The organism is Variovorax sp. GW821-FHT06D12 (assembly GCF_059419205.1).
In genome coordinates, this window is record NZ_JBWKRI010000006.1 from 110,859 (window position 1) to 220,560 (window position 109,702).

The window sequence follows — 109,702 nt, forward strand, 5'->3', positions numbered from 1 at the left end:
GAGCTGGTCGGTTCACGCATCAAGCATGCATACCACCGCCTCACCACCACGCTGGCCGCGCGCAACGGCGTGACCGAGGCCACCTACATCGCCGAAGCGCTGATCCCGCTGATCGCCATCGGCCTGCCGCTGAGCCCGGTGGCGGCCGGCCCCGCCGCGCCGCTGTTCAATGCACCGCCGGTGTTCACCATCGATTCGGCCACGGGCCAGACGCACAACCTGCACAACCTGCTGAACCACTGGGAGTTCCTGGGCTACGGCATGCTGGCCGTGGTGCTCGCCGCGCTGGTGGCCTATCCGTTCACGATGAACTTCGCGCGCCGCGCGGCGCTGTTCGTCTCGCGCAAGGTGAGCCACGAGGCGATCATCGCGACCTTCGTCGGGCTGATCGTGGTGATCAGCGTGTGGGAAGGCCAGCTGCTCGGCCTGCTGGTGATCCTCACGATGGGCCTGCTCGGCGGCCTCCTGTCGCGCGCCATCGGCTTCAACACGGGCGTGCAGTTCATGGGCTACTACACGGCGGTGCTGACGGTACCGGCAGTGATCAAGGCGTTCTCCTGATGGCTTGATGCGCTGTTCAGGGCGACGCTCCCGCCGACGGGGAGCCTTGCTCCGCGAATGTCCCCCGGGGCTTCGCCCCTCCTCCTTGATTTCGCTGCGCAAGGCACTCCATCGACGTGAGCGTGTTCAGTGCAGTCGTTGATCGGCCGCACACCACTGCCGCTTCCCGTGCCCAGGACACTGGGTGCTTCCCGCAGCGAAATTAAGGAGGAGGCCGCAGGCCGGGGGACATTCGCGGAGGGAAGTACCCGGTGGCCTGGGCACGCGCCCTGAACCAACAGCGGCCAGTCAGCGCTGCGATGCAGGCGGCTTCGGCGCCGTCTTCTTCGCCGGCTCGTCCCCGCCGAACAGCTTCTCCACCTGCTGCCCCACACGCGCCCCGATCGCCGTGCCCACCCCCGGCAGCACCGCACTGCCGACCGCCGCTCCCGCGAGCGCGCCGCCGGTCATCGACACCTCGGGCTCGGCCACGCTGCCGCCGATCTTCAGCGGCACGCCGACCACGCCGTCGACCAGGTCCACCGCCATCTCGCCCGACATCTGGCGGTTGAAGAGGCGCAGGTTGCCGCTGGCGGTGAGCACGCCCGAGCGTGCCTTGAGGTTCGTGTAGCGCATCACGATGCCGTCTTCGGTGCCCTGGGTGTCGAGCGTGCCGGTGAGTTCGTCCAGTGCCGTGGTGCCGCCGCGGCTGATGCCGACGGTGGTCACGGCCTTGGCGAGGTCGAGCCGGGTCAGCGTGGCGGGCTGCACCGAGAAGGTCGTGCGTGTGTGCAGGCCGCGCACCAGCGCGCCCACCTCGCGGGCCTCGGCCACCAGCGAGGTGTGGCCCGAGACCTTGCCCGCCACCGCCGAGCGGCGCCCGAAGGCCTGCACCAGCCCTTCGATGTCGACTTGGCGCGGGTCGAGCTCGGCCGACACGCGCAAGCCCCGCCCTTCAGGCAGCACCTCGAGCCGCGATTCACCGTTCCACGTGCCGCCCCCGGCGTCGATGCGGGTGCGCCAGCGGTCTTCCGTGCCCTCGCGGTCCAGCCGCAGGCGCACGGGCGATGCGGCGCCGGCGCGCTCCAGACGCAGGTTGCGAGGGCGCCAGTTGTCGTCGAACGTCACCTCGCCATCGTAGGCCAGCGCGATGTCGCGGCGGTCGATCCAGACCACGTCGCGCCAGCGCACGCGCTCCACCGGCACGGGCGCCAGGGTCCAGGGTGCGGGCAGCGGCACGATGCGCTCGCTTTCCTGCGGCTCGGGGCCCTTGTCCCGGAAGGCGCGCACCGAGGCGCGCGGCAGCACCAGGCTCTCGAGCGCGATCTCGTCGATGGCCACCTCGCGGCGCAGCAGCAGCGGCCACAGGTGCAGCCGCACGCTCACGCGGCGCAGGGTGATGGGCTGGGGCTGGTCGGTCGCCAGCTCGGACAGCGCCAGCACGGGCACCGGCCACAGCGACCAGTGGGCGCCGCCCACCGTCAGCTCGACGCCGTAGCGCTGCGAGAAGCCGGCGGCGATGCGGGCCGCCACCTCCTCGTCGTCGGGCAGGCGCGCGGCCACCACGAGCGCCAGCGCGCCGATGCCCAGCAGCAGCACCGCCACCGAGCCCAGGAGCCACCGCCGCACCGAAGGGAAGGTCATCGGGCCAAGGTAGCACGCAAAGGCGACTGCGGTTGTCAGCCGTCGTCGCTATAGTGCCCTCGCACCCCCTGTATCGGAGACCCCTGCATGCGTATCTGGAAGAAAGAGATCTCGGTCGAATCGCTGACCGCCAACCACGTGGGCACGGCCGTGGCCGCCCTGGGCATCGAATTCCTGGAGGTGGGCGACGACTTCATCCGCGCCCGCGTGCCGGTGGACGAGCGCACCCGCCAGCCCTACGGCATCCTGCACGGCGGTGTGTCGGTGGTACTGGCCGAGACGCTGGGCTCCTGCGGCGCGCACTACTCGGCCCCCGAGGGCGACCGCGCCGTGGGTCTGGACATCAACGCCAACCACATCCGCTCGGCCACCAGCGGCTGGGTCACCGGCACGGCGCGGCCAGTGCACCGCGGGCGCACCACGCAGGTCTGGCAGATCGACCTGACGAACGAGGCGGGCGAGCTGACCTGCGTCTCGCGCATCACCATGGCGGTGCTGCAGCCGCGCTGAGCGCGGGCGCGCCCCCGGGGCGCTTCTTCTTTTTTCTTCTCCCGCTGGTACGCCTCTTGCGGGTGGCACCCGTGTTCAGCACGGGGTGGATCGACCACAATCTCGCCCCAGGGAGCGCGTCGACCCCCCAAACACACACCAACCGAGGAGAAGAAAACACATGTTCAACTGGACTGAAAAGCCGGTGTCCACACTGGCCAACGGCGCGGTCATCGCGCCCGACGAGCGGCTGCCCTGGCTGCAGACGGGCGCCATGGGCATCCAGCACGTGATCGCCATGTTCGGCGCCACGGTGCTGGCGCCGATCCTGATGGGCTTCAACCCCAACATCGCGATCCTGATGAGCGGCATCGGCACGCTCATCTTCTACCTCGTGACAGGCGGCAAGGTGCCCAGCTACCTGGGCTCGAGCTTCGCCTTCATCGGCGTGGTGATCGCGGCCAGCGGCTACGCCGGCAAGGGGGCCAACGCCAACATCGCGGTGGCGCTGGGCGGCATCGTGGCCTGCGGGGTGGTCTACATCCTGATCGGGGCCATCGTGCAGGCCGTGGGCACGGGCTGGATCGAGCGCTTCATGCCGCCCGTGGTCACGGGCGCCGTGGTGGCAGTCATCGGGCTGAACCTGGCGGGCATTCCCATCAAGAACATGGCGGCCAGCAACTTCGACTCGTGGATGCAGGCCGTGACCTTCCTGTGCGTGGGCCTGGTGGCGGTGTTCACGCGCGGCATGGTGCAGCGCCTCTTGATCCTCATCGGCCTGATCCTGGCCACGCTGGTGTACGCCGCGCTCACCAACGGCATGGGCCTGGGCAAGCCGGTCGACCTGAGCGGCATCGCCAACGCGGCCTGGTTCGGCCTGCCGACCTTCACGGCGCCGGTGTTCACGGCCAACGCGATGCTGCTGATCGCGCCCGTGGCAATCATCCTGGTGGCGGAAAACCTCGGCCACCTGAAGGCCGTGACGGCCATGACCGGGCGCAACCTCGACCCGTACATGGGCCGCGCCTTCATCGGCGACGGCATCGCCACGGTGGTGAGCGGCGCCGCCGGCGGCACGGGCGTGACCACCTACGCCGAGAACATCGGCGTGATGGCGGCCACGCGCATCTACTCGACGGCGGTGTTCGTGGTGGCGGCCTTCATTGCGCTCATCCTGGGCTTCAGCCCCAAGTTCGGCGCGCTGATCCAGGCCATTCCGCTGCCGGTGATGGGCGGCGTGAGCATCGTGGTGTTCGGCCTGATCGCCATTGCCGGCGCCAAGATCTGGGTCGACAACAAGGTGGATTTCTCGCAGAACAAGAACCTGATCGTGGCCGCCATCACGCTGATCATCGGCACCGGCGACTTCACGCTGAAGTTCGGCGACTTCGCGCTCGGCGGCATCGGAACCGCCACTTTCGGGGCGATCATCCTTTACGCCCTGCTGGGCCGTTCGCGCAACGCCTGAGCGCAGACAAAGTGAAACCTCGTGCAATAACTGTTGTGCGGGGTCAGTGAACGCGGCGCCGGTCACCGGGCTTTGGCCGGCGCCCGTTAGACTCCAACGCTTTTCGCACCGACGTTCACACACGTTTTCCAATGGCCGATGTTTCCGCCGCTCGTACCAAGGCGGTTTTCGAATTCAAGAGCGCCACACTGCCGCTGATCGCAGTGATCCTCAAGACAGCCGACCTCGACGTGCTGGCCGAGGCGCTCGACGCCCAGTTGGCGGATTCGCCCGACTTCTTCGAGCAGGAGCCGGTGGTGATCGACCTCTCGCTGCTGCAGGAACAGGCGGCCGAGGGCGGCACCGACGCCCCCAAGATCGACTTTGCCGCCCTGCGCAGCCTGCTGGCGCGCCACCAGACCCAGCCGATCGCCGTGCGTGGCGGCAGCCCCGAGCAGCATGCCGCGGCACGTGAAGCCGGCCTGTCGGTGGCCGCCATGCCCTCGGCCCCCGCGCCCCGCCCGCCGGCCCCGCCCGCCGAGGCGCCCGCACCGTCGGAAGCCCCGCAGATCGTGCGCGAGCTGCCGGTGCCGGCCAACGGCACGCTGCTGATCGACAAGCCGCTGCGCTCGGGCCAGCAGATCTACGCGCGTGGCGGCGACGTGGTGGTGACGGCCATCGTGAGCTTCGGCGCCGAAGTCATCGCCGACGGCAACGTGCATGTGTACGCGCCGCTGCGCGGCAAGGCCATTGCCGGCGCGCGCGGGAACACCGAGGCGCGGATCTTCTCGACCTGCATGGAAGCGCAGCTGGTGGCCATTGCGGGCATCTACCGCACGAACGAAGTGCCGCTGCCCGAGCCCGTGCTGGGCAAGCCCGCCCAGGTGCGCCTGGACGGCAAAAAAATAGCGATCGACGCGATTCCCTGATGAAAAACCAGGAACGCGGCAGCGCTGAGCATCAATCGACAACTGAATCGAAACAAGAAGGAATGGCGATGGCCAAAATTGTGGTGGTGACCTCGGGCAAGGGCGGCGTCGGCAAGACGACCACGAGCGCCAGCTTCGCGTCGGGCCTTGCGCTCGCCGGCAAGAAGACGGCCGTGATCGACTTCGACGTGGGCCTGCGCAATCTCGACCTGATCATGGGCTGCGAACGCCGCGTGGTGTACGACCTCATCAACGTGATCCAGGGCGAGGCCAACCTGAGCCAGGCGCTCATCAAGGACAAGCAGTGCGACAACCTGTTCGTGCTGGCCGCCTCGCAGACGCGCGACAAGGAAGCCCTGTCGCAGGACGGCGTGGAGAAGGTGCTGACCGACCTGGCCGCCATGGACTTCGACTACATCGTCTGCGATTCCCCCGCGGGCATCGAGACCGGCGCCATGATGGCGATGCACTTCGCCGACGAGGCGCTGATCGTCACCAACCCCGAGGTCTCTTCGGTGCGCGACTCGGACCGCATCCTGGGCATGCTCAGCAGCAAGACCAAGCGCGCCAAGGACGGCGGCGAGCCGATCAAGGAGCACCTGCTGATCACCCGCTACAACCCGAACCGCGTGGCCGGCGGCCAGATGCTCTCGCTGGAAGACATCCAGGACATCCTGCGCATCAAGCTGATCGGCGTGATCCCCGAGTCGGAAAGCGTGCTGCACGCCTCCAACCAGGGCGTGCCCGCCATCCACGACAAGGACACCGACGTGGCCCAGGCGTACAGCGACGTGGTCGCGCGCTTCCTTGGCGAAGACAAGCCGATGCGCTTTGTCGAAGCCGAGAAGCCCGGCTTCTTCAAACGGATTTTCGGGAGCAAGTAGGCATGTCGTTTCTTTCGTTCCTGCTTGGTGAGAAGAAGAAGACTGCGAGCGTCGCCAAGGAGCGCCTGCAGATCATCCTCGCTCACGAGCGCTCCAGCCTCAGCGGCAAGAAGCGCCCCGATTACCTGCCCGAGCTCCAGCGCGAGCTGGTGGCGGTGATTTCCAAGTACGTGTCGATCAACGCCGACGACATCAAGGTGCACCTGGAAACCCAGGACAACCTCGAAGTGCTGGACATCAAGATCGAACTGCCCGATCCGGTTCCGGCGCGCTGAGCGCCAGAACCCCGATCAACCGGCTCACTCCGGTTGATCCGGGGCCGCAGCGGGCAGCGCCTCCAGCCGCTGCGTCCACTCACGGGCCTTGTCCTCGTCGAAGAGCGGACTTTCGCGGTCGCCGTAGAACTGCGCCGCCAGAGATTCCACGCAGGCGCGCTGGCTCTCCAGGTTCTCTTCGCAGTCATCGAGCGCGGCACCGGTGAGCAACCAGCGCTCGGCGGCTGCCGCATCTTCCGGCGCGCCCTGGCCCTGGAAACGCATCCAGCCCAGCTCGTAACAGGCCCAGCCCTGCTGGCGCTGCGTACTGTCCTCCGCCACCTTCTGCAGCGCGTAGAGGGCTTCGGCATACAAGGCCTTCACTTGCGCTTCTCCCTGGCCCTGTTCGGCCAGCGCCCCTGCGTGCCGGCACAGCGTGCGGCCGAGCTGCATCGTGGCGCTGACATCGCCGGCTTCGTGGCCGCGGCGGAAGTAGCCGATCGCACGGGCCAGGTCGGGCTCCCCCGGTTCGCCGAGCTTGTACGCCAGGCCGAGGTTGTAGAGCGCCATCGTGTTGTTCTGCTCGGCGGCCCGTTCGTAGTGCTGCATGCCGCCTTCCAGGTCGCGCTCGCCCCCCTCGCCTTCCGTCAGCATGTAGCCGAGATGGGCGTGCGTGGCGGCGTCGTCCTCGCCGCCATGGGCGATGGCGTGCAACAGCCACGCGCGCGCCAGGGCGGGTTCGGCGCCGAGGCCGGCCGTGTCCCAGCGCAGCATCTTCGAGAGCTCGCACATCGCCACGGGCAGGCCCTCGGGTGACGCGGTTGCGGGCGCGTCGCCGGGCGCGCGCACGCCGGCGGCGTGCGCCATCCAGCGCAGGGCTTCGCGCGGGTCGGCCTCGATGCCCTCGCCGTCACGCAGATGGCAGGCCAGCTCGTAGGCGGCCCGCAGGTCGCCGGCGGCATGGCGCGCGGCCATGTGCTCGGCGTGCGCCTGCTCGCGGCCGTCGGCATGCAGCCAGACGTACAGGCCGGTGTCGTTGCGCGCCGCCTGCACCGGCTCGCCCGCGCTCCAGCGCTTGCGCAGGTCCGAGCGGACCACCGTGACCATCCAGCCATCGGTGACCGACACCGCTGCAGAGATCCACGGGTAGGCCTGCGGATGCAGCACGGTGCCATCGGCGCGCAGCACGCCCACGGCGAGTTGCCCCTTCTCGACCTTCGCGGCGCGCGGCACCGGATCGGCGACCAGCCAGCCGAAGTCCTGCGTGCCCCAGGCCAGCGGCTGGAGCGTGCGGTGCCGGCACGGCACCAGCTCGCGGCCGGCGGCCACGTCGTAGATGCCGCGCAGCCACGGCGCGTTCTTCGCCGTGCGCCCGCCCTTGGACGCCACGCGCACCAGGTCGCGCCGGACCATGGCGTGCGCGCGCTCTTCGCCAGTCAGCGGCTCCAGGGTTTCGAAGCGGCCGTAGTCGAAGGGCACGAGCACGCGGCCCTGGCCATCGACGAGGCCGCACAGGCCGTCGGCGCGTTCCACGGCGAAGCGCTTCGGCCGAGCCTGGGTGCCGCGTTCATTCGACGGATCGTTGTCTTCGGTCGTCAGGATCTCGATGGGGTATTCCTCGAGCAGGTCGACCTGTTCGTAGACCGGCTCGATCGCGACGCGGCCTTGCGCATCCAGCAGCCCGCTCTTGCCGTCGCGCTTGGCGTCGAAGCCCTCCCAGTCGTGGCGCCACTGCAGGCTTTCGAAATCCGGCGGCACGGCCCATTCGCCGTCCGCGCCCACCAGCCCCCAACCGCCCTCGTCACTCCGCGCGGGCGCGAGGCCGAAAGGCGTGAAGTCTTCGGCTTCTTCGAACCGGGGCGAAATCGCCCATTGGCCCTGCAGGTCGATGTACCCGATGCGCTCGCCCACGCGGGCGCGCACCCGGCCTTCGACAAAGCTCCAGACCTCATCGACCGAGGGCGCGAGCAGCCAGCTGCCGTCGGTGCGCAGCAGGCCGACGTGGTCGCCGACCAGCGCCGTGGCGATGTCGTCCTCGAAGGCCCAGACCTCGTCGAGCTGCGGTTCGAGCAGCACGCGCGGCGCTTCGGCGTCGGCGAGCAGCAGGCCGGATTGCTCACCTTGCGAGACCCAGAGCAGGCGTGGGTCGCTCCCACCAGCGTAGCGGATGTCGTCCCACGCGGGCTCGACCACGGTGGTGCGATGGCTGGCGCCCTCGTCGTCGTACACCAGGCGCATCACGCCCCAGCGGCCGTCGACCTCGAAGCGCCAGAGGTCGCCGCCCAGGTGGTTGTCGTAGTCCGGACGCTCGTCGTCGTCCTCGTCTTCTTCGGGCTCGAAGTCGGCAAAGCGCTCGTCGCGCGGCTCTTCGTAGCCGTCAAAGTAGGGATGCGATAGGCTGCCGAAGCCGAACTGCCAGGCCCAGGCCTCCCAGTCGGCAAAGCGTTGGATGCCCAGCGCCGCATCCACGCCCGGGTGGTTGCCGCTGTCGATGCAGCGGCGCACCTCGGCCCAGAGTTCATTGCACTCGCGACGGTTGCGTTCGATGAAGCCTTCGCCGTCGGCATCGCCGCCCAGCCAGGACAACTCGTCGAGGTTCGCCGAGAAGCGCGGAGCGCTGCCCTCCGGCGTGTCGCCGATCAGCTCGGCCAGGTGCAGCGCCACGGCCTCGAACTGCAGCGCGATCTGCGGCAGCGTGTGCAGCATCGGGTGCCGCTCGACAAAGGCGTGCAGCTGCCGGATGCGCGCGAGCGCGGCATGCGCGTCGCTGGCGAGGTTGTCGGTGCCCGCATCGCCGAAGACGCGCTGGTGGTCGATGGCGTCGCCGGCCGCGCCATCGGCCAGCAGGAGCTGCCAGAGCACGGGGAAGTTGTTGTTGGCTTCGGCGATTTCGTCGGCCGATGCTTCTTCGGTGTCAGGAAGACTGTGTTCGAGATAGAGCCAGGAACGATTGCCCATGTGTGGTCGGTGCGTGTGTCGTCCATGGCGAAGGCCATGGGTGGTGGCGCCCAGTTTAGGGGCGCCGTTTCACGCGCACGTGACCGCCGCCCCGCTACGCCAGGAACTGCGTGACCTGCGCGAGCACGGCCTGCTCCTTGAGGATGCGGCGATGGCCCCAGCCCTGCGTGGGAAAGAGCCGCGCGCCGGCGATCGCGTCGCGAAAGGCCTCGGCGTCGGCGAAGCGGTTCACGCGGTCGTCGCGGTCATGCACGATGAGCGTGGGCTGCGCGATGCGCGGGCCCACGGCGGCGGGCTCCAGCTGCTGCATCAGGATGCCCTCGCGCGCCTCGATCAGGCGCTGCATGCCCGCGCGCGTGCGCTCGCTGAGGCCGAACACCTGCGCGAAGTAACGCGTGTACTCGCGCGGCGACGCGGGCGGTGCCAGCAGCACCAGCCGCTGCGCCGGCAGCCCGCGCCCCGCCGCATAGGCCAGCGCATTGGCCCCCAGCGAATGCGCGACCGCCGCGCGCAGCACGTGCCCGTCGGCGCCGAGCCGCGCCGCCACGTAGTCGATGGCGCGCGCGAACTGCGGCAGGTTGCTGGCCGTGCCCGCGCTGCGGCCATGGGCCGGCATCTCCAGCAGCACGGGCCGCAGGCCTTGCGCAGCGATGGCCTGCGCCAGCGGCAGCATCTGGCCCGCGTGGCCACCCCAGCCGTGCACCAGCAGCACGACCGGCGCCGACTCGGCGCCCGAGTCCTGCGCGGCGAGGTGGTAGATGCCAAGGTTCGCGTCCTCGAAGGACCAGGCCTCGCGGCGCCAGTCGGCACCGGGCTGCTGGCCGCGGTACAGCCATTTGGGCGGCAGCGGCGTGCCGAACACGCGGTAGGCCGCGCGTACGCCAAGTGCGGGCCACAGGCGCTGCGAGGCGCCCAGGCCGAAGCGCATCGCGCGCATCAGCGGGCTGGCGCTGTAGTAGCCCACGGGGGCGGTGGTGTGGGTGGTGGTGGTCATGGGGAAGGCTTTCTTTCAGGGGCTCAGTACCAGACCCAGTCCTGGTTGCTGCGCGGCAGGCTGCGCAGCGTGTCCTGCACGCCGCGCACACCGAGGAGCACCGCGTAAGCGGCGAGAAAGAGGGCAATGATCAGCATGGTGCTTCTCCTTTTTTATCGCACGGTGGTGCGAAATTGAGACAAACGAAGAGGCGGTGGCCGTCGTCTGCGGGTGCGCCTCAGGCGCGGTAGCTGGAAAGAAGGCGCTGCCAGGTCTGGCCCGCGCGCTCGGCCGCATGCCCGTCGCGCAGGAAGCGCGCATCGTGCAGCTGGTTCATCATGATCCCGTTGATCTCGCTCACGAGCTGGGCCGGATCGGTGTCGGCCTGGAGCTCGCCGGTCTCGACCGCCTGCAGCACCGTGCGGCGCAGCGCGGCACGCCAGCGCGTGATCTCGTCGAACAGCAGGTCGCGCAGCTCGCCTTCGCGGTCGTCGAACTCGAAGGCGCCGGCCACGTAGAGGCAACCGTTCTGTGCTTCGACGTCGCGCGTGCGGGCGATCCAGCGCGCGACGATGTCGTTCAGGCGGGGCAGGCCCTTGGGCTTCTGCATGGCGGGCACGAACACCTCGGCCAGGAAGCCGCGGCCGTATTCCTCGATGACGGCCTTCTGCAGCGCCTCGCGCGACCCCACGCGCGAGAACACACCGCTCTTGGACAGCCCCAGGCGGCTTGCCACGGCCTGCAGCGAAATGGCTTCCAGCCCCTCGGCCAGCGCGAGGTGCATCGCCGCGCCGACGATGGCGGCACGGGTGAGTTCGCTTTTCTGGGTCTTGGCGTCCATGCGGCGAACTTTAGCACAGTCGTGCGAAATATCAATCTCCCCACGCAGAAGGGCTTCATAGATGTTTTGCTCATGTGGAACCAACAAACGCATCGTTCCCTGCATAAGCCCTTCTGCCGAGAATCGCCGGTCGGCCCCGACCCGGGGTCCGGACCTCTTTTCACCTCCTGCGCGCCCGATGAACTTTCAACAACTGCGCTCGGTACGCGAGGCCGTTCGTTGCGGCTTCAACCTGACCGAGGTCGCCCACACCCTTCACACCTCGCAGCCCGGCGTGAGCCGGCAGATCCGCGAACTCGAGGAAGAACTCGGCATCGAGCTCTTCGTGCGCGCCGGCAAGCGGCTCACGGGCCTCACCGAGCCCGGCGGGCACGTGCTGCCGATCATCGAACGCATGCTGATGGAAAGCAGCAACCTCAAGCACGCGGGCCAGGAGTTCGTGGCGCAGCAAAGCGGCCTGCTCTCGGTGGCGGCCACGCACTCGCAGGCGCGCTATGCGATGCCGGTGGCGGTGCAGGAATTTCGCGCGCAGTTCCCGAACGTGAAACTGCACCTGCACCAGGGCTCGCCCAAGCAGATCGCGCAGATGCTGCTCGACGGCGAGGCCGACGTGGGCATCGCCACCGAGGCGCTGGGCGACTACCCGCAGCTGGTCGCCCTGCCCTGCTACCGCTGGACGCACTCGGTGATCGTGCCGCCCGGCCATCCGCTGCTCGACGCGCCGCTCACGCTCGAGGCGCTCACGCAGCACCCGCTGATCACCTACGACACCGGCTTCACCGGCCGCTCGCGCATCGACGAGGCTTTTGAACAGCGCGGCCTGCAGCCCAACATCGTGCTGGCCGCGATGGACGCCGACGTCATCAAGACCTACGTGCAGCTGGGCCTGGGCGTGGGCATCGTCGCCGGCGTGGCCTACGAGGCCGAGCGCGACACGCAGCTGCGCGCGCTCGATGCGGGGCGACTGTTCGGCATCAACCTCACCAAGCTCGCGGTTCGGCGCGGCACCTACCTGCGCAAATATGTCTACGCGTTCATCGAGTCGTTTGCGCCGACATTGACGCGCGCGATTGTCGAGAAGGCCTTGGGCGACGAGGTCAAGGTGTCTCACTACGAGATTTAGCTCAAGCGCAACGAAATCGACACTTCCGGCTCCAGGGTTGAAAAGAATGCGCGCAGCTTCACACAAGCGGCGTACATTCGGGTTAATTCCTTGGCTTCCGGAACGGATCAGCAATGGCATCGACTTCGCAGCAGCAGCAGCAACTACAGGCCACCCGGGCCGCCCAAAAGGCGGCCGATGCAGCGGAGAAGCGCGAACGCCTGAAACGTGCCCTGCCCGCCACGGTCGAGCTGCTGCAAAGCCGCCAGGCCGATCGCATCGACGATCGCGACATCGACGCCTACGTCGATCTCAACTGGCTCGAATGGCATGGCGGCGGTTTGCGCCTCACCATCACCGGGCGCAACGTGTGCGCCCAATCGGCCGCCACCGCGGTGGCCTGACAAGCCCCTCCCCCAGTTCCCCAAAGAAAAACCGCCACAGTCTCCTGTGGCGGTTTTTGCATGTGCGCGGTGCGAGCGCAGTGCGAAGGCTTACTGACCCGCGATGATCTGCGCGATGAGGCCGGTGGCAATGGCCGCGAGCACGTAGTCGCCACCCACGCCCACCCACTGGTAGCCGCGCGGCGGCTGCTGCAGGCGGTAGGCGCGCCAGTCGTTCACCACGTAGTTGCGGCCCCGGTACTCGGTCGGCACGCGGCCACCACGGCGCCACTCGCTGTGCGGCTGCGGGAAGCCCCGGCGGTCGAACTGGCGGCCGTCGCGGAAGTCCTGGTCGCCGCGGTAGCCGGCGTGAGGGCCGCGATGCCCGCGATGGTCGTCGCGCTGGTCATAACGACCGCCGCCAGGACGGTGGTCATCGCGCTGCTCGTAGCGGCCGCCGCCCGGGCGGTGGTCGTCGCCCCGGCGATCTTGCGCCAGCGCGCTGCCTGCCGCCAGGGACATTGCGAGCGCCGCAACGGCGGCAGTGGTCAGGCGCTTGGTACGGAAGATCATCTGGAACTCCTTTTGTGTGTCTGTGATGACGCCTCCATTCTGTGCAGCGCGTGTGTCTGCTTCGGGTGCGTCAGGTCACCGTCAGATGAAATCCGGTAAGCGCAGGTATCTCCACGGCGTGTTGTCCTGCACGCGCGTGACGTACTTCACGCGGGCGCGTAGCGATTCACCACCATGCCGCAGTCGTAGGCCCTCGATCCGAGCAGGCGCAGCGCGTGGCCATGGCGCGTGTCGTGGAACACCGAGCGGCCCGCGCCGACGGCCGTGGGGTTCACGAAGAACTGGAACTCGTCGACCAGCCCTGCCGACGTGAGCGACGACGCAAAGCCGACACCGCCGATGGTCAAGATGTCTTTGCCCGGCTGGCGCTTGAGAGCATTCACTTCGTCGGCCATGGCACCGCGTGCGATGTCGGTGCGCTCCCAGCGCGAGGCCTGCAGCTTGTTCGTGAGCACGACCTTGCGCGCTTCGACGATCCGCTGGGCAAAGGCGTAGTCGGGGTTCGCCGGAAAGCGCGTCGCCGCGCGGCCCCAGTGATCGAGATAGCCCTCCTCGATGATCTTGCGGCTCAGCAGGAGCGTGTCGACACCCGCAAACACGGCGTTGAAGTCACGCCTGAGCGCCGCATCCCAGCGCCACCGGTCGCCCCATCCCCACAGCTGCCAGTCGAGGTCGCCGTTGGCCGGCGACACGAACCCGTCGACCGACATCTGCATTTGCACGATGAGCTTTCGCATCGGAGTCTCCTTCAGGTCGCTTGCGCAAACCGATCTCGAAATGCAAGCAGTTTCAGTATTCTCAAACCGATGCGAAAATGCAAGCAGTTTCTCGAACCGGCGGAATCCCGATGGCCATCCAGCAGAAGTCCCTGTGCCCGATCAACCTCGCGCTCGAAGTCGTCGGCGACCGCTGGAGCCTGCTGATCGTTCGCGACCTGATGTTTGCGGACAAGCGTCACTTCCGCGAGTTCCTGCAGTCCGAGGAAGGCATCTCCTCGAACATCCTCACGGAGCGGCTGAACACGCTGGTCGAACACGGCGTGCTCAGCAAGACCGACGACCCCACGCACAAGCAGAAGGCGCTCTACAGCCTCACGCCCGTGGGCATCGACCTGTTGCCGGTGATCACGCAGCTCGGCATCTGGGGGCGCAAGCACCGGCCGGTGACGGCCGAGAGCGGCGCGCCCGCGGCCGCGCTGGAAAAGGGCGGGCCGGCGCTGCAGAAGAAGATGCGGGCCGCGCTGCGCAAGGCGCACCTGGGCGGCCGCTAGGGCTGCGCCCTACCCGCCCACCGTGCTGTTCGCCGCGTCGGCGCGCACGCGGCCCTGTGCCTCCAGCGCATCCACCGGCGGCAGGTCGAGTTCGATCCACGCGCCGTGCGCGCGTGCGAGGTCGAAGGTGCCGGTCGATTGCGGCCGGTCGGTGTGCAGCACCAGCGCGTAAGGGCCCTCGCCGCGCACCGCGAGGCGCTGTGCGAGCGCGTCGCCGCCCAGCTCCGCCGCCGGGGCACGGTCGCGCGGTGACGACAGCACAAGCACGCTGCTGCCCAGGGCGATCACCGCCACGCGCACCTGGCTGGCAGGCACGGCCACGGGTTCGCCGATGTGCGTGCTCGTGTCGTCGGAGACCGTGCCCAGCAAGGCGCGGTAGCGCGCCAGCGTGGCGTCGAGGTCGCGCACGGCGATGGCCAGGCTGGCCACGCCGAGCACGCCGTTGGGATGCACGCGCGCGGCGCCCTCGGGCACGCGCAGGGCGCGCCGCGTGAGGTCGCCGCACAGGAACGGCAGGTCGGCCGACGGGGCGCGCGCAGTCTGCCAGCGCAGGTGTTCGCCGTCGGGGCGCACGCGCCCGCCGTCGAGCGGGCCTTCGAGCACGAGGCCGCGTGCCTTCGCATCGGCCACGGTGACGGCGGTGTCGCGCGGCAGCAAGGCGAAATCGACGATGCCTTCGCCGTGCCGCTGCAGCAGCTGCCACCAGCGCTCGGCGGGCGCCGGTTCGCGCCATGCAATGAGTTCGAAGTAGCTGCCGTCGCTGAACACGACGAGCGCGTTGTGCGTGCTGCGGCCCGGATGGTCGCCGCCGCGCAGCACATGGAAGCCGAGCGCGGCGTAGTCGGCGATGGCGCGTTCGAGGTCGTGCACGGCGATCACGACGTGGTCGAGGGTCAGGGGCATGGTGAAGGTCTTCCTCGCGGCAAAAAGGGGTCGTCGTGGTCAGGAGGCGGTGCGGGCAGCGCCCTCGCCGCCCAGGTAGGCATCGCGGATGCGCGCGTCGGCCAGCAGTGCGCGGGCCGGGCCCGAGAGCACGATGCGGCCCGTCTGCAGCACGTAACCGTGGTGCGCGATCTGCAGCGCGAGGCTGGCGTTCTGCTCGACCATGAAGACCGAGACGCCCTGCGCGTTGATGCGCGCGATGAGCTCGAGCACCTTGTCGACGTACAGCGGCGACAGGCCCATGGTGGGCTCGTCCATGCACAGCAGCTGCGGCCGGCCCATGAGCGCGCGCGCCATGGCCACCATCTGCTGCTCGCCGCCCGAGAGCGTGCCGGCCAGGAAGCCCAGGCGCTGCGCCACGCGCGGGAACAGTTCGAGCATGCGCTCGAGGTCGTAGGCCACGGCCGCGCGGTCGCGGCGTGCGTAGGCGCCCATGAGCAGGTTCTCGCGCACGGTCATCGCGGGGAACAGGCGCCGTGCCTCGGGCACCGAGCCGATGCCCTTGCGGATGATCTGCGGCGTGCTCAGGCCCAGCGTCGATTCGCCGTTGAAGCGGACCTCGCCCGAGCGCGGCTTGAGCAGCCCGAGCACGATCTTCATCGTGGTCGACTTGCCACTCGCGTTGCCGCCGAGCAGGCTGACGATCTGGCCCTTGCGCACTTCGATGTCGAGATCGAAGTGCGCCTGCACGGGGCCGTAGAAGCTGTTGACTTTCTTGAGCTGGAGCAGGGGCGCAACCGCACTCGCCGGCGCCTGCGTGAGGGCGCGTTCAGGCAGATCGTCGTTTCTCCCCTCTCCCCAGAGGGACGAGGGAGACAGGCCGGTGCGGGCAACGGTGGCGATCATGCGGGCACCGCTTCTTCCTGCGCTGCGCCGACCTGGCGATGGCCGAGGTAGGCCTCGATCACCGCGGGGTCGTTGCGCACTGCGTCCGGCAGGCCTTCGGCGATCTTGCGGCCGTCGTCGAGCACGGCCACGCGGTCGGACAGCTGCATCACGAGGTCGAGCTTGTGCTCGATCAGCAGGATGGTCTGGCCGCGCGCCTTGAGGCCGCGAATGATCTCCAGCATCTCGGCGGTCTCGCTCTCGTTCATGCCGGCCGTGGGCTCGTCGAGCAGCAGCAGGCGCGGCCGCAGCGCGAGCGCGCGCGCGATCTCCACGCGGCGGCGGTTGGCGTACGAGAGGCTGTAGGCCGGATGGTCGGTGCGCGGCGTGAGGCGTTCGCCGAAGAGCGCGATGATCTCGCGCGCCTCGTCGCGCAGCGCTTCTTCCTCGCGTCGCACGGCACTCGGTTGCACCAGCGCAAGCGCCAGCTCGGCCAGCGCCCCGAGGCCCGGCACGCCGCCCACGCGCGGTTTCACGGCGCGCAGCCGCGTGTGCGCGCCGACCAGCACGTTGTCGAGCACCGAGAGGTTCGCGAACACGCGCCCGTGCTGGAAGGTACGTGCCAGGCCGCGCTGTGCGAGCTCTTGCGCGGGCAGGCCGGTGATGTCTTGGCCGTCGAAGCGCACCTGCCCGGCATCGGGCTTGTCGAGGCCGGTGACGAGGTTGAACAGCGTGGTCTTGCCGGCACCGTTCGGGCCGATCACGCTCAGCAGTTCGCCCTCGCCCACCTGCAGGTCGACGGCGTTGACGGCCGTGAGCCCGCCGAAGCGGCGCACGAGGCCGCGGACCTCAAGCAGCGACGGCATCGGCGACCTTCGCCTTCGAGTTCACGAGCTTCACCTCGGCGCGAATGGCCTGCGGGTTGCGCAGCAGATTGAGGATGGGGCAGTTGCGCTCCACCGCCTCGAACAGCGCATCGATCTCCTCGCGGCTGGCGGGCGAATCGATGTGCACGGTGTAGCCGATCTCGTGCGGCCAGATCGGCGTCTGCTCGTGACCCGGCTTGCCGCCGCGCGGATCGATGACGCCGGTCACCTCGACCTCAAGGCTTTCGAGCGGCACCTGGCGCTCGGCCGCCTGGATCAGGAAGATGTGCGTCACGCAGGTGCCGAGAACGCCCAGCTGCAGCTCGGGCGAACTCGGGCCGAGGTTGTAGCCCGCGAAATCGGGCGGGCTGTCGCTGATGACCTGGTGCTCGCGGATGCGCAGGCGGCGCACGCCGCTGCGGCCTTCGGCGCGCACGCTGGCCTTGAGCTGCGAGGGCTGTGCGGTGCCGGCCGCGACGGCGGCGTTGCGGGCCAGCACGGCGGCGCGTTTCTCGGCGAGGTAGTCGTTGAGGTGGCTCATGGTGTGTGGTTCTTTCAGACGGTGCCGAGCAGGCCTTGGGGACGAAAGCGGATCAACAGAAGCAGTGCCACGCCGTAGATCAGCATGCGGTACTCGGCCGTCACGCGGAACAGCTCGGGCAGGCTCACGAGCGCGACCGCGCCCAGCAGTGCGCCGCTGATGTTCCCGAGCCCGCCGAGGATCACCATCGTGAGCGCGAGGATCGAGATCTGCGAGCCGAAGGTCTCGTGGTTGATGTACGAGTACATGTGCGCGGTGAAGGCCCCGCTCACGCCGGCCGCGAAGCCGCCGAAGCCGAAGGCCAGCGCCTTGTAGCGGTCGGGGCTCACGCCGTAGGCGCGCGCGGCCACCTCGTCTTCGCGCACCGCGCGGAAGGTGCGGCCCAGGTGCGAGCGCAAGAGGCGCCACTGCAGCAGGGCCAGCAGCACCAGCGCACCGAACGAGGCCCAGTAGATCGCCTCGTTCGACGACGCATCGCGACCGAACAGCGAGAGCGGCGGAATGCCCGAGACGCCGATGGGCCCGCGCGTGAGGCTTTCCCAGTTGAGGATGGTGAGCGCCACGATCTCGCCGATGCCCAGCGTGGCGATCGACACGTAGTGCCCGCGCAGCCGGAAGGCCGGGAAGATCAACGCGGTGCCGATCAGCGACGTGAGCACGCCCGCGACCACGATGCCCGTGCCCACGGGCAGGTGCAGGTCGAGCACCAGCAGCGACGAGGCGTATGCGCCGATGGCCAGCAGCCCCGCATGGCCCAGCGAGATCTGGCCGATGGTGCCGGCCACCAGCGTGAGGCTCAGCGCGAGCGCACCGTAGAGCCACGCGTTGGTGAGCGTCTGCAGCACGTAGGGCGACGGATCGAACAGCGGCAGCAGCACGGCCGCGGCGAACAGCGCGAGCAACAGGCGCGGTGGCACGCGCCACGGCTTGCTCGGCGCGATGAAGGTGCCGGTGAGTGGTTCGGGCGGCAGCGCGCGCTGGCGGCCGAAGAGGCCGTTGGGCTTCCACACCAGGATGACCAGCAGCAGCGCGAAGGCAAACAGGTTGCGGTACGGCGTGCCGAGGATCGCCACGCCATAGCTTTCGATGAGCCCCAGCAGCAGGCTGCCGACGATGGCGCCCGGCACGTTGCCCACGCCGCCGACCACGGTGGCCACCACGCCCTTGAGCGTGGCCTGGAAGCTCATCGCCGGGCTGATGTTGTTGTAGTACATGCCCACCAGCAGGCCCGAGAGCCCGCCCAGCGCGGCGGCGATGGCGAACACGGTCTGGTTCACGCGGTTGACGTCCACGCCCATCTGCTGCGCGGCGTCGCGGTCTTGCGCGGTGGCATGCACGGCCCAGCCCAGCTTCGTGAAACGCAGGAAGCCGAACAGCACGGCCGCGCTGGTGATTCCGATGCCCGCGATCAAGAGGTCGAGCGCGCCGATGGTGCCGGTGCCGATCTGCAGGCGCCAGTCGGGCAGCTGCGTGGGCAGCGCGCGCGGGTCGGGGCTGAACACCAGCTGCACGAGGATGTCGAGCACGAAGCTGATGCCGATGGTGGCCAGCAGCGGCGCGATGCGCGCGGCGCCCTGCAGCGGCCGCAGCCCCACGCGCTCGATGAGCATGCCGAGTGCGCCCGAGCCGATCACCACCAGCGCGATGGTCACGGGCAGCGGCGTGTGCAGGTAGGTGATGCTCGCCCAGCCGATGTACGCGCCCACGGTGTAGACCGAGCCGTGCGCGAAGTTGATGAGGTGCGAGACGCCGAAGATCAGCGCGAGCCCGACCGCCAGCAACGCATAGATGTTGCCGATGATCAGGCCGTTGACCGTGTGGTCGAAGAAGGAGGTGAAGCTCATCTACTTGGCCGATGCCAGCGCCGCCGCCTTCTCGTCGATCTGCGCCCACTTGCCGTCCTTCACCACCAGGTTGACGCTCTTCACGCCGATCACGCGGCGCGTCTGCGCATCGAAGGTGGCCTTGCCGAAGATGACGCTGGGCACGTCCTTGATCTTGTAGAACGCATCGCGCACGGCCTTGCGGTCGGCCTTGGGGCCCGCTTCGCGCAGCGCGGCGGCGGCGTACACCACGGCGTCGTAGGCATAGGCGTTGAAGGCGTCGGGCTCCTTGCTGTACTTGGCACGGAAGCTCTTCACGAAGGCCTGCACTTCGGTGCGTGGCTCCTCGGGGAAGAAGGCGGTGTTGGTGTGGATGCCGTTCACGGCCGCGCCGCCGAGTTCGATGAACTTGGGCGAGTAGACCGAGCCCACCGCGGCGATGGGCTGCTTCAGGCCCACGCTGCGCACCTGGCCGGCGATGAGCGCGCCGTCGGGGTAGTACGAGATGAGCACCACACCGTCGGGGTTGGCGTCGCGCACGCGCACCAGGGTCGAGCGGAAGTCTTTCTCGTCGGGCTGGTAGCCCTCGGCAATGGCGAGCTGCGCGCCGCGCTCCTGCGCGGCCTTCACGAGCACGTCCTTGCTGGTGCGGCCCCAGTCGGTGTTCAGGAAGAGCACGGCGATGCGCTTGAAGCCCAGCGTCTTCACGGCGAGGTCGGCCAGCAGCGGCTGCGCGTCGGCCTGGCTGATCGAGGGGCTCCAGATGTAGTCGCCGCCCTTGGTGAAGTCGGGGTGCGAGTTGGTGAAGCCCAGCTGCACGAGGCCCGCGCGCTGGTAGATGGGCGAGGCGGCCATCGAGGCGGGGCTGGAGAAGTCGCCCAGTTCGATGAGCACGCGCTTGTCGTTCACGAGCTTCTGCGCAATGGCGACGGACTGGCGCGGGTCGCTCTGGCTGTCCTCGAAGTTGTAGGCCAGCGGCCGGCCGTGGATGCCGCCCTGCGCATTGATGTGCTCCAGCGCGAGGTCGAAGCCGGCCTTCCACTGCGCGCCGTACTGCGCGTTCTGTCCGGTGAGCGGACCGCTCACGCCGAACCACACGGGCTCGCCGCTGGCGGGTGCGGCCCAGGCCGCGAGCGGCGCGGTGAGCAAGGCGGCGGACAGTGCGACCGCATGGCGCAGGAAACGATGGCGGGTGTACAGCGGCGGCAGCATGGCGTCGGACCTCGGTGGCAGTGAAAGGATGTGCAGGGCCGCGATTCTTCGCCGCTGTCCCGGCGCCGGGAAGGAACGAAAACGGAGAGGCTTATGCGCTTTCCGAGCAAGCGAAGGGGCAAGCGCCAACGGCCGCGCGGCCTCGTTTAAGCTGCGCGCCACATGAAGCGACGCCACCTCCTCCAGATGCTCGCCGGCGTGCCGGCCACCGCCCTGCTGCTCTCGGCATGCGGCAAACGAAAGGCCTCAGCCAATGCGCTGAAGCCCGATGCCCGCGTGCTGGCGCTGGGCGACAGCCTGACCTTCGGCTACGGGGCGTCGCCCGAGACGGCGTGGCCCGCGAAGCTGGGCGAGCTCACGGGCTGGCAGGTCGAGAACGCGGGGGTCAACGGCGACACCTCGGCGGGTGCGCTGGAGCGCCTGCCCGCGCTGCTGTCCGCCGGCAGCTACGACGCGATCCTGATCGGCATCGGCGGCAACGACATGCTGCGCGGCGTGTCGCCCGCCAGCACGCGCGAGAACCTTGCAGCGTTGATCGAGCAGGCGCGCGCGCACACCTCGCACGTGGCGGTGCTGGCCACGCCGGCGCCCGATGCGATGCGCGCGGTGGTCGGCTCGCTCAGCGATGCGCCGTTCTACGAAGAGGTCGCGAAGTCGGGGCAGGCGTTGCTGGTCGCCGGTGTGTATTCGAGCGTGCTGTCGGACGCGGCCCTGCGCTCGGACCGCATCCACGCGAACGCGAAGGGCTACGCCCAGGTGGCGCAGCAACTCGCCGCGCAGCTCAAGACTGCGGGCTGGCGCTGAGGCCTGTGGCGCGGTCGTCGGCGCGCATCGGTGTGCGTGCGGTCGCGCCGCGCACCGGCAGGCTCTCGAGCACGCCGAACAGCAGTTCCATCGCGGTGAAGCCGAGGATGATCAGGCTGGCGCCCTGCGTCACGGCGTAGATCTGCCAGGTGGCGAACAGGAAGCGCGCCACGGCGTCGTAGCGGCCATAGCGCAGGCGCGGATCGCGGATGCGCAGCACGGCCCAGACGGTGACCACGGAGCCGAGCAGGTTGGCCATCAGCATGTGCACGGGGTCAAAGGCCGGGAAGCTGCCCGGCAGCTGCAGCGTCTGGATGGTCCACAGCAGCAGGGTGTGCACGGCGGCGAAGGTCCATGGCGTGGCGAAGCCGATGGTCACCACGAGGTCGTACCAGGCGCTGGCGCGGACGATGCGTTGGTAGGTGGGAAGCGCGATCATGAAGAAGAGCCCTGCAGGGAGTGAAGAAGCCCCGGAAGCTAAAGCCTCGGGTACGCTCCAGGGTCAAGCACATTCTTCGGCGAAGGAACCACGACCATGCAGATCGGCCAGCTGGCTTCGGCGACGGGCTTGAGCCGCGACACGCTGCGTTTCTACGAAGAGCGCGGCCTGATCCGCGCGCAACGCGGCAGCAACGGCTACCGGGTCTATGCGAAGGAAACCGTGCAGATGGTGGGCTACATCCGCACCGCGCAGAAGCTCGGCTTCAGCCTCCACGAGATCGGCGACAACCTGCCCGCGGTGTGGGAATCGGCCGCGCCTGACCAAGCCATTGCGGCGCTGCTGGCCGACAAGGTCGCGGTCATCGACCAGAAGATCGCCGAGCTGAACGCACTGCGGCAAGACCTGCTGGCACGCGTGCCCGCCGGCTGCCCGATGGCTCAGGCGGCCTGCGCGCGCAACAGGTCGACGTAGGCGCCCTGCACCAGCTGGCTCTCGGCCACGCCGAGTCGGGCCATGAGCGCATGGGCTTCGGCCACGCCGACGTCGGCGGGCTCACCGTCCTGCAGCACCACTTCGAGTTCGAGGAATTCACCGAGCCCTTCGACGCGGTCGAGGTGCACGCGCGTGCGGCCCACGAGGAACAGGCGGCGCTGCTTGCGCACGCGGCCGGCCTGGCCCCAGGCGAGCGTGAGCGATTCGCGCAACGCGTCGGGCGTGGTAACGGGCGTGATCAGGTAGAACGATTCCTTCGGACCGGTGCTGTCGGCACGGCGGTAGAAGATGAGTTCGGCGCGGTCGGGGGCGAAGGTGCGCAGCTTGAGGCGGTCGGCGCTGTGCTCGCAGCGGAAGAAGGTGTCGTCTTGCGCGATCTCGACGGGGCCCTGGTCGGCGAGCGTTGCGGCGGTTTCTGCGATGCGGTCTACGCTGTCGATGCGGGCCTTGATCTCTATGTTTCTTGCCATGTCTGTGGGCTTTCCTTTCGGTGGGTTCGGGGCGCGTGCACAGGCCACCGGGTACTTCCCTCCGCGAATGTCCCCCGGGCTTCGCCCTCCTCCTTGATTTCGCTGCGGGAAGCACCCAGTGTCCTGCGCACGATGGGCGCGGTCGTCGTGCGGCCGATCAACGACCGCACCGCCCAACGCTCACGCCGATGCGGTGCCTTGCGCAGCGAAATCAAGGAGGAGGCCGCAGGCCGGGGGACATTCGCGGAGCAAGGTACCGCGTCGGCGTGAGCATCGCCCTGAACGAACAGCAGCAACGAATCAAGGCGCGTTGCCCTGCGGCCCCACAGGCGGTGGCGCCGCGCGCCCACTCGAGCCCGGTGCCAGCTTGCGTCCGAAGGACTCGCCCACGTTGCGCACGGGCCGGCTGGCTTTTTCCGACACGTTGCTCACACCGCGCCGCGTGGCCGCATCGGCGCGGTTGACGCCGCGGCCGGCAGCGTTGGTGCCGCGCTGCACGCTGCCCACGACCTTGCCGCTGCGCGAGGGCGACTTGATCGTGTGGGCGCGTTCGGCCTGGGGCGGGTTGTCGGCGCTCTGCGCCTGCGCGGTGACGGGCAGCCAGAGCGCAGCGGCGATGGCGGCGAGCGATGCGGTGGTGATGTGAAGCTTCTTCATGGCGTCGTCCCCTGGGAGTGGTCTTCGGATTCGGCGGCGGCCGCGCGGGCCATGCGTTCGCTCTTCCAGTACACGTCGTCGCCGCCGTTCATGCGGTTGAGCACGCGTGCGAGCACGAAGAGCAGATCGCTGAGCCGGTTGAGGTACTGGCGCGGCGCGTCGTTGAGTTCGGTGGTGGCGCCCAGCGACACCACGGCGCGCTCGGCACGCCGCGCCACGGTGCGGCACACGTGCGCGAGCGAGGCGGCGCGCGTGCCGGCGGGCAGGATGAATTCGGCCAGGCGCGGCAAGGCGGCGTTGTGGTCGGCCAGCGCGTTGTCGATCTGCAGCAGCGCCTCGGGCTTGAGCAGCGTGAAACCGGGCATCGAGAGTTCGCCGCCGAGGTTGAAGAGCTGGTGCTGCACGTCGACCAGCAGCTCGCGCACGGGCTCTGGCAGCGGCTCGCACAGCAGCACGCCGATGTGCGAGTTGAGTTCGTCCACGTCGCCCATCGCGTGCACGCGCAGGTGGTCCTTGGGCACGCGGGTGTTGTCGCCCAGGCCGGTGGTGCCGTCGTCGCCGGTGCGGGTGGCGATCTGGGAAAGTCGGTTGCCCATGGGCGCTCCTCTCGGTTCAGGTCGTGAGGCTGGCGGCGTCGATCTTGCCGGCCAGCCACTGCAGTCCGGCCAGATGCTGATGGTCGTGGCTGCACAGGTAATGGATGAGGCTGCGCATCGTGAGCGGGCCGTAGCCCTCGAACACGGCCGTGCGCGCGAGCTGCGCGTCGCTCAGCTGCGAGATGATTTCCATCGTCTGCACGCGCGCCTGGCGGAACTCGGCGAGCACCGCTGCAGGGTCGGCCGCGCCGTAGTGGCGCTCGATGGCCAGCGGCTCGCTGTCGATCGATGCGAGCGTCGGATGGGTTTCGGCCAGCGTGCGGCGAAAGCGCACGTGGTAGCCCTCGATTTCGATGTCGCGCACATGGCACAGCTGCTCGATGGCGGTGAAGGCCTCGCTGGGCACGCCCTCCCACGAAGGCGGCGCCCAGTGCCGGAAGGCTTTGGGAATGGCCGCGTAGTGGGCTTCGAGCTGCGAGGGAAAGGCCGCGAGGGCTGCAAGGGTCGTGGGGTTCATGTCTTTTACCGAAGCGCATTATGGTGCGCGCTCCGTAAAATGACCGATCCCCCTCAGCCCCTCCAGGAGACGCCCGATGAACGCCCCGACTTCCACCTCGCACCTGATGCCGGCGCTCCATCTGCGCGACGTTCCCGCAGCCCTGATCGACGGGCTGAAGGCGCGCTTCGGCGACAACTGTTCCACCGCGATGGCGGTGCGCACGCAGCACGGGCGCGACGAGTCGTCGTTCGACGCACCGCCGCCCGCGGCCGTGGTGTTCGCCGAAAGCACGCAGGATGTTGCAGATGCCGTGAAGCTCGCCAGCGAACACAGCGTGCCGGTCATTCCCTTCGGCGTGGGCTCTTCGCTCGAAGGCCACCTGCTCGCAGTGCAAGGCGGCATCAGCATCGACGTGTCGCGCATGAACCAGGTGCTGTCGATCAACGCCGACGACCTCACGGTGACGGTGCAGCCGGGCGTCACGCGCAAGCAGCTCAACGAAGAGATCAAGAGCACGGGCCTGTTCTTCCCCATCGACCCGGGCGCCGACGCCTCCATCGGCGGCATGACGGCCACGCGCGCCAGCGGCACGAACGCGGTGCGCTACGGCACGATGCGCGAGAACGTGCTGGCGCTCGAAGTGGTCACGGCCAGCGGCGACATCATCCGCACCGGCACGCGCGCCAAGAAATCGTCCGCCGGCTACGACCTCACGCGCCTCATGGTGGGCAGCGAAGGCACGCTGGGCGTGGTCACCGAGGTCACGTTGCGCATCTACCCGCTGCCCGAGGCGGTGTCGGCGGCGATCTGCTCGTTCCCGAGCATCGAGGCCGCCGTGCGCACCACCATCGAGACGATCCAGCTCGGCGTGCCGATCGCGCGCGTGGAGCTCATCGACGTGAACACGGTGCGCATGGTGAACGCCTACGCCAAGCTCAACCTGCGCGAAGAGCCGATGCTGCTGATGGAATTCCACGGCTCGCCCGCGGGCGTGAAGGAGCAGGCCGAGACGGTGCAGGAACTCGCGAGCGGCCATGGCGGCAATGCCTTCGAATGGGCCAGCACGCCGGAAGAACGCACGCGCCTGTGGACCGCGCGGCACAACAGCTACTTCGCAGCCGTGCAGTCGCGCCCGGGCTGCCGCGTGATCTCGACCGACACCTGCGTGCCGATCTCGCGCCTGGCCGACTGCCTGCTCGACTCGGTGGCCGAAGCCGATGCCAGCGGCATCCCCTACTTCCTCGTCGGCCACGTGGGCGACGGCAACTTCCACTTCGGCTACCTGCTCGACCCGAACATCCCCGAAGAGCGCGTGAAGGCCGAAGAACTGAACCACGCGCTGGTGAGCCGCGCGCTGGCGCTCGAAGGCACCTGCACCGGCGAGCACGGCGTGGGCCTGCACAAGATGGACTTCCTGGTGACCGAAGCCGGTGTGGGCGCGATCGACATGATGCGCACGATCAAGCGCGCGCTCGATCCGAAGAACATCATGAACCCGGGCAAGATCTTCAGCCTCTGATCCCTCGCGATCACGCATCAATGAAAAAGCCCGGCGGCTCGCAAGAGCGCCGGGCTTTTTCGTGGCCCGAAGGCCCGCGTCCTGTTCTTACCTGCGGCGACGTGCCGGTGCCGGCTCCGGCGGCACGTAGGTCTGCGACGGCGCGGCACCGCCGTCCACGCCCAAGCGGCCACCGCCGCCCAGGCCCTGGCCACGCACCGTCTGCGCCTTGTAGTTGCGCAGCGAACGAACCATCTGGTTGAAGGCGTCCATGAAGGCCGCCGCAATCACCTTGCCCTGCGCCGTGTTGGTGTAGCCGCCGAGGCCACCGGCGCCACTGCGGCCGGCCAGGCCGCCGAAGGCGCCGAAGTCGGTCTTGGAGGCGCTGCCCTCGGCTGCCGCGACCTGCACGCCCGAGCGGTTGTCGATGAGCGTCAGCAGCGCGCTGGCTTCCTTGGTCTGCAGGCTGCCGCCGACGGCTGCGATGGCGCGGCCACGACCGCCCCCCACAAGGCCGCCGAGCGCGCCGCCGATGCCGCCGGCATCGCTGTTGCTGAACACGATCTCGGGCGACAGGCCGTAGTCGGACGCCACCATCTGGCCGCGGCCGAAGTTGCTGCCGCCGCGCATCTCGCCCGACTGCTGCAGCGCGCGTTCACGCGTCATCGCGTTCATGCCGGCCGCGCCGCGCTCGACGACGATGAAGCAGTTCGACTGCTGCACCAACAAACGCAACAGATTTGCAGTAGGCGGCAGACGGTACTCGCCCGTGAGGATGGTGTACCAGCCGGCGTTGACGTTCTCGACCAGCGACACGGTGCCCAGTGGCGATTCGCAGCGCTCGAGCTGGCTGCTCTCGCCCGAGGTGGCACCGCCGGCGGCGCTGCCGGTGGCCATGGTCTTGGCCGACTGGCTGCCCATCTGCATGTCGGTGGTGGCGCAGCCCGTGAGCAGCAGTGCGCCGACGGCGACTGCGGCGAGCGGGAACTTGGTGGCGAAGAACGGCATGGTCGACTCCCTCGTTTCGATGGTGGTGGTCTTGCAGGGCTGAAAGAAAAACCGCGATCGAGGATACGCGCAAAGGATTGCAGGAATCAATCAAACGAACGCTGGGGTCCGTCTTCGCAACCCGGGCCGAACTAGGCCGTTCGGCGGATGCGCTCGATGAGCCCGTTGAGCGCTTCGATGGAGCCGAAGTGGATCGCCAGCTCGCCGCTTTCGCCGCGCTTCGTGCGCTTCTTGATGCGCACCTCGACCTCGGCCGTGAGCAGGTCGGCCAGCTCTTCTTCCACGCGCTGCAGGTCGCGCGACTTCTCGCCGGCATTGCCGCGCCGCGAGGGCGTGAGCGTGAACTCGGCTGCGAGCTTCTTCACCAGCGCCTCGGCTTCGCGCACCGACATCTTCTTGGCGGCGATCTGGTTGGCGGCGGTGATCTGCGTGCCGCGGTCGAGCGACAGCAGCGCGCGCGCGTGGCCCATGTCGATGTCGCCGGCCATCAGCATCAGCTGCGCGGGCTCGGCCAGGTTCAGCAGGCGCAGCAGGTTGCTGGCGGCGCTGCGCGACCGACCGACGGCCTGAGCCGCCATTTCGTGAGTGAGCCCAAACTCGGTCACCAGGCGTTGCAGGCCTTGGGCCTCTTCCAGCGGGTTGAGGTCTTCGCGCTGGATGTTCTCGATGAGCGACATGGCCGCCGCGGCCTCGTTGGGCACGTCGCGCACCAGCACCGGTACGGTGTCCAGGCCCGCGAGCCGGGCGGCACGGAAGCGCCGCTCGCCCGCGATGATTTCGTACTCGGCATTCTTGGCCGCAGCCGATTCGGCATCGAGCCGGCGCACCAGGATCGGCTGCATGATGCCCTGCACCTTGATGCTCTCGGCCAGCTCGTACAGCGCGCCCTCGTCCATGCGGGTGCGCGGCTGGTAGACGCCGGCCACCATCTGGTCGAGCTTCAGGGTGTTGGGGTTCTGCGGGGCGCCGCCCTCTTCCGTGGCGCGGTCGCCGCCATTGCCGAGCGGATCGGCGGAGGGTGCGGCCGTCGGGCCGAGCAGCGCTTCGAGGCCGCGGCCCAGGCCCTTGGGTTTCTTGGTCGCCATCAGTGCGTGTCTTTCGAGAGGTCGTTCAGGAGTTTCCGGCCTTCGGGCCAGTCGCCCAGGCCGGATTCGGCGTTCAGGTGGCCGTCGGTGCCGGCATCGATGAAGCGTGCGCCCCAGTCGCGGGCCAGCTGCTTCGAGCGCGAGGCTTCGCAGTACGGGTCGTCGTTGGCGGCGATGAGCACGGCCGGGAACGGCAGCGGCTGGCGCACGATGGGCGCCCAGCCGGGAATCAATTGGCGCAGGTCGTCGCGCTCCAGGTCGCCGGGCGCCACCAGCAGCGCGCCGCGCACCTTGTGCGTGTTGCGCGAATGGGCCGCCCAGGCGGCGGTGAGGATGCAGCCGAGGCTGTGGGCAGCCAGCACCACTTGGCCCGGCGCGGCCAGCACTTCTTCTTCGAGGCGGATCGACCAGTCGCCGCGCAGCGGGCGCATCCACTCGTGCTGGTCGACGCGGTGGTCGCCGTAGACCGCCTCCCAGCGGGTCTGCCAATGGCCAGGGCCGCTGTTCTGCCATCCGGGCAGCAGCAGGATGCGGGGTTCACTCATGGCTGGTTGCTACGAACTTGATAGCGCCTGCCGCCCTTCGGGCGGGCGTCAGACGGGGTTTTGATCGGTATCGGCGACGGAAGCGGAAGGCGCGGCGGCCAGCACATCGTCGGGAATCGGCAGGTCGGGCACCACGCGCGGCGGGGGCGTGACCGGCGGTGCCACCGCACCCGAGGCGAAGGCGCTCGCGGGCGGCATCTTGGCGACCAGCTCTTCGGCGAAGGCGATGAAGGCCTGGCTGCCGCGGGCGGACGGATCGAACACCACGCCCGGCAGGCCGTAGCTCGGTGCTTCGGCCAGGCGCACATTGCGCGGGATCACGGTGTCGAACACCTTGTCGCCGAAGTGGGACTTGAGCTGCTCGCTCACCTGCTGCTGCAGCGTGATGCGCGGATCGAACATCACGCGCAGCAGGCCGATGATCTGCAGGTTCTTGTTGAGGTTGGCGTGCACCTGCTTGATGGTGTTGACCAGGTCCGTGAGCCCTTCGAGCGCGAAGTACTCGCACTGCATCGGCACGATCACGCCGTGGGCCGCGCACAGGCCGTTGAGCGTGAGCAGGCTCAGGCTCGGCGGGCAGTCGATCAGCACGAAGTCGTACTCGGCGCCCACGGCGGCCAGCGCGGTGCGCAGGCGTTTTTCGCGGCGGTCGAGCGCCACCATTTCGACTTCGGCGCCGGCCAGCTCACGATTGGCGCCCAGCACGTCGTAGCTGGCTTCGGCCTCCACGAGCTTGTCGGACTTCACCCGCGCCTCGGCCACCGAGGCCGATTCGAGCAGCACGTCGTACACCGTGAGCTCCAGCTGGCGCTTGTCGATGCCCGAACCCATGGTCGCGTTGCCCTGGGGGTCGAGGTCGATCATCAGCACGCGCTGGCCCACCTTGGCCAGGCCGGCGGCGAGATTGACGGTGGTGGTGGTCTTGCCGACGCCGCCCTTCTGGTTGGCGATGCAGAAAATCTTGGCCATGTGTCGTCAGTGCGGGTCGTCGGGGTCGGTCAGCGCGAAATCGCGAGCTTGATGCCGAAGGCAATCAGGAAGGTGCCGGCCAGCTTTTCGAGCGTGGCCGAGATGCGGGGATTGGCGCGGATGCGCTCGGCCAGGAAGTGCGTGAGCAACGTCGAGGTCAGGCCGTACAGGAAGGTCAGCGCGGCGATGGTCACGGCCATGGCGCCGAAGGTGATGACACCCTGGTGACGCGCCGGATCGACGAACAACGGGAAGAAGGCCATGTAGAACACGATCGCCTTGGGGTTCAGCAAGGTGATCGTCAGCGCCTGGCGCAGGAAATGGCTCGGGCGGATGTTCAGGATCGGTGCCGCGCCGGGCTTGGCCAGGAGCATCTTGAGGCCGAGCCACGCCAGGTAGGCGGCGCCCAGCCACTGCACGGCCTTGAAGGCGGCCGGGTAAGCAGCCAGCACGGCCGACACGCCCGCCACCGCTGCCCACATCAGGACCTGATCTCCCAGGATCACGCCGAAGGTCGCTGCCAGGCCGCCGCGAATGCCACCTTTGCTGGTCGAGGTGATCAGCGCCAGATTGCCCGGGCCGGGAATCAGAAGGAACAAGACGATGGCGGCGACGAATGCGCCGTAGTCAGCGATGCCGAACATGGGATTTGCCTCGAAAAAGAGAGCCAGGGGGAGGCTTCGAGTCTAAGGCAGGCCAGCGCCGGGAAGATTGCTCCGGCTCCGGCTTTTGCCGGCGCCGTCGCATCTTTTACGAAATCAGGCGGCCTCTTTGCGCGCCCAGACGATGCAGCGCTCGGCGCCCAGGCCCGGCACCGTCAGTTGTTCCACGTGAAACACTGCAACGCCGGCCGGCAAAGCGGCCAGTTCGTCGGTCGGTACCTTGCCCTTCATGGCCAGCCAGACGCCGCCCGGTGCCAGCAGGTGCACCGAGCCGTTGAAGAAATCGGGCAGCGATGCGAAGGCGCGCGAGCTGATCACCTCGTAGCTGCCGGCCAGCGATTCGACCCGCGCATGCAGGCCGCGCAGGTTCGGCAGCTCCAGTTCGGCCGCCACCTGTTGGACGAAGGCCGCCTTCTTGGCGACGGCATCGAGGCAGCTGACCTCGATGTCGGGGCGCATGATGGCGATCACCACGCCCGGCAGACCGCCGCCGGAGCCGACGTCGAGCAGCCTGCCCTTCCCTGCCCACTCGCGCTGCAGCGGTGCGACGGCCGCGAGGCTGTCGAGCAGGTGGTGCGTCATGACGCCGGCCGGGTCGCGCACGGCCGTCAGGTTGTAGACCTTGTTCCACTTGAGCATCAGCGTGCCGTAGGCCAGCAGCTGTTCGCCCTGCGTGTCGGACAGGGCCACGCCCAGGGCGGCTGCGCCTGCACGCAGCGTGTCGAGGGGCGTCGCGCTCATGGTGCGGTGTGCGGCTCGGTGGCAGCAGCAGCTTCGGTGGTGGTGGCCGTATCAGCGGCGTCGCGGGCGAAGGCCTTGTGCCCGCCCTTGCGCAAGTGAATCATCAGCAGCGAGATCGCCGCGGGCGTCACGCCCGAGATGCGCGATGCCAGCCCCAGCGTTTCGGGCCGGTGCTTGTCCAGCTTCTGGCGCACCTCGAAGCTCAAGGCCTTGACCTGGCCGTAGTCGAAGTCGGCCGGCAGCTTCAGGTTCTCGAAGTGGGCGGCGCGCTCCACTTCGTCGTGCTGACGCTCGATGTAGCCGGAGTACTTGGCCGAGATCTCGATTTGCTCGATCTCGGAAGCGCTCAGCGCCGACGACGGACCGTACTTGCCACCGTCCAGCGACATCAGGGTTTCGTAGTTCACGTCGGGCCGGCGCAGCAGGTCGGCCAGGTTGTATTCGTGCTCGATGGCCTTGCCCAGCACCCGGGCCGACTCGGTCGCCGGCAGGTTGCGCGGGTTCACCCAGATCGACTTGAGCCGCTCTGTTTCACGTGAAACAGCGTCGCGCTTGCGGCTGAAAGCGTCCCAGCGCGCGTCGTCCACGAGGCCCAGCTTGCGCCCCGCTTCGGTCAGGCGCATGTCGGCGTTGTCCTCGCGCAGCTGCAGCCGGAACTCGGCGCGGCTGGTGAACATGCGGTACGGCTCGGTCACACCCTTGGTGATCAGGTCGTCGACCAGCACGCCGAGGTAGGCCTCGTCGCGGCGCGGCAGCCAGGCGTCTTCGCCCCGGCACTGCAACGCGGCGTTGATGCCGGCGAACAGGCCTTGGGCCGCCGCCTCTTCGTAGCCGGTGGTGCCGTTGATCTGGCCGGCAAAGAACAGGCCGCGAATCGCACGGGTCTCGAAGCTGCTCTTGAGCTCGCGCGGATCGAAGTAGTCGTACTCGATGGCGTAGCCCGGACGCAGGATGTGGGCGTTTTCCAGGCCCGGCATCGAGCGCACCAGCTGGTACTGGATGTCGAACGGCAGGCTGGTCGAGATCCCGTTCGGGTAGTACTCGTTGGTCGTCAGGCCTTCGGGCTCGAGAAAGATCTGGTGGCTGTCCTTGTCGGCGAAGCGGTTGATCTTGTCTTCGACGCTCGGGCAATAGCGCGGACCGACGCCGTCGATCTTGCCGGTGAACATCGGGCTGCGGTCGAAGCCCGAGCGGATGATGTCGTGCGTGCGCTGGTTGGTGTGCGTCACCCAGCACGGCATCTGCTGCGGGTGCATCTCGACCTTGCCCATGAAGCTGAACACCGGCATCGGCCCTGCCCCACCGGGCATGCCGTCGCCGGGTTGTTCGGTGCACTTCGAGAAGTCGATGCTGCGGCCGTCCAGGCGCGGCGGCGTGCCGGTCTTCAGGCGACCCTGCGGCAGCTTGAGTTCCTTCAGGCGCGCCGACAGGCTGATCGCCGGCGGGTCGCCCGCGCGGCCGGCCTGGTAGTTGTCGAGGCCGACGTGGATGCGGCCGTCGAGGAACGTGCCCGCGGTCAGCACCACGGTGCGCGCGCGGAAGGCAATGCCCACCTGGGTGACAGCGCCGACCACGCGATCGCCTTCGATCATCAGGTCGTCGACGGCTTGCTGGAACAGGCTCAGGTTCGGCTGGTTTTCCAGGCGGTGGCGGATCGCAGCCTTGTACAGCACGCGGTCGGCCTGCGCCCGCGTGGCGCGCACGGCCGGGCCCTTGCTCGAATTGAGGATGCGGAACTGGATGCCCGCCTCGTCCGTGGCAATGGCCATCGCGCCGCCGAGCGCGTCGACCTCCTTCACGAGGTGGCCCTTGCCGATGCCGCCGATCGACGGGTTGCAGCTCATCTGCCCCAGCGTCTCGATGTTGTGGGAGAGCAGCAGCGTCTTGGCGCCCATGCGTGCGGAAGCGAGCGCGGCTTCGGTGCCGGCATGGCCACCGCCGACGACGATCACATCGAATTCTTCGGGGTACAGCATTGGAAAAAGGGGGCGCACCACAGACGCGTGCGCGGCGCAAAAAAGGGCACTAATTTTAAGCGGCGATGCCCTGCCGCAACCCCTGTGTGGACAAGCTAGGGAGCCGCGCCAAAATCGGCCCGAAGCCTTGTCGGTATTGCGCAGTTTGCTATATATTTAATAGCAAACAATCCGCGTCGGGCGGTCACCTGGGAGGGTCAGAGCACCGGTTCGGGCTTCTCGATGCCCCGCAGCTCACCACTGGGCGCCGGCGTGCGCGGCGCAATGGCCCGCTCGTCCTGCAATTCGCGCACGGCGAGCTTCTTGTCGGTCATGCGCACCGCGCCGAAGATCGTGGAGAAGGCCACGTCCTTTGCGTCGCGCCCCGTGCCCACGCGCACCAGCCGATCGACGGGCGCCATGCGTGTCGGATCGAACAGCACCCACTGCCCGCCGAGCCAGGCTTCGAACACGGCATGGAAGTCCTGCGGTGGCTCATCGAACCACACGTAGCCCACCACCAGCCGCGCCGGAATGTTGAGCGCGCGGCAGAAGGTGATGCCCAGGTGCGCGAAGTCGCGGCACACGCCGGCGCGCTGCACGAACACTTCGCGCGCCGTGGTGGTCGAGTCGCTGCTGCCCGGCACGTAGACGATGCTGTCGTGGATCCAGTCGGCAATCGCCTGCACGCGGCCGATGCCCGGCGGCAGGTCGCCGAAGAGCTGCTGCGCGCAGCGCGCCAGCAGGTCCGACTCGCAATAGCGCGTGGGCAGCAGGTCGCCCAGCACCGCGTCGGGCAGCTGGCTCACCGGCACCTCGGGCAAGGTGGCCGGCACATGCACCACCGGGCGCCGCACCGTCGCGCGGTAGGCGATGGTCAGCGGCCCGGGCGCCGCGTCGAAACGCACGAAGCGGTTGCCGCTGTCGGCCTCGCAGCCCATCCGCAGCCGCGCGGGCGGTGCGATGGTCAGCGTCTCGGCCAGCACCGCCTGCGCACCCGTGCGCGCGGCCTCGATGTTCAGCCGCAGGTGCGCCGGGGCGTCCACCTCGTAGTCCAGGCGCAGGTCGACATGCGACAGGTGCATGGCATGGGGCAAGGCGGTCAATCGAGCGCCTTCTTCACCGCGCCCACGCCAAGTGCGGCCAGCACCACGAACAGCACCGCCAGCACGAGGAACAGGCCGAACAGCAACTTGGCGATGCCCGCCGCGCCGGCCGCCACGCCGCCAAAGCCCAGCAGACCCGCCACGAGCGAGATGACCGCAAAAATGATCGCGTACTTGAGCATGGTGAACCACTCCTTGGTTGCTTTGCGGCGGGCATGCGCCGCCGTGTCCGGACTGTAGGAAGCCCGGCTACGCCGCCCGATAGTCGGCACGCGCGAGCCGCCGTAGGACAAAAACGCGATGCGGCCAAACCCGCTAGCATCCCCTGCGGTCGCACAGATCTTTTCCTTCTATCCATTGGAGTTTTTTCGAATGAAGCTGTACTACTCGCCCGGCGCCTGCTCGCTCTCCCCCCACATCGCGCTGCACGAAGCGGGCATCGCCTTCGAGCCGGTGCTGGCCAGCACCAAGAGCCACAAGCTGCAGGACGGCACCGACTACTACGGCATCAACCCGCTGGGCTACGTGCCGATGCTTGAGCTTGACGACGGCACCCGCCTTCGCGAAGGCCCGGCCATCGTGCAATACATTGCCGACCTCGCGCCCACCAAGAACCTCGCACCCGCCAACGGCACCATGCCGCGCTACCGCCTGCAGGAGTGGCTGACCTTCATCGGCACCGAGATGCACAAGGGCTTCAGCCCGCTGTTCAACCCGGCCATGCCCGAGGAAGCCAAGTCCATCTCCAAGGACAAGCTCAAGGCCCGCTTCCAGTGGCTCGACGGCGAACTCGCCGCCAAGCAGTACCTGATGGGCGAGCATTTCAGCGTGGCCGACGGCTACCTGTTCACCGTGACCAACTGGACCAAGCCCACCGGGGTGGACATCTCGGACTTCCCCAATGTGCTGGCCTGGCACGCCCGCGTGGCCGCCCGCCCCGCCGTTCAGGAAGCGATGAAGGCCGAAGGCCTGCTGAAGTAAGCAAAAGCGCGCAGAACGCGACGCCAGCGACGGTCCGGGCCACCCCAGGGAAAACCCGGATCACCGCAGCCACAAGCCGCATGCCGCGGCTTTTTTTTCGGGCGACGCTACGGCATCCGTCACCAGGAAGCCGAGCCGCCCATGTCCGAATCCCCTCCCCCTTCTTCTTCCCCGTCCCCTGTCGAGCTGCGCGAAGAGATGCGCGGGCCCGTCATGTGGCTCACCATCGATCGCCAGGAACGCCGCAACGCCATCAACGCGGCCGTGCTCGAGGGCCTGTCCGATGCGCTGGCCCGCGCCAACCGCGACACTGCCGTGCGCGCCGTGGTCCTCACGGGCGCCGGCACGCGCGCCTTCTGCGCCGGCGCCGACCTGCAAAGCGGCACCTCCTTCAAGTTCGACTACGCCGCGCCCTACCAGGGCATCGCCAACCTCTTTCGCCAGGCGCGGCAATCGACCGTGCCGCTGATCGCGCGCGTCAACGGCGCCTGCATGGCGGGCGGCATGGGCCTCATGGCGATGTGCGACCTGGCCGTGGCCAGCCGCCAGGCCGTGTTCGGCCTGCCCGAGGTGAAGGTCGGCGTGTTTCCCGCGCAGGTGCTCAGCGTGCTCGGCGGCCTGCTGCCGCGCCGCGTGCTGGCCGAGATGTGCATCACCGGCGAACCGATCGACGCCGCGCAGGCGCTCGAGCTGAAGCTCATCAACCGCGTGAGCGACGACGTCGACGAGAGCGTCGACTGGCTGCTGGGCCGCCTGCTCGACAAGTCGCCCGCTGCCATCCGCCGCGGCCTGTACACGATGAAGAAGATCGAGGCCATGGCCTTCGAGGAATCGATGGCCTTCACCGAAAGCCAGATCGGCCTGTTCGCGCTCACCGAAGACGCGGCCGAAGGCCAGCTCGCCTTCCGCGAGAAGCGCAAACCGCAATGGAGTGGCCGATGAACAGCAGCAACCACAACAACAATCGCGTCGTGCGCATCGGCGGCGCCTCGGGCTTCTGGGGCGACAGCAGCGTGGGCGCGCCGCAGCTCGTGGCCAGCGGGCAGATCGACTACCTCGTGTTCGACTACCTCGCCGAGCTCACCATGTCGATCCTCGCGGGCGCACGGCTCAAGAAGCCCGAGCTGGGCTACGCGACCGACTTCGTCTCCGTCGCGATGAAGGCCGTGCTGAAAGACGTCGTGAAACAGGGCATCCGCGTCGTGAGCAACGCGGGCGGCGTCAACCCGCAAGGCTGCGCCGATGCGCTCGCGGCACTGGCCGCCGAGCAAGGCATCACGCTGAAGATCGCCGTGGTCAGCGGCGACGACGTGTCGCCGCTGCTGCCCGAACTGCGCGCTTCGCAACCGCCCTTGCGCGAACTGCAGAGCGGCGCGCCGCTGCCCGAGCGCGTGCTCAGCGCCAACGCCTACCTGGGCGCGCGCCCGGTCCAGGCCGCGCTCGACGCGGGCGCACAGGTCGTCATCACCGGCCGCTGCGTCGACTCGGCCGTCACGCTCGGCGTGCTCATGCACGAATTCCAATGGCAGCCCGGCGACCACGACCTGCTCGCCGCGGGCAGCCTCGCGGGCCACATCATCGAGTGCGGCTGCCAGGCCACCGGCGGCCTGCACACCGACTGGGACACCGTGCCCGACTGGCCGAACATCGGCTACCCCATCGTCGAATGCAGCGCCGACGGCAGCTTCGTCGTCACCAAGCCCGTGGGCACCGGCGGCAAGCTCACGCCCGCCGTGGTTGGCGAGCAGATGCTCTACGAAATCGGCGACCCTGCCGCCTACCTGCTGCCCGACGTGGTGGCCGACTTCACGCAGGTGCGCATCGAACAGGCGGGCGAACACCGCGTGCACGTGCACGGCGCGCGCGGCCGCGCACCCACCGGCAGCTACAAGGTCTGCGCCACCTACGTCGACGGTTTCAAGACCGCGGCGCAGCTCACGATCGTCGGCTTCGACGCGGTGGCCAAGGCGCGGCGCACCGGCGAAGCGATCCTCGCGCGCACCGGCGCCCTCTTCGCGCAGCAGGGCCTCGGGCCCTACAGCGGCACGCAGCTCGAAGTGCTCGGCGCCGAGTCCTGCTACGGCCCGCACGCGCAGACACAGGCGCTGCAGATCCGCGAGGCCGTGCTGCGGCTCGCCGTGACGCATCCGCGCAAGGACGCGCTGGAGCTGTTCGCGCGCGAGGTCGCGCCGGCCGGCACCTCGTGGGCGCCCGGCACCACGGGCGCGGGCGGCGGGCGCGCCTCGGTGTCGCCGTCGATCCGGCAGTACGCGCTCCTGCTCGACAAGGCGCGCGTGAGCCCGCAGGTGCGCGTCGATGGGCAGACCGTCGATGTGCCCGCGACGCACGCCACCAGCGACGACCCGCCCGCCGTGCGCACCAACGATGAACTGCCCTTGGCCACGCCCGGCGACGACGCCATCGAAGTCCCGCTGATCCGCCTCGCGTGGGCCCGCAGCGGCGACAAGGGCGACACCTCGAACATCGGCGTCATCGCGCGCCATCCCGAGCTGCTGCCGCTGCTGCGCGCGCAACTCACCGAGGCCCGCGTGGCCGCATGGCTCGCGCACCTGGTGCAGGGCCGCGTCACGCGCCACGAGGTGCCCGGCATCCACGCCTTCAACTTCGTCTGCGAACAGGCGCTGGGCGGCGGCGGCATGGCCTCGCTGCGCAACGACCCGCTCGGCAAGGGCATGGGACAGATCCTGCTGGCGCTGCCCGTGCGCGTGAGCCCGGCGCTGCTGGCGCGGCTGCTTCCTTAGCACCAATCGGGACAACCGTGCGACAGCAGGGTTGAGACGGGCGGCTTAGCCTTGCGCCTGTTTCAACTCTGCCCCCTCAATCCACGATGTCCACCCTTTTCGACCCCGTCCAGGCCGGCGACCTCCAGCTCGCCAACCGCATCGTGATGGCGCCGCTCACGCGCAACCGCTCGCCCAACGCGATCCCGCCCGACATCGCCGCCACCTATTACGCCCAGCGCGCCAGCGCCGGCCTGCTCATCACCGAAGCCACCGCCATCAGCCACCAGGGCCAGGGCTACGCCGACGTGCCCGGCCTCTACGGCACCGAACAGCTCGACGCCTGGAAGCGCGTGACCGACGCCGTGCACGCCGAGGGCGGCAAGATCGTCGTGCAGCTGTGGCACGTGGGCCGCGTCTCGCACACCGAACTGCAACCCGGTGGCGGCAAGCCCGTCGCGCCCTCGGCCATCACCGCCAAGACCAAGACCGTGCTCATCAAGGACGGCGTGCCCACCTTCGTCGAAACGTCGGAGCCGCGCGCGCTCGACGCGGCCGAGCTGCCCGGCATCGTCCACGCCTATGCCGCGGCCGCACGCAACGCCGTCGAGACCGCGGGCTTCGACGGCGTCGAGCTGCACGGCGCCAACGGCTACCTGCTCGACCAGTTCCTGAAAGACGGCAGCAACAAGCGCACCGACGACTACGGCGGTTCCATCAAGAACCGCGCGCGCCTGCTGCTCGAGTCCACGCGCGCCGTGGTCGATGCCGTCGGCGGCGGCAAGACCGGCATCCGCCTGTCGCCCGTCACGCCCGCCAACGACGCGCACGACAGCGACCCGCAGCCGCTGTTCACCTACGTCGTGCAGCAGCTCGCGCCGCTGAACCTGGCCTACATCCACATCATCGAAGGCGCCACCGGCGGCCCGCGCGAAATCGCCGACCGCCCCTTCGACTACGAAGCCCTCAAGGCCGCCTACCGCGCCGCCGGCGGCAAGGCCGCCTGGATGGTCAACAACGGCTACGACCGCCCCCTGGCCGAAGAAGCCGTGAAGGAAGGCGACGACCTCGTGGCCTTCGGCAAGCCCTTCATCTCGAACCCCGACCTGGTGCGCCGCCTGCGCGAGCACGCGCCGCTGAACGAGCTAGACAAGGCGACGATGTATGGGGGTGGGGTGAAGGGGTATACGGACTATCCGGCGCTGGGCTGAGCCCACGGCAGCCCCTGAGGGCCATGGCAAGATGCGGCGGCCCTCTTCATCAACGTCCGCCTGCAGGAGCGCAACGCCATGGCCCGCATCGAACAACGGCTCGCAGCACTCGGCCTCGTGCTGCCCCCACCGGTCACGCCACCACCCGGCGTGGTCCTCCCCTTCCAGTTCGTCCGCGTCGTCGGCCGGCGCGCCATCGTCTCGGGCCATGGTCCGCTGGATGCCGATGGCCGCATCGCCGCGCCGCTTGGCAAGCTCGGCGCCGAACTGACCGTCGAGCAGGGCTACACCGCGGCGCGCCTCACCGGGCTCGCGATGCTCGGCAGCCTGCAGCGTGCGCTCGGCGACCTGGACCGCATCACCGCATGGACACGTGTGTTCGGCATGGTCGCTTCGGCGCCCGGATTTCAGCAGCAGCCGGCGGTCATCAACGGGTTTTCCGACCTGATCCTCGAGCTCTTCGGTCCCGAGGTCGGCGCTCATGCACGCAGCGCCGTGGGCATGGCCGAGCTGCCTTTCGGCATCCCGGTGGAGATCGAGGGCGAGGTCGAGTTCGACGCGTGAGCGACAAAGCAGCACCCTGGCAACTGCGCCGCGCCACCGCCGACGACGTGGCGACTGTCACAGCATGCGCGGTCGAGGCCTTCCGCACCTACATCCCGCGCCTGGGCCTCACGCCGCGGCCGATGACGCGCGACTACGCGCAGGCCATCGCGCACCTGCAGGTCTGGGTGGCCGAGCGGCCGGAGCAACAGATCGGCGCGGCGCTGCTGCTCGACGTCACCGACGAAGGCTTCCTCATCGACGTGATCGCGGTCCACCCCGACCACCAGGGCAGCGGCGCGGGTCGCGCCTTGCTTGAACTGGCCGAGCGCGAGGCGCTGCGCCAGGGCCACGCATCGATCTACCTGTTCACGAACGAGAAGATGACCGAGAACCTCGCGCTCTACCAGCGCATCGGCTATGTCGAGTTCCGGCGCGAATCCCTCGACGGGCGCACACGCGTCTATCTGCGCAAGCCACTGACACGCGCGTGAACTGTCAGGCGTCATCCCCGAAGGTCACGCTCACGCGCAAGCCGGTGGGCTCCGCGGCATCGAGCCGCAGCTCTGCCCCCAGCAGCTCGGCATAGCGCGCCACGATCGACAGCCCCAGCCCCGCGCCCTGCCCCAGCTTCTGGCCCGCGGGCCCTTGCGCCCAGCGTTGCATGAGGTCGCGCTGCGCTTCGAGCGGAATGCCGGGTCCGTCGTCGATCACGCTCAGCGTGCGACCCGCGAGTTCGACGGTGATGGTGCGACCGCCGTAGCGCAGTGCGTTGTCGATCAGGTTGTCGAGGATGCCCTCCACCAGCGCTTCGTTCGCAAGCACCGTCACGACGCCGTCGTCGAGGCCGCGCGCACCCAGGTCGACGCCGCGCGCGTCGGCGCGCGCGAGGTGGCGCAGCACAGTCTGCTCGGCCAGCATGTCGAGCGACACGGGCGTGCGCTGCAGGTCGGTGCGCGCCTCGTCGGCCAGTGCCAGCGCCAGCAGCTGGTCGATGAGGTGGCTCGCACGCGCCTGCCGTTCGGACACACGCGTGAGCTGCTCGCGCCACACCTCGGTGTCGTGCTGCGCGAGCCCGTACTCGGCCAGCGCGCGAATGCCCGCGAGGGGCGTGCGCAGTTCGTGCGCCACGTTGCCCACGAACTCGCGTTGCGCGCGCACGCTGTGGCGCAGCCGGTCGAACAGCGCGTTGACGGCATCGCCCAGGCGCTGCAACTCTTTCGAGGTCTGCGCCACGGTCACCGGCGAGAGGTCGCGCACGTCGCGCGTGTCGAGTGCACGCTGCAGCTCGCCGAGCGGTCGCAGGTCGCGTCGGATGCCATGCCAGAGCCACACCGCCAGCAGCACCAGCAGCAGCACCTGCGGCGCCATGGCATAGAACAGCAGCCGCTGCACCAGTGCGGCGCGGCTCAGCGTGGTCTGGGCCACGATCACGCGGTAGGGCATGTGCAGGCCGGGTTCGGCGTCGTGATCGAGCACGACGGCGCGCAGCACGTTCCCGTCGTAGTCGATGTCGGAAAAACGGTAGCGCGAACCTTCGTCGGGCAACGGCGCCTTCAGGTCGCCCCTGCCGGAGATGAGCGTGCCGTCGAGCCGCTGCACCGAGAAGTAGACCTTGTCGGTCTGGTCGAACAGCACGGTCGCCACCTCGCGCGGCGTCAGCAGCAGTTCGATGCCGCGCTCGCCGGCCTGCACGTTGGCCGACAGCGCATAGGCGTCGTCGAGCATGCCGCGGTCGAAGGCCTGTTCCGAAAAATAGTTGGCGATGACGAGTGCGATCACCGCGCCGGCCATCCAGGTCAGCGCCAGCGGCACCAGCACGTTGCGCAGCACGCGCCGCGTGAGCGAAGGTGCAGTGCGCGTGACCGGTGGGAGGGCCTCGCTCACGGGCGGCCTCACACCTCGGCTTCGAGCAGGTAGCCGATGCCGCGCAAGGTGCGGATGCCCGCGCCCGAGCCGAGCAGCTTCTTGCGCAGGCGCGAGATGAAGGCCTCGAGCGCGTTGTCGCCCAGCGATTCGTCAAAACCCGAGAGCTTGTCCGACAGCGCCCGCTTGCTCACGGTGCGGCCCGGCGGGCTCATGAGTTCCCACAGCACCTCGAACTCGCGCGCCGGCAAATCGAGCGGCGCGTTCGCGACCGCGAAGCGCCGCGCCTTGCGGTCGAGCTTGAGCTGGCCGAGCACCACGATGTCTTCGGTGCCCTTGGCGCGCCGCACCAATGCACGCAGCCGTGCCTCCACCTCGGCAAGGTCGAAGGGCTTGCCAAGGTAGTCGTCAGCGCCGGCGTCGAGCCCGGCGATGCGCTCTTCGGTGCGCCCGCGCGCCGTGAGCACGAGCACCGGCGTGCGGTCGCCGCGCGCACGCGCCTGCCGCAGGGCCGTGAGGCCGCTCGCCAGGCCGCTGGTGGGGCTGGCGGTGGCGGGCAGGTTGAGGTCGAGCAGCACGGCATCGAAGGGCTGCACGCGCCACAGGTGGTCGGCATCTTCGACGTTGGTCGACACGTCGACCCGGTGGCCCGCGTCGGCGAGGCTGCGCAGCATCACGTCGCGCAGCACGGTGTCATCTTCCACAAGCAGGATTCGCATGGTGAGTGAATGAGTGGTGGGTGATTTGTGGGTCTGCCCTGGCGATGGACGCGTCAGCGGCCGGTCAGTCGCTCACCGCGATAAACGCGACATGAGCATACGACACACCTTCCGATGAGTGCACGCGATACCTCCGATCCCTTGAGCCTGGTGTCCCCCGCCGTGCAGCGCACCGCGGTGGTTCTGCTGCATGGTTTATGCAGCACGCCTGACGAGCTGCTGACCGTGCAATCGACCCTGCAGCGCCACGGGTATGCGGTGCAGCCGCTGTGCATCGTCGGCTACTCGTTCGACGCCGCCGCGCCGCTGCAGCAGGCCGCGCCCTTCGAGCGCTGGCTCGACACCCTCGAGGCGCACGTGAAGGCGCTGCGGCGCACGCACGACCGCGTGATGCTGGTCGGCATCTCGGCCGGCGCCTCGCTGGCCCTGGGCGGCGCCATCCGCTGCGGCCGCGAGGTGGACGCGCTGGTGCTCATGTCGACCACGCTGCGCTTCGACGGCTGGGCCGTGCCGCGCACGCGCTTCCTGCTGCCGCTGGCCTTCTACACGCCGCTGGGCCGCCTCTGGCAGTACCGCGAGCGCCCGCCCTACGGCGTGAAGAACGAGCGCGTGCGCACCTGGATCGAGCGCGAGCTGCGGCATCGCCAGGTCTCGCGCGCCGGCAGCGCGGTGATCGGCGTGGGCCACCTGCGCGAGCACGACCGGCTGATCCGCCACGTGCGGCGACGCTTGAACGACGTGCAGTGCGAGCAGGTGCTGGCGCTGCATGCGCGCGAGGACGAGGTGGCCAGCCTGTCCAACCTCGACCTGCTCGTGCGCGGGCTGCGCTGCGCCTCGCTGCGCACCGTGGTCCTGAACAACAGCTACCACATGATCAGCATCGACAACGACCGCCAGCAGGTGGTGCGCGAGACCCTCGCCTTCGCCGAGACCGTGGCCCACGGCCCGGTGCCCGAACCCGTGTTCCGCGTCCGCGGACTTGCTCTTCACGCCTGAAAGAAAGGTACCCCCTCATGTCTTCCTCTCCCACCTTCAACAGCATCGCCACCATCCTCGAGACCGATTTCCGTGTGGAACGCGCGAAGATCTCGCCCACCACCGCGATGTCGGACCTCGGTCTCGATTCGCTGGCGCTCATGGAGTTCGTCTTCGCGGTGGAAGACGCCTTCCACCTGCGCATTCCCGAAGACCTGCTCGACCCGCGCGAAGCCGGCATCACGCTGCAGCGGCTGTGCGAGGTGATTGACGCCGAAGGCGAAGCCGTCGCCGCACGCGCCGAGCCCATGGCAGCCGCCGCATGAGCAGCGGCGCCGCCCATGCCGTGCTCGCGGCCACCGCCACGGCCCACACCGCCGCCGCACCCGTGCACGTGAGCGGGCTCGGTTTCATCACGCCGCTCGGACGCAGCATCGAGGCCTTCGACGACGCGCTGTTCGCCGGCCGCTCCGCGGTACGCGCGCAGACGCTCGAGATCCCCGGCATGGACCCGATGGCCATCGCCGCCGCCACCTGCGACTTCGACGCCAGCGGCGTGCGCAGCGCCTCGCGCCTGCCGCTGGACCGCGGCACCGCGATGGCCCTGGCCGCTGCGCAGGACGCCGCGGCCGATGCCGGTCTGGACCTCGACGCCCTCGACCGCGACCGCCTCGGCATCTTCTGGGGCAGCGGCCTGGCCGGCGCCGGCACCTTCGACGCCACCACGCGCGCGCTCTACGGCGAACAGCGCCGCATGCGCCCCACCACCGTGCTCACCGTGATGCCCAACGCGGCGGTCGCCGAACTGGCGCTGCACTTCGGCGCGCGCGGCGCGGCATTGGCCTATGCCTGCGCCTGCGCTTCATCGGCAGTGGCCATCGGCGAAGCCATGCGCGCCATCCGCGGCGGCTGGATCGACATCGCCATCGTCGGCGGCCACGACGCCATGCTCACGCCCGGCGTGATGGCCAGCTGGCATGCGATGCGCGTCATGGCGCCGCCACCGGCCGATGCGCCCGCCACCGCCTGCCGTCCGTTCTCGGGCGACCGCGCGGGCTTCGCCATCGGCGAGGGCGCGGCGGCGCTGGTGCTCGAATCGGAAGCCCATGCGCGCGCCCGTGGCGCCGGCGCGCAGCCCTTCGTGCTCAGCGGCTACGCCAGCAACTGCGACGGCACGCACATCACCAACCCCAACCCGGCCGGCCAGGTGCGCGCGATGCGTGCGGCGCTGCGCGACGCCGGGCTCGTGCCCTCGGACATCGGCCACATCAACGCCCACGGCACGGCCACGAGCGCGGGCGATGCCGCCGAGGCCGCGTCGATCGGCGAACTGTTCGGCGACGCGGCACCCGTCAGCGCGACCAAGGCGATCCACGGCCACGTGCTGGGCGGCGGTGGCGCCATCGAACTCGTGGCCGCACTGCGCGCATTGGCCCGCGAGACCCTGCCGCCCATCGCCCACCTGCACACGCCGGACGCCGCGTTCGGCAACGTCGACTTCGTGCGCGGCGCGGCGCGCGAGGCGCGGGGGCTGCGCCATGTGCTGTCGAATTCTTTCGCCTTCGGCGGCACCAACGCGGTGATCGTGGCGAGCCGGCGCGTCTCGGAGGGTTGAACTTCGGGGGAGGAAAAAAGCGGGGCGGTTGTCAGCACCGCTTTGCCATGGCTATGCTCGGCCGCATCCATCCTTGCGGACCTCATAGAAGAAGCGCGACATGCCCCTGCACCGCCTCGCCACCCCCTCCGACTTCGACACCGTCTTCGATCTCTACATGCACGAGCGGGTAGTGCCTTACCTCGGCTACGACCCGATGCCGCGCGACGACTTTCGCCCGATCTTCCAGGGCTTGCTCGACAGCGGTGCGTTCTTCATCTTCGAAGTCGATGGCCAGGTCGCCGGCTTCTACCGCGTCACGCGCTACCCAGGCCGTGCACAGCATGTGGCGAGCCTGGGCACGCTCGCGGTCGATCCCACATTGCATGGCCGTGGCATCGCGCAGACCATGGTGACCGACGTGCTCGCGCGGCTGAAGGCCGAAGGCGTTCGCCGCGTCGAGCTGATGGCCGAAAGCGACAACGCCACGGCCCTGCGTTTCTATGCCCGGCTGGGCTTCGTGCAAGAAGGCACGCTGCGCCAGTTCTACCGCCGGGCCGGTGAAGCGGACTTCATCGACGAGCACCTGATGGCGCTGCTGTTCGACTGATCCACTGTTCGGTCAGTGGTGTTGTGGGTGCTTGGGCTTCCAGCGCCGCAGCAACAGCGCATTGGCCATCACGCTCACGCTCGACAGCGCCATCGCCGCGCCGGCCACCACCGGGCTCAGCAAACCGAAGGCTGCGAGCGGGATGCCGGCCACGTTGTAGGCGAAGGCCCAGAACAGGTTCTGCCGGATCTTCGCCACCGTGCGGCCCGAAAGCTCGAGCGCTTCGGCCACGAGCGCGAGGTCGCCGCGCATCAGCGTGATGCCGGCCGCTTCCATCGCCACGTCGGTGCCGCCGCCCGACGGCGCCATCGCGATGCCCACATCGGCCGCGGCGAGCGCGGGCGCGTCGTTCGCGCCGTCGCCGACCATCGCGACCACATGGCCGTTCTTGCGCAGCGCGCTCACCTGCTCGGCCTTGTCGGCCGGCAGCACGTCGGCGCGCACGTCCTCGGCCGGAATGCCCAGGCGCGCGGCCATCGCCTGCGCCGCGCGCAGGTTGTCGCCCGAGATCATCACCACGCGCAGGCCACGACCGCGCAAGGTGCGGATCGCTTCGGCAGCTTGCGGCTTCGGCTCGTCGGCGAAGGCCAGCAGTGCCTGCACATGCGCGGAACCCGCATCATCGAAACGCAGCAGCGCGGAGACCGTGGCGCCTTGCGACTGCAGGCGCTCGATGTCGGCCTCGGCCGGCATCGCGTCGAGCTCGCGGCACCAGCGCAGGCTGGCGATGGCCCAGGTCGCGCCGTTCACTTCGCCGCGCACGCCGCGCCCCGGCATGGCCTGCATCGCACCGAGCGGCGGCGCCTGCACACCGCGTTCGGCGGCGGCAGACAACACGGCGCGTGCGAGCGGATGTTCGCTGCCGCCTTGCAGGCTGGCGGCCGTGGCGAGCAGGTCGTTCTCCTTCGCCAGCGCACCGGCCGCGGGCAGCAGCGCCGTGAGCACGGGGCGACCCACCGTCAGCGTGCCGGTCTTGTCGAAGGCCACGGTGTCGACACGGTGTGCAATTTCCAAAGCCCGTGCGTCCTTGATGAGGATGCCGTGCTTCGCGGCCACGCCCGTGCCCGCCATCACCGCCACCGGCGTCGCCAGGCCCAGCGCACAGGGACAGGCAATGACCAGCACCGCCACCGCATGGATCAGCGCGGTCTCGACGCCAGCGCCCGCGACCATCCAGCCGGCGAAGGTGACGAGCGCAATCACCAGCACCACCGGCACGAAGACCGCCGCCACCTGGTCGACCATGCGCTGGATCGGCGCCTTGGCGGCCTGCGCGTCCTCGACCAGCCGGATGATGCGCGCCAGCACGCTCTCGGCGCCGACCGCGCGCACCTCGATGACCATGCGGCCGTCGCCGTTCACCGCGCCGCCGGTCAATGCGTCGCCGGGGTTCTTGGCCACGGGCAGCGGTTCGCCCGTGAGCATCGATTCGTCGACCTCGGACTGCCCTTCGAGCACGCGCGCATCGGCCGGCACGCGTTCGCCGGGGCGCACGGCGAGCCGGTCGCCGACCATCACCTCGGCCAGCGGCACGTCGCTTTCCTTGCCGCGTGCATTGATCAGGTGCGCCACTTCGGGCCGCAGCTGCTGCAGCGCGCGGATCGCCGAGGTGGCCTGGCGCTTGGCACGCGCCTCGAGCCACTTGCCCAGCAACACCAGCGTGATCACCACCGCCGAGGCTTCGAAATACAGGTGCGGCACCATGCCGTGCCCCGCATGCTCGCCGGTGGCGGCGCGCCACCACAGCCACAGCGACAGGCCAAAGGCCGCGCTGGTGCCCAGCGCCACCAGCAGGTCCATGTTGCCGGTGCGGGCCCTGGCTGCATGCCAGCCCGCGCGGTAGAAGCGCGCGCCGAGCCAGAACTGCACCGGCGTGGCGAGCAGCAGCTGCACCCAGGGCGGCAGCATCCAGCTCTGGCCAACCAGGTCGCCGAGCATCGGCGCCATCAGCGGGATCGACAGCGCCAGGCCGATGGCCACGGGCATGAAGCCGTGCCAGGGCGACAGCGCGGCGGCCTCGTCCTGCGCGGTGCTCTCGGCGCGCGGCTCGTAGCCGGCGGCGCGCACGGCGCGGCGCAGCAGCAGGGCCATGTCCTCGCCGCCGGTGGCCACGATGCGGGCCGACTCGGTCGCGAGGTTGACGCTCACGTTCTGCACGCCGGGCACGTTCTTGAGCGCGCGCTCCACGCGCATCACGCACGAGGCGCAGGTCATGCCGCCGACCGAGAGGTCCAGCGTGGCGGCGGCCGCGGAAGGTTGAGGCTGAATGTGTTCCATGGTCCCGAGGCTAAAGCCTGACACCATGGCAAGGTCAAGCGCGGTGGCTTCAAGGCCCTAGGCTGGACGTTGACATCGTGAGAGGGTTGAAACTGGCGTTGTCCCCGATTCGGGTGTTCAATCCTTCCACCCTTCATTCATTCCGACAAGGAGCAACGACGATGAGCCAGAAATTCCAGGTCTCCGGCATGAGCTGCAACCACTGCGTGGAGGCGGTGCAGGACGCGGTACAGACGGTCGACCCGCATGCGCAGGTCACGGTCGATCTCGAAACCGGTCATGTGGACGTGTTGAGCCAGCAGCCGCGCCAGGACATCGTGGTCGCGATCGAGAACGCCGGCTACACCGTTCAATGATGACGGCGACCTCCGCCCACGGCCGCCAGGTCGCCATCGGCGAGGCCGCGCGGCTGTCGGGTGTGTCGGCGCGCATGGTGCGCCACTACGAAGGCCTGGGCCTGCTGCCCGCGGTGGCGCGCACCGAGAGCGGCTACCGCCAGTACAACGACGCCGACATCCACACGCTGCGCTTCATCAAGCGCTCGCGCGATCTCGGGTTCTCGATGGAAGAAATTGCCGAGCTGGTCGGCCTGTGGCACAACCGCCGCCGCGCCAGCTCGAGCGTCAAGCGCATCGCGCAAAAGCACCTGGGTGAACTGGAACAGCGCATCGCCGACATGCAGTCGATGCGCAGCACGCTCGCGCACCTCGTGCATTGCTGCCACGGCGATGCGCGGCCCGACTGCCCCATCCTCGACGACCTGAGCCAAGTCTAGGGACTCCCCCAGGCTTCGCGCACTTCGTGTCGCTGCGCCAACCCCCTCGCCGGGGGCGATACCGGTGGCCCGGCAAAGCCGGTTCCACGGTATCCCTGGAAAAAATCAGGCGTTCTTCACGAGCGACAGCACCTGGCTCGTGTCGAGGGTGCGTGCCCGTTCCTTGATCGCCGGCAGGTACTGCGTCTGCAGGCCCTGCCCTTCCTTCACCACGCTGGAGAACGCGTCCTTCAGCATCTGCGTGGAGAGCGTGCGCCCGCCCGCGTAGTAGCGCTTGGCCACGTGGCCCAGCGCATAGGTCGACGCGAAGCTCATGCCCGAGCTCACGGCCTGCTTGCCGAGGCCGCCCAGCAAACCACCACCGACCTTGCCCAGCAGGCCGCCGAGCAGCTTGCGCCCCGCCTGCTCCAGGTACTGCGAGGTCAGGCCCACGCCCACGGTGGCCAGGAAATCCTTGATGTGGCCGGTGTCCAGCTGGTAGCCGTGCGCCTGCCCGATGCGGTAGACCAGCTTCATCTGCAGCGGAATGATCGCCATGGTCGACAGCGTCTCGGGCAGCAGCTCGAGCGCGCCGTTGAGGATGGCGGCGTTGAGGATCGCGCGGTCGAGCTCGGTGCTGTCGGGGGCCTGCGGCGCCGCGGGGGTCGCCGCGGTTGCAGCCGTTACCGCCACAGCCGCCGGCACCGCGGCGGCGATGTCTTCCGCCCGCTGCGAGAACTGCGCCGCCGAGGCGTCCAGGCCCAGCGAGCTGCGCACGTCCATCAGGAAGAGCCGCTCCGGCTCCGACTGCACGCCGTCGGCGTCGCACATGCACACCGCCATCTCGTACGCCAGCTGCCGCGACTCGGCGCTTTTCAGCTCGCCGGCCACCGAGGCCAGCGACACCCGCTTCATGAGCACGTCCTGGTAGATCGTCGGCAGGTTCACGCCGTCGGCCTGCGACAGGCCCTCGGCGATGCGCTTGATCTCGGCGCGCTCGCGCTCGTGCTTCTCGCCGTCGACGAAGGCCGCCAGCAGGCTCAGGGTGACGATCGCTTTTGTTTCAGAAGGTGTCATGTTCGAGTTTTTTCGTCATGTGAAGGAGTGGATTGGGTCCGCGCAGCGCCCGAAGGTTCCTCCGCGCGTTCTCCCCACAAAACTGGGGCAACTCTGTGGATAACCCCGGCACTGCTCTGTAGGGGCGTTGCAAGTTGTTGATTTTCAAAGGAAATCTACAACATGCTCAATTAACAGGCAATGAATTTCTCGACCCGAAAACCGTCTTTCGCAGAATTCCGGAAGGCTGTCAAAGGACAACTCTGGGGAGAGTTTTTGCACAAGCCATCGGTTATCCACAGGGCCTGCGGGTTACCCCATGTTGTCCAAGTTGCGGGTACACCACGGAAGCGCGGGTGCGCACAGTGACGCGGGCATGACAAGTCGTTGTCACGTCAAGGAAAAAGCGACCTTTCCACAGACCGGTGCGACCCTTATCTACTACTACTAATTTGAATAAGAAGAATAAGAAGACAGGAAGAGGAAAAGCCGCGCCCGAAAAAAAAAGCCGCGAAAGGCCGCGCCGGTCGCCGGCGCCTCGGGCGGAAAACCGGGCACGGGTCGTCCGTGGCCCTCGCTAACATCGCCGGATGAGCTTCAAACCCCGGATCCTGATTGCCGAAGACGAATCGGGCATCGCCGACACGCTCCAGTACGTTTTGAGCAGCGACGGTTTCCAGCCGATCTGGTGCGCCACGGCCGAAGAAGCCATCGCGCAGTTCGCGCAGGAACGCCCCGCGCTCGCCATCCTGGACATCGGATTGCCCGACCTGAACGGCTTCGAGCTCTTCAAACGCCTCCAGGCGCTGAACCAGTCGATGGGCGGCCCGGAGGTACCGATGGTGTTTTTGACGGCCCGCAGCGACGAAATAGACCGCGTGGTGGGCCTCGAACTGGGTGCGGACGACTACATTGCCAAGCCGTTTTCACCCCGCGAGCTGGTCGCCCGCGTGCGGACCATCCTGCGGCGCAGCGCCAGAAACGGCCCAGGAAGCCCGCCAGCGGCCGCAGCGCCGATTCATGGGGTACCCCATCAAAACGCGCCGGCGCCGCCTTCAGCGGCGCCACAGACCCCCGCAACCCCCTTTGCGCTCGACAGCGAGCGCATGCAGATCCGTTACTACGGACGGCTGCTCGAACTCTCGCGCTACGAATACGGCCTGCTGAAACTCATGGTCCAGCGCCCGGGGCGCGTGTTCACGCGCGACGAACTGCTCGAACTGGTCTGGGACGACGCCAGCGACAGCTTCGACCGCACGGTCGACGCGCACATCAAGACGCTGCGCGCCAAGCTCAAGACCATCGCGCCGGAGGTGGAGCCGATCCGCACGCTGCGCGGCACCGGCTACGCGCTGCACGAAGATCTGCCCGCCAGCAGGGAATGACGCGCCGGACCCGGATCTTCATCGGCATCCTGCTGATCTACACGGCGGGCATCGCCTTCCTGCTGTACCGCGTCGTTTCCGACATCGACCCGCGCTACCGCGAGTCGGCCGAGGAATCGCTGGTCGAGACCTCGCAGCTCATGGCCAGCCTGGTCGAGCAGGACGTGATCGCCGGCGCCATCAACACCGCGCGGCTGGAGCCGCTTTTTCGCAGCGTCTACACGCGCGAGTTCTCGGCCCAGATCTACAACCTGCACAAGAGCCGGGTCGAGCTGCGCGTGTACGTCACCGACCGCACCGGCCGCGTGATGTTCGATTCGCTCGGCCGCCACCTGGGCAACGACTATTCGCAGTGGAGCGACGTGAAGCGCACGCTCGGCGGCCTGTACGGCGCGCGCACCTCGCGCGACGTCGACGGCGACCCGCGCACCTCGGTGATGTACGTCGGCGCGCCGATCCGCTGGAACGACGAGATCGTCGGCGTCGTCAGCGTCGGCAAGCCGGTGCAGAGCTTCGGCCAGTTCGTCGAGGACGCGCGCGTGCGCACCATCTGGGTCGGCGTGGGTTCAGCGCTGGCGCTGCTGCTGCTCACCGTGATCGTCTCGGTCTGGCTGGTGCGGCCCTTCGGCCTGATCCGCGACTACTGGACCTGGGTGCGCGCGCAGCGCAGCCTGAGCCTGTCGCGCATGGCGCGGCGCGCGGTCGACGCGGTGCGCACCGGCTTCGGCGAAATGCGCGATGCGCTCACCGGGCGCAACTACGTGGCCGACTACGTGCAGACCTTCACGCACGAAGTGAAGAGCCCGCTCTCGGCCATCCGCGGCGCGGCCGAGCTGCTGCAGGAACCGCAGATGCCGCACGACCAGCGCGAACGTTTTCTGAAGAACATCGAACGCGAAACCCAGCGCATCCAGGAAATCGTCGACCGCATGATGGAGCTCACCGCGCTCGAGACGCGGCGCACGCTCGACCGCACCGAACCCGTGGCGCTGGGCCCGCTCATCGAGGACATTGCCGCCAGCGCGCAACCCGCTGCGTCGCGACGCAACATCCGGTTGATCGTGAACATCCGCGAGCCTGCGCGCGTCGAGGGCGATCCGTTTTTGCTGCGCCGCGCGATCAGCAATCTGCTCGACAACGCGCTCGACTTTTCACCGCCCGACAGCGAGGTGCTGCTGACGCTGGAAACCACCTCGCGCCTGGCGCGCATCAACGTGCGCGACCACGGCCCGGGCATTCCGGACTACGCGCAGGAAAAAGTCTTCGAGAAGTTCTATTCGCTCGCCCGGCCGCACAGCCAGAAGAAGAGCACGGGGCTGGGCCTGGCGTTCGTGAAGGAAATCGCGACGCTGCACCGGGGCCGCATCGACCTGGGCAATGCGACGCGCGGCGGCGCCGTGGCGACGCTCACGCTGCCGCTGCTGTCAACCCATCACTGACCCACGAGCGCGCGGTAGGCCTCGCGCGTCTCGGGGCTCACGGCCTCGAGCAGCTGCTCGTACGAAGTCTGGTGCCGCGCCAGCATGCGCGCCGAGGCCACGGCCTTCGATTTGCAGAACCAGTGGCAGGTGTGCTGCATCAGGAACAGCTCGGCCGACATCGTGAAGGCCTTCGATTTCGGCGAACGGCCGGCGGCATTTCTCGCCACGCCCGCGATGCCGCGCGCGTGAATGCGCAGTGCTTCGCGCAGGTCGAAGCTCGCGGAAGGGAACAGCGTGGTGGCGAACGGCAGGGCCACCGGCAGCCGGCTCACGCGCGTGTCGGCTTCGGGTTCGCGTGCCAGCTCGGCGGCGAAGGTTTCGAACTGGCCGGCGAGTTTTTCCTCGGTGGCGTCGAGCAGGTGCCAGATCTGCTGGCGGCGCTCGGCGTCGTCTTCGCCGAGGCAGCGCAGGTAGCCCTGGGTCAGGCTCTCCATCAGCTTCTCGATCTGGTAGCGGCCCAGATGGCGACCGAGCAGCGCGATGCGCTGGCGCTGTTCCTTGGACTTGAGGATGTAGAAGCCGGCGGCGATCAGGGCCACCAGGGTGAGGATTTCCATGGATGCGAGAAAAGGGGAGAAAAGAGAAGAGACAAAAAAGAAGCGGGGGCCGCGGCACCGAGTGTAGGCACCGCGCGTCCCCCGCGTCTTTGGGTGGCTCTCGCCGTTTTCTAGCGGAAGAAGTCCAGGATGCGGTTGCGTTCTTCAGGCGGCGGCGGTGCGCCCACCGGCGCGCCCGTCAGCACCTCCACCGGCTGGATCGGCTGCTCGGCGCTTTCCAGGCCCAGGCTCGCCACGTTGTGGCCCGGCGTGAAGTCGTCGAAGTACCACTCGCCGTCGATGCTCACCACGCCGGGCGGTTCGGCCGGCAGGGTCACGGGCACGCCGCGCAGCGCCGACTGCATGTAGCCGATCCAGATCGGCAGGCTCAGGCTGCCGCCGGTCTCGCCGCGCACGCCGAGCTGGCGCGGCGTGTCGTAGCCGACCCAGGCGATGCCCACGCGCGTGGGCTGGAAGCCTGCGAACCAGGTGTCGAAGGAGTCGTTGGTGGTGCCGGTCTTGCCGTACAGGTCGTCGCGCTTGAGCGCCTGGTAGGCCTTGAAGCCGGAGCCGCCCTTGACCACGCTCTGCAGCAGCGATTCCATGATGAAGGCGTTGCGCGCGGGAATGGCGCGGCGGCTTTCGTCGAGCACCGGGGGCTCGGTTTCCATCAGCACCTTGTCCTTGAGGTCGGTCACGCGCGTCACGAGGTACGGGTTCACGCGGTAGCCGCCGTTGGCGAACACCGAATAGCCCACCGCCATCTGCATCGGCGTGACCGAGCCGGCGCCCAGGCCCATCGGCAGGTTGGCCGGGTGCTTGTCCTTGTCGAAGCCGAACTTGGTGACCCAGTCTTGCGCGTAGGGTGCGCCGATCGATTGCAGCACGCGCAGCGTGACCAGGTTCTTCGACTTCATGAGCGCGTTGCGCAGCGGCATCGGGCCTTCGAAGCCGCCGTCGAAGTTCTTCGGGTCCCAGGGCTGGCCGCCGTTGGCGGCGGCATCGAACACCAGCGGTGCGTCGTTCACCACGGTGGCGGGCGTGAAGCCCTTTTCGAGCGCGGCCGAGTAGATGAAGGGCTTGAAGCTGGAGCCCGGCTGGCGCCAGGCCTGCGAGACGTGGTTGAACTTGTTCTTCCCGAAGTCGAAACCGCCGACCAGCGCCGTGATGGCGCCCGTGCGCGGGTCCATGCCGATGAAGGCGCCCTCCACCTCGGGCAGCTGCGTGATCTCCCAGGTGTTCTTCGGCGTCTTCGCGACGCGGATCACGGCGCCGCGGCGGATCTTGATGTTCGGCGGCGCCTTCGCGGCCAGGCCGGACTGCGCGGGCTTGAGGCCCTCGCCCGAGATCTCGAAGGCTTCGCCGTTGGCGCGCACCGCGGTCACTTCCTTGGCGCTGGCTTCCAGCACCACGGCCGAGATCACGTCGCCGTTGTCGGGGTGCTCGGCCAGGGCCTCGTCCACCGCCTCGTCGATTTCCTTCTGGCCGCTGGCCGGCAGGTCGACGAACTTCTCGGGGCCGCGGTACACCTGACGGCGTTCGTAATCCATGATGCCCTTGCGCAGCGACTTGTACGCCGCCGCCTGGTCGGCCGCCACCAGCGAGGTGTAGACCTTCATGCCGCTGGTGTAGATGCTGTCGCCGTACTGCGCGTACATCATCTGGCGCACCGTCTCGGCCACGTACTCGGCATGCAGCCGGTTCGGGTCGGCGGCGTCGCGCAGGTGCAGCTCTTCCTTCTTGGCTTCGGCCGCCTGTTCGGCGGTGATGAAGCCGGTCTCGTGCATGCGGTCGATCACGTAGAGTTGGCGCGCCCGCGCGCGGCGTGGGTTGGCCACCGGGTTGTTGGCGCCGGGCGCCTTGGGCAGGCCGGCCAGCATGGCGGCCTCGGCGATGGTCACCTGCTGCAGCGGCTTGCCGAAGTAGGCCTCGGAGGCGGCGGCGAAACCGTAGGCGCGGTTGCCCAGGTAGATCTGGTTCAGGTAGATCTCCAGGATCTGGTCCTTGCTGAGCTGTTGCTCGAGCCGGAAGGCCAGCACGATCTCCGAGGCCTTGCGGCTGAGCGTGCGCTCCGAGCTCAGGTAGACGTTGCGCGCCACCTGCATCGTGATGGTCGAGGCGCCCTGCTTGCGCCCGCCCTTGAAGCTGGCCACGGCCGCGCGCGCGAAGCCCTTGTAGTCCACGCCGCCGTGGTCGTAGAAGCGCGCGTCTTCCACGGCCAGCACGGCGTCTTTCATGACCTTCGGAATGTTCGCGAAGGGCGTGAGGTTGCGGCGCTCCTCGCCGAACTCGCCGATCAGCGAACCCTCGGCCGTGTACACCCGCAGCGGCAGCTTGGGCCGGTAGTCGGCCAGCTCGGAAATGTCGGGCAGCTTCGGGTAGATGGCGACCACCCCCACGATGGCGGCGCCCAGCAGCGCAACGGCGCCGGCACCGGCCGCGATGGCGCTCCAGCCGGCGATGCGTTTCCACGGGAGCTGGCGCAGCGCACCGGCGGGTTGGGAAGGGCGAGGTTCTTGGGACATGGGATGGGGGCTAGCGAAGAGGTTGGAGCCGTGGCGCGCGCGGGCGTTCCGTCACCCGGGGATCGAGCGCGCCGCGCCGCACGCCTTCCAGCGCGCAGTGCATGGCATCGAAATACTTGTCGTGGTCGTAGGCGATGAGCAGCAGGTCCACCCCGGCGTCGAGTGCGCCCAGCGTGGCGTTGCAAAGACCTCGGTTGTAGGCCCCGCCCATCGTGAGGTCGTCGGTGACGAGCAGGCCCTGAAAGCCCCATTCGCCTCGAATCACCTGCCGCACGATTTTGCGTGAGAAAGAGACCGGCGCATCCGCGTCGAGTTCCCGAAGGATGACATGGCCGAGCATGATCGCGGCATCCGAATGTTTCGACACGTCTTGAAACGGCTTCCAGTCGTGCGCGGCCAGCCGGGCCACGGGCGTGCGCAGTTCGGCACCCATGTGGTGCGTGTCCTCGGTCACGCCGGCCAGGCCGGGAAAGTGCTTGAGCGTGCCGCGCACGCCAGCCGATTCAAGGCCTTGCTCGTAAGCGAGCGCCACCTGCGCGGTGACGTCGGGGTCGCTGGAAATGGCGCGTTCCTCGATGCGGGTGTGCAGGTCCCAGCGGCCCGGGGCGCGGCCGGGGCGCAGGTCGACCACCGGGCTGAAGTTCAGCGTGATGCCCAGCGCGGCGAGCGCCCCGCCCTGCTGCGCGCCGTAGGCGCGGGCACGTTGCAACAGTTCGTGTGCGGGCACGTCGGCGTCCAGCAGGCTGGCGAGTGCCGGCTGGCGGGGCACCATCGGCGACAGGCGCGAGACGCCGCCGCCCTCCTGGTCGGTCGCCACCACCAGCGGCGGCAGGCCGGCCGCCTGTCGCAGCGCCTGCAGGCTGGCGATTTCCGCGCGCAGGGTGTCGGCGCTGCGGCCCTTCACGTTGCGGCCGGTGACGAAGATGCCGCCGATCAGGCCCCGGCGGGCCAGCTCGCGCAGGTCGTTCGCGTCGTCGTAGCCGACGATGAAGCGCGCGCCCAGTGCCTGCGCCACCGGGCCCGAGGCCGCATTCACTTCCAGCCGGTGCTGGCGCGAGGCCAGTTCGTGGCCCAGCGCCGTCAGCATCGCGCCCACCGTCAGGGCCAGCGCCACGACACGGCGCGCACCGCGCGCGCTGCGCCAGGCGATCGCGGCGGCGGCGCACAGCGCGGCGAGCAGCAGCGGCAGCTCCTCCTCGCGCAGGAAGCGCAAGTGCGGGTCCTTCAGGTGCCAGGCCCAGGCGCACAGCACGGCCAGCAGCAGCCAGCCGAGCACGCCGGGGATGGCGCGCAGCAGTCTCATGCGTCCACCGTGGCCGCCGGCGTGGCCGGGGCGGGTTCGCTGCGGCGCGACAGCGCATACCAGTCGACCTTGCGCGTCACCAGCATCAGCGCGGCCAGCATGCCGAAGATCAGCAGCGCGCCCAGCAGCAGCGCATTGCTTTCCGAGGCCAGCAGGCCGTAAAGCGCGCCGTACAGCAGCGCCACGAAGGCGGCGAACGACAGGCCGCGGCGCCAGCCTTCGAGCACCGCGCTGAAGTACACGGCCAGCAGCGCCACGCTGGCACCGGCCGCGCCCGCGTAGGCCATCCAGAAGGCGAACTTCTCCGACAGCGCGAGCAGCAACAGGAAGAACAGCGCGATCGACAGGCCCACCAGCCCGTACTGCACCGGGTGCAGGCGCAGCTTGCGGAACAGCTCGAACATGAAGGCCGCCATCAGCACCAGGCCGATGAAGAGCGCGCCGTACTTGCCGGCCCGCGTGCTCATCGAATACACGTTGACGGGTTGTGCGAGCGACACGTCGAAGGTCTGCAGCGGGCCCGAGGCATGGCGCGACATAGACGCCGAGGGCGCGGTGCGCACGACGGCCGCCGCGGCGTTCTGCGCGGCATCGCCTTCGCTGCCCCACAGGCCGGCACGCACCTGCTCGCGCGCCGTGGTCACGAGCGAGGACACGCGCCAGTGCGCGTCGAAGCCCTGCGGCGTCACCTCGCGCTGCGTGGCCAGGAAGCGACCGCCGAAGCTGGGGTGCGCCCACGGCGAACGCAGGTGCGCGGTGGTTTCCTCGGCGATCGGCACCATCGAGAGCGTGTCCTGGCCCACCAGCGAGAGCTTCATGTCGAAGGCCAGCGGCTTGCCCGTCTGCCAGGCGGCGAGCGCGGCGCCCGTGAGCGGCGCGTGGATGCCGTCGGCGTACGTGGCGTTGTCGGGCAGGCCGGGCACGCGCTGGCGAAAGCGCAGCGCCTCGCCGTTGACGGTGAGCGCGGGCGAGCCGTCGAGGCCGCGCAGGTCGCTCACGTGGAAGGCGACGAACGGCGGGCGGAACTCGATCGACGAGCCGCTCTCGCTGTGCGGCACGGCCTGCGGGTCGAAGCCCGCGAAGCCGCCGCCGAGCGCGGCCGTGAGCGTGTAGAACGGAATGCGGAAGATGCCGCGGTAGCGCTCCTGCGGCGCCATGTCGCCCTCGATGTGCAGCTTGTCGGGGAACACGGCGTGCACCATCTCCTTGCTCTGCGGGGCCTGGCCGATCACCTTGCCCTGCGCGTCGCGCAGCGGCTCCATCCAGCGCTCCACGTACGGCACCAGCAGCAGCGGGCCGACCATGGCCTGCGGCCCGGCATAAGACTCGGCGAGCTCGCGCGCGGCCTCCTGCTGGCTGTCGCCGCGGGCGCGGTTCAGGTCGTCGATGCGCGCCAGCGGAATGCACAGCACCAGCAGCAGGAAGAACAGGCCGGCCACCTTGACCAGCACCGAGGCCTGCAGGGCCTTCAACAGTTGAAGCATGGGTTTCTCCCCTCTTTTCCGGGTTTTTTCGTGATGAGGCGCCGATGCTCTCCGGCCGATCCGAAGGCCGTATGAAGCCGCCGCGCGGCGCACTTCACACAGACTTCACACAGCGGCGCCTCCGGTTGTGGCGACTTCAACGCGCCTTCCAACTGCCTTCTCGCACGCTCACGACAGTGAGGGCCGTGCAAGTTCGCACGCAGAAGGACACCCGCCATGGACACCCCCACCACCCCACGCCCCGGCCGTTGGCTCTGGCTCGCCACCGTGAGCCTGGCCACCGTGGGTTTCATCGCCATGGGCGCCCGCCCGGTCCACGCGCAGGAAGCGCCCGCCGGTCCGCGCCTGAAGACCGAGAGCCCGTATTTCTTCGTCAAGAGCGACGACCCCTCGGTCGACCGCCTGCCGCTGAAGGGCACGGAGGTCTCGGTCAAGATTTCGGGCGTGATCGCCGACGTCACGGTCACCCAGACCTACCGCAACGAAGGCCAGCGCGCCATCGAGGCGAAGTACGTGTTCCCCGGTTCCACCAAGGCGGCGGTAAGCGGCCTCAACGTGCGCCTGGCCGACCGCCTGATCACCGCGCAGATCCGCGAGAAGCAGCAGGCGAAGATCGAATACGACACCGCGAAGAAGGAAGGCAAGACCGCCGCGCTGCTCGAGCAGCACCTGCCCAACGTGTTCCAGATGAACGTCGCCAACATCCTGCCGGGCGACGACGTGAAGGTCGAGCTGCGCTACACCGAGCTGCTGGTGCCGCAGTCGGGCAACTACCAGTTCGTGTTCCCGACCGTGGTCGGCCCGCGCTACAACTCGCCGCAGTCGCAGAACGCGCAGGCCCAATGGCCGGCGCAGCCCACGCTGCGCGCCGGCGTGGCACCGAGCACCAGCTTCAAGCTCACGGCGAGCATCGACACGCCGATGGGCCTGAAGGAAATCCGCTCCGCCACGCACACCATCGACGTGAAGAAGCGCGACGAAGACCAGCACGCCGACATCACGCTCGGTGCCGACGGCCGCCCCGCCGACAACCGCGATTTCGTGCTCGACTACCGCCTGGCCGGTGAAAAGATCGAATCGGGCCTCATGCTCTACAAGGGCCAGGGCGACAACGCAGAAAACTTCTTCCTCGCCATGGTCGAGCCGCCCAAGGCCGTGGCCGCCAGCGCCATCTCGCCGCGCGACTACATCTTCGTGGTCGACATCTCGGGCTCGATGCACGGCTTTCCGCTGGACACCGCCAAGACCGTGCTCGAACGCCTGATCGGCGGCCTGCGCCCCAGCGACACCTTCAACGTGCTGCTGTTCTCGGGCAGCAACAAGATGCTGTCGCCGCAGTCGGTGCCGGCCACGCGCGCCAACATCGAGCAGGCGCTGGCCACGATCAAGAACTACAGCGGCAGCGGCAGCACCGAGCTGATTCCGGCGCTCAAGCGCGTGTACGCCGAACCCAAGGCCGCGAACGTGTCGCGCACCGTGGTGGTGGTGACCGACGGCTACGTGACGGTCGAGCGCGAAGCCTTCGAGCTGGTGCGCAACAACCTGTCGAAGGCCAACGTGTTCGCCTTCGGCATCGGCTCGTCGGTGAACCGCAGCCTCATGGAAGGCATCGCGCGCGCCGGCATGGGCGAGCCTTTCATCATCACCGACCCGGTGCAGGCGCCCGAGCAGGCCGCGCGCTTTCGCCGCATGGTGGAGTCGCCCGTGCTCACGAACGTGAAGGCCACCTTCGGCGGCCTGGACGTGTACGACGTGGAGCCGCAGGCGCTGCCCGACGTGCTGGGCGAGCGCCCGGTGATCGTGTTCGGCAAGTGGCGTGGCGAGGCCAAGGGCCGCGTGATCATCGAAGGCCAGGCCGCCACCGGCCCGTACCGCGAGGAAGTGCGCATCACGCCGCAGACGCGCCAGGACACCGCCGCGCTGCGCACGCTGTGGGCACGCCACCGCATCCAGAGCCTGAGCGACCAGGAAGCGCTCGAAGGCAGCGCCGCCTTCAAGGACCGCATCACCGAGCTGGGCCTGAAGTACAGCCTGCTCACGCAGTACACCAGCTTCATCGCGGTGGACAAGGTGGTGCGCAACGTCGCGCCGCAGAACAGCGTGGACGTGAACCAGCCGCTGCCGATGCCGCAGGGCGTGAGCGACCTGGCGCTGGGCGCCGAGGTGCCGAGCACGCCGGAGCCGGAAACGCTGGGCGCGATCGCCATCGTGCTGTCGATGCTGGCCATGCTGCGCCGCCGCGCGCGCCGCAACGACCCGCGCCGTTTCACCGCCTGAACAGGACGCACGACCATGTCTCTGGCAACCCTGGCCCACCACCATCCGCGCGTCGTGGACTGGGCCATCCGCATCGACCGCACGCCAGCCTTCGGCTGGCTCGCGCTGCAGTGCGCCGCGCTCGCGCCCACCTGGGCCTGGATGGCGCGCCGCCTGCAGGACGGTTCCGACGATCCGCTGGGGCTCGTGGCGCTGGTCGCCTTGGCCGCGCTCGCCTGGCAGTGCCGGCGCGAGCTGCGCGCCTCGCCGCGCCTGGGGTGGCTGGCGCTGGCCGGCCTGGGCACCGTGCTCGCCACGCTGCTGCGCACGGGCGGGGGCGGCCTGCCCGCGCTGCCGCCGCTGGCCTCGGGGCTGGTGGCGGTGCTCTCGCTCGCGGCCGGGCTGCTGGCCTTTTTGCCGCGCAGCGTGGCGGCGCTGCCGGTGGCCGGGCTGTCGGTGCTGGCGCTGCCGCTGCTGTCGTCGCTGCAGTTCTACGCCGGCTACCCGCTGCGCGTGGTGACGGCCGAGGCCAGCCGCTGGCTGCTCGCGCCGGGCTTCGAGGTGGCGCGCGAAGGCGCGACGCTGATGGTCGACGGCCGCCTGGTGATCGTCGACGCGCCCTGCTCGGGCGTGCAGATGGTGTGGCTGGGCTACTTCACGGCCTGCGCGGTCGCGCTGTGGGCGCGGCGCGGCGACCGCGCCTTCCTGCGCCGCCTGCCGGCGGTCGGCCTGCTGGTGCTGGCCGGCAACATCGTGCGCAACAGCGTGCTGATCGCCTTCGAAGGCGCCGGCCACGCGCTCGCGCCGTGGGCGCACAACGCGCTGGGGCTGGTGCTGCTGGCCGTGGTGTGCGGCGCCATCGCGCGCCTGATGGTGCCGGCGCGCGCCGCACCGCGCATCGAACTCGACCGCCCGCTGCCGGGCCTGATCACTGCCGAAGGAGGCCGCCGTGTCGATACCGTTCGTTGAGCGCTGGTTCGCCAACCATTTCATCAACCGCGTGGGCCACAAGAGCGCCTTCGCGCTGGCGATGCTGCTGTGCGTGCTCTGGTCGGCCGCGGCGGCGCTGCGCGCGCCGGCCGAAGAAGCCGACGCCGTGGGTTCCCACGAATGGCCCAGCCAGTGGGACGGCGTGCCGCTGCGCCCGCTGGCGCTGAGCGAGGTCGAGCAGCGCTTTGCCGATCGCTTCCCGGGCGCCATCGGCCGCATGACCGACGGCCAGCAGACGCTGGTGATGCGCGCCGTGAACCGGCCCACGCGCATGCTGCATCCGGCCGCCGACTGCTACCGCGCGCTGGGCTACCGCATCGAGCAGGCGCGGCTGGAACGCGACGCGCAAGCGCGGATGTGGCGCTGTTTTGTGGCGCAACGGCACGGTACGCCAAATTTCCGCGTCTGCGAGCGCATCGTCGACGCCCAAGGCACGGCTTTCACCGACACTTCGGCCTGGTACTGGGCGGCGGCCAGCGGCCAGTCGCACGGTCCGTGGCAAGCTGTCACCGTGGCAAGACCGATGTGATGAGAACGTGTTTGTGAAGAAGACCCTGCGATTCGTGCTTTTCGGGCTGCTGGCCCTCGTCCTGACCGCCCTGGTGGCCATCTTCCTGATCGCCAAGATCGCCCTTGCGCCGGCGGCGGGCGAATGGAGCACCACGGTGAAGGCCGGCCCGCTCTCGTTCGAGATCGGCGTGCCCACCGCGGTGCGCCTGGCGACCTCGTCCTGGTTCGCGCCGCGGCTGAACGGCCACGCGCTCGACACCCGCTTCGGCACCGTGCATTTCACCTGGGACGAGAAAACCGGCCAGCAGCAGATGCGCTGCGCGCCGTGCAGCGCCGACGTGCCTGCGCTCGGCACGCAGCCCATCAAGGTCGAGCGGCTGGTGGCCACCGTGCGGCGCGACGGCAACACGCTGGCCGGCACCTTCGAGGCCACGCCCCAGGCGGCCGACAGCAACGCCCTGCTGCAGGGCACCTGGACCGGCCGCCTCGCGCCGAAGAACCTGCAGCTCGACGTCCGCGTGCAGGACGCCCCCATCGCCCGCTGGTACGCCGTGCTGGTGCCGGCGCTGCCCGAGCTGCAGCGCGCCCGCATCGGCGGCACGCTGGCGCTGCAGGCGCAGCTGCTGCTGCCCGACGCCACCTTCGCGGTGCAGCCGGCCATCGGCCAGTTCACGGTCGAAGGGCTGGGCACCGAGGCCATGCTGGGCGCACGCACCAGCTGCGGCCCGTCGGCCAAGCTGGCCAACGACAGCTGGCTGGCGCGCGCCGTCATCGCGGCGGAAGACCAGCGCTTCTTCAGCCACGCCGGCTACGACCTGACCGAAATCCTCGCCTCGATCGACCACAACCAGAAGCCCGGCCAGACCCGGCGCGGCGGCAGCACGCTCACGCAGCAGCTGGCCAAGCTGCTGGTCACCGGCAGCGACCGCACGGCCGAGCGCAAGCTGCGCGAGCTGCTCTACGCGGTCGAGATGGAGCAGACGCTGGGCAAGGCCCGCATCCTGCAGCTGTACCTGGACAACGCCCCGTGGGGTGGCAACCTCTGCGGCGGCGAGGCCGCGGCGCGGCGCTATTTCAAGCGCAGCGCACGCACGCTCGAACCGGCGCAGGCCGTCTGGCTTGCGGCCATGCTGCACAAGCCGCAGGCCGTGCTCGAGCAATGGCGGCGCGACGGCCAGATCGATCCCGACCGCACCAAGTGGGTGGCCGAGAGCGTGCGCGGCATCAGCCGCAACCAGCGTGAGGCGCTGCTCAAGAGCGTGGCTGCGGCGAAGTACGCGCCGCCGGAAGCCGTGCAATGAGCATTGCCCCGCACGACATCGAAGCCATCGAGCGCGCCACCGTCGCGGCGGTCGCACCCGAGGCCTGCGAGGAACTCGACGGCTGGCTGCTGCCCTTCGACCGCGGCACCGTCAAGCGCGCCCGCTCGGCCGTGCCGCTGCACCGCGACCCGGTGGAAGCCGCCACGCTCGACCGCATCGAAGACCGCTGCGACAGCCGCCAGGTCGCGCCCGCGCTGCGGCTGGCCGACGCCGCCTGCTTCGACACGCTGCGCGCCGAACTCGCGCGCCGGCACTACATGGCCGACAGCCCGACCTGCGTGCAGACCGGCTCGGCGCGGCGCATGCGCGACCTCGTCGCGGCGGACGCGAGGCTGGCCGACGTCGACGCGACGCCCGATCCGGACTGGGCCGCGCTGTTCCTGGGCGAAGGCTTCGACCCGGTCGACGGCGTGCACCGCGTGCGTTCGCTGTCGCGCGCCACGGGCTCGCTCTTTGCCAGCGTGCGCGAGAACGGCACCACCGTGGCGGCCGGCGCCATGGCCTTCGGCCACGGCTGGGCCAGCGTGCACGGCATGCGCACCGAACAGTCGCAACGCGGGCGCGGCCTGGCCGGGCGCGTGCTGGCGGGCTTGGCGCAGGCGGCGCTGGCGCGCGGCGTCGAGCGGGTGTTCCTGCAGGTCGACGCGCAGAACCAGCCGGCGCTGGCGCTGTACCGCCGCGCGGGCTTCGAGACGCGCTGGCAGTACTGCTACTGGCAGCGCCAGCAGTGGCCGCGCTGAGCTGAACAGCATCCGGCCGGCGGGCACCCCCACCGGTGGCGCGGTCGGGGCTTTGGTGCCACCATGGGCGGCATGACGAACGTTCATGCCCACCACCACCCCACCGATCCCGTCGCCACCCCGCGTGGCATCGACCACATCGTGGCCGGTGTTTCCACCAGTGACGGCGACGGCGTCAAACTCACCCGCGTGCTGCAGCAGCCGCTGCAGAAGCGGCTCGACCCCTACCTGATGCTCGATGCCTTCGGCAGCGACAACCCGGGCGACTACATCGGCGGCTTTCCGAACCACCCGCACCGGGGCTTCGAGACGGTCACCTACATGATCGCCGGGCGCATGCGCCACCGCGACAGCGCGGGCCACGAAGGCCTGCTCGAGAACGGCGGCGTGCAATGGATGACGGCCGGCCGCGGCCTCGTGCACAGCGAGCTGCCCGAGCAGGAGGAAGGCCTGATGGAAGGCTTTCAACTCTGGCTCAACCTGCCCGCCAAGGACAAGATGCGCGAGCCCTGGTACCGCGACATCCGCAGCAGCGAGATCCCCGAGTTCACGACCGCCAGCGGCGCGCACGTGCGCGTGATCGCCGGCACCAGCCACGGCGTCGTGGGCGCGGAGCAGCGCGCGCACACCCACCCGCTGTACCTGGACATCACGCTGCCGCCCGGCGCCGAGTTCGCGCAGCCGCTGCCGCCCGACCACAACGCGCTGGTCTACGTGTTCCGCGAATCGCTGTGGATCGCGGGCAGCGAGGTGCCGACGCGGCGCATGGCCATCCTGGCGAACGACCCCGGCAGCGACGGCACGGTGCTGCGCGCCGGCGCCAGCAACCACAGCCCGGCGCGCGCGCTGCTCATCGCGGGCCGGCCGCTGAACGAGCCCATCGCGCAGTACGGGCCCTTCGTGATGAACACGCCCGAGCAGATCAAGCAGGCGGTGCACGACTTCCAGAACGGCAAGCTGGGCTGAGCCCGAAGCCTCTGTAGTCGCTCGCCTACCGCAAGTCGGCGTCGCGTGCGGTTCGCGCCGGCCGGTGCGCGGCCTAGATTGCGGTCATGCCTCCCACGATACGCAAGGGACAGGCGCCGCCGATGCTGCAGCGCGCCGAGTTCCACGACCGCTTCATGCAGAGCTTCCACGACCCGGCGTTCCGGGCCGAGACCGAGGCGCTGCGGCGCCTGGAAGACATCGCCTGGAAAGCCTACGACGAAGGCCGCAAGGCGCCTGTCACGCGCCGCGCCGGGCCCGGTTATGCCGACCCCGACTACGAGCTCTCAGTCGACTGGCTCGACGCCCGCGCGCGCATCGACGCGGCGCAGGACGCCTGGGGCCGGCCCGAGACGCGCTCGCGCGTGCTGCTCGTCAACGGCTCGCCGCGCAACGACGGCACCTGCCCCGGCGAAATCTCCAAGACCTGGCGCCTCACGCAGTGCGCGCGCGAGGTGCTCGAAGGCGGCGGCATCGAGGTCGACGTGCTCGACCTGAGCCGGCTCACCTCGGACTACGGCCGCCACATCCACCCGTGCAAGGGTTGCGTCTCCACCGCGATGCCGCTGTGCCACTGGCCCTGCAGCTGCTACCCCAACCACGCGCTGCGCCAGACCGGCGACTGGATGAACGAGATCTACGAACGCTGGGTGGCCGCGCACGGCGTGATCGTGCTCACGCCCACGCACTGGTACCAGGCCGCGAGCCCGCTGAAGCTCATGATCGACCGCCTCGTGTGCGCCGACGGCGGCAACCCCGACCCCACCAGCACGCACGGCAAGAAGCCCGACGAGGCCAAGGCGCTGGAGCTCGAGGGCTGGGGCTACCCGAAGCACCTGGAAGGCCGCGTCTACGGCGTGGTGGTGCACGGCGACGTGGCCGGCCCCGAGGGCCTGCGCCGCAACCTCACGGACTGGCTCGACTGGATGGGGCTGGTCGATGCCGGCGCCCAGGCGCGGCTCGATCGCTACATCGGCTACTACGCGCCCTACGCCACCAGCCACGAGGCGCTGGACGCCGATGCCGACGTGCAGGAAGAGGTGCGCAACGTCGCGCGCGCCGTGGTGCTGGCGGTGGCCGCGCTGCGTGCCGGCAAGCTGCAGGTGCCCGACCGCGGGTTGAAGGCGCCCCGGCCCAAATAAGTCACGCTGCGGGCGGCAGCACCGCGCTGCGGTTCATGCTTCTTTACGCATGCTCACGTTCGGCTCACGGACGCGTTACAGAGGCGCTCCACACTTCGTCTCACCCGCTGCCCTTTGGTGGCGGACTTCTTCGAAAGGAAGCGACTCTCATGATCTCTCTTCGCCAACGCATCGTCTGGGCCAGCCTGCTGGGTTCGGCCGCCCTCGCCTCTTCGGGTGCCTTCGCTCAGGCGCCGGCCGCCACCGCGCCGTCGACCGCCGCACCCACGGCCGCCACGGCCCCCGCCGATGCCACCGCCGCACCCAAGGCGCAGCACAAGCGCATGGACCCGGCCCAGCGCATGGAGCGCATGAAGGAGCACCGTGCCAAGCGCCTGGCGGCGCTGAAGGACAAGCTCAAGCTCACCAGCGCCCAGGAAGGCGCGTGGAGCAGCTTCACCGAGGCCAGCCAGCCGCCGGCCGGTGCCGCCCGCCCGCAGCGCATGGACCGCGCCGAGTTCGCCAAGCTGACCACGCCCCAGCGCCTGGAGCACATGCAGGCCCGCCAGGCCGAGCGCAGCGCCCGGTTCGCCAAGCGCGCCGAAGCGACCAAGACCTTCTACGCCGCGCTGACGCCCGAGCAGCAGAAGACCTTCGACGCCGAGACCGCGAAGTTCGCGGGCCACGGCCATCGCTTCCATCGCGCTGGGCATGAAGGCCACCACGGTGCGGCGCCTGCCAAGAGCTGAGGACCGGGCGGCCGGCTGAAGGGAGCCGGCCTCCAGGAAAGGGCAGAAAAAAGCCCGCGATGCGCAAGGCATCGCGGGCTTTTTCGTGGGCGCGCGCAGTGTTACTGCGGCGTGCCCGTCTTCTCGGTCGGGTTGGTCGGCACCGCCGGGCGTTCACCCGGCTGGCCGAAGCGCGGCTTCACGTGCTGCGTCTCGGCGCGCACCTCGGCGCGCGAGCGCTCGCCGGTGGGCGACGGCATCGCGTTGGGCTGGTGGTTCACGGTGGTGCTGGCCTCGCCCTTGGGTACCACGCTGTTGGCGTTGTTGCGGTTCTGCGCGCGGGCCTCGGCCTTCACGGCTTCGCGCGAGACGGGCATCGAGCTGTCGCCCGCCATCGGTTCGACGGGCGCCGGTTTCTGGGCCTGGGCGACGCCCGCGCCCAGCAGGGCGGCGAGCAGCGCGGTGGGGATCGTCAGGCGTTGCAGGGTGGTCATCATGGAAAGCTCCTTTGCAGATGGAAAAAGGCACAAAGCACGAGCGCGTTGGCATCGGCTTTGAAACCACCGTAGGAGCCTCGTTTCGGGCGCTGTGTGGGGGTGCGGCAGGCCTGCCTGTAGGAGCCCGCCGCCCTTGCGTGAAAGGCACGCGAAGAAGGTGGCGCGTTCCTACAGTCGGCGCGGGCGCGGCCACGTACAACGGGAACACCGATGTCCTCCCCCATCACTTCCCCGCTGCCCGAGGCCGCTGTCGCCGCCGCACCGGCCTCGCTCAAGGTCATGACCGTGAACACCCACAAGGGCTTCACGGCGCTGAACCGCCGCTTCATCCTTCCGGAGCTGCGCGACGCGGTGCGCACGGTGGGCGCCGACGTGGTGTTCCTGCAGGAGGTGATGGGTACGCACGCGCGCCATTCGCGCACGGTGAACAACTGGCCGGAGGCGCCGCACTACGAATTCCTGGCCGACACCATGTGGCCGCAGTTCGCCTACGGGCGCAACGCGGTGTATCCGAAGGGGCACCACGGCAACGCCGTGTTGTCGAAGTTTCCGATCGTGCATTTCCGCAACCACGACGTGTCGGTGAGCGGCCCCGAGAAACGCGGCCTGCTGCACTGCGTGCTGCGCCTGCCCGGGCGCACGGTCGACGTGCATGCGATCTGCGCGCACCTGGGTCTGGCCGAGGCGCACCGCCAGCAGCAGCTGGAGCTGCTGTGCCACATCGTGCGCGACGAGGTGCCGGCCGACGCGCCGCTGATCGTGGCGGGCGACTTCAACGACTGGCGCGCCCGCGCGCACGACGTGCTGGCCGAAGGCGCGTCGCTGCGCGAGGTGTTCGTGCATGCCCACGGCCGCGCCGCGCGCACCTTTCCGGCGCGCCTGCCGCTGCTGCCACTGGACCGCATCTACGTGCGCAACGCGGGCGCGCACGCGCCCGTGGTGCTGCCGCGCCGGCCGTGGTCGCATCTGTCGGACCATGCCCCGCTGGTGGCGGACATCGACCTGTGAGCAGCGAGGCCCCCATGCGCGACACCCCCGAGCGCGCCGGCCACTGGACCGGCGGCAACCGCATCGACCTGCTGGAGAACGGCGAGGAATTCTTTCCGCGCGTGTTCGAGGCCATCGGCGCGGCGCGGCGCGAAGTGATCATCGAGACCTTCATCCTGTTCGAGGACAAGGTGGGCCTGGCGCTGCATGCGGCCATGCGCGCGGCGGCGCAGCGCGGCGTGAAGGTCGACCTGATGATCGACGGCTTCGGCTCGCCCGATCTCTCTCACGAGTACCTCGAAAGCCTGGCCACGGCCGGCGTCAAGGTGCGCGTGTTCGACCCGGGCCAGCGCTTCCTGGGCCAGCGGCTCAACGTGTTCCGCCGCATGCACCGCAAGATCGTCGTGATCGACGGCGAGCGCGCCTTCGTGGGCGGCATCAACTACTCCGAGGACCACCTGCTCGACTTCGGCCCCAAGGCCAAGCAGGACTACGCGGTCGAGCTGGCGGGGCCGATCGTGGCCGAGATCCATCAGTTCGTGCTGCGCGCGATTGCAGTCGGCGGCAAGGGCGTGGGCTGGTTCCGGCGAAGGCTGAAGCAGGCCCCGCCCGCGTCGCAGCTGCAGGCCGCGGCGGGCGAGGCCGACGCGATCTTCGTCACGCGCGACAACCGCCGCCACACCAACGACATCGAGCGCCACTACCGCGCCGCGATCCGCGCCGCGCGCGAGCGCATCGTGATCGCCAACGCGTACTTCTTTCCGGGCTACCGGCTCATCAAGGAGCTGCGGCGCGCGGCGCGCCGGGGCGTCGATGTGCGCCTCATCCTGCAGGGCGAGCCCGACATGCCGATCGTGAAGACGGCCGCCGGCATGCTGTACCACCACCTGCTGCACGCGGGCGTGCGCATCTACGAGTACTGCGATCGCCCGCTGCACGGCAAGGTCGCGCTCATGGACGACCGCTGGAGCACGGTGGGCTCGAGCAACCTCGACCCGCTGAGCCTGTCGCTGAACCTCGAGGCCAACGTGGTGGTGCGCGACACCGCGTTCAACAAGGTGCTGTGGGAGCGCATGGACCATCTCATGCAGCACAGCTGCAAGCAGATCGGCACGCACGACCTGGCCAGCGAATGGAGCGGCTGGCGGCTGGTGCGCAGCTTCTTCGTCTTCCACTTCTTGCGCTGGTACCCGTCGTGGCTGAACCGCCTGCCGCGCCATGCGCCGCGCCTGACGCCGGCCGAGGCGACCGATCTCATGGCGCAGCAGAAGAAGCGCGGCGACGAGGGCACGACGCGCACGGAGACGGCATGAGCGCATCCCTCGCCCTCACGCACCGGCCCTGGTGGCCGTGGGCGCGGCGCGTGGCGATCTGGGCCTTCTTCGGCGCCATCGCCTGGCTGCTGCTGAAACAGGCGCGCACCATCGACTGGGCCGAGGTGTTCGCCGCACTGCGCGCATTGCCGGGCACCACGCTGCTCGCGGCCGGCGCGCTGGCCGCCGCCAGCTTCGGGCTCTACAGCACCTACGACCTGCTGGGGCGCCACCTCACGAAGCACCGGCTCGGCGCGGGCACCGTCATCGGCGTGACCTTCATCAGCTACGCCTTCAACCTCAACTTCGGCTCGCTGGTCGGCGGCGTGGCCTTCCGCTACCGGCTGTATTCGCGCCTGGGGCTGGGCAACGAGACCATCACGCGCGTGCTGGGCTTCAGCATGCTGACCAACTGGCTCGGCTACCTCGTGGTGGCCGGCGCCGCCTTCTGCTTCTGGCCGATGGCGCTGCCGCCCGACTGGAAGATCGACGGCGGCGGCCTGCGCATGCTCGGCGCGGTGCTGCTCATGGTGTCGCTGGCCTACCTGGCGCTTTGCGCGTTCTCCGATGGCCACGTCTGGCGCGTGCGCGGCCATGCGCTGCGCACGCCGAGCTTGCCGATGGCCTTGCTGCAGCTGGCGATGTCCTGCGTCAACTGGTCGCTCATCGGCGGCGTGATCTGGGTGCTGCTGCAGGGCGAGGTCGGGTATCCGCAGGTGCTCGCGGTGCTGCTGGTCGCGGCCGTGGCGGGCGTGGTCACGCACGTGCCGGCGGGGCTCGGCGTGCTGGAAGCCGTGTTCGTCGCGCTGCTGGCGCACGAGGTGCCCAGCGCCCGGCTGCTGGGGGCGCTGCTGGCCTACCGCGCGCTGTATTACCTGCTGCCGCTGGCCGGGGCGCTCGTCGCTTACCTCGTCACCGAGGCGCGTGCACGGCGCTTGCGCGCGGATGCCGGCAACAACCACAACAAACGTTAAATATTGCCCGCAGAAAGCAATCGATCGGTGAAATGACGGTCAGGAATTGTTGCACTGCAACAATTTTCACTTTGCAGGCCTATAGTGGCCCTCTGTTCCCCTACGTGCCCTCTTCCCATGTCGTCCTTCAGTACCACCGCCCGCGTGGCCAGCCCGCTGATGCAATGGGTCGACCTGGCCCTCAAGACCCACGAGACCCTGCTGTCGTCCGGCACGGTGATCCGCATGCGCACCGAGCGCATCGCCAAGGCCGGGCTCACGCCCAGCGCCGCCGACCTCGCGGAATTTCATTTGATGGGCCACGAAAAGCTCGCCGCGGCGAGTGAATCGGGCCTGGCGATGGCCCGGCAGTGGCACAGCAGCCAGGCCTCGCTGGCCCAGCGGGCATGGCAGCAATGGCTGCAGGGCGCCACGGCGCTCTTCTCACTGGCCGGTAGTTTCACGCCGGCGCAGGCGGCCACGCATGGCGACGCGCTCGTGCAGGCCACGGCGCGCGGTGCCAGCACGGCGGGTCAGCTCACGGGTGTGGCGGTGCGCATTGCGCGCGAAGGCCTGAAGCCGATCCACGCGGCCGCCACGTCGAACGCGCGGCGACTGCTGGCCGAACTGCAGGCCTGACGCCGCTGCGTTTCAGGGTTGCGCCGGGACCAGCGTCACCAGCGTGATTTCCGACGGCGCGCCGAAACGCTTCGGCGGCCCCCAGTAGCCGGTGCCCCGGCTCACGTAGATCCACATGTCGTGCAGCTTGTGCAGGCCGGCCGTGAACGGCTGCTGCATCGGCACGAACAGGTTCCACGGGAAGAACTGGCCGCCGTGCGTGTGGCCCGACAGCTGCAGCTGGTAGCCGGCCGCGGCCGCCACCGGCGCGCTGCGCGGCTGGTGCGCCAGCAGCACGCGCGTGTGCACCAGCGGTGGTGCGTCGTACAGCGCCAGGTGCGGGTCGCTCGCGTGCGTGGCGTCGAAGTGGCCGGCGGTGAAGTCGGTCACGCCGGCCAGCACCAGCGCACTCTCGAACAGCTCTTCGTCGGTCTGCGCGCCGCGCACGTTGCGCGTCTGCAGCACCACGTGCTCGTTCAGCAGCACCTTCAGGCCGAGGCGGCGCAGCTCGTCGATCCAGGCGTGCGCGCCCGCGTAGTACTCGTGGTTGCCCGTGACCACGAAGGTGCCGTGGCGCGCGCGCAGCCCTGCCAGTGGCGCGATGTGCTCGCGCAGCTCGGGCACGCTGCCGTCGACCAGGTCGCCGGTGATCGCGATGGCGTCGGCGCCGAGCCGGTTCACCGCGTCGACGATGCGCTGGATGTAGCCGTTGCGGATCGTCGGGCCCACGTGGATGTCGCTGAGCTGGGCGATCGTGAAGCCGGCCAGCGCCGCGGGCAGGCCGCGAATCGGCACGTCGACCTGCTTCACGCCGGCCGTGCGGCGCGCGTTGACGAAGCCGACCAGCGACACACCCGTGGCCAGCGCCAGCACCGCCAGCGCGCTCCAGGGCCCGACCTTGTCCCAGGGCACCTGCAGGCCGCCGAGCGCGTTCGCCAGCCAGGCCAGCAGCAGGCCGAGGTCGCGCACCAGCGTGAGCACGAACAGCGAGGAGAACCAGCCCATGCTGATCAGGCCGATCCAGTGCAGCGTCTCGCCGGCCGGCTTCGCCTTGCGGTCGGCGCGGTGGCTGCGCGACACGAAGGGCAGCGGCATCGTGACCGCCGATACCGCCAGCAGCACGAGCGCGAGCGGCCACGCAGGCGTGAGCGACGCCAGCGCAGGCAGCAGGCGCAGCGCGATGTAGACGTGCAGCAGCGCGGTCAGGACGCTCAGGGGACGGATCGGCATGAGGACTGGGGGGACGCGGGCATCGCCCGGGACACGTCATCTGCAAGGCGCATGCCGCGCATTCAAGGCGTCGAAAGCTGCCTGGGTCGCTATTTTTTCTATAGCGCAGGGCAACCGGATAGCGGGCGTTGGGGCGCCGCGGGCGCGCCCGTTCGGCGCCGCCCGCGGCGCGATGCCGCCTCGCTTACCGCACCGTGCGCGTGCCGGCCGACGCCATGTCGGTGCCCGCCGGCCATTCGAAGAGCGCCTTGGCCGGCGCACCGGGCGACACCAGCAGCGTCTGTTTCAGCGTCTGGCCGCCGATGCGAGCCTCCACTTCATAGCGACCGGGCTCGAGCCGCGCCACCATGAACGGACCGCCCGAGACCACGTTGTCGAGCAGCGCGGTGCCGTGGCTGTCGCGCACGGTGACGTGCACGCCGGCCGCGAAATCGGCGCGGCGGCCGTCCTTGATCGCGAATTCGAAGCTCGCGGGCCAGCGCGGCGACACGGTTTCCATCAGCTGCGCCTCGTCCTGGCCGATGCCGCCGCTCATGTACTCGACGCCGTGCGCCATGTGGATCGGCGGGTTCATCGCGGCCTGGGCCGGCTGCGCCGAGAGCGCGCCGCCGAGCAGCACCAGCAAGGCGGCGCCAGCCGCCGCGGCCACGGGCCGGGCGTGCGAGAACAGAAACAGGGGATTGGTGGTGAGAGACATCGAAGCCTTCCTTTCCGGGCGGTGGTGGCGACACGCCACGCAGGAAGGCACTGTGCCGGGCACGACTTAAGGAAGACTTAACTGCGCGCGGGCCGTCGCGGCCCGCGTCCGCGTCGGGTCAGCGCGCGGCGGTTTGTGCCAGCGCCTGGGGCAGCGGTGGCGCGACCGAGGCCATGTCGAAGTTCGACGGCCAGACGAACGAGGCGCGCGCCGGAATGCCGGCGATCACGACCAGTTGCTGCGTGAGCGTGAGCCCGCCCAGCGTCACGTCGACGTCGTAGGCGCCCGGTTCGAGCCGTGCGAGCATGTAAGGCGCCTGGGTCTGCACTTGCATCACCGTCTGGCCTGTGTACTTCTGGCGCACCTGGATCGACGCCTTGGCCGGGAAGCCGGCCTGCTGCGCGCCCTTGCCGTCATTCACGCGCAAGTCGATGGCGGCGGCCCAGCGCGGCGCCACCATTTCCATGAAGGCGGCTTCGCCCTTGGCGGCACCGCCGCACATGTATTCGATGCCCTGCGCGACCTGGATCGGCGGGTTCGAGAACGCATGGGCCGGCGACACGGCCACGAGGAAGGCCGCGGCGACCGATGCGGCGCCCAGAACCAGTGCAGCCACGGGCTGTTGGAAACGCTTGGGGTTCATTGCTCTGTGTGTCCTCGATCTTGCGTGACAGGAAATCCGTCAGGAATTTTGCTTAGCAAGAGTCGGGCTAGATATAGCGTTTACGAGGAAGCTTCTGCGTTGCGCAGGTGAATGCTATTGTTTTCATAGCTGGTGACGCCCGTGTGACGGGCGTCAGTTCCACTTTTCGGGTGTCTTTCATCGGAAACCCTGAGACGGGGCTCGCGGACGCGCCGCGAGCGAGCGCTTTCCGATGCGTCGCCGGCCCCGCGGCCTGTGCTGAATTGGCAACAAAAGACGGAATTGGTGCGCAATTGACTGGGCATTCCCTAGCTATTGGCGGGCGCGCAAAGAAATTAGGCTCGGCGCTTCCTTTCAAAGCGCGCAAACCAAATGCTTCATTCAAATCGCCGATTCGTTTTTTTGCTGATGGCTTTGGGACTGGCCGCCCAGGCAAGCGCAGAGCAGCCGGTGCCGATCCGCATCGGCGTCATCGGCCCTTTCACCGGGCCGTCGGCCGATTTCGGCCTGCCCATGCTCAACGGCGTGAAGATGGCCGTCGACGAAATCAATGCCGTGGGCGGGTATCTGGGCCGCTCGCTCGAACTGGTGATCAAGGACGACCAAGCCAATCCGGACACTGGTCGCTCGCAATCCCAGGCCCTCGTCAATGAAAAAGTGGTCGCCACCATCGGCTTCTGCAATACCGGCGTGGCGATGAATTCATTGGCCGTTTTCAATGACGCGAAATTGCCGCTGATCGTGCCCTGCGCCACCGGCTCGCCATTGACGTCGACCTATCCGCCGGCCACGAGTTATGTGTTTCGCACCTCGCCCAAGGACAGCATCCAGGCCCCCTTCGTGGTCGACAACCTGCTGGCGCGCGGCTGGAAACGGGTCGCCGTGCTGCACGACAGCACCGGCTACGGCGAGGCGGGCGCCAAGGATGTCGAGAAGGCGCTGGCGGCCAAGCACCTCAAGCCCGTGTACGTGGGGAAATTTCCGCTCGGCGTGAAAGACCTGACGAAGGAACTGTCGGAGGCCAAGGCGGCCGGCGCGGACGTGATCTTCAGCTACACCGTGGGCCCCGAGAACGCCGTCATCGCGCGCAGCCGGCAGGCCTTGAACTGGAAGGTGCCGCAGGTCGGGGCCTGGACGCTGTCCTTCCCGTCCTTCATCGAGGGCGCGCGGGAGGCTTCCGAAGGCGCGCTGATGGCGCAGAGCTTCATCGCCGAGCCGAGCAACGAGCGCCGCTCGTCGTTTCTCTCCAACTACGCGCGGAAATTCAACACCAAGCGCATCCCGGTGCCGATGGCCGCCGCCCAGGCCTACGACGCCACCTACCTGCTGGCCCACGCGATGTTCAACGTGCCCAGCGGCAAGCTCGAAGGCCCGTTCATCAAGGCCGCGCTCGAGCAGCCCAAGCGGCCCTACTACGGCGTGGTCACGACCTACGACAAGTCGTTCTCGGAAAACGACAAGGATGCGCTGTCGCCCAACATGCTGGTGATGGGCGTGGTGCGCAACGGGCAGATCAGCTTCGCGTACCCGGAGGACGCCAAGCGCAACCTGTTCGTGCAGCGCAAGCAGTAGGAGGAGGCAAAAAAAAGGGGCGCTTGCAAGCGCCCCCTTGGTGAACAGCGCGACACCGCCGGTGCCGCGCCATCGATCGATCGATCAGACGTCGATGTTCGCCGCGCGCAGCGCGTTCTGCTCGATGAACTCGCGGCGCGGTTCCACCTCGTCGCCCATCAGCATCGTGAACACGCGGTCGGCTTCGATCGCGTCGTCGATCTGCACGCGCAGCAGGCGACGCACGGTCGGGTCCATGGTGGTTTCCCACAGCTGCTCGGGGTTCATCTCGCCCAGGCCCTTGTAGCGCTGGCGCGAGGTGGCGCGTTCGGCTTCGCCGATCAGCCACTTCATGGCCTGGCGGAAGTCGTCGACCTTCTCTTCCTTGGCGCGTTCGCCTTCGCCGCGCTTGACCAGCGCGCCTTCGGCGCTCAGCAGGCCGCGGAAGGTGTTGGCGGCCTGCGCCAGCGCGTCGTAGTCGGCGCCGTGCACGAAGTCCTGCGAGATCACGCTGGACTTGATGTTGCCGTGGTGGCGGCGGCTGATGCGCAGCAGCGGCTTGTCGGTGCGGGCGTCGAACTCGCTGCTCACCTCAGCCGGCACGCCGGTCGTGTTGAGTTCGCGCAGCTTGGCCTGCAGCGCCACGGCCGAGGCTTCGGCGGCGGCCGGCGTGTCGAGGTCGAGCGCCACGCCGTCGGCGATGGCGCGCAGGGCTTCGGCGTCCATGAAGTTGCGCAGGCGCGCAATCACGGCCTCGGCCACCTGGTGCTTGCGCGCCAGCTCGGCCAGGGTGTCGCCCGACAGCGTGGTCGAGGCGGCGCCGCCGGTCTCGATGCTCGCGTCCTTCAGTGCGACCTTGAGCAGGAAGGCGTCGAGCGCGGGGCCGTCCTTCAGGTACTGCTCTTCCTTGCCGACCTTCACCTTGTACAGCGGCGGCTGCGCGATGTAGATGTGGCCGCGCTCGACCAGCTCGGGCATCTGCCGGTAGAAGAAGGTGAGCAACAGCGTGCGGATGTGCGCGCCGTCCACGTCGGCGTCGGTCATGATGATGATGCGGTGGTAACGCAGCTTGGCGACGTTGAAGTCGTCCGCGCCGCCGCCCGCGGTGGTCGCACCGGCGCGGCCGATGCCGGTGCCCAGCGCGGTGATCATCGTCAGGATTTCGTTGCTGGTGAGCAGCTTCTCGTAGCGCGCCTTCTCGACGTTCAGGATCTTGCCGCGCAGCGGCAGGATGGCCTGGAACTTCCGGTCGCGGCCCTGCTTGGCGGAGCCGCCGGCGGAGTCACCCTCCACCAGGTAGACCTCGCACAGGGCGGGGTCCTTTTCCTGGCAGTCGGCCAGCTTGCCGGGCAGGCCCATGCCGTCGAGCACGCCCTTGCGGCGCGTCATTTCGCGGGCCTTGCGGGCGGCTTCGCGGGCGCGGGCGGCTTCGACGATCTTGCCGCAGATGATCTTGGCGTCGTTCGGGCGCTCCTGCAGGTAGTCGGTGAGCAGGCGCCCGACGATGTCTTCCACCGGTGCGCGCACTTCGCTGGACACCAGCTTGTCCTTGGTCTGGCTGGAGAACTTGGGCTCGGGCACCTTCACGCTCAGCACGCAGCACAGGCCTTCGCGCATGTCGTCGCCGGTGACTTCGACCTTCGCCTTTTTCGCGAATTCGTTCTCTTCGATGTACTTGTTGATGACGCGGGTCATCGCGGCGCGCAGGCCCGTGAGGTGGGTGCCGCCGTCACGCTGGGGAATATTGTTGGTGAAACAGAGGACCTGCTCGTTGTAGCCGCTGTTCCACTGCATCGCCACTTCGACGCCGATGTGCGTGCCGGGGATGCCGCCGTAGGTGTCGGCCGGCTTCTCGCCCGCCGCGTAGAACGAGTTCGGGTGCAGGACGGTCTTGCCCTTGTTGATGAACTCCACGAAGCCGCGCACGCCGCCGGCGCCGGAGAAGTCGTCTTCCTTGCCGGTGCGTTCGTCGAGCAGGCGGATGCGCACGCCGTTGTTCAGGAAGCTCAACTCGCGCAGGCGCTTGCTCAGGATTTCGTAGTGGAAATCGTTGTTTTCCTTGAAGATTTCCGTGTCGGGCAGGAAGTGCACTTCGGTGCCGCGCTTGTCGGTGTCGCCGATGACCTTCATGGGCGAGACCTCGAAGCCGTTCACGGTCTCGAGCAGGCGGTTCTGCACGAAGCCGCGGCTGAATTCGAGTTCGTGGATCTTGCCTTCGCGGCGCACGATGAGGCGCAGCTTCACGCTCAGCGCGTTCACGCAACTCACGCCCACGCCGTGCAGGCCGCCCGAGACCTTGTAACTGTTCTGGTTGAACTTGCCGCCGGCGTGCAGTTCGGTGAGCGCGATTTCAGCGGCCGAGCGCTTGGGCTCGTGCTTGTCGTCCATCTTCACGCCGGTCGGGATGCCGCGGCCGTTGTCGGTGACGGAGATCGAGTTGTCGGAGTGGATCGTGACGACGATGTCGTCGCAATGGCCCGCGAGCGCTTCGTCGATGGAGTTGTCCACCACTTCGAACACGAGGTGGTGCAGGCCCGTGCCGTCGGAGGTGTCGCCGATGTACATGCCCGGGCGCTTGCGCACGGCTTCCAGACCTTCGAGGATCGTGATCGCACCTTCGCCGTAGCTGGAGTCGGCGGGGACGCCTTCGGGCGCCACGATCTGGATTTCGGGGGTATAGACCGGCTCGGTGTGCGGCACGTCGGGCTTGTTCTCTTCTGCACTCATTCGGATATTCCTCTGTCTCTCACGGGTTTCCCGTGATTTTTCGGGCTCTCAAAAGCTCAATTCGCCGCCTCTTGAAAGCGCAAACCCGCGGGGGGCCGCGGGTCGTGTGCGCAAGGCGCTGTGTTTTCCAGGGTCTAGATGCGCATCGGCATCACGACGTACTTGAAAGATGCGTTCTCGGGGATGGTTAACAAGGCCGAGCTGTTGGAGTCGGCCAGGTCCAGCTTGACCATGTCCTGGTCCATGTTCGACAGCGCGTCGATCAGGTAGGTGACGTTGAAGCCGATCTCGATGCTGTCGCCGCCGTAGTCGATGTCGAGCTCGTCCTGGGCTTCTTCCTGCTCGGCGTTGTTCGATGCGATGCGCAGCGTGCCCGGCTCGATGTTCAGGCGCACGCCCTTGAACTTCTCGCTGGTCAGGATGGCGGTGCGCTGCAGGCTGGCCAAGAGCGGCGCGCGGCCCAGCGTGACGGTGTTCTTGTGATTCTTGGGAATCACGCGGTTGTAGTCGGGGAACTTGCCCTCGACCAGCTTGGTGACGAACTCCATGCCGCCGAAGCTGAACTTGGCCTGGTTGTTCGCGAACTGCATCTCGATGGCGCCTTCGGCGTCGGACAAGAGGCGCTGCATTTCGAGCACGGTCTTGCGCGGCAGGATCACTTCCTGGCGCGGCACTTCGACGTCGAGCAGGGCCGACGAGAACGCCAGGCGGTGGCCGTCGGTGGCCACGAGGCTCAGCTGCTTGCCTTCGGCCACGAACAGGATGCCGTTCAGGTAGTAGCGGATGTCGTGCACGGCCATGGCGAACGAGACCTGCGAGAGCAGGTCTTTCAGCGTCTTTTGCGGCACGCTGAACACGGGGCCGAAATTGGCGGCTTCCTGCACCAGCGGGAAGTCTTCGGCGGGCAGCGACTGCAGCGTGAAGCGGCTCTTGCCACCCTTGAGCACGAGCTTGCTGGCGCTCGATTCGAGGCTCACGGTCTGGTCGGCCGGCATGGTGCGCAGGATGTCGATCAGCTTGCGCGCACCGATGGTGGTCGTGAAGTTGCCTTCGTCGCCACCGAGCTCGGCGGTGGTGCGGATCTGGATCTCGAGGTCGCTGGTGGTCAGCTGCAGCTGGCCGCCGGTCTTGCGGATCAGCACATTGGCCAGGATCGGCAGGGTATGACGCCGTTCCACGATGCCGGCCACCGACTGCAGCGCGGCAAGAACTTTGTCTTGGGTTGCCTTCAAAACGATCATGTCTTCTTCCTCTTCTCTTATCTCTTTGAATCAGCTTTCAGGACGCCATTCTCCGCTGTCGCGAGGGGCGTTCTTGATGACATTCGGCTTCAGCCTTTGAGGGTCTGTTCGAGGACGTGCAGCTGCTGGTTGAGTTCGGTGAGCTGCTGGCGCTCGCCCGAAATCTTGCGCACTGCGTGGAGCACCGTCGTGTGGTCGCGACCGCCGAACAGCTCGCCGATTTCCGGCAGGCTCTTCTGCGTGAGCTCCTTGGCCAGGTACATCGCGATCTGCCGGGGCCGCGCAATGCTGGCCGGGCGTTTCTTGCTGTACATGTCGGCGACCTTGATCTTGTAGTAGTCGGCCACCGTCTTCTGGATATTTTCGACCGAGATCTGCCGATTCTGGATCGACAGCAGGTCGCGCAGCGCCTCGCGCGCCAGGGCGATCGAGATCTCCTTCTGGTTGAAGCGCGAGTACGCCAGGATCTTGCGCAGGGCGCCTTCGAGCTCGCGCACGTTGGAGCGCACGTTCTTGGCCACGAAAAAGGCGACTTCTTCGGGCATTTCGGTGCCTTCGACGCGGGCCTTGTTGATCAGGATCGCCACGCGCATCTCGAGCTCGGGCGGCTCGATCGCCACCGTGAGGCCCGAATCGAAGCGCGACACCAGCCGCTCGTGGATGTCGGCCAGCCCCTTGGGGTAGGTGTCGCTGGTCATCACGATGTGCGACTTCTTGGCCAGCAGGGCCTCGAAGGCGTTGAAGAACTCTTCCTGCGTGCGGTCCTTGTTGGCGAAGAACTGCACGTCGTCGATCAGCAGCAGATCGAGCGAGTGGTAGCGTTCCTTGAACTCATCGAAAGTCTTGCGCTGATAGGCCTTGACCACATCCGACACGAACTGCTCGGCGTGGATGTAGAGAACTTTGGAATCGGGCCGGTCGGCCAGCAGTCGGTTGCCCACAGCGTGCATCAGGTGGGTCTTGCCCAGGCCGACGCCGCCGTAGATGAAAAGCGGGTTGTACAGGTGGCCCGGCATGCCGGCCACGTGCATGGCCGCGGCGCGCGCCATGCGGTTGGCTGTGCCCTCGACCAGGGTGTCGAACGTGAGCCCCGAATTGAGCCGGTTCTTGAAGCCGGCGGCCGCCGGTTCCTCGCCCGGGCCGGCCACGTCGCGCGGCACATCCGTTTCGGCCATGATGGCCATGGGTGCAACACGGACGGGGGTTTCTCGCGGAGCGAGCGCTAACTCGATGGTGACCGGCTGGCCGTACATCTTCTCGGCCATGGCCGCGATCTTGCCCGCGTACTGGGCACGGATCCAGTCGAGCTTGAAGCGGTTGGCGACGAACACCGTCATGCGCGAAAGGTCGTCGGCGACCTGCGCGGTGAGGGGCTTGATCCAGGTGTTGAACTGCTGCTCGGACAGCTCCTGCGCGAGCTGGTCGACGCAGGCCTGCCACAGGCTTTCGCCGATGCCGTCAGTCGACATGGGCGCTTGAAAAAGTGATGGAACCCTCGGGCATTTCTTGTATAGGTATTGTGGATATTCTCTGCTGGAAGGCGCTGGGCATTCTAACTTGTCAAAACCTTATCCACATGCTGCGCTGCACACGGAAAGGCCCGCAAATCCAGTCGAAGATTGTTCCGGCGGCCAATGTTTGCGATAATTGCGGGTTTCCCTGAAAAGCCTTCACAGCGTCTTTCGGGGGCCATCCGAAACTCGCTCCCCCAGCGCTCGCCGGGTTTTTGCATGCCTTCATGCGGAAACCGGCGCAAACAGGGAATCAGGAAACCATCATGAAACGCACTTACCAAGCATCCAAAGTCCGCCGCGCCCGTACCCACGGCTTTCTGGTCCGCATGAAGACCCGTGGCGGCCGCGCCGTGATCAACGCACGCCGCGCCAAGGGCCGCAAGCGCCTGGCCGTCTGACGGCACCCCACCTGCCGTTGTCAGCCGCCGATACGTCCGCGCAGGCTCCTGCAGCCTCTGCGCCTGGCCCCGCCAGCAGCGACGTCCGCGGCCCGGCTTCCTTGCAGCGGCTCAAGACCCGCGCGCAATTCCAGGCCGTCCTCGCAGGTGCCACCGTGGCGCGCACTGCCCATTTCGCATTGCACCGCTGTGCGCTCGATGTTTCCTCATCGGGCGCCGCTTCGCTGTTTCCGTCCGATGAGGTCTGGCTGGGCGCCATGGTGCCCAAGCGCTGGGCACGCCGCGCGGTGACGCGCAACGCCATCAAGCGCCAGATCTACGCCGTGAGCGCCGCGCCCGGCGTCGTGTTGCCGCGTGCCGCGCACGTGGTGCGTCTGCGCGCCGGTTTCGATCGCAAGGCGTTCGTGAGCGCCTCCTCGGACAAGCTCAAGGCCGCCGTGCGCGCCGAGCTCCAGCAGCTGCTGGCGCGCGCCGGGCGTCCGCCGGCACCGGCTGCCGCCTCCCCCGCACCCGCCTCCGCATGAAACGCCTGCTGATCGGCCTCGTGAAGGGCTACCGCCTGTTGCTGAGCCCCTGGCTCGGGCAGTCGTGCCGCTTCACGCCGACCTGCTCCGTGTATTCGATCGAGGCGCTGGAAGTGCACGGCGCGCTCAAGGGCAGCTACCTGACGCTGCACCGCATCGCGCGCTGCCAGCCCTGGTGCCAGGGCGGCCACGATCCGGTTCCACCGAAATCACAGCGTCGCACTGACAAGTCAGGATCGCTGTTTTCGTCTCTTCTCTCCTCCGACAAGAAGTCTTCGTCATGAACGATATCCGCCGCACGATTCTGTGGGTGATTTTTGGTTTCTCGCTCGTGCTGCTGTGGGACCAATGGCAGGTCTTCAACGGCAACAAGCCGACCTTCCTGCCGTCGACCAAGCCCGCCGCCACGGCGCCGGCCACGGGCAGCGCGGCCAACAACGGCGTGCCGACCGCGGCTGCCGCAGCCGGCGGCACCGCAGGCGCCGTGCCCACGCAGGCGGCCCCGGCCACGCCGCGCGAGCAGGTCGTGGTGACCTCCGACCTGTTCAAGGCGACGATCGACAGCGAAGGCGCCACGGTCAACCACCTCGAACTGCTCAAGTACGACGAAGCCGACCGCACCAAGCGCGTCGTGCTGTTCGAGAACGGCTCGCCCGCCACGCGTTACGTGGCGCAGACCGGCCTGCTGAACCCCGTCGCCGGCGACGCCTTCCCCAACCACCTGACGGCCATGACGCCCAAGGCCGGTCCGCGCGCGATGGCCGACGGCCAGAACACGCTCGAGGTGAGCTTCGAAAGCGCCCCGGTCGGTGGCCTGAAGTACATCAAGACCTACGTGTTCAAGCGTGACGACTACGTCATCGGCGTGCGCCACGAAGTGGTCAACGTGAGCGACCAGCCGCGCGACGCGCAGCTGTACATGCAGCTGCTGCGCCACGGCACCGTGGCCGCCGGCACCATGTTCGGCACCAACACCTTCACCGGCCCGGCCGCGTACACCAACGAGAAGAAGTTCCACAAGCTCGACTTCAAGGACATTGCCAAGGGCAAGGTCGAGCCGCCGCCGCCGGCCAACGACGGCTGGATCGCGATGGTGCAGCACTACTTCGCGTCGGCCTGGCTGCTCAAGGGCGACCCGGCCAGCGAACAGCTGCGCCGCGAATTCCGCGTGAAGGACCTGGGCGACAACCTCTTCACCGTGGCCATGGTCGCCACGCTGCCGAAGATCGCCCCGGGCGCCACGCAGGTCGTGAACAGCGCGCTGTTCGCCGGCCCCGAAGAAGAAAAGAAGCTCGAAGCCATCGCCCCCGGCCTGGACCTGGTGAAGGACTACGGCATCTTCGCGATCATCTCCAAGCCGCTGTACTGGCTGCTCACGCAGCTGCACGGCATCCTGGGCAACTGGGGCTGGGCGATCGTGGCGCTGGTGGTGCTGCTGAAGGCGGCCTTCTACTGGCTCAACGCCAAGGCCTACGCCAGCATGGCCAAGATGAAGGCCATCAATCCCAAGATCATGGAAATGCGCGAACGGCTGAAGGACAAGCCGCAGGAAATGCAGCAGGAAATGATGCGGATCTACAAGACCGAGAAGGTCAATCCGATGGGCGGCTGCTTCCCCATCGTGATCCAGATCCCGGTGTTCATCGCGCTGTACTGGGTGCTGCTGTCGTCGGTTGAAATGCGCCACGCCCCGTGGATCGGCTGGATCACCGACCTGTCGGCACCCGATCCCTGGTACATCCTGCCGATCGTCATGACGGCCACCTCGCTGTTCCAGACCTGGCTCAATCCGACGCCGCCCGATCCGATGCAGGCCAAGCTGATGTGGATCATGCCGCTCGCGTTCAGCGTGATGTTCATCTTCTTCCCGGCCGGCCTGGTGCTGTACTGGATCACGAACAACGTGCTGTCGATCGCGCAGCAGTGGTTCATCAACAAGCGGCTGGGCGTGCTGGGCAAATAAGCCAGCCGGCCTCCGCCACCCGCAAAGGGCCGCATCCGCGGCCCTTTGCTTTTTGCTGAAAGAATCGCGCTGTCATGACCCTCGCCCGCACCACCGATCCCATCGTCGCCATCGCCACCGCCCCGGGGCGCGGGGCGGTCGGTATCGTTCGCGTGTCGGGTGCCCGGCTGGCGCCGCTGGTCCAGGCGCTGTGCGCCCGCGCCCTCAAGCCGCGCGAAGCCACCTACCTGCCCTTTCGCGATGCCCAGGGCGAACCGGTCGACCACGGCCTGGCGATCCATTTCCCCACGCCGCATTCCTACACCGGTGAAGACGTGCTCGAGCTGCAGGCGCACGGCGGCCCGGTCGTGCTGCAGCTGTTGCTGTCGCGCTGCCTCGAGGCCGCGGCCGAAATCGATCCGGCCACTGGCCGCCCGCGCCTGCCCGGCCTGCGCGTGGCCGAGCCGGGCGAGTTCAGCCAGCGTGCCTTTCTCAACGGCAAGATCGACCTGGCGCAGGCTGAGGCCATCGCCGACCTGATCGACGCGAGCACCGAGGCCGCTGCGCGCAGCGCCGGGCGCTCGCTGTCGGGCGCCTTCTCGCGCGAGATCCACACGCTGCGCGACGCGCTGATCCACCTGCGCATGCTGGTCGAGGCCACGCTCGATTTCCCCGAAGAAGAGATCGACTTCCTGCAGAAAGCCGACGCGACCGGCCAGCTGCAGCGGCTGCAGGCGCAGCTGGCCGCCGTGCAACAGCGCGCCAAACAGGGCGCGTTGCTGCGCGAAGGCATCAAGGTGGTGATCGCGGGCCAGCCCAATGCGGGCAAGAGCTCGCTGCTCAACGCACTGGCAGGCGCCGAGCTGGCCATCGTGAGCGCCATCGCGGGCACCACGCGCGACGTGGTCTCGCAGACCATCCAGATCCACGGCGTGCCGCTGCATGTGGCCGACACCGCGGGCCTGCGCGACAGCACCGACGAGGTCGAGCAGATCGGCGTGGCGCGCGCCTGGGGGCAGATCGAAAGCGCCGACGCCGTGCTGTTCCTGCACGACCTGACGCGCGCCGGCCAGCCCGACTACGCCGCCGCCGACGCCGAGATCCTGGCCGGCCTGCGGCGCAAGCTGCCGGCAAGCGTGCCGGTGCTCGATGTGTGGAACAAGCAGGACGCCGCATCGTCGACCGCGCCGCCGTCCGAAGGCATCGCGCTGTCGGCCAAGACCGGCGCGGGCATCGAGGCGCTGCGCGACCAGCTGCTGGCGATGGCCGGCTGGCAGGCCGTGCCCGAGGGCGTCTACCTGGCGCGCGCGCGCCACGTGCAGGCACTGGCCCGCGTCGAGACGCACCTCGCGCTGGCGGCGGCCCACCTGGCGGCGCAGGCGCAACTGCTCGACCTGCTGGCCGAGGAGCTGCGGCTGGCGCAGAACGCACTCAACGAGATCACCGGCGAGTTCGGCGCGGACGACCTGCTGGGGGTCATCTTTTCGCGCTTCTGTATCGGGAAATAGCGACACATGCGTGCGCTTCGCTGGTGAAAGCGTAAACAGTTGTAGCCGAACCTCGGGGCCTTCGCGGATACTTCGGATCACTTGCGGGGGTCGAGAAAAACATGTCCATCCAGAACCTGAGCCGCGCCATCGCGGAGAACCTGAGCGCCGACGCGTTCGCGCTGACCTTGAGCGTCGCGCAGTGGGACACGCTCGCGGGTTATCTGCAGCCCATCGAGACCGGTGTCGGCGACGTGCTGATCTCCCAGGGCACGCACGACCGCTCGGTGTTCTTCGTCGAAAGCGGCGCCATCAGCGTGCATCGCGTCAGCAGCAAGGAGCAGATGCGCCTGGCCGTGCTGTCGCCGGGCTCGGTGGTGGGCGAAGGCTCGTTCTTCTCGCGCGAGCCGCATGCGGCCAACGTGGTGGTCACCGGCGCGGGGCGCGTGTGGCGCCTCACGGCCGTGCGGTTCTCCGAGATGTCGAACCGCCAGCCCAACATGGCGCTGGACATCGCGATGGCGCTCGGCGCCGTGATCGCCAAGCGCATGGCGCACCGCTCCAAGCGGGTGGCCGTCACCTGAGCCTTCCGGCTCGCCGCGCGCTGCCAGCCGCCGCACAACAACAAGAACAAGTCTTCGTTTCCGATCCCGAGAATTGCTGGTGAGCCATGGCCTTGATCTGCCCGGTCTGTGACGCGGACAACCGCGAGGGTGCCAATTTCTGCAGGAACTGCGGTGGCCGGCTGTCGGCCGCCGACCGCGTGCCGCCCCCGGCGCCCAGCCCTGCCGACCGCGAATGGGCCACCACCGCACCGGCCCAGCTGCGCGCGCCGACCATTCCCGCACCGCTGTTCGATCCTGCCGAGTCGAAGCGCGCGTCGTCGCCGGCGTCCAACGGCTGGAGGCCCGAGCCGCCACCACCTCCTCCGCCCGCGGATGAAAAGACCGTGATCGTCGCGTCGGGGCGCGGGGGCGCCGCATCGTCCTTGCCTCCGTCCCCGCGGGCCGACCGGCCAAAGACGCGGATCAAGGTCAAGCGCATCAAGCCGCCCGAACCGGTGCTGCGCCCGCGCGGCATCGGGTTGTGGCTGGGGCTGCTCGCGGTCGCGCTGCTGCTGGTGGTCGCGGGCTGGCTGGGCTACGGGACCGGCAGCAAGGCGCCCGAGCCGGTCGTGGCACCGCCTCCTGTCGCCGCGCCGGCGCCCGCCGCGACGCCGCCGGTGGTCGAAGCACCGCCCGTCGCGACCGAGCCCGCGCCGCCCGTGGCCGAAGCGCCACCCGCGGAAGCGATCGCCGAGCCGGCGGAAGCCGCACCCAAGCCCGCGCCCGTCGCGAAGCCGCGCAAGCCTGTGACACCTCCCCTACCGACGCCGCAGATCCCAGCCGCTGCGGCGCCCGTGGCGGCTGCACCGGCCCCTGCGCCCGCGACACCGGCTCCACCGGCCGACCCGCAGACCCAATGCGGCGACCGTAACTTCATCGCCAAGGCGCAATGCATGGCGGCCCAGTGCGTGAAGCCCGAGTACAGGTCGCACGCACAGTGCGAAGCGGTGCGCCGTCAGCAGCGCATCGAAGAAGAAAAACGCAACCCGTCGCTCTTGAACTGAGCCCGCGCCGGCGCGCTCAGCCCTTCTGCAGCCGCTCGATGGCAATCGCCAGCGCGGCAGGCTTGCCCGACAGCACGAGGGTGTCGCCGTCCGACAGCAGCGTGTCGTCGGCCGGCACGCGCGCCTGGCCGTCCTGGCGGCGCAGGCTGGCCACCCGCACGCCCAGCGTCGGCAGCGCAATCCGTCCGAGCGTCTGGCCGATGGCGCGTGCGCCCGGCGTGAGCGTGAAGCTGTTCAGGCGCTCGTGGTCGATCTCGTCGGCGTTGTCGTCGTCGGCGCCGTGGAAGTAGCCGCGCAGCAGGTTGTAGCGTGCGTCGCGCTGGTCCTGCACCACGCGGATCACGCGCCGCATCGGCACGCCGACCAGCGCCAGCGCATGGCTGGCGAGCATCAGCGAGCCCTCGATGGCCTCGGGCACCACCTCGGTCGCGCCGGCGGCCTGCAGCTTCTCGAGGTCGTGGTCGTCCTGCGTCCGCACGATCACCGGCACGTGCGGCGCGTGGGCGCGGGTGTTGGCCAGCACCTTCATCGCGCCGCCCACGTCGAGGTAGGTGACGACCACCGCGCTGGCGCGCGCCAGGCCCGCGGCCATCAGCGCCTGCAGCCGCGCCGCGTCGCCGAACACCACCGAATCGCCGGCGGCTGCGGCTTGCCGCACGCGGTCGGGGTCCAGGTCGAGCGCCATGTAGGGAATGCCTTCGCGCTCCAGGATGCGCGCCAGGTTCTGGCCGCAGCGCCCGTAGCCGCAGATGATCACGTGCTGCGCGGTGTTGATGGTCTTGCGCGCGATGGTCGTCATCTGCAGCGACTGCTGCAGCCAGTCGCTGGCCACCAGCTTGCGCACGATGGCGTTGCTGTACATGACGATGAAGGGCGTGGCCAGCATCGACAGCACCATCGACGCCAGCACCGGGTTGGCCAGCCACGGCGGCAGCAGGTTGCGGTCCTGCGCGAGCGCCAGCAGCACGAAGCCGAACTCGCCGGCCTGCGCCAGGTACAGGCCAGTGCGCAGCGACACGCCCGAGGTGGCGCCCAGCACCCGCGCCAGCACCGTCACCAGCCCCAGCTTGAACAGCAGCGGCACCAGCAGCAGCACCGCCACCAGCAGCCAGCGCTCGACCACGATGTGCCAGTCGAGCGACATGCCGACGGTGATGAAAAACAGCCCCAGCAGCACGTCGTGGAAGGGGCGGATGTCGGTCTCGACCTGGTGCTTGTATTCGGTCTCCGACACCAGCATGCCGGCGATGAAGGCGCCCAGCGCCAGGCTCAGGCCGGCCAGCTCGGTGAGCCAGGCCAGGCCCAGCGTGATCAGCAGCACGTTCAGGATGAACAGCTCCTCGCTGCGCCGACGCGCCACCAGCGTGAGCCACCAGCGCATGATGCGCGGCCCGCCGTACAGCAGCACGCCGATGAGGAAGGTGGCCTTCACCAGCGCGAAGCCCAGCGCCTTGGCCAGCGCCTCGGGCGGCGCGCCCAGCGCGGGAATCAGCACCAGCAGCGGCACCACGGCCAGGTCTTGAAACAGCAGCACGCCCATCACGCGCTTGCCGTGTTCGCTCTCCAGTTCGAGCCGCTCGGCCATCAGCTTGACCACGATGGCGGTGCTGCTCATGGTGAGCGCGCTCGACAGCGCCAGCGTGGTCTGCCACCCCAGCTGCCAGGCCGGCGGCAGCTGCGTGGCGATCAGCAGCGCGCCGGCAGTGGCCAGCGCCATGGTCAGCAGCACCTGCGCCATGCCCAGCCCGAACACGTGCTTGCGCATGGCGCGCAGCTTGGGCAGGCTGAACTCGAGCCCGATCACGAACATCAGGAACACCACGCCGAATTCGCCCAGGTGGCGGATGCCTTCTGAGTTCTGCGCCAGTGCGAGCGCATGCGGACCGATGAGCACGCCGGCCGTCAGGTAGCCGAGCATCGGCGGCAGCTTGAGCGACCGGCAGGCCACCACGCCGATCACCGCGGCCAACAGATACAACAGCGTGAGATCGAACGAAGACATAGGCGCCGATGCTAGAGCAATGTCCGTGCCCCGGGCTTCCCCGGGCCATGTGATCGCCGACCGCGCCCGCCTCGTAAAATCCGGCGATGAGCTCCCGCCCCGCCCCGACCCACGTGGTCGACCCCGACGCCATCCTGGCCCGGGCACGCGTCACATTCGACATCGAAGCCGAAGCCGTCCTCGGCCTGAAGGCCCGTGTCGGCCCGAGTTTCGTCGAGGCCGTGCGCAAGATCCTCGAAGTGCGCGGCCGCGTGGTCGTGATGGGCATGGGCAAGAGCGGCCATGTCGGCCGCAAGATCGCCGCCACCCTCGCCTCCACCGGCACGCCCGCGATGTTCGTGCACCCGGCCGAGGCCAGCCACGGCGACCTCGGCATGATCAAGGCGGTTGACCTCGTGCTGGCCATCTCCAACAGCGGCGAGGTCGACGAACTCACCGTGCTGCTGCCGGTGGTCAAGCGCCAGGGCGTGCCCCTGATCGCCATGACCGGCCGCCCCGATTCCACGCTGGCGCGCCATGCCGACATCGTGATCGACGCCGGCGTCGCCAAGGAAGCCTGCCCGCTGAACCTCGCGCCCACCGCGAGCACCACCGCGCAGATCGCCATGGGCGACGCGCTGGCCGTGGCCCTGCTCGACGCGCGCGGCTTCGGCTCCGAGGATTTCGCGCGCTCGCACCCCGGGGGGGCGCTGGGCCGCAAGCTGCTCACCCACGTGAGCGATGTCATGCGCTCGGGCGACGAAGTGCCGTGCGTGCCGCCGACCGCCACCGTCAGCGAGCTGATGCGCGCGATGAGCATCAAGGGCTTCGGCGCCGCCGCGGTGGTCGAGCCCGACGGCCGGGCGCTGGGCATCTTCACCGACGGCGACCTGCGCCGCCTGATCGAGGCCGGCGCCGACCTGCGCACGCCCAAGGCGGCCGACATCATGCACCGCGACCCGCGCACCATCCGCGTCGACGCGCTGGCGGTGGAGGCGGCCGAACTCATGGAGCAATGCGGCATCACCCGCCTGTTCGTGATCGACGGCGCGGGGGTGATCGTCGGCGCGGTGAACACCAACGACCTGATGCGCGCGAAGGTCATCTGATGCCGCTTGATTTCCAGGCCGAGACCCTGCTGGACGCGCAAGACGTGCGCATCGTCTTCTTCGACATCGACGGCGTGCTGACCGACGGCGGCGTGTACTTCACCGAGCACGGCGAGACGCTCAAGCGCTTCAGCATCCTCGACGGCTACGGCCTCAAGCTGCTGCGCAAGGCCGGCATCACGCCGGCCGTGATCACCGGGCGCGACTCCAAGCCGCTGCGCGTGCGGCTCGAGGCGCTGGGCATCGAGCACGTGCGCTACGGCACCGAAGACAAGCTGCCCGCCGCCCAAGCCATGCTGAAGCAGCTCGGCTTCACCTGGGCGCAGGCCGCCGCCATCGGCGACGACTGGCCCGACCTGCCCGTGCTGACCCGCGTCGGCTTCGCGGCGGCACCGGCCAACGCGCACGCGGAGGTGCGCGCGGTGGCGCGTTACGTCACCACCGCACGCGGCGGCGAAGGCGCGGCGCGCGAATTCTGCGACCTGCTGTTGACGGCCTGCGGCCAGTACCGCCCGCTGCTCGACGCTGCCCTGGGCCCCCGACCATGAGCCCGCAGCTGCGACGCGCCTGGAACCTGACGCGCGATGTGCTCGACCGCACCACCATCTACCTGCCGATCATCCTGATGGCAGGCGTGGCGCTGGGCACCTACTGGCTGGTGCGCAATGCGCCCAAGCTGCTGGAGCCCACCGTCAAGGCGGCGCCCACGCACGAGCCCGACTACTTCATGCGGGACTTCGTCATCAAGAACTTCCTGCCCAACGGCGACTTGCGCAGCGAGCTGCACGGCACCGAGGGGCGGCATTACCCGGACACCGACACCATCGAGGTCGACCAGGTGCGCATGCGCTCGGTGTCGCCCGAGGGGCTGGTCACGCGCTCGTCGGCGAACCGGGGCCTGTCGAATTCCGACGGCAGCGAGATCCAGCTGTTCGGCAACGCGATCGTGATCCGCGAACCCGCGGTGAGCGCGAGCGGCAAGGCCACGCCGCGCCTCGAGTTCCGCGGCGAGTTCCTGCATGCCTTCCTCGACACCGAGAAGGTGCAGTCGAACAAGCCGGTCACGCTCATCCGCGGCAGCGACCAGTTCACGGGCGACACGCTCGACTACGACAACCTGAGCGGCGTGGCCAACCTCACGGGCCGCGTGCGCGGCGTGCTGGTGCCGTCGGCCGCCGCAGGCAAGCCGCGCTGAGCGGCTGCCACACAAGAACAAGTTCCCGGGAGACGATCCACGCATGACCACCGCCGCACCGCTCGTCTTCATCACTGGCGCCTCCAGCGGCATCGGTCAGGCTTTGGCCGCGTGTTTCTACGACGCAGGCTACCGGCTGGCACTGGTCGCGCGGCGCACGGGCGAGATCGACACCTGGGCGGCGGGCCGCCAACTGGACGCGGGCCGCTACCAGGTCTACGGCGCCGACGTGGCCGACACCGACAGCATCGTGGCCGCCGGCACCGACTGCATCGCGCGCCAGGGCGTGCCCGACGTGGTGATCGCCAACGCCGGCATCAGCATCGGCATCGACACGGCCGAGCGCTCGGACCTCGACGTGCTGGCGCGCACCTTCGCCGTCAACAACGTGGGGCTGGCCGCCACCTTTCATCCCTTCGTGCAGGCCATGGTGCAGCGCGGCAGCGGGCGGCTCGTGGGCATCGGCAGCGTCGCCGCCATCCGCGGGCTGCCGGGGCACGGCGCCTACTGCGCGAGCAAGGCGGGCGTGGTCGCGTACTGCGAGAGCCTGCGCGGGGAACTGCACAACAGCGGGGTGAAGGTCGTCACGCTCTGCCCGGGCTACATCGACACGCCGCTGACGCAAGGCAACCGCTACGGCATGCCCTTTCTCATGCAGCCCGAGGATTTCGCAGCCCAGGCGCTGCGCGCCATCGAGGCCGGCACGAGCTACCGCGTGATTCCGTGGCAGATGGGCGTGGTCGCCAAGGTCATGCGCCTGCTGCCCAATGCCGTGCTCGACCGCGCGGTGCAGGGCCGGGCGCGCAAGAAGCGCAGCGGCGAAGCCTGAGCTTCATCGCCGATTGCATAGCGGGCACAGCGCGCAGGCAAAGAAAAAGGCTCCCGAGGGAGCCTTTTGTGTTTGTGTGCCGTGAGGCATGCGAAGGAGTGAACGGGGTTCAGTACCCACCGTTGCCGCCGCCGCCGTAGCCGCCACCGCCGCTGCGACCACCGCCGCCGCCACGGGGACCTGCGCCGTAGGGGCTGCGGAAACCGCCATCGCCACCACCGCCGCCGCCACCCGAACGACCACCACCGCCGCCGTAGCCGCCGCCACCGCCGGAACGGCCACCGCCGCCACCACCGTAGCCGCCACCACCGCCGCCGCCGTAGCCACCGCCACCACCGCCGCCATAACCACCACCGCCGCCGCCGTAGCCGCCGCCACCGCTGCGGGGGGGACGTGCTTCCATGGGACGTGCTTCGTTGACGACCACGCTGCGGCCGCCCAGGGGTTGGCCGTTCATGCCGTTGATGGCGGCCTGTGCTTCCGCGTCACTGCCCATCTCGACGAAGCCGAAGCCCTTCGAGCGACCCGTGTCGCGCTCCATCATGACCTTGGCGCTGGTCACTGCGCCGAACTGGCCGAAGGCCTGCTCGAGATCACCGTCGCGCACCGAGTAAGGCAGGTTGCCGACGTAGAGTTTGTTGCCCATCAAGGGACTCCTATAAACACATCAAGAAAAGCGATGGAGTCCCGAAAGCATCACTCAAACGAGAGCCGCCGAGCCGCGCGAAACTGACCGATCACCGAATTGCTCCCGCCCAAAATCAAGAGGGATGCTCGTGCATTATGGGTGAAATATCAAAAAAGCAAGCAGGAATTTGCGTCTTGAGGTAGCACCTTTCGAAACTAGTAGAAGTTAGCGCACGCCTACCTGTTTGGGCCGGGGGAATTGACGATGCGGCTACAATTCGCCGGTCATTGGGGAGTAGCCGCCTTCCGCATACGAGAAGGGCCCGCGTCAACAGACTTGTCCTTGCCCCACGAGGACATGGCGCGTGCAGTGAACACACCTGGCGAGACCTTTGACCGCACAACTTCGGGAATATGGCCGAAGGTGTTGTGCGGTCAATTGCGTCCTTCGGCCCAAGGAACCCCACATCCATCATGGAAGCTTTTCTCGTTGCAACGGGCGTGGTCGCGCTCGCCGAAATGGGCGACAAGACCCAACTCCTGGCCCTTTTGCTGGCCGCGCGCTTCAGGAAACCCTGGCCGATCGTGCTCGGCATCTTCGTCGCCACGGTCATCAACCACGCGCTGGCCGGCGCGGTCGGCAACTACATCACGCGCTGGCTCGGCCCCGAGGTGCTGCGCTGGATCCTGGGCGGCTCGTTCATCGCGATGGCCGTCTGGATGCTGATTCCCGACAAGCTCGATGAAGACGATGCCCCCGGCGTCTCGAAGTTCGGCGTCTTCGGCACCACCGTGATCGCCTTCTTCCTGGCCGAGATGGGCGACAAGACCCAGATCGCCACCGTCATGCTGGCCGCCCGCTTCACGCAGGACTACGCCTGGGTCGTCGTCGGCACCACGCTGGGCATGATGCTGGCCAATGCGCCGGTGGTGTGGCTGGGCGACAAGATCGTGCGGCGTGTGCCGATCAAGCTCGTGCACGGCATCTCGGCGGCGATCTTCCTGGTGCTGGGCGTCGTGATGATCGTCGGCTGGTAGCAGGAAAAAGTCACGGGGCTATACTTGCCCTGCGCCGATTTGCTTCAGCTTGCGGGCGCTTTATAAATTCTGCTAAAGACGGCTGCCGAACCCGGCTCGTTTTTGGCGAGGCCGGGTTTTTTCATTCATGTCGTCGTCACCTTTGGTCGTCACCCCGCAGTCGATGCAGTTCGCAGGCCCGCTGGCCCTGCGCAGCGGCGCCTCGATCAGCGGCTACACGCTCGCCTACGAAACCTACGGCACCCTCAACGCCGAGCGCAGCAATGCGGTGCTGGTGTGCCATGCGCTCAACGCCTCGCACCACGTCGCGGGCGTGTACGAGGGCCAGGCCCGCTCCGAGGGCTGGTGGGACAACATGGTGGGCCCGGGCAAGCCGCTGGACACCGACCGCTTCTTCGTGATCGGCGTCAACAACCTCGGCTCCTGCTTCGGCTCGACCGGGCCGATGCACGTGAACCCCGCCAACGGCCGCGTCTACGGCGCCGACTTCCCGGTGGTCACGGTCGAAGACTGGGTCGACGCCCAGGCCGCGCTGCTCGACGCGCTGGGCATCCGCACGCTCGCGGCCGTGATGGGCGGCAGCCTCGGCGGCATGCAGGCGCTGTCGTGGACGCTGCAGTACCCCGACCGCGTGCGGCACGCCGTGGTGGTGGCCAGCGCGCCCAACCTCACGGCCGAGAACATCGCCTTCAACGAGGTGGCGCGCCGCGCCATCGTGACCGACCCCGACTTCCACGGCGGCCACTTCTACGAATACGGCGTGGTGCCCAAGCGCGGCCTGCGCATCGCCCGCATGATCGGCCACATCACCTACCTGAGCGACGACGTGATGAACGCCAAGTTCGGGCGCATCCTGCGCAGCGCCGTCGAGGGCGAGGTGGCGGGGCTCGACTACCGCTATTCCACGCAGGACATCGAGTTCCAGATCGAGAGCTACCTGCGCTACCAGGGCGATAAGTTCAGCGAGTACTTCGACGCCAACACCTACCTGCTGATCACCCGCGCGCTCGACTACTTCGACCCTGCGCGCCACCACGGCGGCCAGCTCAGCACCGCGCTCGCGCAGGCCACGGCCAAGTTCCTGCTCGTGAGCTTCAAGACCGACTGGCGCTTCTCGCCCGCGCGCAGCCGCGAGATCGTGAAGGCGCTGCTCGACAACCGCCGCAACGTGAGCTACGCCGAGATCGACGCGCCGCACGGCCACGACGCCTTCCTGCTCGACGACGTGCGCTACATGGGCGTGGTGCGCTCGTACTTCGAACGCGTCGCCAAGGAATTCCAATGAGCGACCTTGCACACCAACGACTGATTGCACAGCTTGTGCCCCAAGGCTCGCGCGTGCTCGACCTGGGCTGCGGCGACGGCGCCCTGCTCGACCTGCTTCAGCGCGAGCGCGGCTGCACCGGCTACGGCGTGGAGATCGCGGACGGCAACGTGCTGCAGTGCATCCGCCGCGGCGTCGACGTGATCCAGCTCAACCTCGACGAAGGCCTGGCGATGTTCGACGACGCCACCTTCGACGTGGTGCTGCAGATCGACACGCTGCAGCACCTGCGCAATGCCGAGGTCATGCTGCGCGAGACCGCGCGCGTGGGCCGCTTCGGCATCGTCGCCTTTCCCAATTTTGCGCACTGGCCCAACCGCCTGAGCGTGGCGCGCGGGCGCATGCCCGTGACGCGCCGCCTGCCCTACCAGTGGTACGACACGCCCAACATCCGCGTCGGCACCTACAAGGACTTCGAGGTGCTGGCCGGCAAGAACAACCTGCGCGTGCTCGACGCCTTCGGCCTGCAGAACGGGCGCGACGTGCGCTGGCTGCCCAACGCGCGCGCCAGCACGGCGGTGTTCAAGTTCGAGCGGGGCGGCTGAGCACGCCGCCCCTGCACCGCACGGACATCGGGTCGGAATGAGCTTCACGCTCGCGCAGCCGGTTCACAGCGACCTGCTCATCAAGAAAAGCCGCTTCATCGGCTGCGTGCAACCGGTGCCCGACCGCGCGGCCGCGCTGGCGGTGGTCGCCTCGCTGCGCGCCGAACACCCGGGCGCCGCGCACGTGTGCTGGGCCCTGATGGCCGGCGGCCAGTCGGCCGCGAACGACGACGGCGAGCCCGGCGGCACGGCCGGTCGCCCGATGCTCGAGGTGCTGCGCCACCAGCAGGTGGAAGGCGCGCTCGCCACCGTGGTGCGCTACTTCGGCGGCGTGAAGCTCGGCGCCGGCGGCCTCGTGCGGGCCTACACCGACGCCGTGGCGCAGGCCCTGCTCGGCGCCACGCTGGTGCCGCTCGTGCGCCAGCGCCACCTGCAGTGCGCCGTGCCCTACGCGCTCGAGGGGCTGGTGCGGCGCGAGCTGGCCGCCATCGGCGCGGTGCTCGAAGACGTGCAGCACGGCGACGACGTGCGCTTTGCCTTCGCGCTCCCCGCACCCGAGGCCGATGCCTTCATCGCGCGCCTCGACGATGCTGCGCAAGGGCGCGTCGTCTGGCCGACGGCGTGAGCCGCTTCGCCGGCGCCTTGCCTGGCGTCGGCTCTGCCGCCAGCGCGAGCACGCCACGCGAGGCGAGCGCGATCGGCTCCGCCAGGTCGTCGTCGACGCCGCGCCGCGTCATCTCGGCCGTGACGATGCCGGTGGGCACGGCCAGCACGCCCCAGCCCAGCAGCATCATCACCGAGGCGATCGCGCGGCCCAGGTCGGTCTTGGGCACGAGGTCGCCGAAGCCGACCGTGGCCATGGTGGAAATCGCCCAGTAGATCGCCACCGGAATGCTGGTGAAGCCGTGCGTCGGGCCCTCGACCACGTACATCAGCGTGCCCATCACCAGCACCACCAGCATCACGAAGCCCACGAACACCGTGATCTTCCGGCGGCTCGATGCCACCGCCGACACCAGCGCGCGGTACTCCACCGAATAGCGCGATAGCTTGAAGATGCGGAACACGCGCAACAGCCGCAGGATGCGCACGTCGATCAGGTACGCCAGCTCGGGCGCGAAGGCCACGAGAAAGGTCGGCAGCAGCGCGAGCAGGTCGATCACGCCGTAGAAGCTCAGCGCGTAGCGCAGCGGCTTGTTCACGCAGCACAGCCGCGCGATGTACTCCAGCGTGAAGAGAATCGTGAACACCCATTCGAGGGCATTGAACAGTGGGCGCCACTGGTCGCGGATCGACTGCACGCTGTCCAGGATGACGACCAGCACGCTGGTCACGATCACCGCGATCAGCGTCAGGTCGAACCACAGGCCGGCGGGGGTGTCGGCTTCGAAGATCACGGTGAACAGCGTGCGCCGCCAGCCGCGCGCGGGCTTGTCGAACCGCGAGTCGGTGGCGGCGGGCGTGGACAGGGCTTCGATGTTCGGTCGGATCAGGCGGGTCATGCGGGGCATTGTCAGGGGCCTCGGGCGACTTATTCAGTTACGCTTATTGCGCAATGAAGTGCCGCATGCCGTGAGTGCGTTCTTACGATAGTCCCCTTTCTTGAGGAGCTCCCCATTGGCCACACAGTCCCCCTTTTTCGGCAAGCGTGATCGTGACACCGACTCGCTGACGTCCCGTCCCGCACCGCTGGTTGGTTCGGGCACCAATCTCTCGGGCACTCCCGTCAATCCCTCCTCGTTGACCGCACAGGCCGGCTTGGCCCCGGCGGCTGCGCCCGTCAAGGAAGGCGGCAGCAAGCTCACCGTCGGCCCGAACATCAAGCTCAAGGGCGTCGAGATCACCGACTGCGACACGCTCGTGGTCGAAGGCCTGGTCGAGGCGACGATGGATTCGCGCCTGATGCAGATCGCCGAACAGGGCGAGTTCAAGGGCTCGGCCGAGATCGACATCGCCGAGATCCGCGGCGTGTTCGACGGCAACCTCACCGTGCGCGAGAAGCTCGTCATCCACTCGACCGGCAAGGTCACCGGCAAGATCCGCTACGGCAAGATCGTGATCGAAGAAGGCGGCCAGCTGTCGGGCGAAATCAGCTTCGGCGCCAAGCCGTCGCTGCAGGCCGCCGCCTGAGGCACCTGACGCGCCCGGTCTGACGATCGGTCAGGGCGCTTTCTTTTTCGGTGGGGCCTTCTTGGCCGCCGGCTTCGGCTTGTCCGCGGCGGCGGCCATTGCTGCGTCTGCAGCCGGCGGCGCCCACCCCAGGCGCTGCAGCAAGGCACCGGCCGCGGCCGGTGCTCTCTCCTTGGCGCCGTTGATGAAATACACGAACACGTCGCGCGCCTTCGGCGTCGTGGTCCAGCCTTGCGCGCGCGCGGCCCAGGTGTCCAGCGCCTTGGGCGCGTAGCCGGTCGCGAGCGACGCGTCGGCCATCATGAGCCGCGCATAGGCGACGTCGCCTTCGGGCTCCTCGAACGATGGAAACTTGTCGGCGTCGGTGAACACGGTCGACACCTTGTGCTTCTTCGCGAGCGCCTTGTAGGCGGGCGTGATGAAGCTCTCGTGGCGCACGTCCATCACGTGGCGCAGCACGCGGCTGCCTTCCTTCTTCGGCAGCAGCTCCAGAAACGCCTCGAAGTCTTCCGCATCGAACTGCTTGGTCGGCATGAACTGCCAGACGATCGGCCCGAGCTTGTCGCCCAGCTCGGCCACGCCGCTGTCGATGAAGCGCTGGATCGACTCGCCCGCAGTCGCCAGCACCTTGCGGTTGGTGGTGAAGCGCGAGGCCTTCATCGAGAACACGAAGTCGTCGGGCGTGTCGTCGCGCCACTTGCGGAAGGTCTCGGGCTTGAAGGTGCTGTAGTAGGTGCCGTTGATCTCGATGGCGCTGACCTGCCGGCTGGCGTGGTTCAGCTCCTTCGCATGGGCCAGGCCCTTGGGGTAGAAGTTGTCGCGCCAGGGCTCGTAGGTCCAGCCGCCGATCCCCACCTTGATCCGCGTCGATGTTGCCTTGCTCACATTGCGCTCCGGGTTTTGAGATCGCCCGCACTCTACGCGCGCTCGCCGCGAGGCGCAAAATGCGTTTTTTCGTCCCCGCGGAGAATCCCCCGATGAACGCCCCCCTGCACCGTGAAATGCCCGCCGGCACGCTCGACGCGACGCGCGCCCTCTCTGATGTCACTGCCCGATGGGACGGCGACATCGTCAAGCAACTCACTGACTACATCGCCATCCCCGCCAAGTCGCCCGGCTTCGACAAGGACTGGTCGGCCAACGGCTACCTGGAGACCGTGCTGCGCAACGCCGCGGCCTGGGTCGAGGCGCAGAAGGTCGAAGGCCTGAAGCTGGAGATCGTGCGCCTGGAAGGCCGCACGCCGGTGCTGTTCTTCGAAGTGCCGGCCACCGGCACGAACATGGCCGAGACCGTGCTCATGTACGGCCACCTCGACAAGCAACCCGAGTTCACCGGCTGGCGCAACGACCTCGGCCCGTGGACGCCCAAGTACGAGAACGGGCTGCTCTACGGCCGCGGCGGCGCCGACGACGGCTACGCGGTGTACGCCAGCGTGGCCGCGCTGCAGGCGCTCAAGGCCCAGGGCGTGGCGCACCCGCGCATCGTCGGCCTCATCGAGACCTGCGAGGAAAGCGGCTCCTACGACCTGCTGCCCTACGTCGACGCGCTGCGTCCGCGCCTGGGCGAGGTCGAGCTGGTGATCTGCCTGGATTCGGGCGCCGGCAACTACGACCAGCTGTGGCTCACGACCTCGCTGCGCGGCATGGCCAGCGGCACGCTCAAGGTCGAGGTGCTGACTGAGGGCATCCACTCGGGCGACGCCTCGGGCCTCGTGCCCTCGAGCTTTCGCATCATGCGGCAGGTGCTCGATCGCCTCGAAGACAGCGCCACCGGCCGCCTGCTGCCCGCCAGCTTCCACTGCGAAGTGCCGGCCGACCGGCTGGCGCAGGCCAAGGCCACCGCCGCCATCCTCGGCGACGAGGTCTACAAGCGCTTCCCGTGGGCGCACTACGACTGCGGCGGCTCGACCATGTTCGCGCTGCCGACCACCACCGACCCGGTCGAGGCGCTGCTCAACCGCACCTGGAAGCCCACGCTGTCGGTCACCGGCGCCGAAGGCTTCCCGGCCCTGAAGGACGCGGGCAACGTGCTGCGTCCCTACACCGCCTTCAAGCTCTCGCTGCGCCTGCCGCCGCTGGTCGATGCGGCCGAGACGGTGCAAAAGCTCAAGGCCCTGCTCGAGGACAACGCGCCCTACCAGGCACGCGTCACCTTCGAGAGCGGCGGCGGCGCCACTGGCTGGAACGCGCCCACCATCACGCCGTGGTTCGAGGACGCGCTCAACAAGGCCTCGCGCGCGCACTTCGGCGCCTCCTGCGGCTACATCGGCCAGGGCGGCACGATCCCGCTGATGAACATGCTGAGCGCCGGCTTCCCGACCGCGCAGATGATGGTCTGCGGCGTGCTGGGCCCGAAGAGCAACGCGCACGGCCCCAACGAGTTCCTGCACGTGCCCTACGCCAAGAAGCTGACGGCCGCCGTGGCCGAGGTCATCGCCGCCCTGCCCGTCGCGCACCGCGCTGCGGCTGCGGAGCCGGTGGCGGCTTGAGCGCCGCGCCGGGCCGCCCCAAGCAAGCTCGCTCCCGCCTGGCGGGAAGGCGCGCAGCGCCAAGGGTGCACCCATGAGCGACGCGCTGCCCTTGCCACACCGCGTGTCGCTGTCTACGCCGGATGGCGAGACGCTGGCGCTGCGGCGGCTGCCCGCCGCGGGCACGCCCCGCGCCGTGGTGGTCGTGGTGCACGGGCTGGGCGAGCACGCGGGGCGCTACCACGGCCTGGCCAAGCAGCTGCACGGCTGGGGCTTCGCGGTCTGGGCGCACGACCATCACGGGCACGGCGAATCCACCGGCGCGCGCGGCGGCCTGCCCAGCGAGCTGCGGCTGGTCGACGACCTGGCGCTGGTGATCGACGATGCGCGCCGCGAGAACCCCGGCGTGCCGCTGGTGCTGCTGGGCCACAGCCTGGGTGGCCTGGTCGCCGCGAGCCTGGTGGCGCGCGGCGTGCGGCAGGTCGATGCGCTGGTGCTCTCGTCGCCGGGGCTCGATCCGGGGCTGAACGGTTTCCAGAAGATGCTGCTGGCGGTGCTGCCGCGCATCGCGCCCAACCTGCGCGTGGGCAACGGGCTCGACGACAACTACCTCTCGCACGACCCGGTGGTGGTGCAGGCCTACCGCGACGATCCGCTCACGCACGACCGCATCGGCAGCCGGCTGGCGCGTTTCCTCGCGTACGAAGGCGCCACGGTGCAGCAGCACGCGGCGCGCTGGCCGGTGCCCACGCTGCTGATCTACGCGGGCGACGACCGGCTCGTGCGGCCGGCCGCCAGCCGCGCCTTCGCGGCGGCCGCTGCGCCCAGCGGCAACGTCGAGGCGAAGTGCTTCGACGCGCTGTACCACGAGCTCTTCAACGAGCTCGATGCGGAGCCCGTGTTCGACACGCTGCAGCGCTGGCTCGACCGGCGGTTTCCGGCGGCGGCTGTTCCCGCGCCCGTGGCCTGAGGCTCAGGCCTTGGCCACCGGCGCGCGCCGGCGTTGCGTCTGCGCGAGCCAGAGCAGCGCGGCGCCGGTCAGGGCCACCGGCACCAGCGAGCCGTAGTTCAACAGCTGCCAGCCCTGCGTGGTCACGAGCACGCCCGAGGCGAACGAGGTCAGCGCCAGCGTCGCGAACACGCAGAAGTTGAGCGCGCCCTGGGCCCGGTCGCGCTCCTCGGCCGTGTAGGCCGTGAGCGACAGCGTCGTGCTGCCGGTGAACAGGAAATTCCAGCCCACGCCGAGCAGGAACAGTGCCACCAGGAAGTGGTGCAGGTCCACGCCCGACAGCGCCACCACGATGCAGCCGAGGTTGAGCGCCAGCCCCACCCCCATCACCGGCAGCGCGCCGAAGCGGCGGATCAGGTGGCCGGTGAAGAAGCCCGGCGCGAACATGCCGATCACGTGCCACTCAAGCACCCGCGCCGCGTCGGAAAACGGCAGGCTGCAGATCTGCATTGCGATGGGCGTGGCGGCCATCAGCAGGTTCATCACGCCGTAGCTCAGCGCGCCCGCAGCGGCCGACACGATGAACACGGGCTGGCGCATGATCTCGCCCAGCGGCCTGCCGCCGCCGGCTTCCTTGCGAGTCGGCGAGGGCGGGAATTCGATGAAATGCATCACCGCCATCGAGAGCAGTGCCACCGCCGCCAGCGCGATGTAGGCGCCGGCGAAGGGCACGGAGAGCGCCTCGCGCGTGAAGGTCGCCAGGTTCGGCCCCGCCACCGCGCCGATCAGGCCGCCGGCCATCACCATCGACACGGCCTTCTCGCGCCAGGCCGGCAGTGCCAGCTCGGCCGCCGCGAAACGGTAGAGCCCGGCGTTGGCGTTGTAGTAGCCGGCGACCAGGGTGGCGAAGCACAGCAGCCAGAAGTTCTTCGAGAACGCCGCGTAGGCGCACAGCAGCGCCGAGCCGACCGCCACCGCCAGCCCGATCTGGAACGAACCGCGGCGGCCGAAGCGCTGCTGTGTGCGCGCCACCAGTCCCGTGCTCAACGCCCCGCCCACCACGTAGCCCATCACCGGCAGCGTGGCCATCCAGCCCTGCGGCGCGATGCCCAGGCCCACGAGACCGTTGATGGCGATGAAGGTGACGTTGTTGGTCAGGAGCAGGCCCTGGCAGATGGCCAGGAGCCACAGATTGCGATTCATGGGGCGCGGTTCTACGCGATTGGGCGGCGAAGGCAAGGCGCCGGCCAAAAAAAAGCGCCCTCGCGGGCGCCGGAATTCTGAGAATGAAATTCGCCGGGTGGCAGGTCAGGTCGGCTTGTTGCCTTGCAGCAGACCGCTGAGCGAGCCCAGCAGGTCGTCCTGGTTGCCGAGGCCTTGCTCGGGCACCTTGCCCTGCGGCGTGAGCTGGTTGATGAGGGCCGGCAGCATGGTGGCCAGCATCGGCAGCAGCATTTGTGCGTTGATGCCGAGTTTGGAAGCGATGGCGGCGATCGTGTCGCCGCCCAGCGCGTTCTGCAGCTGATCGCCCGACACCGGCTTGTTTTCACCGTTGCCGATCCACGAGCCGATCACGTCGCCCATGCCCGCCTGCTCGAATTTCGAGACCATGCCGCCGAGGCCGCCCTGCCCGCCGTTGTTGGCAAGCAGGCCGCCCAGGGCGCCGGCGAGGCTTCCGAGATCTCCCAATCCCCCGAGGCCACCGCCTTGCGGTTGCTGCTGCTGTGCAGCGCCTCCTAGCACCTGACCGAGTACCGAATCGAGCAACCCCATGACCATTCCTTGGTGTGTGACAGAAACGCTCACATTTTCCAATGTGGCGACCCGCTTGCCGAAAGTGGCGCGGCCACTTTCGAACTGGCAACGTGACAAATTACTTGCTGCGTGCTGCGCGTTTCGGCAGGAGCGCGGGGCTGACGCCCTGCACGCCGACCAGACCGAGCACGGTGACGAGCGAATTCTGCGCGCCTTTCCATGCATCTGTCACGTCAATCGACTCGGCCAGCGAGTGGAATCCGCCCGACTTGCCGCCGCCGCCGATGATGATGGCCGGGATGCCCAGCGAAATGGGAACGTTCGCATCCGTGCTGCCGCCGCGCAGCAGCGTCTTGTGGCCGAAAGCACTGTTGGCACGTGTGGCGGCCTCGACGATCACCGAGTCGGGCGCCGTGCGGCCACCCGGGCGGTCGCCGATGAGCTTGGTGCTCACGCTCAGGCTGCTCACGTTCCAGCGCTTGTTCTCTTCCGCCACGGCCTCGTCGAGCGTGGCGAGGATCTTCTTCTCGGTCTCGAGCAGCGAGGCCATGTCGTCCGAGCGGATGTCGATGGCCATGCGCGCATCGGGCGCGATGGTGTTCACCGAGGTGCCGCCGCCGACGGTGCCGACGGTGAAGGTGGTCTTGGGGAAGCTGGGCGTGCGTACCTCGGCGATCTTGGCGATGGCGCGGCCCATGCCGTGGATCGCGCTGGGCACCTGTCCGAAGGCGCCGAAGCTGTGGCCGCCCGGGCCCTTGAACGTCACTTCGTAGCGGTGGCTCGCGGTGCCGAGCACCAGCACATGGCCGTCGGGCGAGGGCTCCAGGCCAACCATGCCGTCGATGTCCAGGTGGTCGCGGAAGATGGCCTTCATGCCGCGCAGGTTGCCCAGCTCTTCCTCGCCGACGTTGGCGACGATCATCAGATCGCCCACGGTCTGGATCTTGTTGTCGTTGAGCACCTTGAGCCATGACAGCAGCACCGACAGGCCGCGCGTGTCGTCGCCGATGCCGGGCGCGAAGAGCTTGCCGTCGCGCTCCTTCACCTTGACGTCGGTGCCCGCCGGAAAGACCGTGTCCAGGTGCGCTGAAATGAGAAGCTTGGGGCCGTTGCCCGTGCCCTTGCGCAGGCCGGTCACGTTGCCTTCGGCGTCGATCTTCGCGTCGGGCAGGCCGAGTGCCTTCAGGCGCGCCAGGAAGGCTTCGGCGCGCTTCTGTTCCTTGAAGGGCGGCGCCTCGATCTCGGTCAGCGTCTTCAGTTCTTCGACCGTGCGTTCGTGGTCAGCCTTGACCGATTCCAGCAGCTTGCGGATGGCGGGCGACGCCATGAGCTGGGTGTAGGCCTGGTCGACCGCGGGGCTGACCTGCGCCGGCGTGGGCGCGACAGCCTGGCTCTGGGCGTGGACGACGGGCATGGCGCACAGCGCGGCCAGAACGAGAGGGGCGAGACGAAACGCGCGGGATGAACGAGGCATGAGGGAGCGGTCCTTCCGGGAGGCGGATTGAACAAGGAAAAGGAAGCGGCCATTGTTCCGCAGGCGCCCGGTGTGCGCCTCGCGGAAAACACCCCCCGAACCGCTCAGGCGCCGACGAGCGACACCAGCGCCGCGAGCGCCGCGGTTTCGGCGCGCAGCACCCGCGCGCCGAGCGTGGCCGGTGCGAAGCCGCGCGCGATGGCGTCCTGTTCCTCAGTGGCGCTGAGGCCGCCTTCGGGGCCGCTGAGCACGAGCGCCGGTTGCGTGGTGGGTGTCTCGGCGGCCACGGCGGAGACGGCGCGCGTGCCCTCGGCCAGGCTCAGCACGAGTCGCGTCGTTGTCGTATCTGCGGCGGCAGCACCGCCGAGCCAACCCGCGAAGGACTGCACCGGATGGATCACCGGCACGCGGTTGCGACCGCACTGCTCGCAGGCCGCAACGGCGATGGCTTCCCAGTGCGCCCGCTTCTTCTCGGCGCGTTCGCCCGACAGGCGCAGCACGCCGTGCGCCGTGGCCAGCGGCTGGATGCTGGTCACGCCGAGTTCGGTGGCCTTCTCGACCAGCCAGTCCATGCGCTCGTTGGCCGGCATGCCGACCGCGAGGTGCACGGCGCGGGCCGCTTCGCGCTCGATGGGCGTGTGGGTACCCACCGTCACCGCGACCTCGCTGCGGCCCATGCGCTCGACCGTCGCGGCGTACTCGCCGCCCGCGCCGTCGAACAGGGTGAGCGTGTCGCCGGGCTGCATGCGCAGCACCTGCACATGGCGCGCGGCGCCCGGTGGCAGCGCCAGGCTGGCGCCGGCGGTCAGCGGCACGGAGCAGTGAAAACGGGGCATGCGATGAGATCAGGAGCTGATGGCGCCCGAGGTACGGGCGCTACAGCGATTTTCTTTTTCGGCTTTTTTCAGTTTCTCTTCAGACTCGGCCGTAGGCGAAGCCGGTGACGGCCGTGGTGCCCTCGACCTGGTCGATCACGCGCAGCAGCGGCTTCAGTTCGATGTAGCGGCTGGCGGTGGCGCGGATGTAAGCGATGAAGCGAGGTGTGTCGGCCAGGTAGCGCGGCTTGCCGTCGCGCAGCGTGAGGCGCGCGAAGATGCCGGCCACCTTGAGGTGGCGCTGAAGACCCATCCATTCGACCGCGCGATAGAAGGCGCCGAAGTCCTCGTCGACCGGCAGCCCGGCCTTGCGCGCGGCGGTCCAGTAGCGGATGGTGATATCAAGCACGAACTCCTCGTCCCAGCTCAGGAAGGCGTCGCGCATCAGGCTGGCGATGTCGTACGTGATCGGGCCGTAGACGGCGTCCTGGAAGTCGAGCACGCCCAGCGGCTGGTCGGCATCGTCGCCCACCATCAGGTTGCGGGGCATGAAGTCGCGGTGCACGTAGACGCTCGGCGACGCGAGGTTGTTCTCGACGATCAGCGCGAAGGCGCGGTCCAGGCGCTCCTTCAGCTGGCCTTCCACGGCCACGCCGCGGTGCTTGCCGATGTACCACTCGGGGAAGAGCGCCAGTTCGCGCTCGAGCAGGGCCCGGTCATAGGGTGGCAGCACGCCGGGCCTGGAGGCCAGCTGCCAGCGGATCAGCGCGTCGATGGCCAGGTCGTAGAGCGGCCGGTTGGCGTCCGGGCGGGCCGGGTCGATCACGTCGAGCATGGTCTGGCGGCCCAGGTCGTCGAGCAGGAGGAAGCCGTGGTCGCGGTCCCATTCGAGCACCTGCGGCGCCGTCACGCCGGCCTCGGTCATCAGCTGCGCCACCTGCACGAAGGGGGCGCTGTTTTCCTTGTCGGGCGGCGCATCCATCACGATGCGCGTGCGGCCGTCGGTGGTGTCGAGGCGGAAGTAGCGGCGAAAGCTGGCGTCGGCCGAGGCCAGCCGGACGGTGTCCGGGCGCAGTTGCCGGGCGTCGGCAATGCCGGCCAGCCAGCCCCGGAACGCTTCGGCCCGCTGCGGATCTGTCCAGAGAATGGCCTGGGCGGGGTGTGGGGTCGTGGACGCCGGGGTCGAAGGTGCTGTCATGGATAATCAATTCTACAAATCCGCCTGGCGCGGCACCCCTGCTCGAGGTCGATCCGACCGGGCGGGGTGGCTGCCGGACCCCGCAACCCGCCGGCTTGCCGCGCCGTCCCGACGATTTTTCGTTCCGAATCGATGCCTACGACCCCACGCGCTGCCTTGCGACGTTCGAGCCCGCCGCTGCCACTGGCCGTGCTGTCGCTGGCGCTGCTGCACGCGCATGGCGCCTTTGCCCAGCAAGCCGGTGTGCTTGAGGGACCGCTCACGCTGAAGCGCACGCCGCTGCTCACCGAGACGCTGACGCCCGTGCAACGCAGCCAGCTGCCCAGCCTCGTCACCGGCGACCGCATTTCCGGTCGCCCCGACCTCGAGACCGTGGTCGAGGGCAACGCCACGCTGCGCCGCGGCCCGGTCGCCATCACGGCCGACCGCCTCGAGTACTACCAGCCGGACGACCGCGCCAAAGCCACCGGCAACGTGCGGGTCAACCAGGCCGGCAACGTGTACGAGGGCCCCGAGCTGGAGCTCAAGCTCGAGACCTTCGAGGGCTTCTTCAACAACGTGCGCTACCGCTTCCTCGCGACCGGCGGCCACGGCGAGGCGGAGCGCATCGACTTCGTCGACTCCAACGTCTCGATCGCGCGGCGCGCCAGCTACACCACCTGCCGCCGCGAAGACTTCCCCGGCTGGATGCCGGCCTGGCTGCTGACCGCCGCCACGCTGACCACCGACACCGAGGAAAACGAGGGCGTGGCCATCGATGCGCGCATGAGCTTCATGGGCATCACGACGCCGCCGATCCCGCGCGTGACCTTCCCGCTGTCCAACGAGCGCAAGAGCGGCCTGCTGCCGCCCACCATCGGGCTGGACAACACCAACGGCTTCGAGGTCGCACAGCCCTACTACTGGAACATCGCGCCCAACCGCGACGCCACCTTCACGCCCACGCTGATGAGCAAGCGCGGGCTCAACCTGGCCAGCGAATTCCGCTACCTCGAGAAGGACTACAGCGGCAGCATCCGCCTGGACCTGATGGGCAGCGACCGCCTCGTGGGCCAGCGCTACAACGAGGCGCGCGCCGAGCAGCTGCAGAAGCTGAACAACGGCGAGATCGCGCTCAAGGACCTGAACTTCGGCAAGCCGCCCGACAGCAGCAAGCGCTGGGGCCTGTGGCTCAACCACCACCACGACTTCGACGCCAAGGCTCTGGGCCTGGACTCGCTGTCCGCCAGCCTCAACATCAACCGCGTCAGCGACAACGACTACTGGCGCGACTTCACGCGCACGCCGACGCTGGCGCAGCGCCAACTGCCGAACGATGCCTCACTGAACTGGACCAAGGGCGACTGGAGCGGCGCGGTGCGCGCCCTGCGCTACCAGACGCTGCAGTACAACCTGTCGCCGGTCGTGCCCTCGTACGACCGCGTGCCGCAGATCACGGCCAACTACGCCAAGTACGACTGGCACGGTTTCGACGTCTCGCTGAACACCGACTACTCGCGTTTTCGCGTCAACAGCATCCTGGCCGGCCAGCCCGGCTTCGACCTCATCCAGCAGTCGCAGCCCGACGGCGACCGCGTGTTCGCGCAGGCGGCGATCAGCCGGCCGTTCCTCACGCCGAGCTCCTTCGTCATCCCCAAGCTGCAGCTGCACGCGACCTCGTACAACTACTACCTGCCGCAGTCGTCCATTCCGAAGGTGTCGGTCAACGGCATCGACTACGTGAACGGGATGCCGTACAACCCGAGCCAGCTGTACTTCTTCCCGACCTCGTCGAACCGCGTCGTGCCGACCTTCAGCCTGGACAGCGGCCTGGTCTTCGAGCGCGACGCCAGCTACTTCGGCCGCGCCTTCCGCCAGACGCTGGAGCCGCGCGCGTACTACGTGTACACGCCGTACCGCAACCAGAGCATGCTGCCGAACTACGATTCGGCCGCCAACGACTTCAGCTTTGCGACCATCTACACCGAGAACGCGTTCTCGGGCGCGGACCGCATCTCGGACACCAACGCGCTCACGCTGGGCGTCACGTCCCGCCTGATCGACCCGGGCACCGGCGTCGAAGCCGTGCGCTTCGGCATCGCGCAGCGCTTCCGTTTCGCCGACCAGAAGGTCACGCTGCCGGGCGTCGCGCCGGTCACCGACCGCACCAGCGATCTGCTGCTGGGCGCCCAGATCAACTGGACGCCCAAGTGGAGCCTGGACACGCTGCTCCAGTACAACCCCGATTCGCGCCGTTCCACGCGCAGCGCGATCAGCGCGCGCTACAACCCGGGCCCGTACCGCAACCTCAGCGCCGCCTTCCGCTACCAGGCGCCGAGCACGCCCACGGCCACCGACGGCAACAAGTCGATCGACTTCGGCTGGCAATGGCCGCTCAACGACCTGTGGGGCGACAAGGGCAAGGACCTCGGGCCGGGCAAGGGCGAAGGCGGTGGACGCTGGTACGCCGTGGGTCGCTTGAACTACAGCCTGCAGGACAAGAAGCTCACGGACGGCGTGCTCGGGGTCGAGTACGACGGCTGCTGCTGGATCAGCCGTGTGGTGCTGCAGCGCATCACCACCGGCCAGGTGACGGCCAACACCCGCATCATGTTCCAGCTCGAATTCGTCGGGTTCTCCAGCATCGGATCGAGTCCGATGCAGGCGCTGCGACAGAACATCCAGCGCTACCAGCCGCTGCGTCAACCGACCGAAGCGCCGAGCCGCTTCACCAATTACGACTGAAACGACGACCGTTCACGCCATGAAACACATCCGTTCCCTCATCACCCTGGGTTGCCTTGCGGCCATCGCCGCAACGGCCGGCGCACAGGGCTTTCGTTCCGGCAGCGGCATCACGGACATCATGCGTGCCGGTCCCCGGATCGTGCCGCCGGCGGCGCGCCCGGCCGGTCCCGCGGCGGCGCCGGTGCAGCGCGCGGCCGAGTACATCGTGGCGCTGGTCAACTCCGAGCCCATCACCAACACCGAGGTGCAGTCGCGTGTCACGCGCCTGATCCGCGAGAACCCGGACGCCGAGCGCGTGCCGCGCGCCGAGCTCACGCGCCTTGTGCTGGAGCGCCTGATCACCGAGCGTGCGCAGCTGCAGCTGGCGAAGGAAAACGGCATCAAGGTCGATGACGTGGCGATCGACCAGGCCGAGCAGACCGTGGCCCGCCAGAACGAGATCAGCCTCACCGAACTGCGCAGCCGCGTCGCGGCCGAAGGCATCTCGCCGCGCGAATTCCGCAACGACCTGCGCGACCAGCTGCTGCTCACGCGCCTGCGCGACCGCGAGGTCGAGTCCAAGGTCAAGATCAGCGACACCGAGGCCGACGAGTACCTGCGCGACCAGCGCGAGAGCGCCGTCAAGAACAACGCCCTGCTCAACCTCAACATCGCCCAGCTGCTGGTGGCCGTGCCCGAGAACGCCACCGAGGCGCAGGTCGCGACCGCACAGAAGAAGGCCACCGACCTCGCACAGCGCGCGCGCAGCGGCGAAGACTTCGCCAAGCTGGTGCGCGAAAACTCCGATTCGCCCGACCGCGCCAACGGCGGCGCGCTCGGCCTGCGCAGCGCCGACCGCTACCCGCCGGTGTTCGTCGAGGCCACGCAATCGACCGCGGTGAACGGCATCG

General features: G+C 68.7%; 109 protein-coding genes and 1 riboswitch (2 of these 110 only partly in view). Of the genes, 59 read left to right on the forward strand and 50 right to left on the reverse strand.

The window, feature by feature from the left end:
- Positions 1–561, forward strand: the 3' portion of a protein-coding gene (locus AC07SQ_RS19460) for a tripartite tricarboxylate transporter permease (protein WP_139140391.1). Its footprint begins 783 nt before the window's first position; 561 of the gene's 1,344 nt are visible here — the last part of the coding sequence; its start codon lies beyond the left edge, outside the window; its stop codon occupies positions 559–561.
- A 288-nt stretch (positions 562–849) separates the two neighbouring features.
- Here AC07SQ_RS19460 and AC07SQ_RS19465 read toward each other — a convergent pair whose 3' ends face one another.
- A complete protein-coding gene (locus tag AC07SQ_RS19465) occupies positions 850–2,184 on the reverse strand; it encodes an AsmA family protein (RefSeq protein ID WP_495272574.1) in 1,335 nt (444 codons plus the stop codon).
- An 87-nt stretch (positions 2,185–2,271) separates the two neighbouring features.
- On the opposite strand from AC07SQ_RS19465, the gene AC07SQ_RS19470 reads away from it, so the two are divergent.
- From AC07SQ_RS19470 to minE, 5 genes are all read left to right on the forward strand, one after another.
- Positions 2,272–2,694, forward strand: a complete 423-nt coding sequence (locus tag AC07SQ_RS19470) for a hotdog fold thioesterase (protein ID WP_062481810.1) — start codon at positions 2,272–2,274, stop codon at positions 2,692–2,694.
- A 160-nt stretch (positions 2,695–2,854) separates the two neighbouring features.
- Positions 2,855–4,141 carry a solute carrier family 23 protein gene (locus AC07SQ_RS19475; protein ID WP_070061419.1) on the forward strand — a complete coding sequence of 429 codons (1,287 nt, stop codon included), beginning with the start codon at positions 2,855–2,857 and terminating at the stop codon, positions 4,139–4,141.
- A 131-nt stretch (positions 4,142–4,272) separates the two neighbouring features.
- Positions 4,273–5,049 carry a septum site-determining protein MinC gene (gene minC, locus AC07SQ_RS19480; RefSeq protein ID WP_495272575.1) on the forward strand — a complete coding sequence of 259 codons (777 nt, stop codon included), beginning with the start codon at positions 4,273–4,275 and terminating at the stop codon, positions 5,047–5,049.
- A 68-nt stretch (positions 5,050–5,117) separates the two neighbouring features.
- Positions 5,118–5,933 carry a septum site-determining protein MinD gene (gene minD / locus AC07SQ_RS19485; protein ID WP_062481817.1) on the forward strand — a complete coding sequence of 272 codons (816 nt, stop codon included), beginning with the start codon at positions 5,118–5,120 and terminating at the stop codon, positions 5,931–5,933.
- 2 nt (positions 5,934–5,935) lie between these two features.
- The gene (gene minE / locus AC07SQ_RS19490; protein ID WP_056574726.1) at positions 5,936–6,208 is read left to right on the forward strand and encodes a cell division topological specificity factor MinE; all 273 of its coding nucleotides are present in this window, start codon (positions 5,936–5,938) and stop codon (positions 6,206–6,208) included.
- Between the two features lie 24 nt (positions 6,209–6,232).
- On the opposite strand, the gene AC07SQ_RS19495 is transcribed toward minE, so the two are convergent.
- The 3 genes from AC07SQ_RS19495 to AC07SQ_RS19505 all read right to left on the reverse strand — a co-directional run bounded on the left by AC07SQ_RS19495 (position 6,233) and on the right by AC07SQ_RS19505 (position 10,959).
- A complete protein-coding gene (locus AC07SQ_RS19495; protein WP_495272576.1) occupies positions 6,233–9,145 on the reverse strand; it encodes an SEL1-like repeat protein in 2,913 nt (970 codons plus the stop codon).
- A gap of 94 nt (positions 9,146–9,239) precedes the next feature.
- Positions 9,240–10,139, reverse strand: a complete 900-nt coding sequence (locus tag AC07SQ_RS19500; protein WP_495272577.1) for an alpha/beta fold hydrolase — start codon at positions 10,137–10,139, stop codon at positions 9,240–9,242.
- 217 nt (positions 10,140–10,356) lie between these two features.
- Positions 10,357–10,959, reverse strand: coding sequence for a TetR/AcrR family transcriptional regulator (locus AC07SQ_RS19505; RefSeq protein WP_062473724.1), 603 nt, complete (start codon positions 10,957–10,959; stop codon positions 10,357–10,359).
- 178 nt (positions 10,960–11,137) lie between these two features.
- On the opposite strand from AC07SQ_RS19505, the gene AC07SQ_RS19510 reads away from it, so the two are divergent.
- Positions 11,138–12,082: a CysB family HTH-type transcriptional regulator gene (locus AC07SQ_RS19510; protein WP_062473726.1), complete on the forward strand. Its 945-nt coding sequence runs from the start codon at positions 11,138–11,140 to the stop codon at positions 12,080–12,082.
- Positions 12,083–12,195: 113 nt separating this feature from the next.
- Entirely contained in the window at positions 12,196–12,465 is a 270-nt protein-coding gene (locus AC07SQ_RS19515; protein ID WP_070061423.1) for a hypothetical protein, read from the forward strand.
- A 90-nt stretch (positions 12,466–12,555) separates the two neighbouring features.
- On the opposite strand, the gene AC07SQ_RS19520 is transcribed toward AC07SQ_RS19515, so the two are convergent.
- Both AC07SQ_RS19520 and AC07SQ_RS19525 read right to left on the reverse strand, forming a co-directional pair.
- Positions 12,556–13,017, reverse strand: coding sequence for an RcnB family protein (locus tag AC07SQ_RS19520; RefSeq protein WP_159279047.1), 462 nt, complete (start codon positions 13,015–13,017; stop codon positions 12,556–12,558).
- Between the two features lie 146 nt (positions 13,018–13,163).
- A complete protein-coding gene (locus AC07SQ_RS19525) occupies positions 13,164–13,754 on the reverse strand; it encodes a dihydrofolate reductase family protein (RefSeq protein WP_495272578.1) in 591 nt (196 codons plus the stop codon).
- A gap of 110 nt (positions 13,755–13,864) precedes the next feature.
- Between AC07SQ_RS19525 and AC07SQ_RS19530 the strand changes: the two genes are divergently transcribed.
- The gene (locus AC07SQ_RS19530; protein WP_062473733.1) at positions 13,865–14,287 is read left to right on the forward strand and encodes a winged helix-turn-helix transcriptional regulator; all 423 of its coding nucleotides are present in this window, start codon (positions 13,865–13,867) and stop codon (positions 14,285–14,287) included.
- 9 nt (positions 14,288–14,296) lie between these two features.
- Here the strand turns inward: AC07SQ_RS19530 and AC07SQ_RS19535 are convergent, their stop codons facing one another.
- The 6 genes from AC07SQ_RS19535 to AC07SQ_RS19560 are packed head-to-tail and all read right to left on the reverse strand — an operon-like array spanning position 14,297 to position 20,496.
- On the reverse strand, positions 14,297–15,190 hold the full coding sequence (locus AC07SQ_RS19535; RefSeq protein ID WP_070061427.1) for a VOC family protein: 894 nt from the start codon (positions 15,188–15,190) through the stop codon (positions 14,297–14,299).
- A gap of 39 nt (positions 15,191–15,229) precedes the next feature.
- Positions 15,230–16,075, reverse strand: coding sequence for an ABC transporter ATP-binding protein (locus AC07SQ_RS19540; protein WP_495272579.1), 846 nt, complete (start codon positions 16,073–16,075; stop codon positions 15,230–15,232).
- The gene (locus AC07SQ_RS19545; RefSeq protein ID WP_495272580.1) at positions 16,072–16,920 is read right to left on the reverse strand and encodes an ABC transporter ATP-binding protein; all 849 of its coding nucleotides are present in this window, start codon (positions 16,918–16,920) and stop codon (positions 16,072–16,074) included. Before AC07SQ_RS19545 ends, AC07SQ_RS19540 begins: the two co-directional genes overlap by 4 nt.
- Entirely contained in the window at positions 16,904–17,461 is a 558-nt protein-coding gene (locus AC07SQ_RS19550; protein WP_070061429.1) for an OsmC family protein, read from the reverse strand. The genes AC07SQ_RS19545 and AC07SQ_RS19550 overlap by 17 nt, the downstream gene beginning before the upstream one ends.
- Before the next feature lie 14 nt (positions 17,462–17,475).
- The gene (locus AC07SQ_RS19555) at positions 17,476–19,305 is read right to left on the reverse strand and encodes an ABC transporter permease (RefSeq protein ID WP_495272581.1); all 1,830 of its coding nucleotides are present in this window, start codon (positions 19,303–19,305) and stop codon (positions 17,476–17,478) included.
- Entirely contained in the window at positions 19,306–20,496 is a 1,191-nt protein-coding gene (locus AC07SQ_RS19560; RefSeq protein ID WP_492738686.1) for an ABC transporter substrate-binding protein, read from the reverse strand.
- Positions 20,497–20,658: 162 nt separating this feature from the next.
- Between AC07SQ_RS19560 and AC07SQ_RS19565 the strand changes: the two genes are divergently transcribed.
- Entirely contained in the window at positions 20,659–21,300 is a 642-nt protein-coding gene (locus AC07SQ_RS19565; protein ID WP_495272582.1) for a GDSL-type esterase/lipase family protein, read from the forward strand.
- Here the strand turns inward: AC07SQ_RS19565 and AC07SQ_RS19570 are convergent.
- On the reverse strand, positions 21,278–21,739 hold the full coding sequence (locus AC07SQ_RS19570) for a hypothetical protein (protein ID WP_495272583.1): 462 nt from the start codon (positions 21,737–21,739) through the stop codon (positions 21,278–21,280). The genes AC07SQ_RS19565 and AC07SQ_RS19570 overlap by 23 nt on opposite strands.
- A gap of 96 nt (positions 21,740–21,835) precedes the next feature.
- On the opposite strand from AC07SQ_RS19570, the gene AC07SQ_RS19575 reads away from it, so the two are divergent.
- A complete protein-coding gene (locus AC07SQ_RS19575; RefSeq protein ID WP_159274253.1) occupies positions 21,836–22,213 on the forward strand; it encodes a MerR family transcriptional regulator in 378 nt (125 codons plus the stop codon).
- On the opposite strand, the gene AC07SQ_RS19580 is transcribed toward AC07SQ_RS19575, so the two are convergent.
- The 4 genes from AC07SQ_RS19580 to AC07SQ_RS19595 all read right to left on the reverse strand — a co-directional run bounded on the left by AC07SQ_RS19580 (position 22,180) and on the right by AC07SQ_RS19595 (position 24,474).
- Positions 22,180–22,704 (reverse strand): class IV adenylate cyclase, encoded by a 525-nt coding sequence (locus AC07SQ_RS19580; protein WP_495272584.1) that lies wholly within the window; start codon positions 22,702–22,704, stop codon positions 22,180–22,182. The genes AC07SQ_RS19575 and AC07SQ_RS19580 overlap by 34 nt on opposite strands.
- Positions 22,705–23,004: 300 nt before the next feature.
- On the reverse strand, positions 23,005–23,361 hold the full coding sequence (locus AC07SQ_RS19585) for a hypothetical protein (protein ID WP_307582518.1): 357 nt from the start codon (positions 23,359–23,361) through the stop codon (positions 23,005–23,007).
- Positions 23,358–23,957 carry a cob(I)yrinic acid a,c-diamide adenosyltransferase gene (locus tag AC07SQ_RS19590; protein ID WP_062473752.1) on the reverse strand — a complete coding sequence of 200 codons (600 nt, stop codon included), beginning with the start codon at positions 23,955–23,957 and terminating at the stop codon, positions 23,358–23,360. Before AC07SQ_RS19590 ends, AC07SQ_RS19585 begins: the two co-directional genes overlap by 4 nt.
- Positions 23,958–23,973: 16 nt before the next feature.
- Positions 23,974–24,474: a DinB family protein gene (locus tag AC07SQ_RS19595; protein ID WP_495272585.1), complete on the reverse strand. Its 501-nt coding sequence runs from the start codon at positions 24,472–24,474 to the stop codon at positions 23,974–23,976.
- Between the two features lie 76 nt (positions 24,475–24,550).
- Here AC07SQ_RS19595 and AC07SQ_RS19600 point away from each other — a divergent pair, with 76 nt between their 5' ends.
- The gene (locus tag AC07SQ_RS19600; RefSeq protein ID WP_070061438.1) at positions 24,551–25,975 is read left to right on the forward strand and encodes an FAD-binding oxidoreductase; all 1,425 of its coding nucleotides are present in this window, start codon (positions 24,551–24,553) and stop codon (positions 25,973–25,975) included.
- A gap of 87 nt (positions 25,976–26,062) precedes the next feature.
- Here the strand turns inward: AC07SQ_RS19600 and AC07SQ_RS19605 are convergent, their stop codons facing one another.
- The 9 genes from AC07SQ_RS19605 to AC07SQ_RS19645 all read right to left on the reverse strand — a co-directional run bounded on the left by AC07SQ_RS19605 (position 26,063) and on the right by AC07SQ_RS19645 (position 34,207).
- A complete protein-coding gene (locus AC07SQ_RS19605) occupies positions 26,063–26,962 on the reverse strand; it encodes a CsgG/HfaB family protein (RefSeq protein WP_070061439.1) in 900 nt (299 codons plus the stop codon).
- A gap of 131 nt (positions 26,963–27,093) precedes the next feature.
- Positions 27,094–28,047, reverse strand: coding sequence for a ParB/RepB/Spo0J family partition protein (locus AC07SQ_RS19610; RefSeq protein ID WP_062473760.1), 954 nt, complete (start codon positions 28,045–28,047; stop codon positions 27,094–27,096).
- The gene (locus AC07SQ_RS19615; protein ID WP_495272586.1) at positions 28,047–28,592 is read right to left on the reverse strand and encodes an RBBP9/YdeN family alpha/beta hydrolase; all 546 of its coding nucleotides are present in this window, start codon (positions 28,590–28,592) and stop codon (positions 28,047–28,049) included. Before AC07SQ_RS19615 ends, AC07SQ_RS19610 begins: the two co-directional genes overlap by 1 nt.
- 48 nt (positions 28,593–28,640) lie before the next feature.
- Positions 28,641–29,561 carry a ParA family protein gene (locus AC07SQ_RS19620; RefSeq protein WP_062473764.1) on the reverse strand — a complete coding sequence of 307 codons (921 nt, stop codon included), beginning with the start codon at positions 29,559–29,561 and terminating at the stop codon, positions 28,641–28,643.
- Between the two features lie 29 nt (positions 29,562–29,590).
- Positions 29,591–30,205: a LysE family transporter gene (locus AC07SQ_RS19625; RefSeq protein ID WP_095743039.1), complete on the reverse strand. Its 615-nt coding sequence runs from the start codon at positions 30,203–30,205 to the stop codon at positions 29,591–29,593.
- A 114-nt stretch (positions 30,206–30,319) separates the two neighbouring features.
- Complete coding sequence (gene rsmG, locus AC07SQ_RS19630) at positions 30,320–30,964, reverse strand: 16S rRNA (guanine(527)-N(7))-methyltransferase RsmG (RefSeq protein ID WP_495272587.1); 645 nt, start codon at positions 30,962–30,964, stop codon at positions 30,320–30,322.
- On the reverse strand, positions 30,961–32,940 hold the full coding sequence (mnmG, locus tag AC07SQ_RS19635; RefSeq protein WP_495272588.1) for a tRNA uridine-5-carboxymethylaminomethyl(34) synthesis enzyme MnmG: 1,980 nt from the start codon (positions 32,938–32,940) through the stop codon (positions 30,961–30,963). The genes rsmG and mnmG overlap by 4 nt, the downstream gene beginning before the upstream one ends.
- A 197-nt stretch (positions 32,941–33,137) precedes the next feature.
- Positions 33,138–34,025, reverse strand: a complete 888-nt coding sequence (locus AC07SQ_RS19640; RefSeq protein WP_495272589.1) for a transglutaminase-like domain-containing protein — start codon at positions 34,023–34,025, stop codon at positions 33,138–33,140.
- Positions 34,022–34,207 (reverse strand): DUF1328 family protein, encoded by a 186-nt coding sequence (locus AC07SQ_RS19645; protein ID WP_013538518.1) that lies wholly within the window; start codon positions 34,205–34,207, stop codon positions 34,022–34,024. The genes AC07SQ_RS19640 and AC07SQ_RS19645 overlap by 4 nt, the downstream gene beginning before the upstream one ends.
- Positions 34,208–34,397: 190 nt before the next feature.
- Here AC07SQ_RS19645 and gstA point away from each other — a divergent pair, with 190 nt between their 5' ends.
- The 6 genes from gstA (at position 34,398) to AC07SQ_RS19675 (ending at position 39,995) form a co-directional block, all read left to right on the forward strand.
- Positions 34,398–35,006: a glutathione transferase GstA gene (gstA, locus tag AC07SQ_RS19650; RefSeq protein WP_095948432.1), complete on the forward strand. Its 609-nt coding sequence runs from the start codon at positions 34,398–34,400 to the stop codon at positions 35,004–35,006.
- Between the two features lie 141 nt (positions 35,007–35,147).
- On the forward strand, positions 35,148–35,948 hold the full coding sequence (locus AC07SQ_RS19655) for an enoyl-CoA hydratase/isomerase family protein (RefSeq protein WP_495272590.1): 801 nt from the start codon (positions 35,148–35,150) through the stop codon (positions 35,946–35,948).
- Positions 35,945–37,768 (forward strand): acyclic terpene utilization AtuA family protein, encoded by a 1,824-nt coding sequence (locus AC07SQ_RS19660; RefSeq protein WP_495272591.1) that lies wholly within the window; start codon positions 35,945–35,947, stop codon positions 37,766–37,768. Before AC07SQ_RS19655 ends, AC07SQ_RS19660 begins: the two co-directional genes overlap by 4 nt.
- Before the next feature lie 86 nt (positions 37,769–37,854).
- Entirely contained in the window at positions 37,855–38,958 is a 1,104-nt protein-coding gene (locus AC07SQ_RS19665) for an alkene reductase (protein ID WP_159279063.1), read from the forward strand.
- 78 nt (positions 38,959–39,036) lie between these two features.
- On the forward strand, positions 39,037–39,522 hold the full coding sequence (locus AC07SQ_RS19670) for a RidA family protein (protein WP_495272592.1): 486 nt from the start codon (positions 39,037–39,039) through the stop codon (positions 39,520–39,522).
- Positions 39,519–39,995, forward strand: a complete 477-nt coding sequence (locus tag AC07SQ_RS19675) for a GNAT family N-acetyltransferase (protein WP_495272593.1) — start codon at positions 39,519–39,521, stop codon at positions 39,993–39,995. The genes AC07SQ_RS19670 and AC07SQ_RS19675 overlap by 4 nt, the downstream gene beginning before the upstream one ends.
- A 4-nt stretch (positions 39,996–39,999) precedes the next feature.
- Here the strand turns inward: AC07SQ_RS19675 and AC07SQ_RS19680 are convergent, their stop codons facing one another.
- Complete coding sequence (locus tag AC07SQ_RS19680) at positions 40,000–41,388, reverse strand: sensor histidine kinase (protein WP_495272594.1); 1,389 nt, start codon at positions 41,386–41,388, stop codon at positions 40,000–40,002.
- Between the two features lie 8 nt (positions 41,389–41,396).
- Positions 41,397–42,086: a response regulator transcription factor gene (locus AC07SQ_RS19685; protein WP_056574813.1), complete on the reverse strand. Its 690-nt coding sequence runs from the start codon at positions 42,084–42,086 to the stop codon at positions 41,397–41,399.
- A 114-nt stretch (positions 42,087–42,200) separates the two neighbouring features.
- On the opposite strand from AC07SQ_RS19685, the gene AC07SQ_RS19690 reads away from it, so the two are divergent.
- The 4 genes from AC07SQ_RS19690 (at position 42,201) to AC07SQ_RS19705 (ending at position 45,265) form a co-directional block, all read left to right on the forward strand.
- A complete protein-coding gene (locus tag AC07SQ_RS19690; protein WP_495272595.1) occupies positions 42,201–43,082 on the forward strand; it encodes an alpha/beta hydrolase in 882 nt (293 codons plus the stop codon).
- A 17-nt stretch (positions 43,083–43,099) separates the two neighbouring features.
- On the forward strand, positions 43,100–43,387 hold the full coding sequence (locus AC07SQ_RS19695) for an acyl carrier protein (RefSeq protein WP_495272596.1): 288 nt from the start codon (positions 43,100–43,102) through the stop codon (positions 43,385–43,387).
- Positions 43,384–44,676 (forward strand): beta-ketoacyl-[acyl-carrier-protein] synthase family protein, encoded by a 1,293-nt coding sequence (locus AC07SQ_RS19700; protein WP_495272597.1) that lies wholly within the window; start codon positions 43,384–43,386, stop codon positions 44,674–44,676. Before AC07SQ_RS19695 ends, AC07SQ_RS19700 begins: the two co-directional genes overlap by 4 nt.
- A gap of 100 nt (positions 44,677–44,776) precedes the next feature.
- Positions 44,777–45,265, forward strand: coding sequence for a GNAT family N-acetyltransferase (locus AC07SQ_RS19705; protein WP_489060409.1), 489 nt, complete (start codon positions 44,777–44,779; stop codon positions 45,263–45,265).
- Positions 45,266–45,277: 12 nt separating this feature from the next.
- Here the strand turns inward: AC07SQ_RS19705 and AC07SQ_RS19710 are convergent, their stop codons facing one another.
- Entirely contained in the window at positions 45,278–47,542 is a 2,265-nt protein-coding gene (locus AC07SQ_RS19710; protein ID WP_495272598.1) for a heavy metal translocating P-type ATPase, read from the reverse strand.
- Positions 47,543–47,703: 161 nt separating this feature from the next.
- On the opposite strand from AC07SQ_RS19710, the gene AC07SQ_RS19715 reads away from it, so the two are divergent.
- Together AC07SQ_RS19715 and cueR are read left to right on the forward strand one after the other, a co-directional pair.
- The gene (locus AC07SQ_RS19715) at positions 47,704–47,898 is read left to right on the forward strand and encodes a heavy-metal-associated domain-containing protein (protein WP_062473802.1); all 195 of its coding nucleotides are present in this window, start codon (positions 47,704–47,706) and stop codon (positions 47,896–47,898) included.
- Positions 47,898–48,317, forward strand: coding sequence for a Cu(I)-responsive transcriptional regulator (gene cueR, locus AC07SQ_RS19720; protein WP_062473804.1), 420 nt, complete (start codon positions 47,898–47,900; stop codon positions 48,315–48,317). The genes AC07SQ_RS19715 and cueR overlap by 1 nt, the downstream gene beginning before the upstream one ends.
- 105 nt (positions 48,318–48,422) lie before the next feature.
- On the opposite strand, the gene AC07SQ_RS19725 is transcribed toward cueR, so the two are convergent.
- Positions 48,423–49,373, reverse strand: a complete 951-nt coding sequence (locus tag AC07SQ_RS19725; RefSeq protein WP_495272599.1) for a YcjF family protein — start codon at positions 49,371–49,373, stop codon at positions 48,423–48,425.
- A gap of 569 nt (positions 49,374–49,942) precedes the next feature.
- Between AC07SQ_RS19725 and creB the strand changes: the two genes are divergently transcribed.
- Entirely contained in the window at positions 49,943–50,737 is a 795-nt protein-coding gene (gene creB / locus AC07SQ_RS19730; RefSeq protein WP_495272600.1) for a two-component system response regulator CreB, read from the forward strand.
- Complete coding sequence (creC, locus tag AC07SQ_RS19735; protein WP_062473809.1) at positions 50,734–52,176, forward strand: two-component system sensor histidine kinase CreC; 1,443 nt, start codon at positions 50,734–50,736, stop codon at positions 52,174–52,176. Before creB ends, creC begins: the two co-directional genes overlap by 4 nt.
- Here creC and AC07SQ_RS19740 read toward each other — a convergent pair.
- From AC07SQ_RS19740 to creD, 4 genes are all read right to left on the reverse strand, one after another.
- Complete coding sequence (locus AC07SQ_RS19740; protein WP_495272601.1) at positions 52,170–52,775, reverse strand: hypothetical protein; 606 nt, start codon at positions 52,773–52,775, stop codon at positions 52,170–52,172. The two genes, creC and AC07SQ_RS19740, sit on opposite strands and share 7 nt — an antisense overlap.
- Before the next feature lie 110 nt (positions 52,776–52,885).
- Positions 52,886–55,279 carry a penicillin-binding protein 1A gene (locus tag AC07SQ_RS19745; protein ID WP_062473814.1) on the reverse strand — a complete coding sequence of 798 codons (2,394 nt, stop codon included), beginning with the start codon at positions 55,277–55,279 and terminating at the stop codon, positions 52,886–52,888.
- A 10-nt stretch (positions 55,280–55,289) separates the two neighbouring features.
- Positions 55,290–56,582, reverse strand: a complete 1,293-nt coding sequence (locus AC07SQ_RS19750) for a glycoside hydrolase family 3 N-terminal domain-containing protein (protein WP_495272602.1) — start codon at positions 56,580–56,582, stop codon at positions 55,290–55,292.
- A complete protein-coding gene (gene creD / locus AC07SQ_RS19755; RefSeq protein ID WP_495272603.1) occupies positions 56,579–58,066 on the reverse strand; it encodes a cell envelope integrity protein CreD in 1,488 nt (495 codons plus the stop codon). Before creD ends, AC07SQ_RS19750 begins: the two co-directional genes overlap by 4 nt.
- Before the next feature lie 216 nt (positions 58,067–58,282).
- Between creD and AC07SQ_RS19760 the strand changes: the two genes are divergently transcribed.
- The 8 genes from AC07SQ_RS19760 to AC07SQ_RS19795 all read left to right on the forward strand — a co-directional run bounded on the left by AC07SQ_RS19760 (position 58,283) and on the right by AC07SQ_RS19795 (position 66,738).
- A complete protein-coding gene (locus AC07SQ_RS19760; RefSeq protein WP_495272604.1) occupies positions 58,283–60,343 on the forward strand; it encodes a VIT and vWA domain-containing protein in 2,061 nt (686 codons plus the stop codon).
- 15 nt (positions 60,344–60,358) lie between these two features.
- The gene (xrtQ, locus tag AC07SQ_RS19765) at positions 60,359–61,291 is read left to right on the forward strand and encodes an exosortase Q (RefSeq protein ID WP_369645732.1); all 933 of its coding nucleotides are present in this window, start codon (positions 60,359–60,361) and stop codon (positions 61,289–61,291) included.
- Complete coding sequence (locus tag AC07SQ_RS19770; RefSeq protein WP_495272605.1) at positions 61,272–61,841, forward strand: hypothetical protein; 570 nt, start codon at positions 61,272–61,274, stop codon at positions 61,839–61,841. Before xrtQ ends, AC07SQ_RS19770 begins: the two co-directional genes overlap by 20 nt.
- A 13-nt stretch (positions 61,842–61,854) precedes the next feature.
- Positions 61,855–63,123: a biosynthetic peptidoglycan transglycosylase gene (locus AC07SQ_RS19775; RefSeq protein WP_495272606.1), complete on the forward strand. Its 1,269-nt coding sequence runs from the start codon at positions 61,855–61,857 to the stop codon at positions 63,121–63,123.
- Positions 63,120–63,884 carry a GNAT family N-acetyltransferase gene (locus AC07SQ_RS19780; protein WP_495272607.1) on the forward strand — a complete coding sequence of 255 codons (765 nt, stop codon included), beginning with the start codon at positions 63,120–63,122 and terminating at the stop codon, positions 63,882–63,884. The genes AC07SQ_RS19775 and AC07SQ_RS19780 overlap by 4 nt, the downstream gene beginning before the upstream one ends.
- Before the next feature lie 72 nt (positions 63,885–63,956).
- The gene (locus AC07SQ_RS19785; protein WP_062480448.1) at positions 63,957–64,850 is read left to right on the forward strand and encodes a pirin family protein; all 894 of its coding nucleotides are present in this window, start codon (positions 63,957–63,959) and stop codon (positions 64,848–64,850) included.
- A gap of 86 nt (positions 64,851–64,936) precedes the next feature.
- The gene (locus tag AC07SQ_RS19790) at positions 64,937–66,010 is read left to right on the forward strand and encodes a flavodoxin family protein (protein WP_447739742.1); all 1,074 of its coding nucleotides are present in this window, start codon (positions 64,937–64,939) and stop codon (positions 66,008–66,010) included.
- A gap of 149 nt (positions 66,011–66,159) precedes the next feature.
- Entirely contained in the window at positions 66,160–66,738 is a 579-nt protein-coding gene (locus AC07SQ_RS19795; protein ID WP_495272608.1) for a Spy/CpxP family protein refolding chaperone, read from the forward strand.
- A 101-nt stretch (positions 66,739–66,839) separates the two neighbouring features.
- Here the strand turns inward: AC07SQ_RS19795 and AC07SQ_RS19800 are convergent, their stop codons facing one another.
- The gene (locus AC07SQ_RS19800; protein ID WP_240531255.1) at positions 66,840–67,214 is read right to left on the reverse strand and encodes a serine/threonine protein kinase; all 375 of its coding nucleotides are present in this window, start codon (positions 67,212–67,214) and stop codon (positions 66,840–66,842) included.
- A 210-nt stretch (positions 67,215–67,424) separates the two neighbouring features.
- Between AC07SQ_RS19800 and AC07SQ_RS19805 the strand changes: the two genes are divergently transcribed.
- From AC07SQ_RS19805 to AC07SQ_RS19820, 4 genes are all read left to right on the forward strand, one after another.
- Positions 67,425–68,222, forward strand: coding sequence for an endonuclease/exonuclease/phosphatase family protein (locus AC07SQ_RS19805; protein ID WP_062480435.1), 798 nt, complete (start codon positions 67,425–67,427; stop codon positions 68,220–68,222).
- A gap of 14 nt (positions 68,223–68,236) precedes the next feature.
- Positions 68,237–69,514, forward strand: coding sequence for a cardiolipin synthase ClsB (gene clsB / locus AC07SQ_RS19810; RefSeq protein WP_495272609.1), 1,278 nt, complete (start codon positions 68,237–68,239; stop codon positions 69,512–69,514).
- Positions 69,511–70,488, forward strand: a complete 978-nt coding sequence (locus AC07SQ_RS19815) for a lysylphosphatidylglycerol synthase domain-containing protein (protein WP_495272610.1) — start codon at positions 69,511–69,513, stop codon at positions 70,486–70,488. Before clsB ends, AC07SQ_RS19815 begins: the two co-directional genes overlap by 4 nt.
- A 117-nt stretch (positions 70,489–70,605) precedes the next feature.
- Complete coding sequence (locus tag AC07SQ_RS19820) at positions 70,606–71,106, forward strand: polyhydroxyalkanoate granule-associated phasin (RefSeq protein ID WP_307582449.1); 501 nt, start codon at positions 70,606–70,608, stop codon at positions 71,104–71,106.
- 12 nt (positions 71,107–71,118) lie between these two features.
- On the opposite strand, the gene AC07SQ_RS19825 is transcribed toward AC07SQ_RS19820, so the two are convergent.
- The 3 genes from AC07SQ_RS19825 to AC07SQ_RS19835 form a co-directional block, all read right to left on the reverse strand.
- The gene (locus AC07SQ_RS19825) at positions 71,119–72,315 is read right to left on the reverse strand and encodes a metallophosphoesterase (RefSeq protein ID WP_495272611.1); all 1,197 of its coding nucleotides are present in this window, start codon (positions 72,313–72,315) and stop codon (positions 71,119–71,121) included.
- A gap of 184 nt (positions 72,316–72,499) precedes the next feature.
- The gene (locus tag AC07SQ_RS19830) at positions 72,500–73,012 is read right to left on the reverse strand and encodes a hypothetical protein (protein ID WP_139702960.1); all 513 of its coding nucleotides are present in this window, start codon (positions 73,010–73,012) and stop codon (positions 72,500–72,502) included.
- Between the two features lie 118 nt (positions 73,013–73,130).
- The gene (locus tag AC07SQ_RS19835; protein ID WP_369645724.1) at positions 73,131–73,655 is read right to left on the reverse strand and encodes a hypothetical protein; all 525 of its coding nucleotides are present in this window, start codon (positions 73,653–73,655) and stop codon (positions 73,131–73,133) included.
- A gap of 408 nt (positions 73,656–74,063) precedes the next feature.
- On the opposite strand from AC07SQ_RS19835, the gene AC07SQ_RS19840 reads away from it, so the two are divergent.
- On the forward strand, positions 74,064–75,227 hold the full coding sequence (locus AC07SQ_RS19840; RefSeq protein ID WP_495272612.1) for an ABC transporter substrate-binding protein: 1,164 nt from the start codon (positions 74,064–74,066) through the stop codon (positions 75,225–75,227).
- An 84-nt stretch (positions 75,228–75,311) separates the two neighbouring features.
- Here AC07SQ_RS19840 and gyrB read toward each other — a convergent pair whose 3' ends face one another.
- The 3 genes from gyrB to dnaA form a co-directional block, all read right to left on the reverse strand.
- On the reverse strand, positions 75,312–77,933 hold the full coding sequence (gyrB, locus tag AC07SQ_RS19845) for a DNA topoisomerase (ATP-hydrolyzing) subunit B (RefSeq protein ID WP_159279089.1): 2,622 nt from the start codon (positions 77,931–77,933) through the stop codon (positions 75,312–75,314).
- A 134-nt stretch (positions 77,934–78,067) separates the two neighbouring features.
- Positions 78,068–79,174 carry a DNA polymerase III subunit beta gene (gene dnaN, locus AC07SQ_RS19850; protein WP_099794246.1) on the reverse strand — a complete coding sequence of 369 codons (1,107 nt, stop codon included), beginning with the start codon at positions 79,172–79,174 and terminating at the stop codon, positions 78,068–78,070.
- An 89-nt stretch (positions 79,175–79,263) separates the two neighbouring features.
- The gene (dnaA, locus tag AC07SQ_RS19855) at positions 79,264–80,643 is read right to left on the reverse strand and encodes a chromosomal replication initiator protein DnaA (protein WP_062480418.1); all 1,380 of its coding nucleotides are present in this window, start codon (positions 80,641–80,643) and stop codon (positions 79,264–79,266) included.
- Between the two features lie 308 nt (positions 80,644–80,951).
- On the opposite strand from dnaA, the gene rpmH reads away from it, so the two are divergent.
- The 7 genes from rpmH to AC07SQ_RS19890 all read left to right on the forward strand — a co-directional run bounded on the left by rpmH (position 80,952) and on the right by AC07SQ_RS19890 (position 86,648).
- Entirely contained in the window at positions 80,952–81,086 is a 135-nt protein-coding gene (gene rpmH, locus AC07SQ_RS19860; protein ID WP_007834827.1) for a 50S ribosomal protein L34, read from the forward strand.
- A gap of 101 nt (positions 81,087–81,187) precedes the next feature.
- Complete coding sequence (locus tag AC07SQ_RS19865) at positions 81,188–81,610, forward strand: ribonuclease P protein component (protein ID WP_495272613.1); 423 nt, start codon at positions 81,188–81,190, stop codon at positions 81,608–81,610.
- Complete coding sequence (gene yidD / locus AC07SQ_RS19870; protein WP_056574909.1) at positions 81,607–81,894, forward strand: membrane protein insertion efficiency factor YidD; 288 nt, start codon at positions 81,607–81,609, stop codon at positions 81,892–81,894. The genes AC07SQ_RS19865 and yidD overlap by 4 nt, the downstream gene beginning before the upstream one ends.
- Positions 81,891–83,573: a membrane protein insertase YidC gene (gene yidC / locus AC07SQ_RS19875; RefSeq protein WP_495272614.1), complete on the forward strand. Its 1,683-nt coding sequence runs from the start codon at positions 81,891–81,893 to the stop codon at positions 83,571–83,573. Before yidD ends, yidC begins: the two co-directional genes overlap by 4 nt.
- A 74-nt stretch (positions 83,574–83,647) precedes the next feature.
- On the forward strand, positions 83,648–85,060 hold the full coding sequence (gene mnmE, locus AC07SQ_RS19880) for a tRNA uridine-5-carboxymethylaminomethyl(34) synthesis GTPase MnmE (RefSeq protein ID WP_495272615.1): 1,413 nt from the start codon (positions 83,648–83,650) through the stop codon (positions 85,058–85,060).
- 101 nt (positions 85,061–85,161) lie between these two features.
- Positions 85,162–85,623, forward strand: a complete 462-nt coding sequence (locus AC07SQ_RS19885) for a Crp/Fnr family transcriptional regulator (protein ID WP_062482896.1) — start codon at positions 85,162–85,164, stop codon at positions 85,621–85,623.
- An 86-nt stretch (positions 85,624–85,709) separates the two neighbouring features.
- Positions 85,710–86,648 carry a zinc ribbon domain-containing protein gene (locus AC07SQ_RS19890; protein WP_495272616.1) on the forward strand — a complete coding sequence of 313 codons (939 nt, stop codon included), beginning with the start codon at positions 85,710–85,712 and terminating at the stop codon, positions 86,646–86,648.
- A gap of 16 nt (positions 86,649–86,664) precedes the next feature.
- Here AC07SQ_RS19890 and AC07SQ_RS19895 read toward each other — a convergent pair whose 3' ends face one another.
- Positions 86,665–88,650 carry a monovalent cation:proton antiporter family protein gene (locus tag AC07SQ_RS19895; RefSeq protein ID WP_062473618.1) on the reverse strand — a complete coding sequence of 662 codons (1,986 nt, stop codon included), beginning with the start codon at positions 88,648–88,650 and terminating at the stop codon, positions 86,665–86,667.
- A gap of 86 nt (positions 88,651–88,736) precedes the next feature.
- On the opposite strand from AC07SQ_RS19895, the gene AC07SQ_RS19900 reads away from it, so the two are divergent.
- The 4 genes from AC07SQ_RS19900 to AC07SQ_RS19915 are packed head-to-tail and all read left to right on the forward strand — an operon-like array spanning position 88,737 to position 91,762.
- A complete protein-coding gene (locus AC07SQ_RS19900; RefSeq protein WP_062473617.1) occupies positions 88,737–89,738 on the forward strand; it encodes a KpsF/GutQ family sugar-phosphate isomerase in 1,002 nt (333 codons plus the stop codon).
- Positions 89,738–90,286, forward strand: a complete 549-nt coding sequence (locus AC07SQ_RS19905) for a KdsC family phosphatase (protein ID WP_495272617.1) — start codon at positions 89,738–89,740, stop codon at positions 90,284–90,286. The genes AC07SQ_RS19900 and AC07SQ_RS19905 overlap by 1 nt, the downstream gene beginning before the upstream one ends.
- Positions 90,283–90,933: an LPS export ABC transporter periplasmic protein LptC gene (gene lptC, locus AC07SQ_RS19910; protein ID WP_070063362.1), complete on the forward strand. Its 651-nt coding sequence runs from the start codon at positions 90,283–90,285 to the stop codon at positions 90,931–90,933. The genes AC07SQ_RS19905 and lptC overlap by 4 nt, the downstream gene beginning before the upstream one ends.
- A 43-nt stretch (positions 90,934–90,976) precedes the next feature.
- Entirely contained in the window at positions 90,977–91,762 is a 786-nt protein-coding gene (locus AC07SQ_RS19915; protein WP_495272618.1) for an SDR family oxidoreductase, read from the forward strand.
- A gap of 109 nt (positions 91,763–91,871) precedes the next feature.
- On the opposite strand, the gene rbp is transcribed toward AC07SQ_RS19915, so the two are convergent.
- Positions 91,872–92,408, reverse strand: coding sequence for an RNA-binding regulator (gene rbp / locus AC07SQ_RS19920; RefSeq protein WP_070063360.1), 537 nt, complete (start codon positions 92,406–92,408; stop codon positions 91,872–91,874).
- Positions 92,409–92,667: 259 nt separating this feature from the next.
- Positions 92,668–92,854, forward strand: a riboswitch (yybP-ykoY riboswitch).
- A 9-nt stretch (positions 92,855–92,863) separates the two neighbouring features.
- Here rbp and AC07SQ_RS19925 point away from each other — a divergent pair.
- From AC07SQ_RS19925 to AC07SQ_RS19940, 4 genes are all read left to right on the forward strand, one after another.
- Entirely contained in the window at positions 92,864–93,427 is a 564-nt protein-coding gene (locus tag AC07SQ_RS19925; protein ID WP_095747370.1) for a TMEM165/GDT1 family protein, read from the forward strand.
- Between the two features lie 127 nt (positions 93,428–93,554).
- Entirely contained in the window at positions 93,555–94,712 is a 1,158-nt protein-coding gene (metX, locus tag AC07SQ_RS19930) for a homoserine O-succinyltransferase MetX (RefSeq protein WP_070063358.1), read from the forward strand.
- Positions 94,709–95,296: a methionine biosynthesis protein MetW gene (gene metW, locus AC07SQ_RS19935; protein ID WP_070063357.1), complete on the forward strand. Its 588-nt coding sequence runs from the start codon at positions 94,709–94,711 to the stop codon at positions 95,294–95,296. Before metX ends, metW begins: the two co-directional genes overlap by 4 nt.
- Before the next feature lie 37 nt (positions 95,297–95,333).
- Positions 95,334–95,921: an IMPACT family protein gene (locus AC07SQ_RS19940; protein ID WP_095747369.1), complete on the forward strand. Its 588-nt coding sequence runs from the start codon at positions 95,334–95,336 to the stop codon at positions 95,919–95,921.
- Here AC07SQ_RS19940 and AC07SQ_RS19945 read toward each other — a convergent pair.
- Positions 95,866–96,798, reverse strand: coding sequence for an ion transporter (locus AC07SQ_RS19945; RefSeq protein WP_070063355.1), 933 nt, complete (start codon positions 96,796–96,798; stop codon positions 95,866–95,868). The genes AC07SQ_RS19940 and AC07SQ_RS19945 overlap by 56 nt on opposite strands.
- 115 nt (positions 96,799–96,913) lie before the next feature.
- Between AC07SQ_RS19945 and AC07SQ_RS19950 the strand changes: the two genes are divergently transcribed.
- Positions 96,914–97,426, forward strand: a complete 513-nt coding sequence (locus AC07SQ_RS19950) for a bactofilin family protein (protein WP_095948395.1) — start codon at positions 96,914–96,916, stop codon at positions 97,424–97,426.
- Between the two features lie 30 nt (positions 97,427–97,456).
- Here the strand turns inward: AC07SQ_RS19950 and AC07SQ_RS19955 are convergent, their stop codons facing one another.
- Complete coding sequence (locus AC07SQ_RS19955) at positions 97,457–98,311, reverse strand: DUF72 domain-containing protein (RefSeq protein ID WP_240531253.1); 855 nt, start codon at positions 98,309–98,311, stop codon at positions 97,457–97,459.
- A 92-nt stretch (positions 98,312–98,403) separates the two neighbouring features.
- On the opposite strand from AC07SQ_RS19955, the gene AC07SQ_RS19960 reads away from it, so the two are divergent.
- Together AC07SQ_RS19960 and AC07SQ_RS19965 are read left to right on the forward strand one after the other, a co-directional pair.
- The gene (locus AC07SQ_RS19960) at positions 98,404–99,915 is read left to right on the forward strand and encodes a M20 family metallopeptidase (RefSeq protein WP_139702948.1); all 1,512 of its coding nucleotides are present in this window, start codon (positions 98,404–98,406) and stop codon (positions 99,913–99,915) included.
- A gap of 73 nt (positions 99,916–99,988) precedes the next feature.
- Positions 99,989–100,864, forward strand: a complete 876-nt coding sequence (locus AC07SQ_RS19965; RefSeq protein WP_495272619.1) for an alpha/beta hydrolase — start codon at positions 99,989–99,991, stop codon at positions 100,862–100,864.
- A 3-nt stretch (positions 100,865–100,867) separates the two neighbouring features.
- Here AC07SQ_RS19965 and AC07SQ_RS19970 read toward each other — a convergent pair whose 3' ends face one another.
- The 5 genes from AC07SQ_RS19970 to AC07SQ_RS19990 all read right to left on the reverse strand — a co-directional run bounded on the left by AC07SQ_RS19970 (position 100,868) and on the right by AC07SQ_RS19990 (position 106,085).
- The gene (locus tag AC07SQ_RS19970; protein ID WP_495272620.1) at positions 100,868–102,046 is read right to left on the reverse strand and encodes an MFS transporter; all 1,179 of its coding nucleotides are present in this window, start codon (positions 102,044–102,046) and stop codon (positions 100,868–100,870) included.
- A gap of 105 nt (positions 102,047–102,151) precedes the next feature.
- Complete coding sequence (locus tag AC07SQ_RS19975; protein ID WP_095948391.1) at positions 102,152–102,616, reverse strand: YidB family protein; 465 nt, start codon at positions 102,614–102,616, stop codon at positions 102,152–102,154.
- Positions 102,617–102,716: 100 nt separating this feature from the next.
- The gene (locus AC07SQ_RS19980) at positions 102,717–104,072 is read right to left on the reverse strand and encodes a M20/M25/M40 family metallo-hydrolase (protein ID WP_495272621.1); all 1,356 of its coding nucleotides are present in this window, start codon (positions 104,070–104,072) and stop codon (positions 102,717–102,719) included.
- A gap of 104 nt (positions 104,073–104,176) precedes the next feature.
- On the reverse strand, positions 104,177–104,908 hold the full coding sequence (locus tag AC07SQ_RS19985) for a 16S rRNA (uracil(1498)-N(3))-methyltransferase (protein ID WP_495272622.1): 732 nt from the start codon (positions 104,906–104,908) through the stop codon (positions 104,177–104,179).
- Positions 104,909–104,987: 79 nt separating this feature from the next.
- Positions 104,988–106,085 carry an aminoglycoside phosphotransferase family protein gene (locus AC07SQ_RS19990; RefSeq protein WP_495272623.1) on the reverse strand — a complete coding sequence of 366 codons (1,098 nt, stop codon included), beginning with the start codon at positions 106,083–106,085 and terminating at the stop codon, positions 104,988–104,990.
- 132 nt (positions 106,086–106,217) lie between these two features.
- On the opposite strand from AC07SQ_RS19990, the gene AC07SQ_RS19995 reads away from it, so the two are divergent.
- Together AC07SQ_RS19995 and AC07SQ_RS20000 are read left to right on the forward strand one after the other, a co-directional pair.
- A complete protein-coding gene (locus AC07SQ_RS19995; RefSeq protein WP_159274211.1) occupies positions 106,218–108,809 on the forward strand; it encodes an LPS-assembly protein LptD in 2,592 nt (863 codons plus the stop codon).
- 19 nt (positions 108,810–108,828) lie between these two features.
- Positions 108,829–109,702, forward strand: the 5' portion of a protein-coding gene (locus AC07SQ_RS20000; RefSeq protein ID WP_062473582.1) for a peptidylprolyl isomerase. The gene runs 530 nt beyond the window's last position; only the first 874 of its 1,404 coding nucleotides appear in the window; the start codon lies at positions 108,829–108,831; its stop codon lies beyond the right edge, outside the window.

Coding starts and splice junctions, on each gene's coding strand:
- AC07SQ_RS19465 (WP_495272574.1), bottom strand. CDS start 2,184: ATGACCTTCCCTTCGGTGCGGCGGTGGCTCCTGGGCTCGGTGGCGGTG.
- AC07SQ_RS19470 (WP_062481810.1), top strand. CDS start 2,272: ATGCGTATCTGGAAGAAAGAGATCTCGGTCGAATCGCTGACCGCCAAC.
- AC07SQ_RS19475 (WP_070061419.1), top strand. CDS start 2,855: ATGTTCAACTGGACTGAAAAGCCGGTGTCCACACTGGCCAACGGCGCG.
- minC (WP_495272575.1), top strand. CDS start 4,273: ATGGCCGATGTTTCCGCCGCTCGTACCAAGGCGGTTTTCGAATTCAAG.
- minD (WP_062481817.1), top strand. CDS start 5,118: ATGGCCAAAATTGTGGTGGTGACCTCGGGCAAGGGCGGCGTCGGCAAG.
- minE (WP_056574726.1), top strand. CDS start 5,936: ATGTCGTTTCTTTCGTTCCTGCTTGGTGAGAAGAAGAAGACTGCGAGC.
- AC07SQ_RS19495 (WP_495272576.1), bottom strand. CDS start 9,145: ATGGGCAATCGTTCCTGGCTCTATCTCGAACACAGTCTTCCTGACACC.
- AC07SQ_RS19500 (WP_495272577.1), bottom strand. CDS start 10,139: ATGACCACCACCACCCACACCACCGCCCCCGTGGGCTACTACAGCGCC.
- AC07SQ_RS19505 (WP_062473724.1), bottom strand. CDS start 10,959: ATGGACGCCAAGACCCAGAAAAGCGAACTCACCCGTGCCGCCATCGTC.
- AC07SQ_RS19510 (WP_062473726.1), top strand. CDS start 11,138: ATGAACTTTCAACAACTGCGCTCGGTACGCGAGGCCGTTCGTTGCGGC.
- AC07SQ_RS19515 (WP_070061423.1), top strand. CDS start 12,196: ATGGCATCGACTTCGCAGCAGCAGCAGCAACTACAGGCCACCCGGGCC.
- AC07SQ_RS19520 (WP_159279047.1), bottom strand. CDS start 13,017: ATGATCTTCCGTACCAAGCGCCTGACCACTGCCGCCGTTGCGGCGCTC.
- AC07SQ_RS19525 (WP_495272578.1), bottom strand. CDS start 13,754: ATGCGAAAGCTCATCGTGCAAATGCAGATGTCGGTCGACGGGTTCGTG.
- AC07SQ_RS19530 (WP_062473733.1), top strand. CDS start 13,865: ATGGCCATCCAGCAGAAGTCCCTGTGCCCGATCAACCTCGCGCTCGAA.
- AC07SQ_RS19535 (WP_070061427.1), bottom strand. CDS start 15,190: ATGCCCCTGACCCTCGACCACGTCGTGATCGCCGTGCACGACCTCGAA.
- AC07SQ_RS19540 (WP_495272579.1), bottom strand. CDS start 16,075: ATGATCGCCACCGTTGCCCGCACCGGCCTGTCTCCCTCGTCCCTCTGG.
- AC07SQ_RS19545 (WP_495272580.1), bottom strand. CDS start 16,920: ATGCCGTCGCTGCTTGAGGTCCGCGGCCTCGTGCGCCGCTTCGGCGGG.
- AC07SQ_RS19550 (WP_070061429.1), bottom strand. CDS start 17,461: ATGAGCCACCTCAACGACTACCTCGCCGAGAAACGCGCCGCCGTGCTG.
- AC07SQ_RS19555 (WP_495272581.1), bottom strand. CDS start 19,305: ATGAGCTTCACCTCCTTCTTCGACCACACGGTCAACGGCCTGATCATC.
- AC07SQ_RS19560 (WP_492738686.1), bottom strand. CDS start 20,496: ATGCTGCCGCCGCTGTACACCCGCCATCGTTTCCTGCGCCATGCGGTC.
- AC07SQ_RS19565 (WP_495272582.1), top strand. CDS start 20,659: ATGAAGCGACGCCACCTCCTCCAGATGCTCGCCGGCGTGCCGGCCACC.
- AC07SQ_RS19570 (WP_495272583.1), bottom strand. CDS start 21,739: ATGATCGCGCTTCCCACCTACCAACGCATCGTCCGCGCCAGCGCCTGG.
- AC07SQ_RS19575 (WP_159274253.1), top strand. CDS start 21,836: ATGCAGATCGGCCAGCTGGCTTCGGCGACGGGCTTGAGCCGCGACACG.
- AC07SQ_RS19580 (WP_495272584.1), bottom strand. CDS start 22,704: ATGGCAAGAAACATAGAGATCAAGGCCCGCATCGACAGCGTAGACCGC.
- AC07SQ_RS19585 (WP_307582518.1), bottom strand. CDS start 23,361: ATGAAGAAGCTTCACATCACCACCGCATCGCTCGCCGCCATCGCCGCT.
- AC07SQ_RS19590 (WP_062473752.1), bottom strand. CDS start 23,957: ATGGGCAACCGACTTTCCCAGATCGCCACCCGCACCGGCGACGACGGC.
- AC07SQ_RS19595 (WP_495272585.1), bottom strand. CDS start 24,474: ATGAACCCCACGACCCTTGCAGCCCTCGCGGCCTTTCCCTCGCAGCTC.
- AC07SQ_RS19600 (WP_070061438.1), top strand. CDS start 24,551: ATGAACGCCCCGACTTCCACCTCGCACCTGATGCCGGCGCTCCATCTG.
- AC07SQ_RS19605 (WP_070061439.1), bottom strand. CDS start 26,962: ATGCCGTTCTTCGCCACCAAGTTCCCGCTCGCCGCAGTCGCCGTCGGC.
- AC07SQ_RS19610 (WP_062473760.1), bottom strand. CDS start 28,047: ATGGCGACCAAGAAACCCAAGGGCCTGGGCCGCGGCCTCGAAGCGCTG.
- AC07SQ_RS19615 (WP_495272586.1), bottom strand. CDS start 28,592: ATGAGTGAACCCCGCATCCTGCTGCTGCCCGGATGGCAGAACAGCGGC.
- AC07SQ_RS19620 (WP_062473764.1), bottom strand. CDS start 29,561: ATGGCCAAGATTTTCTGCATCGCCAACCAGAAGGGCGGCGTCGGCAAG.
- AC07SQ_RS19625 (WP_095743039.1), bottom strand. CDS start 30,205: ATGTTCGGCATCGCTGACTACGGCGCATTCGTCGCCGCCATCGTCTTG.
- rsmG (WP_495272587.1), bottom strand. CDS start 30,964: ATGAGCGCGACGCCCCTCGACACGCTGCGTGCAGGCGCAGCCGCCCTG.
- mnmG (WP_495272588.1), bottom strand. CDS start 32,940: ATGCTGTACCCCGAAGAATTCGATGTGATCGTCGTCGGCGGTGGCCAT.
- AC07SQ_RS19645 (WP_013538518.1), bottom strand. CDS start 34,207: ATGCTCAAGTACGCGATCATTTTTGCGGTCATCTCGCTCGTGGCGGGT.
- gstA (WP_095948432.1), top strand. CDS start 34,398: ATGAAGCTGTACTACTCGCCCGGCGCCTGCTCGCTCTCCCCCCACATC.
- AC07SQ_RS19655 (WP_495272590.1), top strand. CDS start 35,148: ATGTCCGAATCCCCTCCCCCTTCTTCTTCCCCGTCCCCTGTCGAGCTG.
- AC07SQ_RS19660 (WP_495272591.1), top strand. CDS start 35,945: ATGAACAGCAGCAACCACAACAACAATCGCGTCGTGCGCATCGGCGGC.
- AC07SQ_RS19665 (WP_159279063.1), top strand. CDS start 37,855: ATGTCCACCCTTTTCGACCCCGTCCAGGCCGGCGACCTCCAGCTCGCC.
- AC07SQ_RS19670 (WP_495272592.1), top strand. CDS start 39,037: ATGGCCCGCATCGAACAACGGCTCGCAGCACTCGGCCTCGTGCTGCCC.
- AC07SQ_RS19685 (WP_056574813.1), bottom strand. CDS start 42,086: ATGCGAATCCTGCTTGTGGAAGATGACACCGTGCTGCGCGACGTGATG.
- AC07SQ_RS19690 (WP_495272595.1), top strand. CDS start 42,201: ATGAGTGCACGCGATACCTCCGATCCCTTGAGCCTGGTGTCCCCCGCC.
- AC07SQ_RS19695 (WP_495272596.1), top strand. CDS start 43,100: ATGTCTTCCTCTCCCACCTTCAACAGCATCGCCACCATCCTCGAGACC.
- AC07SQ_RS19700 (WP_495272597.1), top strand. CDS start 43,384: ATGAGCAGCGGCGCCGCCCATGCCGTGCTCGCGGCCACCGCCACGGCC.
- AC07SQ_RS19705 (WP_489060409.1), top strand. CDS start 44,777: ATGCCCCTGCACCGCCTCGCCACCCCCTCCGACTTCGACACCGTCTTC.
- AC07SQ_RS19710 (WP_495272598.1), bottom strand. CDS start 47,542: ATGGAACACATTCAGCCTCAACCTTCCGCGGCCGCCGCCACGCTGGAC.
- AC07SQ_RS19715 (WP_062473802.1), top strand. CDS start 47,704: ATGAGCCAGAAATTCCAGGTCTCCGGCATGAGCTGCAACCACTGCGTG.
- cueR (WP_062473804.1), top strand. CDS start 47,898: ATGACGGCGACCTCCGCCCACGGCCGCCAGGTCGCCATCGGCGAGGCC.
- AC07SQ_RS19725 (WP_495272599.1), bottom strand. CDS start 49,373: ATGACACCTTCTGAAACAAAAGCGATCGTCACCCTGAGCCTGCTGGCG.
- creB (WP_495272600.1), top strand. CDS start 49,943: ATGAGCTTCAAACCCCGGATCCTGATTGCCGAAGACGAATCGGGCATC.
- creC (WP_062473809.1), top strand. CDS start 50,734: ATGACGCGCCGGACCCGGATCTTCATCGGCATCCTGCTGATCTACACG.
- AC07SQ_RS19740 (WP_495272601.1), bottom strand. CDS start 52,775: ATGGAAATCCTCACCCTGGTGGCCCTGATCGCCGCCGGCTTCTACATC.
- AC07SQ_RS19745 (WP_062473814.1), bottom strand. CDS start 55,279: ATGTCCCAAGAACCTCGCCCTTCCCAACCCGCCGGTGCGCTGCGCCAG.
- AC07SQ_RS19750 (WP_495272602.1), bottom strand. CDS start 56,582: ATGAGACTGCTGCGCGCCATCCCCGGCGTGCTCGGCTGGCTGCTGCTG.
- creD (WP_495272603.1), bottom strand. CDS start 58,066: ATGCTTCAACTGTTGAAGGCCCTGCAGGCCTCGGTGCTGGTCAAGGTG.
- AC07SQ_RS19760 (WP_495272604.1), top strand. CDS start 58,283: ATGGACACCCCCACCACCCCACGCCCCGGCCGTTGGCTCTGGCTCGCC.
- xrtQ (WP_369645732.1), top strand. CDS start 60,359: ATGTCTCTGGCAACCCTGGCCCACCACCATCCGCGCGTCGTGGACTGG.
- AC07SQ_RS19780 (WP_495272607.1), top strand. CDS start 63,120: ATGAGCATTGCCCCGCACGACATCGAAGCCATCGAGCGCGCCACCGTC.
- AC07SQ_RS19785 (WP_062480448.1), top strand. CDS start 63,957: ATGACGAACGTTCATGCCCACCACCACCCCACCGATCCCGTCGCCACC.
- AC07SQ_RS19790 (WP_447739742.1), top strand. CDS start 64,937: ATGCCTCCCACGATACGCAAGGGACAGGCGCCGCCGATGCTGCAGCGC.
- AC07SQ_RS19795 (WP_495272608.1), top strand. CDS start 66,160: ATGATCTCTCTTCGCCAACGCATCGTCTGGGCCAGCCTGCTGGGTTCG.
- AC07SQ_RS19800 (WP_240531255.1), bottom strand. CDS start 67,214: ATGATGACCACCCTGCAACGCCTGACGATCCCCACCGCGCTGCTCGCC.
- AC07SQ_RS19805 (WP_062480435.1), top strand. CDS start 67,425: ATGTCCTCCCCCATCACTTCCCCGCTGCCCGAGGCCGCTGTCGCCGCC.
- clsB (WP_495272609.1), top strand. CDS start 68,237: ATGCGCGACACCCCCGAGCGCGCCGGCCACTGGACCGGCGGCAACCGC.
- AC07SQ_RS19815 (WP_495272610.1), top strand. CDS start 69,511: ATGAGCGCATCCCTCGCCCTCACGCACCGGCCCTGGTGGCCGTGGGCG.
- AC07SQ_RS19820 (WP_307582449.1), top strand. CDS start 70,606: ATGTCGTCCTTCAGTACCACCGCCCGCGTGGCCAGCCCGCTGATGCAA.
- AC07SQ_RS19825 (WP_495272611.1), bottom strand. CDS start 72,315: ATGCCGATCCGTCCCCTGAGCGTCCTGACCGCGCTGCTGCACGTCTAC.
- AC07SQ_RS19830 (WP_139702960.1), bottom strand. CDS start 73,012: ATGTCTCTCACCACCAATCCCCTGTTTCTGTTCTCGCACGCCCGGCCC.
- AC07SQ_RS19835 (WP_369645724.1), bottom strand. CDS start 73,655: ATGAACCCCAAGCGTTTCCAACAGCCCGTGGCTGCACTGGTTCTGGGC.
- AC07SQ_RS19840 (WP_495272612.1), top strand. CDS start 74,064: ATGGCTTTGGGACTGGCCGCCCAGGCAAGCGCAGAGCAGCCGGTGCCG.
- gyrB (WP_159279089.1), bottom strand. CDS start 77,933: ATGAGTGCAGAAGAGAACAAGCCCGACGTGCCGCACACCGAGCCGGTC.
- dnaN (WP_099794246.1), bottom strand. CDS start 79,174: ATGATCGTTTTGAAGGCAACCCAAGACAAAGTTCTTGCCGCGCTGCAG.
- dnaA (WP_062480418.1), bottom strand. CDS start 80,643: ATGTCGACTGACGGCATCGGCGAAAGCCTGTGGCAGGCCTGCGTCGAC.
- rpmH (WP_007834827.1), top strand. CDS start 80,952: ATGAAACGCACTTACCAAGCATCCAAAGTCCGCCGCGCCCGTACCCAC.
- yidD (WP_056574909.1), top strand. CDS start 81,607: ATGAAACGCCTGCTGATCGGCCTCGTGAAGGGCTACCGCCTGTTGCTG.
- yidC (WP_495272614.1), top strand. CDS start 81,891: ATGAACGATATCCGCCGCACGATTCTGTGGGTGATTTTTGGTTTCTCG.
- mnmE (WP_495272615.1), top strand. CDS start 83,648: ATGACCCTCGCCCGCACCACCGATCCCATCGTCGCCATCGCCACCGCC.
- AC07SQ_RS19885 (WP_062482896.1), top strand. CDS start 85,162: ATGTCCATCCAGAACCTGAGCCGCGCCATCGCGGAGAACCTGAGCGCC.
- AC07SQ_RS19890 (WP_495272616.1), top strand. CDS start 85,710: ATGGCCTTGATCTGCCCGGTCTGTGACGCGGACAACCGCGAGGGTGCC.
- AC07SQ_RS19895 (WP_062473618.1), bottom strand. CDS start 88,650: ATGTCTTCGTTCGATCTCACGCTGTTGTATCTGTTGGCCGCGGTGATC.
- AC07SQ_RS19900 (WP_062473617.1), top strand. CDS start 88,737: ATGAGCTCCCGCCCCGCCCCGACCCACGTGGTCGACCCCGACGCCATC.
- AC07SQ_RS19905 (WP_495272617.1), top strand. CDS start 89,738: ATGCCGCTTGATTTCCAGGCCGAGACCCTGCTGGACGCGCAAGACGTG.
- lptC (WP_070063362.1), top strand. CDS start 90,283: ATGAGCCCGCAGCTGCGACGCGCCTGGAACCTGACGCGCGATGTGCTC.
- AC07SQ_RS19915 (WP_495272618.1), top strand. CDS start 90,977: ATGACCACCGCCGCACCGCTCGTCTTCATCACTGGCGCCTCCAGCGGC.
- rbp (WP_070063360.1), bottom strand. CDS start 92,408: ATGGGCAACAAACTCTACGTCGGCAACCTGCCTTACTCGGTGCGCGAC.
- AC07SQ_RS19925 (WP_095747370.1), top strand. CDS start 92,864: ATGGAAGCTTTTCTCGTTGCAACGGGCGTGGTCGCGCTCGCCGAAATG.
- metX (WP_070063358.1), top strand. CDS start 93,555: ATGTCGTCGTCACCTTTGGTCGTCACCCCGCAGTCGATGCAGTTCGCA.
- metW (WP_070063357.1), top strand. CDS start 94,709: ATGAGCGACCTTGCACACCAACGACTGATTGCACAGCTTGTGCCCCAA.
- AC07SQ_RS19940 (WP_095747369.1), top strand. CDS start 95,334: ATGAGCTTCACGCTCGCGCAGCCGGTTCACAGCGACCTGCTCATCAAG.
- AC07SQ_RS19945 (WP_070063355.1), bottom strand. CDS start 96,798: ATGACCCGCCTGATCCGACCGAACATCGAAGCCCTGTCCACGCCCGCC.
- AC07SQ_RS19960 (WP_139702948.1), top strand. CDS start 98,404: ATGAACGCCCCCCTGCACCGTGAAATGCCCGCCGGCACGCTCGACGCG.
- AC07SQ_RS19965 (WP_495272619.1), top strand. CDS start 99,989: ATGAGCGACGCGCTGCCCTTGCCACACCGCGTGTCGCTGTCTACGCCG.
- AC07SQ_RS19970 (WP_495272620.1), bottom strand. CDS start 102,046: ATGAATCGCAATCTGTGGCTCCTGGCCATCTGCCAGGGCCTGCTCCTG.
- AC07SQ_RS19975 (WP_095948391.1), bottom strand. CDS start 102,616: ATGGGGTTGCTCGATTCGGTACTCGGTCAGGTGCTAGGAGGCGCTGCA.
- AC07SQ_RS19980 (WP_495272621.1), bottom strand. CDS start 104,072: ATGCCTCGTTCATCCCGCGCGTTTCGTCTCGCCCCTCTCGTTCTGGCC.
- AC07SQ_RS19985 (WP_495272622.1), bottom strand. CDS start 104,908: ATGCCCCGTTTTCACTGCTCCGTGCCGCTGACCGCCGGCGCCAGCCTG.
- AC07SQ_RS19990 (WP_495272623.1), bottom strand. CDS start 106,085: ATGACAGCACCTTCGACCCCGGCGTCCACGACCCCACACCCCGCCCAG.
- AC07SQ_RS19995 (WP_159274211.1), top strand. CDS start 106,218: ATGCCTACGACCCCACGCGCTGCCTTGCGACGTTCGAGCCCGCCGCTG.